This window comes from Jeotgalibacillus aurantiacus (assembly GCF_020595125.1).
GTDB classification, from domain to species: domain Bacteria; phylum Bacillota; class Bacilli; order Bacillales; family Jeotgalibacillaceae; genus Jeotgalibacillus; species Jeotgalibacillus aurantiacus.
This window is the reverse complement of record NZ_JACNMS010000002.1, coordinates 287752-403094: the sequence shown is the minus strand read 5'-3', so window position 1 is coordinate 403094 and position 115343 is coordinate 287752. Positions and strand designations below refer to the sequence as shown.

The window sequence follows — 115343 nt, the reverse complement described above, 5'->3', positions numbered from 1 at the left end:
GAAGGGGCGTCCATGTCTGAGCGGGAATTTATCGACTGGGTATCAGGGAGTAATCAGCTGAATTCTTCTTATATTTATCCTGGTGATGAACTTGTGATCCCATTAAAAAAGGAGTGGAGTGAGTCAGAGTTTGACAGCATACAGCTCGCTTCAAACACTAAGTAAGGAGCAGAATATCGATGAAGGTCATCATTTATTGCCGGGTAAGCACAGAAAAAGATACACAGGAAACATCTTTGACACGTCAGGCTGAAGAGCTGACGGAACTGGCAAGGAGAAATGGGGACGAGGTGGTGAGGATCATCTCTGAAAAAGCAAGCGGCTTCGACCTTGACCGGGAAGGAGTATTTGAACTGCTTGAAACCATCAGAAGCGAACAGGCGGAAGGGGTACTGATCCAGGATGAAACCCGGATAGGCCGGGGGAATGCAAAGATCGCTCTTTTGCATACATTAAAAAAGGAGAAAGTAAGGATTTTCTCTATTGCCCATGACGGCGAACTTCAGCTTTCAGAGTCAGATACAATGATTCTTCAGATTGTCAGTATGGTTGAGGAACATCAGAGGAAGCTGCATAATCTAAAAATAAAGCGCGGAATGAAGCGAGCGGTTGAAAATGGTTTTAAACCGGAAAAGAATCTGAAGAACAGAGGAAATAAAGAGGGACGCGAAAAAATTGAAGTTCCGGTTGAAGAGATTGCAAGGCTTCGCCAAAACGGCCTGACTTTTCATGAAATTGCTGCGACATTAAGAGGTCTCGGTCATTCAATCTCAAAAGCAACCGTTCATAGAAGATATATTGAATTTCAGACAGATCAGGAAAAGCTGAACAGATAACTTGTCATTTCACGCTCTTTCTTTTAAGATACAAAGAAGCTGAAGTATCGGGAAAGGGTGTATAAAATGCTTCCAGAAGCCAAAATCAAACGGATTAATGAACTTTCGGCAAAGGCAAAAGCAGACGGGTTGTCGAGTGCTGAAAAAGAAGAACAGACGAAATTACGGACCGAATATATAAAAGCATTCAGAGGATCTATGAAGCAGACGATTGAGAATGTAAAAGTAGTAGATCCGGAGGGAAAGGACGTTACCCCTCAAAAATTAAAAGATGCAAAACAGCGCAACAAAATGAACTGAATCTTTAACATCTGATCACAAATGGTCAGGTGTTTTTATTTTTATCCTCTGTTTACAGTGTCATACAGGAATAGTGTGGAACAGATGGGAGTGTCAGGTTCATAAATGAACTTTTTTAAAAACGATACAGTGAGATGTTTGTACATCTGTGCAATTTTGCGTACAATAGACACATATTGAGTTAGAGAGAGGATGTAGTGGATGTTTACACAAACTGATCAATTGGCAATTAACACAATCCGGACATTATCGATCGATGCGATCGATAAAGCGAATTCGGGTCACCCGGGACTTCCAATGGGGGCTGCTCCATTTGCATACACGCTATGGACACAGTTTATGAACCATAACCCGAAAAATCCGGACTGGTTCAACCGTGACCGCTTTGTGCTATCTGCAGGACATGGTTCCATGCTTTTATATAGCCTTCTGCATCTTTCAGGCTATGACCTTCCAATGGAAGAAATCAAGAATTTCCGTCAGTGGGGTTCGAAAACACCTGGACACCCTGAATATAAACATACTAAAGGTGTAGAAGCGACTACGGGTCCACTTGGACAAGGGATCGGTATGTCTGTAGGGATGGCGATGGCTGAGCGTCATTTAGCGGCGAAATATAACAAAGAAGGTCATCACATTGTTGACCATTATACTTACACATTATGTGGAGATGGCGATTTGATGGAAGGGGTTTCATCAGAGGCAGCTTCACTGGCTGGACATCTTGGATTGGACAAGCTGATCGTATTATATGATTCAAACGATATTTCACTCGACGGAGATCTGGATCGCTCGTTCTCTGAAAGTGTAAAGAAACGTTTTGAGTCTTACAACTGGCAGTATATCCGCGTAGAGGACGGAAATGATCTTGATGAAGTTGCTGCAGCAATCAAAGAAGCAAAAGCAGACACAAGCCGTCCAACAATGATAGAAATTAAAACAGTTATCGGATTCGGATCTCCAAACCGTGCCGGTACGTCAAAAGTTCACGGTGCTCCACTTGGTAATGAAGAATCTTCATTAACAAAAGAAGCGTACAAGTGGGAACACGAACCATTCCACGTTCCTTCAGAAGTATACAGCCGTTTTGAAGAGCTAGTAGTTGAAAACGGTCAGAAAAACGAAGCCGCATGGAACGAAGCATTTGCAGCTTATAAAAATGCTTACCCAGAGCTTGCTGAAGAGCTTGAAAATGCCATTAACGGCACTCTTTCTGCAGACTGGGATAAAGAAATCCCGGTATATGAAGAAGGGAAGTCACTTGCAAGCCGTGCTTCTTCAGGGGAAGTGTTAAATGCGATTGCCAAAACAGTACCTTCATTATTTGGGGGATCTGCAGACCTTGCAGGATCTAACAACACAATGATGAAGGAAGAAGATGACTTCACAGCTGAAACGCCTGCAGGCCGAAACATCTGGTTTGGCGTACGTGAATTTGCGATGGGCGCAGCACTGAACGGAATGGCCCTTCATGGTGGACTTCACGTTTATGGTGGAACGTTCTTTGTATTCAGTGATTATGTACGTCCGGCAGTTCGTCTGTCAGCGTTGATGGGTGTTCCTGTCACATATGTCTTCACTCACGACAGTATCGCAGTAGGTGAAGACGGTCCGACTCACGAGCCGATCGAACAGCTGCCATCACTTCGTGCAATGCCAAACCTTTCTGTTGTGCGTCCAGCTGATGGAAACGAAGTGGCTGCAGCGTGGAAACTTTCGATTGAAGCGAAGGATCACCCTACAGCACTTGTGTTGACAAGACAAGGGTTGCCAACGCTTCCTAACACAGCAGAAACAGCATACGAAGGTGTGAAAAAAGGTGCTTATACCGTCTCACCTGCACAAAAAGAAGAAGCAGATGCATTGATCCTTGCAACAGGATCTGAAGTCGGTCTCGCTTTTGAAGCCCAGCAGGCTTTAAAAGAAGAGAATATTGATGTAGCAGTTGTTTCCATGCCATCCTGGGACCGCTTTGAAAAGCAGTCAGATGAGTACAAACAGTCTGTTCTTCCAAAATCAGTGAAAAAGCGTCTTGCAGTTGAAATGGCAACGCCACTAGGCTGGGAGCGTTACACGGGTGACGAAGGGGATATCCTTGGTATCACAACATTTGGTGCATCTGCTCCAGGCGGAACCGTACTGAAAGAATACGGATTTACAGTGGATAACGTTGTAAATCGCGTAAAAAACCTTCTAAACAAATAATCTGCAGAAGCAAATAATGCTTTAATCTTTCGTGCCACGGGTAGCCGAGCTTACCCGTGGCACAACTTTTTTTATTTAAATTGCTATACTTCGATATCAAAATGTAATAAATCATTGTATATTTTAATCGGTTCTTGTACACTTTTAATGAAAGTATGAATTAGGAGGCAATATAAGATGGAATTATGGCTTGCAATTGTATTAATTGTTGTAGCTTTGCTTGCCGGAGTCGCACTTGGATTCTTCATCGCACGTAAATACATGATGACGTATCTCAAAAAGAACCCGCCAATCAATGAGCAAATGCTTCGCATGATGATGATGCAGATGGGAATGAAACCGTCGCAGAAGAAAATCAATCAGATGATGAGTGCTATGAATAAGCAACAGCAAAAATAAAAAAATGAACAGCACTTTCTGCTAACAGAAAGTGCTTTTATTTTACATAGCAGTGGAATGTGAATCATTCGTGTCAAACTCCGTTTGACACGCCTTGCAGGAAGAGCCTGCAAGGTTCCAAAAATACAAAACCGCCTGGGTGGCAAGCTCGCTTGCCACCAGGCGGTTTTGTATTCTTGGAAAATGATTCACCTTCCACTGCGGACCACCAAAAAACCCTTCTCTCACGCCATTTTATTTGGTACGATATGTAAGGTTAACAAAACTATATAAGAAAAGTCTGGTGAAAATATGGTTGTTTTTTACTATCTAAAATGGTTTTTCATTCAGGAAAAGAAAGCGTATTTAACAGGTATCACACTATTGCTGTTTGTAGCAGCACTCCAGCTCGTTCCACCCCGTGTCATCGGAATCATCGTCGATCTGATTCAAAATCAGACATTGACCGGACAAACGCTTGCCTTGTGGATGGGGCTTCTGCTGGCATCCGGTCTCGGTATGTACGTCCTCAGATACTACTGGAGAATTATGATCTTCGGCTCAGCTGTCAAACTTGCAAAGCAGATGAGGGAAAAACTGTTCATACACTTCACACAAATGTCCAGACAATTTTACCAGAACAGAAGAACCGGGGATTTAATGGCGCACGCTACAAACGACCTGTCAGCCATCCAGCAGACAGCCGGAGCAGGCGTTCTGACTCTCGTGGATTCCCTTGCAACAGGATTGTTTGTCATAGGGGCAATGGCGATCCTCATCGATTGGAAACTTACGTTGATTGCACTCATTCCCATGCCATTTATGGCGCTGTCTACAAGCCTGTACGGCAGAATGCTGCACAAAAGATTTAAATATGCACAGGAAGCTTTCTCCGACCTTAACGACAAAACACAGGAAAGCATCAGTGGCATAAAAGTAATCAAAACATTCGGACAGGAAAAAGAAGATGTTGAGTCATTCAGACAGCTGTCAAAAAGCGTAGTCGATAAAAATATCGCTGTCGCAAGAGTTGACTCTCTTTTTGATCCGACGATCACATTCATTGTCGGTGTTTCCTTCTTCCTTTCCATCTATTTTGGTGCGCAAATGGTTGTAGCAGATGAAATGACGCTTGGTGAACTCGTCTCCTTTACAACCTATCTCGGACTTTTAGTCTGGCCGATGCTTGCGTTTGGCTGGCTGTTTAACATCGTGGAGAGAGGGAGGGCATCCTACGAGCGTGTTAATATTCTGCTGAGCCACCCTCAGGAAATAAAAAATGAAGAAGGAAGTACATCGAATCCGCCCCAGGGTGATATTCAGCTTGCGCTGGATTCATTTACGTATGGTGGAACTGACAAACCTACATTAAAAAATATTCAGTTTGAGCTGAAACGTGGTCAGACACTCGGAATTGTCGGGAAGACAGGGGCAGGAAAAACGACGCTCCTAAAGCTTCTCATGCGTGAAGAAGACCAGTACACAGGGTTTATCGGGATGGGCGGTAAAGATATCAAAACATATGATCTTCATGCGCTCAGAGAATCAATAGGCTATGTACCTCAGGATCACTTTTTATTTTCAATGTCTGTAAAAGATAATATCCGTTTTGCTGCACCAGACGTGACCGAAGAGCTTCTTGAAGAAGCAGCCCGGATTGCGAGGGTGCATGATGATATAACCGGTTTTACAAACGGTTATGAAACAGTTGTAGGTGAAAGAGGGGTTTCCTTGTCCGGCGGTCAAAAGCAGCGTATATCAATCGCCAGAGCTCTTGTTACAAATCCCGAAGTACTCATCCTCGATGACTCACTGTCTGCAGTTGACGCAAAAACCGAAGAGGACATTTTGACAGGTCTGAAAGAAAAACGAAAAGGAAAAACGACCATCATCACTGCGCACCGTCTCAGTGCCGTAGAACACGCTGATCTGATTCTCGTTCTGGATCAGGGCGAATTGGCGGAATCCGGTACCCATATGGAGTTAATGGGTAAAAGCGGACTTTATTATACGATGTATATGAGGCAGCAGCTTGAAGACCTTGTCGAAAAAGGAGGGGAACGATAATGGAGCAGCAGCAGACCTTGACAGGGAAAGATCAGTGGAAGGTATTAAAACGCCTTCTTTCCTATACCGTTCCTTTTAAAAAGCCGATTGCTCTGGCCTTTGTTCTTCTCCTTCTGATGATAGGCGGGGAAGTGGCGGGACCTTTTCTAATCAAGATTTTTATTGATGATTATCTCACACCGGGTATTTTTCCGTTTCAGGAAATCGCAGCACTTGCATCAGCATTTATTGTCATTCAGATCGGAAACGTCTTTATTACGTATTTTCAGCTGTTGAAATTTCAACAGATCGCGCTGAATATTATTCAGCAGCTTCGTATTGATGTGTTTAAGCATGTTCAGGACCTTGGTGCCAGTTATTTTGATCAAACACCTGCCGGCTCGATCGTTTCAAGGGTAACAAACGATACAGAAGCCATTAAGGAAATGTTTGTTAGTGTGCTTGTCGGATTTATACAAAGTGCCTTTCTGCTGGTCGGTATTTTTATTGCCATGTTCATTTTGAATGTAAGGCTGGCTTTCTTTTGCCTGCTCATTCTGCCGGTTCTATTTGTGATCATCCGGACATACCGTAAGTACAGCTCAGTCTTTTATCAGGACCTCAGAGAGCGGTTAAGTCAGTTAAATGCAAAGCTTGCTGAATCCATTTCCGGAATGGGGATCATTCAGGTATTCAGGCAGGAACAGAGAGTGTCTGATGAATTCCAGGACATTAATGAGCAGCATTACCGTGCGGGTATGAAAAATATTAAAATTGACGGGCTACTGCTGCGACCAGCTATTGATTTAGTCTATATACTGGCACTCATGCTTGTGCTCAGCTATTTCGGCTTTACCTCTCTTGATATTGCAGGGGGTATTGAAGTCGGAGTTCTCTATGCATTCGTTCAGTATCTGGACCGCTTTTTCGAACCGATTAATCAGGTGATGCAGCGATTATCCATTTTTCAGCAGGCCATTGTCGCCGCCTCACGGGTGTTCAAACTGATGGATCATCAGGAGCTCTCACCCGCACACCCTGAAAAATCAGTCCATCACAACCCTGAAGCGAAAATCGAATTCAAAAATGTCACCTTTTCTTACGATGGACAAAAGGATGTATTAAAAAATATTTCTTTTACGGCAAATCCGGGGGAAACCATTGCGCTTGTAGGACATACAGGCAGTGGGAAAAGCTCCATTATTAATTTGTTTATGCGTTTTTATGAGTTTGAAAAGGGAGAAATCCTGATCGATGGACATTCCATTAAGTCATATGCGATTGAGGATTTACGTAAAAAAACCGGCCTCGTTCTGCAGGATCCGTTTTTGTTTTACGGGACCATCAGCAGTAACATCAGACTCTTTAATCCGGATATAACCGACCGGGAAATACGGGCAGCAAGTGAATTTGTCCAGGCTCATCACTTTATTGACCAGCTTGAGGACGGATATGAGCATAAAGTGGTGGAAAGAGGTGCTGCATTCTCAAGTGGTCAGAGACAGCTGATCGCGTTTGCCAGAACCATTGCCTCCAATCCTGATATTTTAATCCTTGATGAAGCGACTGCCAACATTGACACGGAAACAGAAGAAGCAATTCAGCTTGCCTTAAAGAAGATGCGTGAAGGCAGAACCACGATCGCAATTGCACACAGACTGTCTACGATTCAGGATGCAGATCAGATTCTTGTGCTGCACCAGGGTGAGATCGTAGAACGTGGAAATCACCAGGAGCTGTTAAAGCTCGGTGGACTGTATCACAAAATGTATTTACTTCAAAACAATAAAGCTGAGGCGATGGAAGAAACATCATAAATTAGACATCATAAAAAAGACTTCCTTTTGTAAGGAAGTCTTTTTTAAATCTTATTATGTTCTTTTTCAGCCTGGGTTCGCAGCGATTTTTATATCAGTGGACCGAGGGGGCTGAGGCCTCTCTGAATGTTCTTTTTCAAATTGGTTAAGCAGTTCATCAAGCTCCTGAGAGTATTTCACTGCGCGTGGAGAAGATAGTCCTTCCTTTGCAGCAGTATAAATGAGAATCTGCCTTTTCTTTTCGATTTCTTCAAGGAGTTTGCTTTGATCAGCCATAAAGCCTATCCTTTCATTGGGTAGTCAACCTGACCCATACAGTATTTGTCATTCCTGTAACTTACCGTATAGTATACCGAAAATTCATCCGTATGAAAAGTAAAAAATCTTTTAAACCTGGTATTTTTATTAAAATTTTTGTGAACAGCCTGCGGAACCGTTTGCGTCACAAAACGTTAAACTTCATATCATCTGACAGGTGTGATGCTCTGTTAAAATGAACATACGCAACATTACTTAGGGGGTTTCTATGACTGATTTAAACATCTTTTTTGCATTCGCAGCAGGGGTGCTGAGTTTTGTTTCACCCTGCGTATTACCGCTTTATCCGGCATTCTTATCCTATATTACCGGCATGTCAGTTGAAAGTCTGACAAAAGAAAAAGCCATGTTCAGAAAGTCTAGCATGCTCCATACACTATTCTTTCTGCTTGGTTTTCTCGTTATTTTTATTGCACTGGCATTTACATCAAGCTTGCTCGGAGAATTCATGTTCAGATACCAGGATCTGATTCGTCAGCTGGGAGCTATTTTAATTGTTGTATTTGGTCTTATAACGGTTGGAATTTTTTCACCTGAATTTTTAATGAAGGAAAGAAAAGTTCATTTTAAAAACAGACCTGCAGGCTACATCGGTACATTTTTCATCGGACTGGCATTTGCAGCAGGCTGGACGCCATGTATTGGACCGATTCTCAGTGCAGTCTTTGTTATGGCCTCCGTCAACCCGGGAGCATCATTTGGCTACATGATGGCTTATTTCGCAGGATTTGCCTTGCCATTTTTTGTACTGTCTTTTTTCCTGAACAAGCTCGGCTGGATCCGCAAGAGAAGCGGTCAGATTATGAAAATTGGCGGCTGGGCCATGATTGGCATGGGAATCGTTCTGTTTTTTGATGGATTAACCTGGATTATCGAGTTGTTGCTTCCTATTTTCGGCAATTTCACAGGATTTTGACCCATATTACTTGAAGGACTTTAGGATTAATTGTATAGTTATAATAGACTATATAGTTAAGGGTGAGACAAATGACAAAAGTGCTTGTGGTCGATGATGCTAAATTTATGAGAATGACACTTAAAAACATGCTTTCAAACTCTGATTTTGAAGTAATCGGTGAAGCTGAAAACGGACAGGACGCTATCGAACAATACAAAGCGCTCAGCCCGGATCTTGTAACAATGGATATTACCATGCCTATACTTGACGGAATCAGTGCGGCAAAAGAAATTCTGAGAGAAGATCCTTCAGCTAAAATCATTATGTGTTCTGCCATGGGTCAGCAGAAAATGGTGATTGAAGCGATCGAAGCCGGTGCAAAAGACTTCATTGTTAAACCGTTCGACAGCCACCGCGTCATTGAATCCATGAGCCGCGTAATTAAACAATAACCAAAAAAACCGTATTCCTTACCAGAATACGGTTTTTTTAATTGAATAACGAAGAGCACCGGGCCTGGACCATCCTGCGCTTTCCGTGGCCGGGCGGTGAACCCCTTGTGCTTCGCACAATGGTTTCACCTGTCCCTTTCCGCCACAGGAGTCTCCGGATGGTCCAGGCCCTATGATAATTTATGTACATTATAAAAAACTCAATCACTGAGAAATCACACAATCTTTTGATTGTATAAGGAACTCGATAAACAATATCATTTTTTTTGATCTTTAATTCTAAAGGGTTTTTATACTCCTAATAATAAACAATTAAGTGGGAAGTTACACTTGAAGTGCCGGGGCATTCCGGAGACTCCTGCGGCAGAGGAGCGACAGGTGAGACAGCGTAGCGCGAAGCGCTAGCTGGCTCACCGCGCGGCCGCGGAAAGCGAAGGAATGCCCCGGCACGATTTTTTAAACTGAGAACAACGTCAGAATCACTTTTACAAATCACTCATTCTTTATTATACTAAACAAGCATAGTGAAACGATTACACAGATAGGTGGCTAACAAATGTATGTGATCCTTTCAACCATAGCAGCTGTCATTATGGGATCAGCCGTTCTCGCAATTCGCATGAAAGCCTCGAAAAAGCCTGTTACCGCAAAAAAGATCATTCTGCCTCCGTTATTTATGAGTACCGGAGCACTCATGTTTATCTTTCCGTATTTCCGCGTAACACCTGTTGAGGCTGCAGAGGCCATTGCTGTCGGACTCTTATTTTCGATTGTTCTGATTAAGACGTCAAAGTTTGAGCATAAGGATGACGGAATATACTTAAGGGCATCAAAAGCTTTTCCATTTATTTTGATTGGTCTGCTGGTCATTCGGATTGTCATGAAAATTGTGCTCAGCTCAACCATTGAGGTCGGTACGCTTGCCGGGATGTTCTGGATTCTGGCGTTTGGGATGCTTGTTCCATGGCGGATTGCCATGTACCTTCAGTTCAAAAAGCTGGAGAAAGACTCGGTGGATCAGCCTTCACAGTTTGCATAATAAAAAACATCGCAGATTGCGATGTTTTTTATTATGCAAACAGATCCTCATACGGCTGCAGGTCTATTTGGAGATCTTTCATTTTTTTACGCAGAAATTTATGGTCGCGTTTTGGTGTTGCGAGAATATACCCTCTGATGATGAGATCAAGGGTAATGCTGCCGGCTTTCTCTTTGACCGCAAGCTCACCGATTTTACCCGCGATTTTCTGCCTGGCTACATCTCTGAAAAGCTCCGGTACAGGACTTACGAGATCCTCGAGAAGCATACGTTCTTTTTCTCCCCATAAATGTCTGGTTCGATCGACAAAATGCTCTTCCCAATCCAAATCTGATTTACCATCTTCTTTTGGCATTCTCTTTAAAAATTTGCGGAACATAAAAAATCCGCCGATCGCGAAAAGAGAAATCAGGACGACCACCCAAAAGAGGATAAACCATAAAAACCAACCTTCAAGCACATTCGTCACTCCGTTCCATTATGTTGACAGTTTCATTATAGTGCAGATTGAACGTGTCATCAAGAGAGTGACCATAAAATGAAAAATGACCTGACTCACCAGGTCATGAACTATTGAATTTGACGGTAGCCAAGGGAGACAAGCTGATGAAGGTTTTCACGGCGGACTTCATAAATCTTTTTGTTGTCGGCGGTTACGCGGATGTACTCGTCTGACTCCAGTTCCGGTTTTTCGATATAATCGTTTTCAATTTTTCGCATTCAGTGCCCCTCCTTTCATTTGTATATACAATATAATCTGAAAATTCTCACAAAACAATCCGTCAAAAGTATGAATTTTTATACTTAATTTTTCATAATCATTAATTTCAACTATATAAAAGCTAAACATTAAACGAATTTGAACAGTTTTTCTCCTGCTTTAATTGTATTCTTTTGTATGTCCATTCAGAACTGTCATGATCATCCTGACAATAAAACAGCCGGCATTTTTTCAGGTTTAATTCAGGGAGGAAAGCATAAGTAAATCAATGGTATAATGGCGTCACTACATAAAAAAGGGTGTCGAAAAATGAAATTTTTACATACAGCGGACTGGCATTTGGGCAAGCTCGTGCATGGAATTTATATGACTGAGGATCAGGCATCGGTGCTGGCACATTTTATACAGATTGCAGAAGAAGAAAAGCCGGATGCCATTGTAATCGCGGGAGATTTGTATGACCGGTCAGTACCGCCGGCTGAGGCAGTAAACCTCCTGGATCGAACGCTTTACAAATTGAATGTTGAGATGGGTATTCCGGTCATCGCGATTTCTGGAAATCATGACAGTGCTGACCGTCTTGCCTTTGGTTCAGCCTGGTACAGACAGTCGGGTATGCACATGACAGGTAAATGGACGCCGGAAATAGAGCCGGTCACGATCAATGGGGTGACATTTCATTCCGTACCTTATGCAGAGCCTGTTTTAATAAGATCTGTTCTTAATGACGAGACCATCATGACACACCATGATGCTTCAAAAAAGATCATCGAAAAAATAAGTGAATCAATGGAACCTGATACTGCACACGTTTTTGTTGGACATTCTTTCGTTGCGGGGGGCCAGACATCTGATTCAGAGAGAACGCTCTCTGTCGGGGGTGCGGGAACGGTAGGGAAGGATTTGTTCTCGCCTTTTGTATACACCGCACTTGGACACCTGCACAGTCCGGATGCAATAAGAGATGAGAAAGTGCATTATTCCGGTTCATTGATGAAGTATTCTTTTTCAGAGGCTAATCAGCGGAAAATAGTAAAGTCGGTGACCATTGAAAACGGTCAGGCAACTGTAAAGGATATTCCGCTTAAACCAAAAAGGGATATGAGAATCATTGAGGGACACCTGGCAGACCTTTTATCCGAAGCGTTTTATCGGCATCAGAAAACAGATGATTATCTGAAAGTGGTGCTGCTTGACGAAGGTTCACTCATTGATCCGATGAACCGTTTAAGATCGGTTTACCCGAATGTGCTCCATCTGGAGAGAAAAACGGTTCAGCGGGATAAAAAAATGGAGGATGGACTTAAACCGGGTTTATCAGCAGATGTTTCTGATGTCACGCTGTTCAAGAAATTTTATCAGCATGTGACAACGGCAGAGTGGACCGATTTGATTGAAAAGGAAGCAGAGCGGCAATTCAATGCGACAGGGAGAGATCAGGATCAATGAAGCCGATTAAATTGACGATGCAGGCATTCGGGCCTTATGCAAATATTGAAACGATTAATTTTACCGAACTGGATGGCAGAACAATGTTCGTCATTTCCGGAAAAACGGGTGCCGGTAAAACGACGGTATTTGATGCCATTTCATTTGCCTTGTATGGAAAAACGAGTGGGGAGGAACGTTCTCCTCAGGAGCTGAGAAGTCATTTTGCTGATGAAGATCTGATTACGGAAGTGGATTTCACATTTGAGCTGAAAAAGAAGGTGTACCGGATTGTCAGGTCACCGATGCAGGAAAGGAAGAAGAGCCGTGGAGAAGGAACACGGCTTGTTAATTCCAATGCAGAAATGTACGTCATTGAGGATGGAAAAGAAGTGCTGGCAGCATCCTCTTTACGTGAGACGGATGAAAAAGTCCAGCAGATCATGCAGCTGGATTTTAATCAGTTCAGGCAGATCCTCATGATTCCTCAAGGAGAGTTCAGAAAGCTTTTAACGTCTGACAGTACAGATAAGGAACTGATTCTTCAAAAGCTGTTCCACACAAAATACTACCGCGCGTTTCAGGATCAGCTCAAAAACGAAGCGAGAGAGTTGAAACAGCGAGCAGAGCAGTATCAGAGTGAAAGAATGAAAATGATCGGTTCGATCGATGCGCTAGACGATGAAGAATTGCAGGGTGAGCTTTTAAAAGAACCGATAAATGAAGCTAAAGCGTTATCACTAGCAAAAAACTTAGTAGCAACTCAGAATGAAAATAAAAAAAACATCCATTTATCAATAAAACAAATACGTGAAAAAATGGACCACACGATTAAGGAAATTGAACGTGCTAACTTTATTAAAAAGTCTTTTGAAGAGCTTGATAAACTGAAAACTGAGTTTAGCAGTCTTGAACAGCAGAAAGACCAAATATCACAAAAGGAACAAAAAATCGAAAAGGCCGACCAGGCGCAAAAACTGATTCCATTTATTCAGGATCTTGAGTTGAAAAAGAAGGAAGTGAACTTGAGAAGGTCTGCGAAGGAATCTGCTGAAAAGGAATTGACTTCTATTAAGGAGCAGCTCGTCTCGCTGCAATCTGACGTTGATCATCTGCACAGTCTTGAATCTGAAATCGATCAAAAACAGAAGAAGCTTGGAGAGTTAGAGAAACTTGAAGAGAAGCTGAACAGGCTGACTGATTTAAACGAAAAGCTTCAAAGTATAGAATCAAGTGGAAAAAAAGGCAAAACCGAGCTTACCCGCATTCAGGAGAACATAAGCAATCTCGAATCCCAAAAACTGATGCTTGAGGACAAGCACCGGATTTATCTGGAGGAAAAATCAAATTATGCATCCATCAAGCATGAATTGTATATGGCAAGCGAAAAAGCGGGTAAAGAAAAGGAATTAAATGAGCTGCGACAGCTGTTTGATCAACATCGTCTTTCGACGGATAAGCTGCGTACAGACCTTGATTCCATTGAACTTAAGGTTGCACAGGCCGAGAAGAAAAAAGGGGAAGAAGAAAAAAAGCAATCCAGCTTTTATGCAGCTTATCTGGCCGATGAACTGACAGATGGTGAACCATGCAAGGTATGCGGGTCCCTACATCACCCAAAACCTGCTGAAGCGTCCAATGATCACTTCGACATTGAAAAGGCACAGGAGGAAATCTCATCGTTAAAAGAGGCTCGTGCACGGATGGATGCTGAATATAAGCATGCCAAAGGGAAAATGCAGGAGCTCGAACAACGGATAAAAGAGCTGCAGGCTGAATGTAGTGTTGAAAAAGAGCCTGTCATTCAGGTTCTTAATAATCTAAAAGCAAAAGAACAAAAGCTCATGGCATCTATCAGGCAATCAGAAGGTGTAAAAGAGCAGCTTCAGAATGTTTTACAGCAGCTTTCACGAAGTAAAGATATTGAGAACAGACTTTCAATAGAAGTCCAACAGCAGCGGGAACAATATGTCAGCACAAAGGCCACGATTACTTCTTTAGCTGAAGAAATTCCGGATGCCTACTTTGGAAATGATTCATATGTTCAGGAAATCAAGCAATTAAAGCAGGAGATCACAACTTATCAGTCCAGACGGAAGGAAAGAGAGGCTGCTCATACTGAAGCAGGAAATAAAATGGCCAGTCTGACTGAACGTGTAAAAACAAGTCAGCGGGAAGTAGAAAGTGCGAAGTGTAAAGAAAAAGAATCGGCTGACAGCTTATATGCTGAACTTCAGCAATCTGTATTCGAGTCAAAGGAAGAGGCCGTTTCCGCAAATATGCATCCTACTGATCAATCCAAACTTGAACGTGAAATTCGTGACTATCATCAGCAGCTTTTTCTTGTTAAAGAAAAAACATTATCAGCAGAAAAAGCGCTCGAAGGCGTCGTCATGCCGGACGCAGAAGAATTAAAAGCCAGACAGGTTGGCTATGAATCAGAAATGAAAGAGCTAGAGGAAAGGTTTGCCCGGGCGGCTGCCTACGTGCAGCGCCATGAAGAATTAATACGTAAAATTGAAGAGAGCATCACGTTATCCTCTGATATAGAGGAGCGCTACAGGCTGATCGGATGGATTTCAGATACAGCAAATGGTCAGAATGAGCGGAAGCTGACTTTTGAAAGATTTGTTCTCTCCTATTACCTGGATGATATTTTAATCACAGCGAATGACCGACTGCTTAAAATGTCATCAGGCAGATATGAACTTGCCAGAAAAGAGGACCGGTCAAAAGGAAATAAGCAGAGCGGCCTTGAACTTCTCGTTTGGGACCATTACACCGGACAGACAAGGCATGTTAAAACGCTATCAGGTGGTGAAGCGTTTAAAGCGTCATTATCACTTGCCCTTGGCCTGGCAGATGTTGTCCAGTCCTATGCCGGCGGTGTCTCACTTGAAACGATGTTTATTGATGAAGGATTCGGGACGCTTGATCCGGAATCACTTGACCAGGCGATTGAATCATTGATGGAAATACAGGCTGGGGGAAGGCTTGTCGGCGTCATTTCACATGTTCCTGAATTAAAGGAGCGGATTGATGCAAGACTCGAAGTGACAAGTACAAATACAGGAAGTTCAACCCGCTTTCTGTTTGAATCACTCTAACTGTCACAATATGTACATGATAAGATGGTAAGAGACATTGTATATAACTCTTCATTTTTGTACGATTAATTTCGAATAATATGTTCGGAAAGGAAGAGTTACGTGAAAAAAACAGCAGGTATTGGCATTTTGTTATCTATTTTTCTATTATCCGGCTGCATGCAAAGCTTTCAGCCGAATATGGATCGTGATCTTGGAAGCTTTTCATATACGAATCAGAACGGCGATACGGTTTCAAATGAAGATCTGGCAGGAACTCCGGTCATCGCAAATTTCATCTTTACAAACTGTGATACGGTATGCCCGCCGATGACTTACAATATGGCTGGTGTCCAGGAAGCCATTGAAGAAGAGGGAATTGAGGATTACCGCATCGTGTCATTCAGCGTCGACCCTGAACGGGATGATCAGGAAACGCTTAAAGCATTTATGTCCAGATACGAAATGAATGAGGAAAAGTGGGATTTCTTAACCGGATATGAGTTTGAAGAAATCAGTAACCTTGCACTGGAATCCTTTCAGGGGCTGGTAATTGATGATCCAAATACCGATCAGATGTCCCACCCGACAAGCTTTTACTTAATTGATGAAGATGGAAATGTCGTTAAGAGTTATGATGGAGTGAGTGATGTACCTGAAGATGAGATCGTGTCAGATTTAAAAGCTGTATCATCCAATTAATCTCCGGAAAGCAGGGCTCAGGATGAAAAATAAACAATCTTGGTGGAAAAAAAAACGCTGGATTGCGATTAGTGCGCTGCTCGTTATTTATATCAGTGTTCTATTATATCATCAGTATAAGCCGCTCCCTGAGGGGATTTCTTACGAGAGCTCAGAGTACCAGACGGAAAATGTACAATTTTTTCGGGATCTGACCTATGAAGAAAACGGTGAAAGAGTGCTGGATCATGAGATATTTAACCGTGTCGAACAGGTGATTGAGGAAGCAGAAGAGTTTATTGTCATTGATATCTTTATGATTGATGGAAGGGTTAACGAAGACAAAGGATATCCGGATCTTGCAGGTAACCTGAGAGATCAGCTTCTCATGAAGAAAGAGGAGAACCCGGACCTTCCCATAACTGTGATTACAGACCCTGTGAACACTGGGTATGGTTCATATGAGGCGGAATGGCTTGTGCCTTTAGAAGAAGCCGGCATCAACGTTGTTATAACAAATCTTGATCCGCTAAGAGATTCAACGCCACTATATTCAACCTTCTGGCGGATGGGACCAGGGTGGTTTGGTCAGGGCGGAGAAGGCTGGATTGCAAACCCGTTTGTCAGGGGCGGACCGGAAATGACGCTAAGATCTTACTTAATGCTCGGTAATGTTAAAGCGAATCACCGTAAGGCGGTCATAACTGAAAAGAGCGGTATGGTCTTGTCTGCAAATGCGCATAACGAATCAGGTTTTCACAACAATGTTGCTTATGAAGTCAGCGGGCCGATCATTCAGGAGATGCTTAATGCCGAACAGGCAGTTATCAATTTATCAGATCCTGACATTCAGCTCCCGGAGTATGTAGGAAGTCAGGAGAGTGAAGGTCCATTAACCGTTAAATATGTGACAGAGGGGAAAACCTATGAAGCCATTCTCTCTGCCATTGAGCAGACAGAGCCTGGCGATGAAATATGGATGGCGATGTTTTATCTTGCCGAACCGGAGATCGTCAATAAGCTTGAACAGGCTGTACTTAGAGATGTTGAAGTGTCACTTATTTTAGATCCGAATGAAACAGCGTTTGGAAACAAAAAAACGGGACTGCCAAACCGTCCGGTCATTCATGAAATGCTCGGAAACACGGATGACCAACTGAATATAAGGTGGTATAATGTGGATATCGAGCAGTTTCATCCTAAAATGATTTACTTGAAGTCCGGGAATGAGTCCACGATCATTTCAGGATCAGCCAATTTCACGGCCAGAAATTTAACGGATTATAATCTTGAGAATAACATGATTATTAAAGGCCCGTCATCAAGTGATGTCATGACCGATACTGAAACTTACTTTAATCAGCTATGGCACAATGAAGGGGCTGAATATACGGTTCCGGAAGAGGAATTCCAGGGTGTTCTTTCCTTCTGGCAGCGAGGAGTTTATGCTGTTCAAAAAGCGCTTGGACTGACTACTTATTAAATTTTCGCACGGGGTGGCACGATGATAAAAAAAGAATGGATTTTACTGTCTTTCATGTCAACAGCCCTCATTGCGAGCGTATGCAGTGTGATTCTCATTTTATGGACGGGACAGGATCATACAAATCAGCTTCCTGAAGCAGAACAGGAGCCGGCAGAGGCTTTGGAACTTGAAGCGAACCAGGAAACTGAACAGCCTGCAGAAGAATCCGGAGGCGAGGATCAGCAGACCCCCGTTAATACAGACGAAAAACCTGAGCAAACTGACACAAAGTCAGATGTGCCGGTGCGTCAAAACGTTGATGAAGAGACGAAAGTGAATGAGGTTTACGAAAGTGAGGAAAAGGAAGAGTCGATTACCCAACCGTTAGAGCCTCAGATCCCCGAGCAACCAGCAGTAAATATGGAGACTTCTAATGTAGAAGATGACAATGAATAAATTTATAATGATTGAAGTAAAGTGAGATCTGATTCCATTATCAGATCTCTTTTTAATTCCATATATAAGATTAATTACCTATATAAGGTTACAAATATTACTTGCAATCAGTAAAAACCGTATGTTACCGTAATAAACGTGTTTTTTTACCGGGGATTTGGGTATACATCTATAGTCCTTCATACAAAATAAGAAAGGAGATTGAAAATGAAAAAAATATCCAGTGTGTTTTGGATTACACTTGCGATCGTATTGGCTGCAGTAATTTATGCCATTGCTGCACCAGGAAGCTTTGAAGAAGCAACCGCCAATGCGCAGGCCTTTGTTTCATCAACATTCGGCTGGTATTACTTAATTATTGTAACCGTGATGGTTATTTTCTGTATTGTTTTAGCAATTACTCCGATTGGACAGATTCGTCTTGGAAAACCGGATGAACGTCCGGAGTATTCTACCAGCACATGGTTTGCTATGCTGTTCAGCGCCGGAATGGGAATTGGACTTGTATTCTGGGGTGCAGCAGAGCCAATGCTGCATTTTGCTAGTGATCCTCCACTTGCAGAAGCAGGCAGTGACCAGGCGCTCCGCGATTCTATGCAATATACTTTCTTCCATTGGGGTCTTCATGCATGGGCCATTTATGCGGTTGTTGCGTTAGCCCTTGCTTATTTTAAATTCCGTAAAAATGAACCCGGCTTAATCTCAGCTACATTGGTTCCGCTATTCGGTGAAAGAATGCGGGGAGGATGGGGAGTTGTTGTTGACGTACTCGCTGTATTTGCAACAGTCGTGGGTGTAGCAACAACACTCGGTTTCGGTGCGATCCAGATCAACGGTGGTCTATCCTATCTTACCGGCATTGATAACAGCTTTGGGGTTCAATTAGTGATTATTGCAGTCGTAACGGTGTTATTTATGATTTCAGCCTGGTCCGGCTTAAGTAAAGGAATCCGTTATTTATCTAACACAAACATGATTTTGGCAGTTGCACTTTTAGTCATTATGCTTGTAATAGGACCAACATTGCTGATTTTAAACCTATTTACTAATTCACTTGGTCTATATGCTCAGAACCTGCTGGAGATGAGCTTCAGATCAGCTCCGCTTGATGGAGGGAATCGTGACTGGATTAATGCCTGGACCATTTTTTATTGGGCATGGTGGATTTCCTGGTCACCATTTGTCGGTATTTTTATTGCCCGTGTATCACGTGGCAGAACGATCCGTGAATTTATGGCAGGTGTCCTTGTACTGCCGTCGTTAGTCAGCTTTTTATGGTTTGCGGTATTCGGAACGAGTGCCATTAATGTTCAGCAGAATGGAACAGACTTAACAGGATTATTAACAGAGGAAGTGCTGTTTGCTGTATTTAATGAATATCAGTTTGGAGCCATTCTTTCAGTGATCGCTGTACTGCTTATCAGCACGTTCTTTATCACATCTGCAGACTCAGCTACATTTGTGCTTGGGATGCAAACGACATACGGTTCTCTTAATCCGCCAAACACAGTAAAGCTTACGTGGGGGCTTGCACAGTCTTCAGTTGCGGTTATTCTACTATTCTCAGGTGGATTGCAGGCGCTGCAAAATGCGCTGATTGTTGCAGCATTACCATTCTCATTTGTCATGATACTCATGATGATTTCAACCTATAAAGCGTTGAATAAAGAAAGAAAAGAGCTTGGGTTGATGATAAAACCGAAAGCTAAAAAAGCTATTCCAGTAAAAACAGATGCTGAATCTGTCTCAAAATAAAAAGATCTAAAAAGCCTCAATCGTGCGTGATTGAGGCTTTTTTTATTAACGTAAATGACTAAGCGAGTTAACAGAAAAGCAGCACATTTTATGAGATGGATCAGAATTTTGTTTGATTAGGAAAGGATTTGTCGATATAGTTAAGTTAAGTAAACTTAACTATAAGCAAGAGAGGTGGCTGGTATCATGAAATCTCTTGAAACATCAGTCAAAGAACTGCTTGCATCCTTTGACGAAATGAGTCATTTATTAACGGATGATTTAAAAACGCTGAATCAATTTGACCTTACACCTCAATCAGAGACATACTTATTGTTTTGTATCGAAAAGGGTCCTGTCACTGCCATTGAGATTGCAAGGGAATTCGGCGTTTCAAAAAGTGCAGTCAGCCAGGTTGTTGCCAGACTTGAAAAAGATAGATTTATAGAGAGGGAGCAGAACCCTGAGAATAAAAGGGAGACGATCATTTATCTTGGCCCTAAAGGAAGAATGTTTGCCCGTAGAATTAAAGACTTTCATGAGAAGATGGTGAATGATTACTATATACATATTTCACAGCCGGAAATTGAACAGATGGTGCGTTCATTAAGGAAGCTGAACGGAATCATCCGTGAAAAAAAGAATACGTCCAGACAGGCAATTCCTGTTCAGCCGTCTAAGGATTCGTTACAATAGATAAAGGTAATGTATGAGATTGAAGAAAGCAGAGGTTGTCAGTATGGCTAAGACATCTAAGAAGAAAAAGACCAGAAGGCGTAAAATAGCACTGACATTCCTTTCAGGATCCGTCGTGATCTTTTTTACAGCGGTCTTTATGATTTTCAGCAACGATGAATATAAAGGTAAAACACTTGATATGCTTGAGCAGAGCGGGGCTCCTGTGGAACTGAAAATACCCGAAGAAAACATACCGATATATAAAAGAGCAGAAGAAACCTATGGAGTGGACTGGAGATTGCTTGCTGCACACCACCGTGTCGAAACACGCTTTTCATCCATGGAGACACTCGTTTCCCCGGTTGGCGCTGAGGGGCATATGCAATTTATGCCTTGTACATTTATCGGGTGGACTCATCCGAGCTGTGAAGGACTCGGAGAAGGAGATATACCTGTTGAGGAACTGACAGATCCTGAAGCAATCGGTTACTACGGCGGCTACGGTGTGGATGCGGATGGGGATGGCGTTGCAGACCCTTATAATCTTGAAGATGCTGTATTCAGCGCTGCGAATTATTTGTCCCAAAACGGCGCTGCAGACGGGGAACTGGAAAGAGCCATCTTTTTATATAACAGGAGTGACCAGTATGTAAAAGATGTCCTCGGGTTTTATGAGGATTACAAACAAAAACATCCATAAAAAGGAGAATCGATGAAAAAGTGTTGGATATTGACAGCTGGGGTGCTTTTATCATCGTGCAGTGAAGAATCATTATCAGGAGAAGTAACATATGTCGTAGATGGGGACACCCTCGATGTGCAGTTCGATGACGGTTCTGAAGAGAGAATCCGTCTACTGCTGATTGATACACCTGAAACAAAACATCCTTCACTTGGCGTCCAGCCGTATGGACCCGAAGCTTCTGAATTTACTTCACGACTTGAAGGTGAGCGGGTTGAACTGGAACTTGATGTGTCTGAAAGAGACCGTTATGGGCGTTTACTAGCTTATGTCTGGCACGATGATGAAATGTTTAATAAAAAGCTTCTGGAAGAAGGCCTTGCCAGAATAGCGGTTTATCCCCCAAACACCAGATATGTGGATGAATTCCGGGCAATCGAAGAAAAAGCGAAGTCTGAGGGCGTTGGTATATGGTCTATTGAAGATTATCAAAGTGCAGAAGATCGTCCGCTTGAAAGTAATGGGTGTGAGATCAAAGGAAATATTAATTCGCAGGGAGATCAAATTTATCATACGCCTGAATCTGCTTACTATGAGCAGACAATACCTGAAGTCTGGTTCTGTTCAGAAAAAGAGGCAGAACAAGCAGGTTTTAGGGCGCCAAAATAGGAGGCTGAACAAAATGAAGCCGGAAGAATTTAAGAACTTTGATGCAACTGGATTAGCCGCACTTGTAAAGGGAAATCAGGTATCACCACGTGAATTGACGGAAACAGCATACGAAGTAATTCTGAAAGAAAACACTTTTGTAAATGCAGTCACCCACCTCAGGATAGAGCAGGCAAGGATCGAAGCGGAAAACGCTGATGTGACCGCTCCATTTGGCGGGGTGCCTATCCTGTTAAAGGATATGTCTCAATATGTAAAAGGGTCACCTGCAACTGCCGGATCGAAACTCCTTGCTCAAAATAAAGCAGCGCATACAAGCCATTTTGTAAGAAGGTTGAAAGATGCGGGATTTATCATTCTCGGGCACACAAATGCACCTGAATTCGGGTTGAAAAATATCACAGAGCCGGTATTACACGGAGCATCGAAAAATCCACTGAACCATGAATACTCTCCGGGTGGATCCAGCGGCGGTGCAGCAGCAGCGCTTGCCAGCGGAATGGTGCCGGTTGCCGGAGCAAGTGATGGTGGTGGTTCAATCAGAATTCCAGCTTCCTTTACCGGGCTGATTGGTCTAAAACCTTCAAGAGGCAGGGTTCCTGTTGGACCGGGAACCGGCAGGCAGTGGCAGGGGGCAGCCATTGATTTCTTTTTGACCAAATCAATCAGAGACACCGCTCAGCTGCTTGACAGTATGCAGGTTTTTCAAAAGGAAGCTGCATTTCATATTCCGCTTTATGAGTCCGGATATTTAAATGCAATGAATGTGAATAGAAAATACAGAGTAGCCTTCTCAACGGATTCTCCTGTTGGAACGCCCGTGAGTGAAGAAGCAAGAAAAGCCGTTTATAAAACGGTTAAGCTGCTTGAAGAAGCGGGATTTGAGTGCGAGGAAGCTGTGCCTCAAATTGATGGGAAACAGCTGATTGAACAGTACTATTTAATGAATTCAGGAGAAATGGCCTCACTTATACATAATTTAGAGCAAGCTTTTGGAAGAAACCTTACACATGAAGATATGGAAATTGAATCATGGGCGCTGTCACAGGCCGGGTTAAAGCTTTCAGCAGGTGAGTTCAGCCGGAGTCTGGCTGCGTGGGATCAGGCTTCAGCCGTCATACATCAATTTCATGAAAAATACGACTTGTATGTTACACCTGCAGCTGCACATATTGCCCCGAAAATTGGCGGGCTGAAGCATTCGGAGGAAATGACAGAGCGGTTGAAGCAAATCGGTTCATTATCTTCAGCAGTACAGCAGCACCTGATCTATGAAATGTTTGAGCCGAGCTTAACGTATACGCCTTATACGCAGCTGGCAAATTTAACGGGTCAGCCCGCCATCAGTCTTCCGATCCACCAGGCGTCAAATGGAATGCCAATAGGGGTTCAGATCATGGCACCTAAAGGTAACGAACATTGGCTTATTCATATTGGCCATTTATTAATGAATGCAGTAAAGGGTTAAAGTTATATCAATAAAGCACTCATTTCGGAAACTATCGAGACCTTATTGATTAAAAAACTTGTCTGAATAGTCTTTTTGAGCACCATGTTTTGGTATTTTCACTTTACGATAACTTATTCTTATCAAATAACATAACTTTATTGATATTTACTTATGAACTTAGTTATATTAAGATTGAATTGTGCGAAAAAAGTTACATAACGTCGCTTGATCATTTATTTTAGAGGGGGAAAAGCAGATGGCAAACCAGGATTTATTTCAGGCTAAGAAATCTTTTGAGCTTGAAGGTAAACGCTATCATTATTATGAATTAAAAGCACTGGAAGAAAAAGGACTTACGAAAATCGCTAAGCTTCCTTATTCAATCCGTGTACTTCTTGAATCTGTATTACGTCAATATGATGGAAGAGTCATCAAAGAAGATCACATCCGTGACCTTGCAAACTGGGGATCAAAAGATGTGTCTGAATCAGAGGTTCCATTTAAGCCTTCACGTGTAATCCTTCAGGACTTTACAGGTGTACCGGCTGTTGTAGACCTTGCTTCACTGCGTGATGCGATGTCAAAAATGGGTGGATCACCTGACAAAATCAACCCTGAAATCCCGGTTGATCTTGTTATTGACCACTCTGTTCAGGTCGACAAGTACGGAACACCTGACGCGCTTCAGGTTAATATGGACCTTGAATTCGAACGTAATGCTGAGCGTTACCAGTTCCTTTCATGGGCACAAAAAGCATTCGATAACTATCGTGCCGTTCCACCTGCAACAGGAATCGTTCACCAGGTAAACCTTGAGTATCTGGCAAATGTCGTTCACGCGATTGAAAATGCTGAAGGTGAAACAATTGCCTTCCCTGATACGCTTGTGGGAACAGACTCCCATACAACAATGATCAACGGAATCGGCGTTCTTGGATGGGGTGTAGGTGGTATTGAAGCTGAAGCAGGCATGCTTGGACAGCCATCATACTTCCCGATTCCTGAAGTAATCGGTGTACGTCTGACGAACCGCCTTCCACAAGGTGCGACAGCAACAGACCTTGCACTGAAAGTAACGCAGGTTCTTCGTCAAAAGGGTGTTGTAGGAAAGTTTGTTGAATTCTTCGGTGAAGGCGTTTCAAACCTTCCGCTTGCTGACCGTGCAACGATCGCCAACATGGCACCTGAGTACGGAGCAACTTGCGGATTCTTCCCGGTAGATGAAGAGTCACTTGATTACATGCGTTTAACGGGCCGTGATGATAAAGATATCAGCGTAGTAAAGGAATACTTAACTCGTAACGATATGTTCTTCACTGCTGATAAAGAAGATCCGACATACACAGACGTGGTTGAGCTTGATCTTTCTGCTGTTGAACCAAACCTGTCCGGTCCAAAACGTCCACAGGATTTGATTCCACTGTCTCACATGCAGAAGGAATTCCATAAAGCACTTACTGCAAAAGAAGGCGTTCAGGGCTTCGGTCTTGAAAAAGAAGAAATCAACAAAGAAGCAGTTGTTGAATTCAACAATGGTGACGTTGCACCAATGAAGACAGGTGCGATTGCGATTGCTGCAATTACAAGCTGTACGAACACATCAAACCCTTACGTTATGCTTGGTGCCGGACTTGTCGCTAAAAAAGCGGTTGAGCTTGGCATGGAAGTACCAAAGTACGTAAAAACTTCTTTGGCTCCTGGATCAAAGGTCGTTTCAGGCTACCTGCGCGACGCTGATCTGCTTGAGCCAATGGCGAAATTAGGATTTGATCTTGTAGGTTACGGTTGTACAACTTGTATCGGAAACTCAGGTCCATTACTTCCTGAAATTGAAAAAACAATTTCAGATAGTGATCTTCTTGTATCTTCTGTTCTTTCCGGTAACCGTAACTTTGAAGGACGTATCCACCCGCTTGTGCGTGCAAACTACCTGGCATCTCCGCCGCTTGTCGTAGCTTATGCACTTGCCGGTACGGTTGATATTGACCTTCAGAACGATCCGATTGGAAAAGGAAAAGACGGTCAGGACATCTTCTTGAAAGACATCTGGCCAACAACAGAAGAAGTTAATGCAATTGTGAAAGCAACTGTAACACCTGAACTGTTCCGTGAAGAATATGAGCGTGTATTTGACAATAACGAAAGATGGAACGAAATTGAAACAAACGATGATGCGCTTTATGCATTCTCTAACGATTCAACTTACATCCAGAACCCGCCATTCTTTGAAGGCCTTACAGAACACCCATCAGACATTGAAGAGCTTAAAGAGCTTCGCGTTGTCGGTAAATTTGGTGACTCTGTAACAACGGACCATATCTCTCCAGCCGGAGCGATTGGTAAAGATACGCCTGCAGGAAAATACTTGCGCGCAAACGGCGTCGAAATCCGCGACTTCAACTCTTACGGATCACGACGTGGTAACCACGAAGTTATGATGCGTGGTACATTTGCCAATATCCGTATCCGTAATCAGATCGCACCTGGAACTGAAGGCGGATTTACAACTCACTGGCCAACCGGTGAAATCATGCCAATCTATGATGCTTGCATGAAGTATCAGGAAGAAGGCACAGGTCTTGTTGTACTGGCCGGAAAAGACTACGGCATGGGATCATCCCGTGACTGGGCAGCAAAAGGTACAAATCTGCTTGGTATTAAAACGGTTATCGCAGAAAGCTATGAAAGAATTCACCGTTCAAACCTTGTATTCATGGGCGTACTTCCTCTGCAGTTTAAAAAGGGAGAAAGCGCTGAAACACTTGGTTTAACAGGAAAAGAATCCATTGCAGTAAACATCACAAACGATGTGAAACCGCGTGATATCCTGACAGTAACAGCAACATCTGAAGACGGTACAGTTAAACAATTCGAAGTTCTGGCACGTTTCGATTCTGAAGTGGAAGTAGATTACTACAGACACGGCGGCATCCTGCGCATGGTCCTTCGCGACAAACTGACTGTTTAATCATTAAACCAAAAAATGCCTGCACTGATCACCAGTGCAGGTGTTTTTTTGATTTTCCTACATACCAGACAAGGGGGCAGGTACCACCTGTAGACTCCTGTGAGACTTAACAACGATGTCCGAAAACACACATATTTAATGTAACAGAGGGCCTGCCTCATCCGAAGACTCCTGCGGCAGAGAAGCGACAGGTGAGACAACGTAGTGCGGAGCACTAGTTGGCTCACCGCGCGGCCTTAGAAAAGCGGAGGCGACTCGTCCAGCCCCGACAAGCATAAGGCGAAGATGAAAAGAGGGCTGTACTTTGCCCACGTTCATCTTTGACTTATGACCTCGAGGGGCTAGTCGCCGCAGCTAAACAAAGGAAAGCGCAGGATGGTCATGCCCCGGTTGTTAATTACAATCTTTAATTAAACACACATCTAATGAATTCACAAAATAGAAACATTATGCAAAAAATTAAAATTTTCAATCAATTTATGTTTATTCCTCCCTAATCAGTGTCATACTGTAATGAGGAGGTGCACTTCATGCGCAATAAAGGAAAAACATTTCAGGAACTGATGGCAGAGAATCGGTCTGACATTCAAAAAGATCCCGTCAAAATGGATCTGATAGAAGAAAAGCTTGAAAAAAGATGGCTGGCATTCGGTCAGAAAAATTAATGCAGATCGCATTCTGTCCTGGTGGATAGGGTGCTTTTATTTTGCCTGTGGACATCGTGCGTTATAATAGGGCTATAGAAATTTGAAAGGGTGTATACATAAAATGCTAACAGCTGAAAAAACCATAGAAGTCCGGTATGCTGAAACGGATCAGATGGGCGTCGTTTATCATGCTAACTACTTAATCTGGATGGAAATTGGACGTACGTCACTAATAGAGGAAATGGGCTTCAGGTATGCGGAAATGGAAGATGCGGGAATTCTTGCCCCGGTCATGGATGTGAACATTTCGTATAAAACACCTGTGAGATATGGACAAAAAGCAGTGATTCGCACCTGGATGGATCACTACGACGGTCTCAGAACTCATTACGCTTACGAAATTGTAACGGAGGACGGACAGGTTGCTGCTACCGGATTAACGAAACACGTTTGTGTTAAGAAAGAAAATTTTCGTCCCATCTCAGTGAAAAAATATTTTCCTGAATGGCATGAAGCATGTGAACAACATAAAAAACAGGCAGTTGGCAGTTCGGGTATAAAATAGCTAAGAAGGTGAAACAGCATGGCTTTTGGCATCAAACGTGAGGAAATCACAGAGTGGAAGAGCAAAATTGATCAGGGAGAAATCGCATTTCTTACCCACTACTGGCTCGATGACCGTTTTCAGCATATGAAAACCGTAACGAAAGCAGGAGGCAAAAATCTGGAAGATCTTGCTGAATGGGGAAGAAAATATAATCTGAAGAAAGAATGGATTCACCAAAGGATAGATGGCTATTCACATTTTGACCTGATTGGTGACATCCAGTACGAGATTCTAAAAAAAGAGGGGCTTGAACAGCATATTAGCCGGTTCAACCTGAAACGGCGTTAGATCCATTTAATAGTCACGGCAGAATGAAAATCAGCAGAATAAAGTCAGGGTCATTCCGAAAGAATGACCCTGTGTTGATAAATCATTGTATAAACTGATCAGTAAACGCCTTTGTGTTGCTTTTTACTCCTTAGAATAATCGTATTCAGGACCATCCGATTTACTGCTGTAGCTTACGTTTAAGTCGTGGCCGTCAAAATACCAGATATCCTTTTCCTCAATAAAGAAGTGAATACCTGATTTCTCGGTTTCTGCTGCCGGTTCTACAGGCTCATCTTTACTGACACCCAGCGAGAAACCTTCCTGAACCTTACTGGAGCCTCCATACCGTGCAAAAAATCGTACGTGCTCACCTTCGTCAATTTGCATTTCTTTTTTGAACCATTCAATGACATCATCAGATAGCGAGATATTCATATGTTTACGCTCCTTCCTTTAAAACCTGAGTTTGGTTCATTATAATGTAATCATGACTGACATACAAAGAAAGGGTGTTTTGATGGAAAGAAAATTATTTTTATGGATCGGCCTGTTCATTTTTCCTGGAATGGCGTTACAAACGCTGCTTCAGGTTGAGTCATCTTACTGGATAGAAGCATTCATAGCAATTGCTGTCGCAGCTGTCATTTATACGGTCCTGATCGTGTTGAAAGATAAAAACCGTACAGCATGGCTGGCGAGTCTCACACTGCTTGGAGCAGCTGCTGTCTTATTTATTTTTATCGGGGAATCGGTGTTTCCTCATCATTAAAACGAAAAAATGGATGTAGGGAGAGAGGCTCCCTACATCCATTTTATTTTCGGTTCAGTTCCGTTTTTGATCCTTATAATATTATCTTTATGTCTGATAATGACAAACCCTGCCATGATCGCCACAATTATAAACAAAATAAGATCTTTCGGAAAGATCAGGCAGTAAACGATTGCAAACAGCCCTGCAATCATTGAGGAAAGTGAGACGTATTTACTGATTTTAAGTGCAATCAGAAAACATAAGACCACGAGCACAAATAGCAATGGTTCATAACCAAGAAGAACACCAGAAGACGTTGCAACTGCTTTACCGCCACGGAAGCCTGCAAATATAGGGAAAATATGACCTATGACGGAAACCGCTCCGGCATAAAGCATCAGCTCAGGACGGTCAAAAGCCAGCGGTAATAAGGTAGCTGCGGTCCCTTTAAGAATATCCATGACCGTTACAATGGCACCTGCTTTTTTGCCGAGAACTCTGAAGGTATTGGTTGCCCCTAAATTTCCACTGCCAAAATTTCGAATATCCTTCTTGAAAAATGCTTTCCCTATCCAGAGACCGGACGGGATGGACCCGATTATGTATGCTGCAAGAAACAAAACAACAAATTCCATTTAATAATCCCCTTATCTTACCGTGAAATTCATGTAAATTCACTTATTAATCCATATTTATGTATGAGAACCACTAAGTAAAACCGTCTTATTCAAGTGAAGTTCATATGGTCTATTTTATCATGAAAAGCCCGGTACTAACGATAAAAATTTCTTCAAGTTTCTTTTCTCGAAAAATAATAATACAAACACCGACAAAAAACGATAAAAAATGTTTATGACGTTTTTACTAGGGAATTAAGAAAAAAAGAATGAAATTGGGGGTAGATCTATGATTGTATTTAAAAATGTTTCAAAAACCTTTGAAGATGGCACAGAAGCCATTAAAGACATGAACTTACATATTGAAGAAGGTAAGCTTGTAGCGCTGATTGGTCCAAGCGGCTGCGGCAAAACGACTACAATGAAGATGATTAACCGGCTGATCAGTATTTCTTCCGGAACCATCGAAATCGACGGAAAGGATACGAGTCAGGTCAGTGAGGTGGAATTAAGAAGGAATATTGGCTATGTCATTCAGCGGATTGGGCTGTTTCCCCATATGACAATTGAGGAAAATGTAGGCCTGATCCCGAAGCTGAAAGGCAAAAAGAAAAATGAGTACATGGAACGCGTCGATGAACTTCTGAAACTTGTCGGCCTTGAGCCGGACATTTATAAGAAGCGTTATCCACTTGAGCTGAGCGGTGGACAGCAGCAGCGTGTCGGCGTAGTCAGAGCGCTTGCGGGTGAACCGCCTATCATTTTAATGGATGAACCGTTCAGTGCACTCGATCCAATCAGCAGGGAACAGCTGCAGGAAGAATTAAAACAGCTGCAGTCATCCATTAAGAAGACAATTGTTTTTGTCACGCACGACATGGATGAAGCACTGAAAATTGCGGATGAAATTGTCGTGATGAAAGACGGGGTCATTGAGCAGATTGCTACACCTCAGGAGCTTGTTGAACATCCTGCAAATGATTTTGTCCGGTCTTTTATCGGAGAAGAACGGATTCAAACACACATGTCTAATCCCTCACAACAGAGTATTGCCTCATTTGTTGAATCATCAATGATATCAGACATAACCAGCCAGCACTCATTAGATAAAAAAGAGTCCCTGCAATCAGCAGTGCGGTTTATGCTTAAACACGGGCTTGACCATGTAGCTGTCACTGATGATGGTGACCCTGTTGGAACAGTTGAAAAAAACACCCTCCTTGCAGTGCTTGCAGGCATTGATCGTGAGGAGGTGAAACGATGATACAGTCATTTTTCGATACCGTTATTCAGAGACAGGACTTAATTATTGAGAGTACACTTGAACATTTGTATTTATCCTTTACTGCCATTTTTATTGCCATCCTGATCAGCCTTCCTCTTGGCATCTTTATATCACGTAATCAGAGGGTTGCTGAGTTTTATATTGGCATCACTGCCGTTTTTCAGACCATTCCTAGTCTGGCTCTTTTCGGTTTTCTCGTTCCGATTTTGGGAATCGGCTTTGAAACAGCATTAATTGCTTTAATTATTTATGCCCTTCTTCCGATTTTAAGAAATACATATACCGGCATAACCGGAGTGGACGAGGGCGTGATTGAAGCAGGAAAAGGGATGGGGATGACGGGCAGCCAGATTCTTTTTAAGATTGAACTGCCGCTTTCACTGCCATTTCTGATGGCCGGAATCAGGACTGCAACTGTCCTTACAGTAGGTGTGGCGACACTCGCAACGTTTGTCGGCGCGGGAGGTCTGGGTGATGTCATCTGGAGAGGCCTGCAATCTTATAACAATAACCTTGTGCTTGCTGGTGCGATTCCGGTTGCCCTGCTTGCGCTGTTGTTTGATTTTGTTTTAAAAATACTTGAGAAAAAAACAACGCCAAAAGGGTTGAAATCAAAATAGGGGTGACGGAATGAAAAAGTGGTCAAAAACAGCATCTGGAATGGTAATCGCATCATCAGCATTTGTCATGGGGGCATGTGGTAATACATCGGGGAGTGCGGATGAGCCGATTATTGTGGCAGGAAAACCATGGACAGAGCAATACATACTCCCGCATATTCTTGAGCTTTATATCGAAGGTAATTCAGATTATGAAGTTGAGCTCGAAGAAGGACTTGGAGAGGTGGCCATTCTGACTCCTTCCATTGAGAATGGTGATATTGATATGTATGTCGAATATACCGGAACAGGGCTTGAAGCAGTGCTGAATGAAAAAGCAGACCAGGGTGAATCAAGTGAATCCATTCTGGAGAGAGTAAGGGAAGGTTACGAGGAGCGCTATGAAGTGGCTTGGCTTGAGCCTTTGGGATTTGAAAACAGCTATACAATGGCTTATGCAGCAGATTCCGGCATTACGGCAACCACCTATACAGAGCTTGCAGAAGTCAGTAATGAGCTGATCTTCGGCGCACCACACTCTTTTTATGAGCGTGAAGGAGACGGTTATGATGCGCTAGTAGAGGCTTATGGCTATGAATTTATGTCTGCAGAAAGCTTTGATGCAAGTATTATGTATGATGCGGTGAGAACCGGTCAGGTCGATGTCATACCTGCATTTACAACAGATGGCCGTATCGAGCGCTTTAATCTCGTTACGACTGAGGATGATCTGGGATTTTTCCCGAAATATGACGCTGTTCCGATTGTCAGAATGGACATCCTTGAAGATTATCCGGAGCTTGAAGAGGTCATTAACGGACTTGCCGGACAGATATCAGATGAGGAAATGCAGGAGATGAATGCACGTGTTGATATTGACGGAGATGATTACCGTACCGTTGCCGAGGAATTTTTACAATCAAAAGGACTAATTGAAGAATAGGACGTGAGCATATGAAAAAAACAGCTGTATTAATCACAATCTCATCAACATTAATCTTAGGAGCATGCGGATCGGATTCCGGAAGTGGATCAGACCTTGATCCGATTGTTGTATCCGGTAAACCGTGGACGGAACAGTATATTCTGCCGCATATTCTCGAAATGTACATTGAACATCATTCTGATTACGAAGTGGACCTGCAGCAAGGACTTGGAGAGGTGGCCATTCTTCAGCCGGCGCTTGAAAACGGTGATATTGATATGTACGTGGAATATACGGGTACAGGCCTTGAAGCGGTATTGGGTGAACAGGCAGAAGAAGGAGAATCCAGTGAGAGTATTCTTGAAAGGGTCCGTACAGGATATGAAGAAGCGTATGAGATTACCTGGCTTGAGCCTTTAGGATTTGCCAATGACTATACGATGGCTTTTGCGGAAGATGCTGATTTTTCAGCAGAAACGTATTCGGACCTTGCAGAGATTTCAAGTGACCTGACCTTCGGTGCACCACACGCCTTTTACGAGAGGCAGGGTGACGGATACGATGCCCTGGTTGAAGCTTATGGCTATGAGTTTGCTGCTACAGAAAGCTTTGATGCAAATATCATGTATGAAGCTGTGCAAAATGGTGAGGTAGACGTGATCCCTGCTTTTACAACTGATGGTCGTATCGAGCGCTTTAATCTCCAGACGACTGAAGATGATCTGGGGTTTTTCCCTAAATATGATGCAGTCCCTGTAGTCAGACAGGAAGTACTTGAAACGTATACTGAACTCGAAGAAGTTCTGAGCGGCCTTGCAGGTCAGATTACGGAAGAAGATATGCAGGCCATGAACGCCCGGGTTGATATAGACGGAGATGACTATGCAACCGTTGCAGAGGAGTTTTTAATGGAGAAAGGTTTAATTGAATAGGAGGATCAAGATGATCAATAATCCATCAAGAGAACAGATCAAAGAAATTCTGGACACATCAAAAAGAATTGCAGTGATCGGTTTAAGTGATGATCCGTCAAGAACATCATACGGAGTATCTGAAGCGATGCAGGCAGCGGGGTACGAAATTATTCCTGTCAATCCGATGATTAAAGAAGCTTTAGGTGTTAAGGCAGTGAAGAACCTGTCAGAAATTGAAGGTAAAATTGATATTGTGAATGTTTTCAGACGATCGGTATTTTTACCGGAACTTGCAGAGGATTTTCTAAAATCTGATGCACCTGTTTTCTGGACGCAGCTTGGCGTGGTGGATGAGGAAGTATTCCGTAAAGTCGAATCAGCAGGCCGTACCGTCATTATGGACCGGTGTATCAAGGTTGAACACAGTCTGACCAGATCTTAAAAGAGTGGAACTGACGCAATTGCGTCAGTTCCGTTTTTTATGTCAACGAGATAAAAATTATGTTTAAAATAAGTTAAAGATCCTCGAAAAAAGGAGCATAAAGGAATGAAAAGATGTAAGATGCATTTGAAATCAATCATAGAAAAAGGATAGAATATGATGGGAACCAGGTGAAATATGCTATAATAAAGAAAAACGAACACCTGTTTGTACGGTTGGAAGGGGAATTATTTGTGGCTAAAAAAGCAATGATGGAATATAACGACGATGCCATCCAGGTGCTCGAGGGACTTGAAGCAGTACGAAAGCGTCCCGGGATGTATATCGGTTCAACTGATGCCAGAGGACTTCACCATCTGGTATATGAGATTGTAGATAATTCCGTCGATGAAGCACTCGGCGGGTATGGCGAACGAATTGACGTGAAAATTCATGAGGATGACAGTATTTCTGTCCGGGATTTCGGACGGGGGATGCCTACCGGAATTCACCGGTCGGGCAAGCCGACTCCAGAAGTCATTTTTACCGTTCTTCATGCAGGCGGAAAATTTGGACAGGGTGGATACAAAACGAGTGGAGGCCTGCACGGTGTCGGTGCTTCAGTTGTGAATGCACTATCTGAATGGCTAGAGGTAACGATCTACCGTGATGGTTTTATTTATAAGCAGCGGTTTGAATCAGGCGGTAAGCCGGTAACGACGCTTGAGAAAGCCGGTAAAACAAAAGAATCCGGAACTTATATTCACTTTAAGCCGGATCCATCGATTTTTAGTGTCACTCATTTTAATTACGAGACGTTAAGTGAACGGCTTAGAGAAAGTGCTTTTTTACTGAAGGGTTTTACAATTGATATTGAGGATAAGCGTGACGGCAACAAAGAAACGTTTAAATTCGATACAGGAATTGAAGCATTTGTTTCGTACCTTAACGAAGAGAAAGATACGCTCCACCCGGTCGTGTCATTTGAAGGCTCACAGAACGGCATTGAAGCGGAATTTGCTTTTCAGTTCAATGACGGGTTTTCTGAAACCGTTCTGTCCTTTGTCAATAATGTAAGAACCAAAGATGGCGGGACTCATGAAGCAGGTGCAAAAACAGCAGTCACCCGTGTATTTAATGAATACGCGAGAAAAGTAAATCTCCTGAAGGAAAAAGATAAAAACCTTGAAGGGTCAGATATCAGAGAAGGTTTTGCAAGTGTCATTTCTGTCAGGGTTCCAGAAGAAATTCTGCAATTTGAAGGACAGACCAAAAGTAAACTTGGAACAACAGAGGCAAGGTCTGCCGTTGACAGCATTATTGCAGGAGAGTTGCTCTATTTTCTGGAGGAAAACCCGGAGATCAGCACACTGTTAATCAAAAAGGCGATTCGTGCACAACAGGCGAGGGAGGCTGCAAGAAGAGCCAGGGAAGATGCACGTAATGGAAAGAAAAGAAAAAAGTCAGATACAATTCTTTCCGGAAAGCTGACACCTGCCCAGTCAAGGAATGCGGCTAAAAACGAATTATATCTCGTCGAGGGTGATTCTGCCGGTGGAAGTGCAAAGCAGGGACGTGACAGGAAGTTTCAGGCAGTCCTGCCGCTCCGCGGAAAAGTCATCAACACTGAAAAAGCCAAGCTTGCTGATATATTTAAAAATGAAGAGATTAATACGATTATCCATGCAATCGGTGCAGGTGTAGGTGCTGATTTTAATCTGGATGATGTTCAATACGATAAAATTGTCATCATGACCGATGCCGATACGGATGGTGCACATATTCAGGTCTTACTTCTGACATTCTTCTACCGTTACATGAAACCGCTTGTGGAGGCTGGAAGAGTGTATATTGCCCTGCCGCCACTGTACAAGGTAAGTAAGGGAAGCGGGAAGAAAGAAGTAATTGAGTATGCATGGACAGATGATGAACTCGGTTCGGTTACAAAAAAGGTCGGGAAAGGTTATATGCTTCAGCGTTACAAAGGACTTGGTGAGATGAATGCTTCCCAGCTCTGGGAAACAACCATGGATCCCGCTACGAGGACGCTGATCCGCGTTAGAATCGATGATGGTGCAAGAGCGGAACGCAGAGTGACCACTTTGATGGGGGATAAAGTAGAGCCGCGCAGAAGGTGGATTGAATCCCACGTCGCGTTTGGTCTTGAAGATAACCAGAATATTTTAGAGAATGAGTCAATCATGGTTTCGGAGGAGGAATAAGCTTTTATGACAGCAACAGAACGCTTTCAAGATCTTCCTCTCGAAGAAGTTTTAGGGGACAGATTTGGACGATACAGTAAATACATTATTCAGGAGCGGGCTCTTCCAGACGCAAGGGATGGACTGAAGCCTGTTCAAAGACGAATTCTTTATGCCATGCATATGGAAGGAAACACGCATGAAAAAGGCTTTCGTAAATCTGCTAAAACCGTCGGAAATGTAATCGGTAATTATCATCCGCACGGTGATTCGTCTGTGTATGATGCGATGGTTCGGATGAGCCAGTCATGGAAAGTGCGTAACCGTCTTGTTGAAATGCACGGTAATAACGGTAGTATTGACGGGGATCCTGCGGCAGCAATGCGATATACAGAGGCAAGGCTGTCAGCGATCTCAGGGGAATTGCTCCGCGATATTGATTCGGAGACCGTTGATCATATTCCAAACTTTGATGATACTTCAGAAGAGCCCGTTGTTCTGCCTGCACGTTATCCAAACCTGCTGGTTAATGGATCTACAGGAATTTCAGCCGGATATGCCACTGAAATTCCGCCTCATCATTTAGGTGAGGTCATTGATGCTGCCGTTATGCGCATCGAAGATCCGTCATGTACGGTGGATGATCTCATGAAAGTCATCAAAGGTCCGGATTTTCCTACAGGTGGCATTATTCAGGGTGTTGACGGCATCAAAAACGCCTATGAAACCGGAAAAGGTAAAATTGTCATTCGCGGAAAAGTTGATATTGAAGACATCCGCGGAGGTAAACAGCAGCTGGTCATTACAGAAATTCCTTACGAGGTCAACAAAGCCGTTCTCGTTAAAAAAATGGATGAGTTCCGTGCAGACCGTAAAGTGGAAGGAATTGCAGAAGTTCGTGATGAAACAGACAGAACCGGACTGCGGATTGTCATCGAGCTGAAAAAAGAAGCAGACGCGACAGGCGTACTCAACTTCCTGTACAAAAATTCAGATCTGCAGGTACATTACAACTTTAATATGGTTGCCATTTATAATAAACGCCCGATGCTGATGGGGCTGAACAGTCTTCTTGATGCGTATATTGAGCATCAGAAGGAAGTTGTGACAAGAAGAACGAAATTCGACTATGATAAAGCACAGAAAAGAAAACATATCGTTGAAGGTCTGATCAAAGCCTTATCCGTGCTTGACGAAGTAATTGAGGCAATCAGAGCTTCCAAGGATAAAAAAGATGCGAAGGAGAACATCAAACGGCTGTTTGATTTCACAGAAGCACAGGCAGAGGCCATTGTGTCCTTACAGCTTTACCGCTTAACAAACACAGATGTGACGGCACTTCAAAAAGAAGCTGAAGAACTGGATGCCAAAGTGGAACAGCTCGAGGCTATTTTGAATAATGAAACGAAGCTGATGTCTGTCATTAAGAAAGAATTAAGAGGTATCCAAAAGCAGTACCAAAATGACCGTTTATCTGTGATTGAAGATGTCATTGAAGATATCAAGATTAATATGGAAGTACTCATTGCCAGTGAAGATGTCATTGCATCGGTAACGGCTGACGGCTATATTAAACGGACATCGCTGCGATCTTATTCCGCATCCAATGGTAAGGATTTTGCGATGAAGGAATCAGACAGGATGCTTGGGCTCTTTAACATCAATACGACGGAGTCCATTCTGCTGTTCACAAATAAAGGGAACTATATTCACTATCCGGTCCATCTGCTGCCGGAAATCCGCTGGAAGGATCTCGGTCAGCACGTATCATCACTCGTGACGCTTGAGAAGGATGAGCAGCTTGTACGCGTAATTCCGGTAAATGATTTCAGTGGTGAAAAGTATCTGACGTTCATTACACGAAATGGGATGCTGAAAAAATCAGAACTCTCACTTTATAATGCTCAGCGAACAGCGAGAGCACTCGTTGCTTTAAATGTGAAAAAAGGCGATGAGCTTCTTGATGTTTTCGTGACTGACGGAACGAAAGAAATACTTCTTGCCACGTCACTTGGCTATGGACTTCGATTCCACGAATCTGAAGCTGCACCAATTGGTCAGCGTGCAGCTGGTGTGAAAGGAATCAACCTGAAGGATGGCGACGAAGTCATCGGAGGACAGATTGTATCAGAGGAATCTCAGCTGATTGTGATGACACAGCGCGGATCTGTAAAGAAAATGTCAGTGTCAGAATTCGAGTTGAGCGGCAGAGCGAAAAGAGGACTGGTCATGCTGAGGGAACTGAAAAGTAATCCTCACCGGATTGTCGGCATCCTTGCCGTTGAAAATAAATCAGATATCGCTGTTTCCGCAGAAACGGAAAAGGGAGAGCGGATTGCGATCAATCCTGCCTCACTCAGGGTGAATGACCGATACTCAAACGGCTCCTTTGTCATTGATGAACAGAAGAGTGGTAAGGTCAAGAAGGTATGGTTTGAATTGAACACAGAAGAGGTTTAATAAAATCATCATACAGGGAATGGAAGAGAGTACCGCTTTCTTCCATTCTATTTATTTCAAAGGAGGTCATTAAAATGTTGGAAACATTATTATTTGTCAAAGCGATTGACAGTTTTGCCACGACTGTGAATGGATTTTTGTGGGATTACATATTAATCGTCGTTCTGATCGGCTGCGGTTTGTTCTTTACGATCAAGAGCGGCTTCCTTCAGTTTACTTCACTCGGAGACATGCTGAAGCTTCTGACTGAAAAGTCCACGATTTCATCAGAAGGAAGACGTGGAATTTCATCTTTTAAAGCCTTTACGATCTCTACTGCTTCACGTGTAGGAACAGGAAACCTTGCAGGGGTAGCTACAGCGATCGCACTTGGCGGACCGGGGGCTGTTTTCTGGATGTGGGTCATTGCCCTTGTTGGTGCAGCATCTGCTTTTGTGGAGTCAACACTTGCCCAGGTTTATAAAGTGAAAGATAAGGAAGGGTTCCGTGGAGGACCTGCCTATTACATGGAAAAAGGATTAAATGCGAGATGGCTGGGTATTATTTTTGCTATTATCATTTCGATTACGTTTGGTCTTGTATTTAATTCAGTTCAGTCCAATACGATCTCGCTTGCCCTTGAAGGGTCATTTGGCTGGAACCGTTCCATTGTAGGACTAGTGCTTGTTGTGCTCACGGCAGCTGTTATTTTTGGAGGGGTCAAACGGGTTGCAGCGGTGACGAGTATCGTCGTTCCGGTGATGGCCATTCTGTATATTCTACTTGCATTGTTTATTCTTTTTACCAACCTTGATAAAGTACTGCCGATGTTTCAGATCATTTTCAGTAATGCTTTTGGTTTCACAGAAGTCGTTTCCGGCGGAATTGGTGCAGCCATTCTGAATGGGGTAAAGCGCGGTTTGTTCTCAAACGAAGCCGGTATGGGTAGTGCTCCTAATGCTGCTGCGACTGCTTCTGTTACACACCCTGCCAAACAGGGTCTGATCCAGTCACTTGGTGTTTTTGTTGATACACTCGTTATTTGTACCGCAACTGCCCTGATTATCATTATGTCAGGAGAATACTTAAACGGCAGTGACGGCATTCAGCTCACTCAGGATGCGCTTGCATTCCATGTAGGCAGCTGGGCAGGAACATTTGTCAGTATCGCGATTTTCCTTTTTGCCTTCAGCTCTATTGTAGGTAACTATTATTACGGCGAAACAAATATTGAGTTTATTAAATACAGTCCGGTTTACAAAAACCTTTACCGAATTATTGTTGTGGCAATGGTTTATTTCGGGGCTGTTCAGGAGTTTGGAGTTGTCTGGAATCTTGCAGACGTTTCAATGGGAACGATGGCACTGATCAACCTTGTTGCGATCTCATTGCTTTCACCTTTAGCCTTTAAAGTATTAAATGATTATAAGAAGCAGAAACGTCAGGGAATTGATCCAGTGTTTTATAAAAACAGAATAGAAGGCCTGAAAAATACCGAGTGCTGGGATGACGGACCACTTGAAAAGTAATAAAAAAGAGATGCCTGTTTTGCGGCATCTCTTTTTTATTATGTCATCATCCTGCTGTATCCAAGCAGGTTATCCGGATCTTTAAATGAATGTCCGATTCCATCTTCTGCAGTTCCTTCAAGTTCCATCTCTTCAGGTTGTTCAGCTTCTTCCGGACTGCTTTGCATTTGCATCTGCGGGTTTTGCTCCAGTAATTCCTGAATAAATGGTGAGAGACCTGGATTTGGTGGAATATCATTAATGGACGCCTCTAAAAATGGAGCAGCAACGTCAAAAAATGAGTTCGCGATTGAAACGTATCCTTCCTGATTCGGGTGAACGTCAGTAGGGTTTGGCAAGTAAGCTGTTCCTGCGGCATTAAATTCTTCTGCAACAGGAACATAGGTCAGCCCTCTTGATTCAGCTTCGTTCTGAATAATGGTGTTCACCGTTTCCAGAACTTTTCTTACGCCATCCTGCTGCTTTTCCTTTACATGAGGATAAGGGAAGTAGTATCCGATCGCATAAATATCGGCATCAGGATTTAATTCCTGAATGGTATCAAGAATCTCACCGTACTCTATCCTCATATTATTGAGCGCAAAGTTGGCAGTCAGCTGGTTGTAGCTCACGGTCTGACCGAGGTCGTCCTGCTGAACAAGACCAAGGACGTTATTAGCTCCTGCAGACAGCGTAATCATCGTAGCCTGTGAGACGCTGTCACGAACCGCCTCATTATCAAAAAGCTCCAGCACATTAGACGTTGTAAAGCCTGGAACGGCAAAATCCTTTGAGAATGCTGCAAGCAGACCGGACTGCCCGAGCTCTGCTGCGATGATATCTGTATAGCCTGCGTCGACTGATTCGTTCGGTGTGACTCCTGCTGCAACAGAGTCTCCAAGCGCTATATATACCTCAGGAGAAGTAATTTCTGCTTTTGTTTGAACCGGTAATGCTGATAAAGAAGCAGTCAACACGATTCCGGCTGCTACTATTTTTCTTTTTTTCACGTTGCTACACTCCGTTCAATCTTGCATTTTATCATCTTATTTACTATCGTAGAATCAACGATCTGTTTAGCTGCCACGATCATTCAGTTGCTGCTCATCGTTAATGATCCTTTCCATCACAGCAAGATCGTCACGGCTGACAACAGGATCAGAGCGATGCCAATCTACATAACGGACAAAGTATTTATTTCTTATTCTTGAGAGAAACACAGTAGAGTGGGGGATTTCTTCAAAATAAGCCCGAATTCTGCCTCGTCCTGCGTAGCTCCATCTTATTAGATTCATCATATCACCATCTTTACTTTAACACGAACATGCGTGCGCGGCCAATGATAGTTAACATAACAGGAGGATGATCAGATTGAGTCAGATTTTTTTTGTATATGGGACTTTAAGAAAACATGGTACTGCTCACGATTTAATTTTCAATGAAACGTTATTGGCTTCACAGGCTAAAACGGCAGGAAAACTGTATGTAGGTGATCACTTGGATCCGATACTTGTTCCTTCAGAGAATCAGACCTCATATGGGGAACTTTATCAAGTGGCGGATGAAAAAGCTGATGACGTAATAAAATGGATGAAGAAAACAGGAAAAGTTGAAAAGATCAAAGTGATGACTGATCATTTAGGAGAAGTGGACGCTCTTACACAGGTGGATGACGGTTCACATCAGAAAGCGGAAGAAGTCAGGTTTAATGATTGGCTTGTACACCTTGAACTCGACCGTCCTGTTCATTATTACTATGCGTATGGTTCCTGTATGGATAATGAACGTTTTAAACTGGCCTCAGTTGATCATCTGTTTATAAATAAAATTGGCGGTGGTGTAACAGACAGACTTGAAATGAATTACAGTCTTACTGTTCACGACGGAGGGCGTGCGAATATAATAGAAACAGGTCAGCCTGGTGAGGGTGTGTTATATAAAGTGAATCAGGAAGCCCTTGCTTATTTATTTGAGCGGGAAGGGGTTCACACGGGGATGTATCGCCCGGTGATGATTGATGTCCGTGTCGGTGACCGCACGTATGAGAAAAGCATCTCTTTTATTGTTATTGATCCGTCTGAAGAGATTGCACCACCACTTCATTACGCGACAGAAATTATCAGAGGATCAAAAAATGTCGTCAGCGATGAGTATCATAAAAAGCTCGTACAGGATTTAAAAGAAAAATTTAACGTAACGGTCGAATAAACAGCTAAGAGTCTGCGGATCCCGATTATACAGGGGTCCGTTTTTTTGTTCCTCAAATGTAAATATCTCAAATTTCACGCTCTCGTCATCTAAAACCGCAAATTCACGCATTATTAAAAAATACAGCCCCTTGATAACGCTTTCACTCCCGTTAACTGACTGTAACTCACTACTTCCCCGATTACTCTTGATGAAAATTTCCTACGTGTTACGATAATATTCGTGATTAAAACAGAGCGAACAAAACAGCGAGCGCAATATGAATAATTAATGAATTGAAGGAGATGGGACGTTTATGTCATCAGAAATCAGAGTAGCCTTTATTGGGGCTGGAAACATGGCGGAAGCGATGATTTCAGGGATTGTACAAACAGGTACACTCGAGCCTCACCAGGTAACGGCAACGAACAGAAGCAATGAAGACCGGTTGTTTGAGCTTCATAACCGCTATGGCATTCAGGGAATTGTAAGAGACAAAGTAAATCTTTCTTCTTATGATGTCATCATTTTAGCGATGAAGCCAAAAGATGCTGAACAATCATTGTTATCCATTAAAGACTCTATTAAACCGAATCAGGTTGTAATGAGCGTACTTGCAGGGATTTCAACGGAATTTATGGAACAGCATCTGAATGAAGGACAGCAGGTCATCAGAGTGATGCCAAATACGTCGAGTATGCTGAGAGAATCAGCGACTGCCATCTCACCGGGAGAAAATGTGACGATGAAAAATGTCAAGCTTGCGAAAAGCCTGCTGGCATCAATCGGTGAGGTATATGTGATTGATGAAGACCAGATGGATTTGTTTACAGGCATTGCAGGCAGTGGACCGGCTTACTTCTATTATTTGATGGAACACATTGAAAAGACGGCACATGAAAACGGGATGGATGTAAAACAGGCCCGTGAAATTGGTGCCCAGACAATTTTAGGCGCTGCAAAAATGATGATTGAGCGTGATGAAACACCAACTGAGCTCAGACAAAATGTAACGTCGCCAAATGGTACAACCGCAGCCGGACTGAATGCTTTAGAAGAAAGCGGTGGAGGAAACGCCATTAAAGCAGCGATTGAAGGCGCAATGAACAGATCCAAGGAAATCACAGAACAAATGGCTAAAGCAACGGTGCAGTAACCACCGTACAAAGATAGAGAAATACTAATCAGGAGTGATAGCATGACATCGGACAGTCAAAAAAGAGTTGTAATTAAAATCGGAAGCAGTTCTTTAACAAGTTCATCAGGAGATATCAGCAGAAGAAAAATTCAGCGGATTACAGATCAGGTTGCAGAATTAAAGGATGACGGGCACGAAGTCGTTCTCGTTTCATCCGGAGCGGTTGCAGCCGGTTACCGTACACTCGGTTTCGTTAACCGTCCATCATCACTGCCGGAAAAGCAGGCGGCAGCTGCAATTGGACAGGGAAGACTAATTGAAACCTACTCTGAATTATTCTCATCTCATGGATACGCTGCTTCACAAATTTTAATTACGCGCAGTGATTTCTCCGATGAGACGCGCTATAACAACGTTAGAAACACGATTAATGTGTTACTGGAACGCGGAATCGTACCAATCGTAAATGAAAACGATACGGTCACGACGGATCGTCTCCGTTTTGGAGATAATGATACGCTTTCTGCCAAAGTAGCAGGTCTTGTGGATTCCGATCAGTTAATTATTCTGTCTGACATTGATGGTCTGTATAACGATGACCCACGCAAAAACCCTGAGGCAGAGTTATTACCGGAAGTGACAGAAATCACACAAGATATTGAGGATATGGCTGGAGAACCCGGTTCCGCAGTCGGGACAGGAGGTATGCGTTCCAAAATTGATGCCTTTAAAATTTCAATGGCATCCGGAATACCATCTTTCCTAGGAAAAGCAGGTGTCCCGAATATTCTGGTTGACGCTGTATATGAAACAGCACGCGGAACGTATTTTGGCGTAAATGAACTTGACATTAATCTTGATCACAAACGTCAATGGATTGCCTTCAACTCAGGTCCGGAAGGTGAGATTCTCATTGAAGAGGATGCAAAAGATACCATTGTGAATGAAAAAGGAAACCTTCTGCCAAGTCAGATCTATCAAATTAACGGCTACTTTAAGAAAGGCAGTGTCGTCCGGATTCTGGACACAAAAAAGAACAAGCTTGGATTAGGAATCGTCAATTATTCTTCAGCAGATCTTGAGAACTTCCAAATGAACGAAACAGAGGAAGCGGAAGCAGCGGTTCACAATGATTCCTTTGTTTGCGAATTGGAAGTGGCGATCCCGATCGGCGTATAAACAATATTTACTGTACTGTAATAACAATCGTGATAAACCCCAAAAATTAAAAGGAGTGGTTTGGTGACTACAGTCATCGAAAAGACAAATGTTAAAGAACAGGCAAAGCTTGCACAAAAGGCTTCAAAGGAGCTTGGTCTTCTGTCAACGGAAGAAAAAAACGCTGCATTAAATACAATTGCAGATCATCTGGAAGTACGCAGCAATGATATTCTGACTGCCAATGAGGCAGACCTTAAAAATGGCCGTGAAGCAGGCTATGATGCTGCTTATATGGATCGTCTGGCACTTGATCAGGACCGTGTAAAAGACTTTGCTGAAGGGCTGAGACAGGTGGCAAAGCTTGAAGATCCTGCAGGTGAAGTGACGGATGAGTGGACACTTGATAATGGGTTAAACGTTCAGACCGTTCGGGTTCCATTAGGCGTAATCGGTATGATTTATGAAGCCCGTCCAAACGTGACAGCAGATGCAACCGGTCTTGCTTTGAAATCAGGCAATGCAATCGTTCTAAAAGGTGGTTCATCAGCGATTAATTCAAATCGTAAAATTGTAGAAGTCATCAAGGAAGCACTTGAAAATACTGTGATTTCCTCAGATGCTGTTCAATTTATCGACAGTACAGACCGTTCAGCTACTCAGGAACTGTTTACAATGAAAGAGCATATTGATGTTCTGATCCCGAGAGGTGGGGGTAAACTGATCCAGGCAGTTGTCAACAATGCGACTGTACCGGTACTTGAGACGGGAGTAGGTAACTGTCACATTTATATTGATGAGCATGCCGATGCTAAAAAAGCATTTGCGATTCTTGTCAATGCCAAAACAGATCGTCCTGCGGTATGTAATGCAGCGGAAACGGTGATTATTCACGAAGCGTTCCTTGCAAAGCATAAGGATGAGCTGATTGATATATTAAATGAAAATAACATTTCGGTTTTTGGTGATCAAAAAGCAGTAGAATTGATTCCTAATGCCGAGGCTGCAGAAGAAGATCACTGGGCCAACGAGTTTTTAAGCCTTGATATTGCTATGAAGATTGTTTCTGATGTGAATGAAGCGATTGCTCATATCGATGAGTATGGAACGAAGCATTCAGAGGCGATTGTGACTGAAGATGAAAAAACGGCAAAACGCTTTAAAGGACTGGTTGATGCAGCAGCGATTTACCAGAATGCTTCTACACGTTTCACAGATGGCAGTGCCTTAGGCTTTGGTGCAGAGATTGGGATCTCTACTCAGAAACTTCACGCAAGAGGACCTATGGGGTTACCTGCGTTAACGACAATCAAATATGTAATGACCGGTGATGGTCAGGTACGATAAAAAAAGCAGCCGTTTGGCTGCTTTTTAAAAGTAATGAAAGTTATAAAAAACCGTGCCGGATCATTCCTTCGCTTTCCGCGGCCGCGCGGTGAGCCAAGCTTTTGCTGCGCATTACGCTGTCTCACCTGTCGCTTCTCTGCCGCAGGAGTCTACGGAATGACCCGGCACTTCTGACAGTGAAAATAAAAAGCTTATATATATGTATATATTGTAAAAGACATAAATGATGAAAAAACTGGACAGGTCATTCCCGTCCAGTTTTTTGACTAATTTAATTCCGGATCGTTTTCAGTTTTCTCGTGTCCGGAAGAGGTTGCGCGGAATTTGAGTTCGAAAAACTTTTTTGTCAGCTTCGGCAGTGGTCCGTCAAAGAGTTTTTCTCTCCAGTACAGGTCTGCTGCTTTTTGCAGTGCGCCTGCTTTGATCGGGTAGGAGTAGACCATACGCGAGAGGCTGCCGATTTTCTTTTTGTTTTTCATGGCGAATACAGCAAGCTGCATCCATTCTCCAGCTTCTGTTCCGGCGGCATGTGCACCGATAATGTAGCCTTTTTTGTCTGTGATCAGCTTAACAAATCCTCTTGATTCGTGTGCGGTAACGAAACGGTCCACTTCGTCAAGGTGAGCTCTGTAAACTTTGTATTCGATTCCGGCTTCTTCGGCCTCCTGCTCAGTTTTTCCGAGATGGAAAACTTCAGGGGTCGTGAAAGTTACCCATGGTGTTGTTGAATGATCAAGTGAATTTCTCAAGCCAAAGAGAACATTTGAAACAACGGTTTTCGCTTCTTCACCTGCCGCATGTGTAAAAGGCAGCGTATTGATTGTGTCACCAACAGCAAAAATATGCGTTCTTGAAGTCCGGAAGGAAGCATCCGTTTTAATAAAGCCTTTAACAGCCTCAACGCCTGCTTTAGATAACGCAAGAGCATCTATGGCCGGCTTTCTTCCCGCTGCAACAAGCAGGGTATCAACTTTTACTGTCTCAGTGCCGGATCCTTTTGCCACTGTAAGCTCGAACTCATTATTTTCATAGCTTACGTGTTTTACAGTGGTGTTCAGCTCAATTGTAAACTCATTTTTTAATTCGTTTTGCATAAAGCGTGTAATATCGCGGTCTTCTTTTGTGAAGATCTGACCTGCTCCTTCAAAAACCATCACGTCTGATCCAAGGCGGGAGAATGCCTGAGCCATTTCCAAACCGATTGTTCCTCCTCCGATTACCCCGAGCCTCTTTGGCAGGGAAGGGAGGTCGAAAATGGTTTCATTCGTCACAAACGGGCTATCTTTAAGTCCTTCAATAGGCGGAATGACGGGCTGGGAGCCTGTAGCAATAACAATCTTTTCTCCATAGATCGTTTCACCGTTGCCGATTTTAATCTCATGGCTTGATTCAAATGATGCGCCACCAAAATAAATATCAACACCCATATCAGTGAATCGTTTTGTATTGTCGTGTTCCTGTATCGTATTTCTTGCGCTGTTCACTCTGTTTTTAACCTGTTCAAAATTCAGATCGCCATTCACTGTAAATCCAAGCTCTTCAGCTGTTGTGAACATACCGCTCACCATATTAGCCGTTTTGATTAACGCTTTTGACGGCACGCATCCGAAATGGAGACAATCGCCACCGAGGGAATCTTTCTTTTCAATTAACGCTGTTTTCGCTCCGAGTGATGCAACGCCTGATGCGACAGTCATACCTGCTGCACCGCCACCAATTACGACAACCTGATACCGTTCCATTAAATCTCCTCCATATACAATTCAGTGATTTTCTGCATCCGTTTTTTATTTACTCCCATGTCCGAATAGCCGGTTCTTGAGGCTGAACGAAAATGGATCACCTGGTTTTCATCATCAAATAAAAAATCAATATCATCCTTGAACCGGAAGAAAGATGATGTTTCGATTGCATAAATCATGTTTTCCGATTCATTCTTGATCGTGATCTTTTCATTCGCATGCAGGATTTTTTTCAATCTTGCTTTTGAATCTTCTTTGCTACCTCTGTAAGGCAGCGGCTCCATTTTTTTATCTGACTGATCTGTTTGGGTTGATACGTTGTTCGGTTTACTTGAGATCGGCAGCAGCCGTCCGTTTTCGAGTCTGTTTTTCATTTATTTCACTCCTGTATCTGGTCTGTTTGGAGGGAAAATGTACCCTCTCTGCTGAACGACGGGTAAATCAAATAGCGAATAAGCTGCGCCTGACAGATTTTTCGGAACAATGTAGGTAATTTCCTCTGTCCGGTCCCCGATACGGATTGTAAAGGTGTAACTCATGTCCTCAATAAATCCGTTTTTCGGTATGTGTTCGATTTCAACAACATATTGCGGTTTTAATTCTCCAAGGCTGCGACTTTCCTCCGCTTCTGACAGCGTCCGGTTATAGGCTTTTATAGAGCCTTTAGCTGTATATTCAATTCCGTTAATGATCTGATCTGACTGATTAATAAAACAAACGCTGTAGCGGTAATGCTCATACTCATAAGCCCGTGTGTCCAATATAGCTAAAAACCATGGTTCATTCATCATGTTATATGCTCCTTGTCCCGTCTCTGCATCTTCATTGTTTACCCGATATGAATACCACGCTAAACGGGTGCAAACAAAAAAACCGGTCCATGCCGGTTTTTAAGTGAAGAAGTAATCCCGATAAAGCACAATCACTGCTGCCAGAGATACTGCTGTATAGACGATACTTGTCCATTCAATGGTTTTTGGATAGACCACTTTCTTTTGCTCTTTCAGCTGTACCGTCATCAATCCTGTTTCAACGGGTGCACGGTTAGCTTTGGCGTAATTACCGGGTGATGTGAAAAACCGGACAACTACGATTCCGATGATTCCAGCGAGCAGGGAAATCTCTATAAATCCTGTATCCAATACCAGCATTAACAGGATATTTAATATGCCGATACCACCTGCAGTCGCTGCGATATTCATTATTTTGACCAAAACGTTCACTCCTATGTATTAATGTATTTATCATCTCATAACGGAATAGGAGTTTCCAGTATGATTATGGTCCGTAAATGTAACCGTTTACTTGTAATTATTCAGAAAAAAACAGGAAATTGGGTTGTCACTGGTCTGCTGCAACGCTATAATTGTCCGTATATCAAAAACAAATGTCTTTTTAAAAAGAACAGAGACGTGTGAAAGCAGGTGCATGATTATGACAAAAGAGATTAACATCGGAATGCTTGGGTTTGGAACGGTAGGCAGCGGGGTTGCGACAATGATCCGTGAAAACGAGCAGCAGCTGTCACAAAAACTCGGAGCAAAAGTAAAAATCAAAAAGATTGCGGTGAGAGACCTGGATAAGCACCGGGCCGCCGATTTAAATGGAAGTATTTTAACGACAGATATTAATGAAGTATTAGAAGATGCGACGATTGATGTCATTGTAGAGGTTATGGGTGGCATTGAAGGTGCACATGAAGCAATTGAACAGGCGCTACAGTCTAAAAAAGCAGTCGTTACAGCGAATAAGGATTTGATGGCTCTACACGGGCATAAGCTGTTAAAGCTTGCAGGTGACAATGCAACGGATCTTTATTATGAAGCGAGTGTGGCAGGCGGGATCCCGATTATCAGAACATTAGAGGATGGCCTTGCTTCTGACAGAATATCCACGATCATGGGTATTGTAAACGGAACAACAAATTACATTTTGACAAAGATGAAGGAAGAAAATTGGTCATATGACGAAGCATTAAAGAAAGCTCAGGAACTTGGCTTTGCAGAAAGTGATCCAACCTCTGATGTAGAAGGTCTTGATGCAGCAAGAAAAATGGCGATTCTCGCAACGCTCGCATTTTCAATGGAAGTGTTCCTCGATGATGTGGAAGTACGGGGGATGACGTCCATTACGACAGAGGATATTGAACTTGCAGAACAGTTCGGCTATCACGTGAAGATGCTTGGATATGCTGAGCGGGATGAGGACGGTGTTGAAGTCGGCGTAGAGCCTGTATTTTTAAAATCTTCTCATCCGATGGCGTCCGTAAGAAATGAATATAATGCGGTTTATGTCTATGGCGATGCCGTGGGAGAAACGATGTTTTACGGACCTGGAGCAGGATCCATGCCAACTGCAACTTCTGTTGTATCTGATGTGATCGCTGCGTGTCGTAATTTACTGCTTGGTGTAGCCGGCAGCAGAAACATTGACTATGTAAATGAGAGAAAGCTGAAATCTCAGGATCAACAGAAAGCACAATTTTTCCATAGACTGCTCGTGAAAGATGAAGTAGGCGTATTTTCAGAGCTCACATCCATTTACGGACGATACGGAGCAAGTCTCGGGTCCATCATTCAGCGTCCCGGAGAAAAAGCAGGTGAAGCAGAAGTCATTCTGATCACGCACCCTGTATCGAGAAAAAATCATAATGGCATTATTGATGAGTTAAACCAATCATCATTTGTCCAAAAAATCATCAGCCAGTATCGTGTAGAAGGAGGAGAACCGAGATGAGATGGAAAGGCTTAATCAGCACATATAAAGAATGGCTTCCAGTTACCGATCAAACACCGGAATTAAGTCTGAACGAAGGCAATACACCTCTTGTACATCTCGAAAATCTTTCTGCAGAATGGGGAATTAACCTTTACGTAAAGCTTGAAGGAGCAAATCCGACCGGATCTTTTAAAGACAGAGGAATGGTGATGGCTGTTGCCAAAGCAAAGGAGGCAGGCAGTAAAGCCATTATCTGTGCATCCACAGGTAACACTTCTGCGGCAGCGGCAGCTTATGGCGCCAGAGCAGGCCTGAGATCCATCGTGGTCATTCCTGAAGGTAAAATTGCCCTTGGAAAGCTTGCACAGGCACGCATGTATGGAGCGGAAATTATTGAAATTGAAGGAAACTTTGACGAGGCGCTGAAAATCGTAAAACAAATCAGTGAAACAGAGGATATCACATTAGTGAATTCTGTTAACCCCTACCGTCTGGATGGACAGAAAACAGCAGCATTTGAAATCATAGACCAACTGGAAGGTGTACCAGATATTTTAGCGCTGCCTGTTGGAAATGCGGGTAATATTTCTGCCTACTGGAAAGGCTTTACTGAATATCAGCAGAAAAACGGTGGCGAGCGGCCATCACTTCTGGGTGCACAGGCTTCAGGTGCCGCCCCTATCGTTCATAACCGTATTTTTGAAAAGCCTGAAACGATTGCAACAGCCATCCGGATTGGTCACCCTGCCAGCTGGGATCTTGCTCTGAAAGCTCTTAAAGAGTCGAATGGACACATTTTAGAGGTGACAGATGAAGAAATTCTGGAAGCTTACCAGCTCATCGCTAAAAGAGAAGGTATCTTTGCGGAACCTGCCTCCTGTGCATCAATCGCCGGCGTCATTAAACGGTTAAAGCAGGGTGAAATAGAGAAAGGCTCGACGATCGCAGCTGTCTTAACCGGTAACGGATTAAAAGATCCGGAGACGGCGATCAAGGTTTCTGACCTCGAACCGAAAAAGATGAAGGCTGATTTTGAAGCCATCCGTGATGAGTTGAAGGGAGGGGTAAAATTGTGAGCTTTAAGCCCTTTTCAGTCGTTGCACCCGCTTCAACTGCCAATCTCGGACCGGGATATGATTCACTGGGGCTCGCACTGCCCATTTACCAGACAGTAAAAATTGAACCTTCAGACAGCTGGAGAGTGGAATATGTTCAGCGGGAGCATCAGACATTGCCGGGAGATGAAAAAAACCTGATTATACAAACGGTCAGGCACGTTGAGAAAAAATTCAACAAAATCTGTCCCTTTGCTAAGTTAACGGTTGAATCCGATATTCCCCTATCAAGAGGACTTGGAAGCAGTGCAGCAGCCATCAGCTCGGGGATTTCCATTGCCGATCAGCTGCTTGATCTGTCATTGTCCCAGGAGGAGAAAATTTTTCTCGCCTGTGAAATGGAAGGACATCCTGATAACGTTTCTGCAAGTATAGCTGGAGGCTTTACCGTTTCCCGGTACGCAGATGGTAATCTGGATACCATTTCAGTTCCTGTAAGCGGATTCTCAGTCATTGTACTTGTTCCACATACAACGCTTGAGACAAAAGAAGCCAGGGAAGTGATTCCAAAGATAGTGGAGCACCGTGGCGCAGTGATGAGCAGCGCGGCTGGGAATGTCCTGGTGGCCTCTCTTCTGACAGGTCAATTTAATAAAGCCGGGCGGGCCATGATGCAAGATGAGTTTCATGAACCGCACAGAAGCAGTTTTTTCCCGGATCTTGCTGACATTAAAAAAACAGCGCTGGCAGAAGGTGCGTTTGCGGTAACAATCAGCGGTGCGGGGCCTTCCATTGCTGTGTATGCTGAAAATGTGAATGCCCGACACGTTGCCTCAGAGCTTGAAAGTAAATTTGAGGATTATACAATACACAACCTTTTACCAAGTGATAAAGGGACTGTATTATACGAAAGAAATGAAAACCACCTGTTCGCGTAGCAGGTGGTTTTTTGTCGGGCTAAACAGGGAAGAGGCTTAATAATCGGTACATATAGAAGGGGAGGTGTCCTGATGTTTTCAGGGAAATTGAATATTCGAAAGTCCCTGCAGGTTACGATCCCGGTTGCCATTATACTCGCTGGAATCTGGATCTTTATCGAGCTTTCGGAGGAGCTTCTTGAAAATGAGCTTGCCGGATTTGATACCAGTATCATTAATGTGGTACAGGCACCCATAAGTCCGGGACTAACAACTTTTGCAACGTGGGTCACGCACGGTGCTGATGTGATAACGATTAGTGTGATCAGTATCCTGGCTATTATCGTACTTTCATTAAAAAAGCAGTTTGATCTCGCTGTTTTTGTGGCCGTTGTTAATGCACTGGGTGGCGCGTTTAACTGGCTTTTGAAAAATGCATTCACACGTGAAAGGCCGACGCTTGAAGTTTTAATTGAGCAGGGAGGATACAGTTATCCGAGCGGTCACGCGATGGGTGCGATGGTTTTATACGGATCTCTTGCAGCGGTTTTAATCATTCTGTTGAACAACCCCGCAAAATGGCTGATCATTACCTCTGCAACTGTCATTATACTACTCGTGGGTACTAGCCGCGTTTATCTCGGCGTCCATTATCCATCAGACGTCATTGCAGGGTTTGCTGCGGGGGCATCGTGGCTTTTTGTCTGTATAAGTCTCTTATTTCTTTACAAGCTAAGGAAAAAGAAACAAAGGAGTGTTTGATTTGAATTTTTCAACGATACAAAAAGGTGGCCAGCCTGCACAGCATCAAAATAAGCAGCCTGGAGAAACGGGACAGATGAATCCGAAGCCAATCTATAATAATGATCACTATAAAGGAAGCGGAAAGCTCTCAGGAAAAACCGCTCTTATTACCGGGGGAGACAGTGGAATTGGAAAAGCCGTCGCCATTGCTTTTGCAAAAGAAGGAGCTAACCTTTCGATTGTCTATCTGGATGAACATGATGACGCAAAAGAAACAAAAAGAGAAGTTGAAGCATACGGTGTGAAGTGCCTTTTACTGAGTGGCGATTGCGGTAATGAAGAGTTTTGCAGGCTTTCTGTATCCAACACCGTGAAAGAATTTGGTGGAATTGATGTTCTTGTTAATAACGCAGCCGAACAGCACCCACAACAGTCAATTTTGGATATCACAACTGCACAGCTTGAAAAAACGTTTAAAACGAATGTATTCTCCATGTTCCATTTTGTGAAAGCGGCTATCCCACACATGAAAAGAGGAAGCTCAATCATCAATACAAGTTCTGTTACTGCTTATAAAGGCAATGAACTATTGATTGATTACTCTTCAACGAAAGGCGCAATTACAGCTTTTACACGTTCCCTGGCAATGTCCCTTATCAAGGATGGAATCAGAGTGAACGCAGTTGCACCGGGACCAATCTGGACACCTCTCATCCCATCTACGTTTGAAGCAGATAAGGTTGGAGAATTCGGGGCAGACACCCCAATGGGAAGACCGGGTCAGCCTGCAGAACTTGCACCTTCATATGTCCTGCTGGCATCAGAGGACAGCAGTTACATGACCGGTGAGACAATTCATATTAATGGCGGTGTATTCAGGTCAAGTTAATGGTTTGATTCTAGGCATGATTCGTGGATATGAACGGTTATTAATAGGGTGTTTCATCAAGATCAAGCTGTTTACTTACTTTTTTCATTTATTTTATGACCGTTTACTTGTTTGAATGAAAAGCCGCACAATGGTTTCACATGAAAAGTGCCAGGTCATTCCGTAGACTTCTGCGGCAGAGGAGCGACAGGTGAGACAGCATAATGCGGAGCATTAGCTGGCTCACCGCGCGGCCGCGAAAAGCGAAGGAATGACCTGGCACGATTTAGAAATTCGACAACCTGAAAAGCCCCCTTTTTTAAAAAAGGGGGCTTTTACATGTTAATAGTCGTCGTCAACAAATTCCCAACCGTCTTCACGGTATTCAGCAAGCTCCTGAACTTCATCTTCCTTAAGTCCTGTTGTGAGCAACTGACCGGTTCTGACTTTTGTTTCCTCCCGATTGACCTCTCTGGCTTGTTCATCTCGGTTTCGTTTCATCACAGCCACCTCCATGAAACTGTCCTCCAAAGAAAGAGGAGCAGAATTTGTTTTTTCACGACAAGTATATCACATTTTTAATGTTTTATGCATGGTTACTCTGTGTCAAGGAGACCGTCAGAAGACTGTGCTCTCTGGGATTTCTTTTTGTTTTTCTCACTTTTTTTATCTGATTTTAAATCTTCCATCGGAACAGGATCTGTATGCTGTTCGTCCTGATGACGGTCAAGAATATTTTTCTTTGAACTGTTCAGCTGATCAGGCTGATCATAATGCTTTTTATCTGAATTATCCATAGCATCCACCTCCTGCCATTACAATTCCCAAAATATGATATTTGAAACATACTTAGTAGTAACTCCGAAACAAGATGTTTAAAGAATGACATTTAAGGTAATAAACATACTATGAAAATATAGGAGGTCATCATATGGGATTAAAAAGATATGCTTTACTGGGACTTGGCGCAGCAGGATACGCTTATTTTAAAAAGAAAGAAAACCGTGAGAAGGCTAAACTTGCATTTGACGATTCAAAAGTTAAAGTAAGCCAGGCGATCGATCAGGCGAAACAGTCTTATTACGATTACAAAAATAAAGATCAGGAAACGCATCAGCATGAAGATGAAAAAATGATGTCAGAAGGTGCTCAGACATCTGTACAGTATTATAATGAACAACAGGAGCAACTTGATGACATTGAAAAGGGCTCCACTGAAAACAAAACTCAATTATAATGCTTTTGTGATCATATTAACAAGTGTTAGAGCATATAAATAATAAGACGATGGAGGCAATTCTGCAAAATTGCCTTTTTTCGTGTATAATAAAGATAGTCATGTACGATAATGATTGATAGAAAAACATTACAAGATCCCTTTTTATCCATATCGTGATAAAACCGATCCTGTAAATGAAAGGGGACAAACCGTGATGTTTCAACGAAAACCTGCTGAAGAAGTACAAAAGGAAGCTACAGACGTATGGGAATGCTCTTCGGATAGCTGTAACGTCTGGATGAGGGACAATTTCTCTGCCAGAGGAGAAGAAACTTATCAATGCCCTGTGTGCGGCAGCAAGATGGAAAAAGGGAGCCGCGATCTTGAAATCGTGCCAAACCCACAGAATTTTTAATATCTGATAAGAGAAGAAGCCTTTCTGATTTCAGGAGGGCTTTATTTTCTTTTCAAAGGTACGTACATGTGATACGATAGTGGTACTAAAAGAATAGAAAGAGGTTCGCGACCATCCCTCTATAAAAAACTAGGACATATGCAGGAACACACCTGCTTTTTTTAGTGATTTCGTGAACACTCTTACTTCTTTTCAGGCGTAAGCCTTACAAAGGAGAGGAGCTTTTTTTATGGATAAAAATAATAAAGCGATTGTCGTTTTCAGTGGCGGACAGGACAGTACGACGTGTCTTTTCTGGGCCCTTGAAAAGTTCGATGAAGTAGAAGCAGTGACGTTTAAATATGGTCAGCGTCATGAAAATGAAATTGTGTGCGCTGAAAAAATTGCTGAAGAGCTTGGCGTAAAGCATCACGTATTGGATATGAGCCTTTTAAATCAGCTGGCGCCATCAGCATTGACCAGGGACGAGGAGATTGTAGAAAAAGAAGGAGAGCTTCCTTCAACCTTTGTGCCCGGCAGAAATCTTTTATTTCTTTCATTTGCAGCTGTTCTGGCAAAACAGCGTCATGCAAGACACCTGGTGACAGGCGTGTGTGAAACGGATTTCAGTGGTTATCCGGACTGCCGTGACATTTTTATAAAGTCATTAAATGTAACCGTGAACCTGTCCATGGAAGAAAATTTTGTGATCCACACACCTCTGATGTGGCTTGATAAAAAGGAAACGTGGGCGCTTGCCGATCAGCTCGGCCGCTTTGACTATATCCGCACCAAAACGCTGACGTGCTATAACGGAGTCCAGGGTGATGGCTGCGGTGATTGTCCGGCCTGCAGATTGCGTCTAAATGGTATGAATGAATATTTACTTGAGAAGGAGGGGCAAAAATGATTCAGCAAATTTACCCCGCTCCCCATCATGATTACAGTTACGAATTAAACAAGGATTTTCATTTTTCTGCTGCTCATTCCATTCCGTCTGAAGAAGCAGGAAAGTGCCAGTATGTACATGGGCATACGTATTTTGTGAATATTACGATTGCCGGAGATGAGCTTGATCACACAGGATTTCTGATAAATTTTAAAACGATTAAACAGCTTGTGCATGACCGGTTTGATCACAAGGTTCTGAATGAGGACCCTGCATTTTCTGAAACGGACAGCGACCGTTTTCCTACTACAGAGGCTGCGGCAAGAATTATCTGGGAATCAGTAGAAGCCTATTTACAGACAACTGAAAACAAACCGACATGTCTTCAGGTATTTTTGCGTGAAACACCGACCAGTTATGTCGTTTACCGTCCAAAAAAGAAGGGGATATCGTCATGACACAGAGAGAAAGAAAGTTCCCTGTTTTAGAAATCTTCGGTCCAACTGTTCAGGGGGAAGGAATGGTCATTGGACAAAAAACGATGTTCGTCCGAACAGCAGGCTGCGATTACAGCTGCTCCTGGTGCGATTCCGCATTTACGTGGGATGGAAGCGCAAAGGACGATATCAGACAATTAACCGCGCTTGATATTTTTAATGAGCTGAAAGAAACCGGTGGGGATCATTTTAATCACGTTACGATCTCAGGTGGAAACCCTGCATTACTGAAACACCTGTCAGAACTTGTTGACTTGCTTCATGCGAAAAACATGAAGGTTGCGCTTGAAACACAGGGATCTATCTGGCAGGATTGGTTTTTATCGATTGATGACCTGACGTTGTCTCCGAAGCCCCCGAGCTCTGGGATGAAGCCTAATCTGTCCATTCTGGATGATATTGTGTCAAAACTGATTGCAGGAAAGAGTGATTTTTCCCTGAAAGTCGTCATCTTTGATGATGAAGATCTCGCATTTGCTGAAATGCTGCATCAAAGATATCCCGATGTACCTTTTTATCTGCAGACAGGAAATGATCAGGTTCATGAGGAAAAGGACGAAAAACTCATTCCAAACCTGATTGCGCGTTATGAATGGCTGATTGATAAGGTAATGGGTAACAGTAAGCTAAATCAGGTAAGAGTGCTGCCTCAGCTTCATACGTATGTATGGGGCAATAAGAGAGGAGTATAAGGTGTTTTTCGGCCTTATTCTTCTTGTGATATGTATCCTGACGTTTCTGATTCAGCTGAGAATTGAGCATGAAAAAAGGAATGTCATTATACTGTTTCTCAGTCTAGCAGGCGGCATGGTTGGTTTGTGGTTTGTATTCGACTGGCTGATGTTCAGTCTATAATTTAAAAATGTTCAACCGTCTAAAAAACGGTTGAACTTTTTTGTTATTTGGAGGTTTTGCTCCAGTGTTCCTGGATGAATTCGTCCCGACCGGATTTTTCACGGTCTTCTTTGTATTCTTCAGGATTTTTCTTGTAAAAGTCCTGGTGATAATCTTCTGCCGGATAAAATTCAGCAGCCGGTACGATCGGTGTAATGACAGGCTTTTTATATCGTCCGCTATTGGCAAGCGCCTGTTTCGAGGCTTCTGCTTTTACCCGCTGATCTTCATTATGATAAAAGATGCTGGCGCGGTAGGAAGGACCGCGGTCCTGAAACTGACCTTCATCGTCAGTAGGGTCTACCTGCTGCCAGTAGATTTCAAGCAGCTGATCATAAGGGAAGACTTCAGGATCGAATGTGATCTCAACCGCTTCCTGATGGCCGGATTCACCGGTTTTAACATCCTTATAGGTTGGATTTTTAACATGTCCGCCCGTATAACCCGAAATAACTTTCTCAATCCCGTCATACTGATCAAACGGTTTTACCATACACCAGAAGCATCCTCCGGCAAATGTTGCTTTTTCTAATGCCATTCTGATCAACCTTTCATTTATAACGTTCCTCTCATTCTATCATCACCTCAACCCCGTTTCATAATGAAAATGATTGATTTATTTAAAAAAGAAGAGTAAAGTGTAACGAATGATAGATGATAAACGACAAATCTATCAGAAACTACTTTTATTTTTCCAGGAGGCACTATGGAAACAAGAGTAAAAAGACGAAAACGAAAATTAAAAAAAGGCAGAGTTTTGATGGCCTTTATTCTTTTATTTATATTAGTAACCGGCGGTTTTGCAGGCTCTCAATACTGGATGGGTCTACAGGCTTCAAAAGGGGCACAGCCTTTTGAAACGGACTATACAGATTCCTTTAACGGTCAGAAAACGGCTGACGGTAAAACGAACATCCTGCTTATTGGTGTTGATAGCAGAGGGGAGGAGCAGTCCCGTTCTGATACAATGATGATCGCCCAGTGGGATGGCGAGACAGATACCATTAAGCTTGTTTCTCTAATGAGAGATATTTACACAGAGATCCCGGAATATGGAGGGTATAAGCTTAATACAGCTTATTATCTTGGGGGTCCTGAGCTTCTGAGACAAACGGTTAAAGAGAACTTTGACATTGACGTGGAACATTATATGCTCGTTGATTTTAAAGCCTTTGAAAGCGTGGTGGATGCCATGGCACCAGATGGTATCGAAATTGATGTTGAAAAGGATATGTCAGAAAAAATTGGCGTCAGCCTGACTGAAGGCGTTCATAAGCTGAACGGACAGGAGCTTCTCGGCTACGCCAGATTCCGCGCTGACAGTGAAGGTGACTTTGGCCGCGTTAGAAGACAGCAGCAGGTGATTGAAGCTGTAAAAGATCACGCTGTAAGCATCAGTGGCGTCATGAAAGCTCCTAAAATGCTAGGAACAGCCCAGCCTTATATTCAGACGAGCATGTCGAGTGCGAAAGGGGCAGAACTCCTTTCCCGAATTCTTCTGAGTGGTGGAGGGGAAATTGAAAGAAAAACGATCCCTCTTGAAGGAACCTATACGACCCCAACTTATGAAGGCGCAGGCTCTGTACTTGAGATCGACTGGGAAACCAACAGACAGGAATTGAAAAAATTCCTTGGAGAATAACAGAAGAGACCCCAACCGGTATGACTATGCCCGGATGGGGTCTTTCTTTACAATTTCCGTCTGCCGGTAATGAGGTTATAGATAATCAGGATGATCGCAATAATTATAAGAATATGAATAATACCGCCTGCAAAATCCAATAGTAAACCTACAAGCCAGACAATGATTAATATCACAATGATCCACCATAAAATTCTCATCATATAAAAGCTCCTCCTTTCAAAAAATGTCATTTCAATCTAACTTTACCCATATCAAAAAATTCATAATCCTGTTCAAGGGATAATTGTTTATAAACAGAGGAATTTCGTGGCTATTCGATCATATGTTCGCTATAATAAAATAGATAAATTAATGGCGAAGGATGAAAGATATGAATGGTGCATCACATGCTGTTACAGGGACAGCGATCGGTTTGGGAACGGCGGTCATGTACGACGCTTCACCTGCTGCAACGGGCCTGATGATTCTTCTGGGAAGCGTATCTGCGCTTGCGCCGGATCTGGATACGAATGGAAGGTTATCCAACCGAATATCTCTGCATAGAAAATGGTTATGGTATACACTGGCATCCATTGGCGTGCTGCTTGGTACATACAGTCTCGTTATGCTGCAGGGCTGGTGGATGCTAGCAGGAATTGCAGTCGCACTGGCACTAATTATTGCACCACGTTTTCTCATTAAACAGCGTTTTATGGTTATGCTGACCGGTGGAGTGCTGACAGGTTCCGGGTGGTTTTACAGTGAGAATTGGCTATTGTATTTCGGTCTTTTTACGATTGTCTGTTCGTTTCTGCCACACAGGGGTCTTTCACATACGTGGATCGGTCTTGCTGTCTTTTCATATATTTCCTGGGAGCTCGAAAACAGCCTGAATATCAATGGAATATTAGTTGTTTGTGCACTTGCCTATTTAAGCCACCTGTTGCTTGATATGAAGGTGCTGCCTTTTAATAAAAAGGGAATAAAGTTGTTTCAGCCACTGGTAAATAAGGAATTTTAACCGTTACAAAGGTCAGAAAGATAAACGATTCATGCATCGCAAGTAAAAGAATGGTATGATAAGACTCATATTCGTTTAGACTGAGGTCAAGCGGGTATGTAATCAAAATAAAGCGATGTATGAATTAAAGGAGTTATGGGAATGAAACTAACACAGGAAAAACGCATACAGCTTCATGAATTTAACAATTTAACCAAGTCGCTGAGTTTTAATATGTACGATGTCTGCTATACAAAATCGAAAAAAGAGCGAGAAGCTTATATTGAATACATTGATGAGCAATATAATGCCGACCGTCTGACTAAGATACTGACACATGTTGCTGATATCATCGGCGCGCATGTACTCAATGTATCAAAGCAGGATTACATCCCACAGGGTGCAAGTGTGACGATTCTTGTATCTGAAGGTCCAATTGTTGAGGTGCCGAATGAATCCTTTGAGGAATCACCAGGACCGCTGCCATCAACAGCAGCCCTTCATTTAGATAAAAGTCATATTACGGTACACACATATCCGGAGTACCATCCGCATGAAGGGATCAGCACGTTCAGAGCAGATATTGATGTGTCAACATGCGGTGAGATTTCTCCGCTAAAAGCGCTAAATTATCTGATTCACTCGTTTGATACGGACATTATGACTATGGATTACCGTGTGCGTGGTTTTACCCGTGACGTGGATGGTCATAAGCTGTTTATTGATCACGATATTAATTCAATCCAGAACTTTATTCCTGAAGAAATTAAAGACGAGTACGATATGATTGATGTAAACGTATATCCGCAAAATATTTTCCATACGAAATGTAAACTGAAAGAATTTGACCTGAATAACTATTTATTCGGTTACCGCAAGGATTCGCTTGATCAGGATGAAATCGAAGAAATCACTGAAAAGCTGAAAATTGAAATGGATGAAATCTTTTATGGCAAGAATATGAGAGCTCATCCACGTGAACAGGAATAAACCGCCGATACAGGCGGTTTATTTTTTGGATAGAAGAGAAGGTGTTGGCTTAACCGGATGTGATAAATCGATTTTTGTTTTTAGTTTACATAATATATATTATAGGAAGTCATTAAAATAATCCATATTCAGTCTCATTTCAAAAGTATACTAAAAATAGTGAGACAAAATAAAAAATGAGCCGGAATTGGCTCATTTTTTATTTTGATCCCTGATCATGCATTCTGGCGATTTTATATCGTTTAACAGCAATAAATCCATTAATCAATCCGATGATGCCAAGCATTGCTGCCATGGTTAAATCATTTTCTGAATATCTCTGTATACTCCAAATGATGAACGCGACAGCAAAAATAATGTTTATGGCAATCATCGCCGGCTGAATTCTGATCAATGAACAGCCTCCTCTATTTTATGTTAAGAGCTGATAATCCTTTTTCTTCAAGTAATACATGAAAATGATCTTCAAGTTCGATCAGTCTGTTAACAGCAGCTTCTTCTGTGACCGCTCCGCTTTGTACCTCTTTTTCCCAGGCGTTTCTGGCAAGTACAGCAGCAATCTGGTCTGTTAAAATAGCCTGTTCATAGTCTCTTAAGTATGTCATCTGCTCAGATTCAAGTGCCAGTGTCGGTAAATACACACCTGATTCTTCATCTTTCTCAATGCGTTCCGTTTCATCAAACTGATCATGCTGTGAATACAGTGCCTGTTCAGCTTCAATAAACGTTTCAGAATGTTCTTCAGGACTGTTTTTCATGGAATGTCTGACCAGGTCAGAAAGAAACATTGCCCCAACAAGCTCACGATACTGTTCTTTTGTCAGATCCAGTTTCATTTCTCCCGCTCCCTTCTATTCCTTAACGAGATGAGTTTCCCCGTCTTTCTGGATGATCTTACGTTCTTTATATAAACGGCCAAGCGCACGTTTGAAAGAAGCTTTGCTCATATTAAAAATCAGCTTGATTTCCTCCGGGTTACTCTTGTCACCAAACGGCATTGATCCGCCTCGAGTCAGAAGATAATCAAGGATCATTTCCGCATCGTCGTCCATTTTCTCTTGTTTACGCGGCAGCAATGAACCGTTTAATGTTCCGTCATCTTTTACTCCAATGACACGAACCGTGAGATCCTGGCCGAGTCTTGGTTCCTCTTTGCGCTCGCTCTCATGGATAAAGCAACGGTATCCTTCTTCCGTTAATACAAATGTCCCAACTTTAAGGAGACGGTACGGGCGTCCTTTCAGCTCCTTGTTGTGAACGTCCTCATCAGCACGTCCTGAAAGCACCTGAACCACCTCTTCTGTTGCGAGTCGGCCGAACATTTGTCCAGCGCGGTCCGTGCGGAGTGTGATATACAAATAATCTCCTGCTTCCGGCCATACGTGTCCTGCTGCAGGAAGGTCTTCAGGGAGTACGGTTACTTCACGGGAAATGCCGATATCAAGTGCCGCTCCGTCACGTTCGTTTACTTTTATGACTTTAGCCCAGCCATATACGCCTTTTCTGATTTCCGGAATGAGCGTGGAAGCAGTGATCCGTCCTCTTCGGTCAGGATACAGGAAAAATTCTCTCGTATCTCCGACTGTTACTTCTTCATGAATTTCTGATGCGTTTAAAGGATATTCTTCCGTTCCTCTTGTTAAATAAAAGCCAAACGGGGCTTCAGACGCGACTGTGAGTGTCTGAACCGTTCCGCCAATTGATTCCTGTTCATTCATTTTATAACTTCCTCCTGTTTTCAATAACTGATTAAATTTATCATGAACCTGTAGTTATGTACAGGTTATCCCGCGAATAAGGTGGCCATTCATTTTCTATTGTCTCACTTTTTGGTACAATGTTGAAGATTAAAGCATGAAAGTGAGGAATCAGGAGATGAAAATTTCTCTCGCAAATCGTATGAAAGGCTTTCAGCCGCTGATTTTCAGTGAATTGTCTGCCTATAAAACACAAAAGATCGCACAAGGCTGCAGCATGATCGATTTAAGTATCGGCAGCCCGGATCTGTCGCCTCCTGATTTTATTAAAGATGCCTTATCAAAAGCGGTTCGTGATGACGAGGCTTACGGTTATACACTGACTGGAATCAAAGAATTTAATCAGGCCGTTGCAACCTATTACAAACAAAACTATCAAATCAGTCTGAATGCTGATACAGAAGTTCTTTTATCTATGGGATCACAGGATGCACTGGTACATATTCCAATGGTGTTTTCAAACCCCGGTGATTATGTGCTCGTTCCGGATCCGGGTTATACGGCTTATGATGCAGGTATTGCGATGGCTGAATCAGTTCCCTACTATATGCCGCTTAAGAAAGAGAACGGATTTCTTCCGGATTTGAAGACCATTCCTGAAGAAGTGGCTGAAAAAACGTCTATGATGATTTTGAATTTCCCCGGTAATCCTGTCCCGGTTCAGGCGACAGAAGCATTTTATCAGCAGGCAATCGCTTTTGCTAAGCGATATAACATCCTAATTATTCATGATTTCGCTTACGGAGAGTTATACTTCGATGGGAAAAAGCCGATCTCCTTTTTACAAATGGAAGGTGCAATGGAAGTCGGTGTTGAAACGAATTCCTTATCAAAAAGTTTTAACCTTGCCGGAGGACGTATTGGTTATCTTGCCGGAAATGCAGAGATCATCAGGCAGTTTAACCGCATGAAATCCAATCTTGACTACGGTGTTTTTCGTCCGATGCAGGAGGCAGGCATTTTAGCGCTGCTTGAGGGCCAGGCTTTTTGCGCTCAGTCACGTGAGATCTATCAGAAGCGTCGTGATGCATTTGTCCAAACCGCTGCACAATACGGCTGGGATATTCCTTCACCTGAAGGCGGGATGTTCATGTGGGCGCCGGTTCCTTCTAATATGACTTCAATGAATTTCGCGCTCTCCGTCATGGATGAATGTCATGTCGTGATTACTCCCGGGCATGCTTTTGGTCCTTCAGGCGAGGGATATGTCCGGATTGCTTTAGTGCAAAATGAAGGAAAGCTGACTGAGGCTGCAAAAAAGATCGGTGAAACATTCTTTTCTAAAGAAACCTTAACTCACGTTTAAAAAAACGGGTCCCGCAAACAGGGGCCCGTTTTTACTTAAATACTGTCTGCAATATGTTTTCGATAATCCGTTTCTGTTCTTCAAAAAGCGGCAGAAACTGCTTTTTCATCAGTGAGAACTCTTCTTTCCCCTGATCTGTTAAACGGTACCAGTATACCTTCTGACGCCTTTTCTCATGTGACTTATAGTCATCGGTACGGTGAAGAAGCCCTTCTTCTGTCATATCATGAAGCGCATCAAGAAGTGTACTCGGTGCAGGCTCCCAATTACCGCCGATCTTTCTGAATTCAGCTTTAAAATGTTCGCTGATCATCCCGGAGTGACGAATTGACAGCAGATGAAGGATATAAAATTTCGTAAACTGCGATGCACTCATATTCAATGCGAATTTCTTCGGATTATGTTTACTCATGCCAAAACCTCCTTATACGATCATATGTTTGGTTATGATTATACAGGAAAAGCCTGCGGAATGCAGGCTTTATTTTGCAACGCTGTCTGAAATCTCCTTCAGCAACCGTTTCGATGGTCAGTAGTCATCTTAACAGTTGTTACGCGTTTGAGTCATACCACTTTTTCGCATCGATTACTTCTTCTTCTGTTAACTGATGCCCTCTCTCATACCACTTAACCTTCACATTCGCTCCGGCTTCTGAAAGCAGTGCATCAAGGTCTGTTGTTTCTTCCGGTGGACAGATTGGATCGTTTTTACTCGCTCCGATAAAAACAGGTACATCTGTTAACGGAGGCAGCGTATGGTCGCGCAGCGGAACCATTGGATGATGAAGAATCGCTCCTTTAAGTGAGTCACTGTAATGGAACAGCAGGCTGCCTGCAATGTTGGCACCGTTTGAATACCCGATCGCCAGTACATTATTTCTGTCAAATCCGTATTTCTCTGCTGCCTCACCTATAAATTCATGTAACTCTACCGTTCTTGCTTTCAAATCTTCAATATCAAAAACCCCTTCTCGGATTCTTCTGAAGAATCTTGGCATCCCGTTTTCAGACACATTTCCTCTTACACTCAGAACGGAAGCTTCAGGATCAATCATCTGTGCGATCGGAAGAAGATCCTGTTCTGTGCCGCCTGTTCCGTGCAATAACAGCAGAACCGGTTTTTTTGTAGATCCTTCTTTATAAATATGATGCATGCTTTACTCCACCTTTCCATTCATTTGCGTATCTTTCATCATCTTAACGTAAATTATCTCGAATTAAAAATATTTAAAATCGGGTAGTGTCAGAAATCATTTTCCACTTCTCTTTAATAAGTGCTATAATGTATTGATATGTTTTGCATGGAGGGATAAAGCAATGATACAAGTATCAGATGTCAGTCTCCGCTTTGGAGACCGCAAGCTGTTTGAAGATGTTAATATTAAATTTACACCAGGGAACTGTTACGGGTTAATTGGAGCCAACGGTGCCGGAAAATCCACTTTCCTGAAGATTTTATCAGGTGAAATTGAATCTCAGACGGGTAACGTTTCAATGGGACCGAATGAACGATTAGCTGTCCTGAAACAGAACCATTTTGAATACGAAGAAGAAGAAGTACTGAATGTCGTGTTAATGGGTCACGCACGCCTGTATGAAGTCATGCAGGAGAAAAACGCGATCTATATGAAAGAGGATTTCACAGACGAGGACGGCATTAAAGCCGCTGAACTTGAAGGTGAATTTGCTGAACTGAATGGATGGGAAGCAGAATCAGAAGCTGCTATCCTTCTTCAGGGTCTTGGTATCGGTGAAGACAGCTTTAATAAAAAGATGGTTGAACTGACCGGATCTGAAAAGGTTAAAGTTCTTCTTGCGCAGGCTCTTTTTGGTAAGCCTGACGTTCTATTACTTGACGAGCCGACAAACGGGCTTGATATCCAGGCGATTCAATGGCTTGAAGATTTCCTGATCAATTTTGAGAACACTGTTATTGTTGTATCTCACGACCGTCACTTCCTGAATACGGTTTGTACGCATATTGCGGATCTTGATTTCAGTAAAATTCAGATCTATGTCGGAAACTACGACTTCTGGTATGAATCAAGTCAGCTTGCTCAGAGAATGATGTCTGATCAGAACCGTAAAAAAGAAGAAAAGATCAAGGAGCTTCAGGCATTTATTGCACGATTCAGCGCCAATGCCTCTAAATCAAAGCAGGCAACATCACGTAAGAAAATGCTTGATAAAATCAGCCTGGATGATATTAAACCATCTTCCCGTAAGTATCCGTTCGTGAATTTTGAATTGGAACGTGAAATTGGTAATGATGTATTACAGGTAAAAGATATCAGCAAAACGATCGATGGCGTAAAGGTACTTGATAATGTCAGCTTCACGATGAATAAAGACGATAAAATTGCGCTTGTCGGAACAGATGAAATTGCTAAAACGACACTCATGCGTATTCTGATGGGTGAAATTGAACCTGACAGCGGAAGCTTCAAATGGGGTGTAACGACATCACAGTCCTACTTCCCGCATGATAATTCAGAGTATTTCCAGGGTCAGGAGTCTGATCTTGTGGACTGGTTACGTCAATACAGCCCTGATGATGAAAGTGAAACATTCCTGCGAGGATTCCTTGGAAGAATGCTGTTTTCAGGTGAAGAAGTGCGCAAAAAGCCTTCAGTCCTGTCCGGAGGAGAAAAAGTACGCTGCATGCTCTCCCGCATGATGCTGAAAAAAGCGAACGTACTTCTGCTGGATGAACCGACCAACCACCTTGACCTTGAATCCATTACCGCGTTAAACAATGGATTAATCAATTTCAAAGGTGCGATGATTTTTACGTCTCATGACCATCAGTTCGTTCAGACGATTGCGAACCGGATTATCGATATCACGGACGGTAAAATCATGGATAAGCAATTAACGTACGATGAGTTTCTTGAATGGAATAAAGAACGAGTAGCACAGTAAATAAAGACTGCCTTTACGGGCAGTCTTTTTTTATGATTATTTTTGAAATTTTTTCAACAGAGCTGGCAGTGTTCCTTTTTTCAGTACTTTATCAGAGAGCGCTGCGAGTTTATTAATAATAGCGAGCCCGTCTTCATCTCCAGCCCAGTGATCACGAATAATATCCGGAGACAGATTATTAACGATCGTCTGCAGAATAAATGATGCGACTACCAGATCATCAATAAACCCTCCCGGACCGATTAACCCTTCAGGAATCAGATCCACAGGCAATATAAAATAACTGATGGCACCTGCCACCATGGCTTTGTCTTTACCTGACACGCGCGGGTCCCTAACTACCTGAATAAGAAGATAGAAAATATCCGGGGCAAAGAGCAGATATTTTGCATATTTGTGATTGCGGCCTGTTTTGGATTTCAGGAAATGATCCATCTTATGACGAAGATTAAAGTAGAAATTTTCCTGTTCTTTTTTTGTTTCATTCATCCCGAATTCACTCCTTTTGTATACACCTCCCTTTTCCCTGAATAAATTAAATTTAATCATAAAAAAACCTGCTCGAAGAATAGCAGGTTTGATGGTTTACCACCAGAATGGTTTTTTATTTTCAGGTATCTCTTCTTTTTTTTCAGCTTCTGCTTTTTGTTTTCTGAAATCCCAAAAGGAATCAAACGGATGTGTTCTTTCCTGTAACTCTTCCTTTTTCTCGACCTTTGCTTTTTTATCCATACACCTCTGCCCCCTTTTGAATAGTGTATTCAACTGGTGAAAGCGTGTATAGGCAGGGTGAAGGTTTAACCAGAGCACATAAAAAAACCGCACTGCCGGAGCAGAGCGGTTTTTATATCAACAATTACAGTTTTACAACGTTAGCAGCTTGTGGTCCGCGGTTGCCTTCAACCACTTCGAATTCTACCTGCTGGCCTTCGTCAAGAGACTTGAAGCCTTCGCCAGTGATTGCTGAGAAGTGTACGAATACGTCGTTTTCTCCTTCAACTTCGATGAATCCAAAACCTTTTTCTGCGTTAAACCATTTTACTGTACCAGTTTTCATTATGAAAAACCTCCAAAAAATAAATTGACAATATGCAAACTTACCACAAAAGAAAAATTCACATATTACAAAAAGTACCGTGCTTTCCGATCACTCTTTGTAATATGTGAATCTTATCATGCAGGTATTATTGCTATTGACTTGTTATCCTTATTATACATCCTTCGAATTAAATGTCAAACACATTCAGAGGATTAAATTCCTTTTTTTTCTCATTGACTATTATTTCAGCAGTCTGTGCTTTACAGCTAGCTCTTCAGGGGCCATCTTGACTGTTAACTGGAGCAAAAATGTCACAATAGCCAAATCATCTGTTAAACCGAATAGGCCGAAATAGTCCGGTAGCAGATCAACTGGAAGTAATAGATATGTGACAACCAGTCCGGCCGGGATCAATTTTTTTATAGGGTGAACGTGTTGTGAGGTAAAATAGTCTTTAAAAAACGGAAATGATTTTTTTAATGTGAATAGAAATTTTATTCTTGATAAAAATTTTGGCATTGTTCATCCCTCCTCTTCCTTTTACGCAAAAAGATATCGAAAGTTTCATATATTTTATTCGCATCATTCTTTCTCCTGATGTATGATAATGACAATCATACATAGGAGGGAAACAGTTTGAACGAATTGGCGAAGTCAAAATGGTTCAGGTTCGGTTTTGGTTTAATCACGATCCTGGTCATCATTTATCTTGCAAATCTTGTAGATTTTATTTTTACACCCATTGTAGTAATTGTCACTACATTGTTCGCCCCAATTGCTATAGCAGGTGTACTATACTATCTTCTCAGGCCGATCGTGGCTTTTGTAGCAAAATACATACCGAGGGGAATTGCGATTTTACTTATCTATCTCGCGGGAATAGGGTTGATCGTTGGAGCCGTATTCCTGATTGGTCCACCGCTATCGAGACAATTTAATGCGCTTGTGGAAAACATACCGACCATTTTCAATGAACTGTCAGGGGTGGTCATGAACCTTATTCAGTCTGAATGGTTTAAAAATTTGCAGGAACAGCAGGATTTTTCTATTCAGGATATCACAGAACAGGTTGCGGATTATCTTCAGGGAACCCTATCTTCTATAGGCTCGAATCTAATGTCTTTCATTGGTGTCATTACCAATATTGCCATTGTCATTGTGACCATTCCTTTTGTTCTGTTTTATATGCTGAAGGATGGACAAAAGCTTCCGGAACAGTTTTTACGCTTCACTCCTGAAGAGTTCCGTCCGGAAGGCAGAAAAGTGCTGCAGGATATGGATATTGCCTTAAGCTCCTACATTCAGGGACAGTTAATTGTCAGCTTCTGTGTAGGTGTTCTGCTGTATATTGGATACTTAATCATCGGGCTGGAATATACGATTGTTTTGGCACTTGTCGCGATGCTGACAAACGTGATTCCGTTTGTAGGACCGTTTATCGGTACCATCCCGGCTGTGATTGTAGGTTTTATCCAATCTCCACTGACCGCTTTACTGGTTATTGTCGTGGTGATCGCTGCCCAGCAGATTGAAAGTAACCTGATTTCCCCTCAGGTTATGGGGAAAAAACTGCAGGTTCATCCTCTTACAATCATTTTCCTGCTGCTAGTTGCTGGAAGCTTTGGTGGTCTGCTTGGGCTGATCATGGCTGTTCCGACGTATGCAGTAGGTAAAGCCATTGTTGTTAACGCCTATAGATTTGTAACGATCCGCAGGCAATATGATGAGAAAAAAATAAAGAAAAGTAAAATGGTATAAAAAAACCGGAAAGCAAATTTGCTTTCCGGTTTTTTTTAATCGATCAGTTTTTCAAAAAAAGCTTTTTCATCGTCATTCATCTGATTTGTTGTGTATGGCTTATCATTGTGCAGAATAAGCAGACCATAGTAAATCTGCAAATCGTCATCACAATCTTCACAAAAGAAAAAATCGTCATCATTCCAGTACGCGAACTGGGTCGCTCTCTTTACACGCACATGTTTGCATGCCTGCTTGAGTTCATTTGTCCGATTGCGGAAAATTTCGAACGCTTCCGATTTTTCAATTGTATTCCACTCCTGTGTAATATCCTGTTCCCAGCCCTCCAGAAACCACCAGGGCTCTGCATCGCTTTTTAACTGGATAATACGCCACATAGCCAGCACCGCCTTTCTTTTTAAGTGCTAACTTAAGTGTACAGAAGGAACAGTTAAAAAGGAATGGATATGCTCACGCAATGGTTAGGCCATCACGTGATCAAGTTCACCGTTTTTTACAGGTTCAATAATTTTGAGAACGAGTGGATAAAACTGTGCAGTATGATCAAGCCGGTAAAGAATTCTCTTCCCCTGCCGCTGTTCTTTGATCAGATTTGCATCTTTTAATTTTTTAATGTGCTGGCTGACTAAAGGCTGGCTGATTCCGAAAAGGTGAACAAAATCAGATACGGTCCAGTCGTCCTGTGCCATTTTTTTGGCCATAATAAGGCGAGTGCGATCGCCGAACAGGCGATATATATCAGCAACCTCATCAGCAAAGAAGTAAAATTGACTCATGCAGTGACCCTCTCTTCCTGAAAATATAAAACTTATGACTTATATTATTACCTATTTACTATTATTATATACATAGAAATGAAAAAAAACTATCGAACTTGGTATTTTTTTCGTTTTTAATAGTCTTTAAGTCTGTTTTGATGTTTCAATAGCCCCTGCTTGAATGAAATGGCGGAATAGTAGACAATGGAATAAGAGGAAATGTACATGGATGAAACTTATTCTGCACCTATACGTATAACGACATAAGAAGTCTTTTTAAGGAGAAGATGGAGATGAAACCATTTTTATATTTAGCTGCCCGCCTTGGAATATCGCTTCCTTCAGCGAGCCTGACCTGGCTGACATCTTTATTTGTATTTAATGCTGAGTTTTGGGAGGCTTCCTTACTTGGACTTGGCGGAGGGATCATTCCGTTTTATACGATGAAGTTTTTTCAAAACAGGTCACTGATGCGATCGTACGGACTCACCCGTCAGGAATATAAATATATTCATGAAAACCTGAAAGAAGCACAAAAGAAAATATCCAGACTTCAGGGCAAGCAGTTTCAGATTCGTTCATTGTCTGCAATGAGACAGTTGAATGATATGATTAAGTTTTCAAGACGGATTTTTTCGATTGTTAAAAAAGACCCTAAACGTTTTTATGCTTCCGAGCAATTTTTCTTTTACCATCTTGACTCGGCGGTTGAATTAACCGACAAGTATACAATGCTTGTTACGCAACCCGTAAAAAATAAGGAAGTACTGTCATCACTTGAGGAAACTAGAAAAACGTTACATGAATTAAATTCTTCACTTGAAGAAGATTTAATGAAAGTGCTGTCGAACGATATTGATACGCTTCGCATCGAGCTTGATATGGCCAAAAAATCAATAGAACAGAAATCATAAGCCTTTTATATAGGGAGGAACGATTATGTCGGATCAAAATCAGTACAATACGGATTTAAAAGATAAAAATACGATGATGGATGACCTGCTTTCAAACCCTTTTGGTGACCAGGAGCTTGTCAATGTCAATGAAACAAAGACATCCCCTGCACCAAAAAGAATGGCTGATATGCTGTCTGAACAGGATCGTAGACAGGCAGAACAGATCTCACAGCAAATTGACCCGGGTGATCACCAATCCATTCTTCAGTACGGGACAGCTGCTCAATCCAAGCTATCGAACTTCTCACACTCTATGCTTGACCATGTTCAGAGAAAAGATGTTGGACCGATTGGCGATATTTTGAAGGAATTGATGGACCGGCTCGAACAGATCAATCCGGATGAATTGTCCAATGAAAAGAAAAATGTCTTTTCAAAGCTGTTTAACAGGGTCAGCAGCTCGGTAAATGAAATCTTATCGAAGTATCAGAAGGTCGGAGCTCAGGTAGACCGGATCAGTGTCAAGCTGGACCATTCAAAGAAATCACTGATGGATGATATTCAGATGCTTGACCAGCTGTATGATCAGAATAAAGCCTATTTTCAGGCACTTAATATTTATATTGCCGCAGCTGAACTGAAGCGGGACGAGCTTGAACAGTCAGTAATTCCTGCTCTCCGTAAAAAAGCTGAACAAAGCAATGATCAGATGGCTTATCAGGAAGTAAATGATATGATGCAGTTTATGGACCGGCTCGATAAAAGAATTCACGACCTGCAGTTAAGCAGACAGATTACGATCCAGAGTGCCCCGCAGATCAGGATGATACAAAATATTAATCAGGCACTGGCTGAAAAAATTCAGGCTTCCATCTTAACGGCAATCCCTCTGTGGAAAAATCAAATCGCCATTGCCCTTACTCTTTTCAGGCAGCAGCGTGCAGTAGAGGCTCAAAAGCAGGTTACGAAGACGACAAATGAGCTTCTGTTGAAGAATTCAGAGATGCTGAAAACGAACAGTATAGAAACAGCCAAAGAAAATGAACGTGGCATTGTTGACATCGAAACGTTAAAAACAACGCAGGCTAATCTTGTTCAGACCCTTGAAGAAACGCTCCGTATTCAGCAGGAAGGCCGTGAGAAACGCCGTTTGGCAGAAACAGAGATCCAGTCGATGGAGGCTGAATTAAAGCAGCAGCTTCTGCAATTAAAAAATAATAATAACCGATAAGAAAACAGCCCGGCGATGTTGCCGGGCTGTTTTCATGACTGTTTTTTTGATTTCGGAAATCTTCTTCGCACTGTTTTCCAGTGCTCCTGATTCAGCTGCTTGTTAAACCGGATCATATCTTCGAGAAGTGCCTGATGAAAGGGATGCAAGTTCAAGTCTCCTTTTATCATGCATTATGACCTTTTTTAAAGAGCGATATTCTTTCCGCTTCTAAATACTCTTAATAAGCAACCTTTTCAGCAGTGGGAAAAGAACATCCGGAAGCTCCTGAACATCCTGGACAAATAAGCTGTACTTCCCATATATATTCTGGATAATCTGCTTTTGGGATTCTGGGATCTCAGATGTTGATAAGAAAACGTTCATAACCTGTATGCCCTGCTTGCGTGCAGATAATACGGCTTCATGCGTATCAAGGATTCCGTTTTGGCTGTAATCAGCCGCTGCCGGTTCACCATCTGAGAACACGAGCAGAAACTTCTGTTTTTCCGTCCTTCTGACGAGCCTTTCTGTCATTAGACGGATCGCATATCCATCACGATTATCTTCCTCCGGCTGAAGCTGCATGATCGCCGCTCCGTTTTGAGAATAAATGGATTGATCATATGGGATGACTGTTTTCAAGTGGGATGGGTATTTACTGCTTCCGGCTTTTGCAGCGTCCTCCCAGAATCCTGTGATCTCATGAGGAACCTGAATCGACTTTAAGGCTTCATGAAACAGTACAAGACCTTTTTTTGTTTCGTCCATTTTGTCATACATTGAAGCGGAGCAATCGAGCAGTAATGTGAAAGTCGCGTCAATTTTTGGTGACTCTTCATTTTTCTTATAAAAAACACGCGGCTGTTCATCTGTAAAAAACGGGATCAGCTTTTTACTCAGCCTTCCTTTGACAAGGTGCGTTCTTGGCAGTATTTTTTTATGATCAAGCGTTTTTTCAATCATTTTCTGAAGCTTTTTCTGATAATGGGTGATGTCTTTTCGGTAAATCTGATAATGAGCGTGATCATCTGCTGATGATGGTCCCGCTTCTTCAAAAACGGCATATGCCTGTTCATTATCTTTACCGTATTGACCTGATCCCCCATCATTTTTTTCCTCAAGTTTACGTTCCACTTCCTGCTGATCAAACTGATTTTTAGAGGATTTCTTCGTACTGCCCTGTACAGAACCTAACGCCTGCTCCTGGTCATCACCTTCTCGGGCGGCATCTGCCTGAATGGAGGTTTTTGTTCCGGCCTCAAGATCAAACTGGAGGAACGATTCCCCTTTTTCTTCTGTTTCTCTATGCCAGCTTTTAAATTCTTCCTCTACGGCTTCCTCTTCCCCGTCAGGTTTTTCTTTTTCGGCATCATCATTAATGAGGGGATCTTTTCTTTTAAGATCATCAAAGGTCAGACCCTCTTCCCAATCCTTCATCGTTTTCTCCGGAAGATGAAAGTACTCATTAAGCATATCTTTACGCAACAGCTCATCAAGTACCTCACATACATTGCGACAGATTGACGCCACATCTGCTGTTGTTTTTACGTCATGTGACCGTTCGATCTGCTGGGTCAGATACGGTTTTGCCAGGTTCACTTCAGGATGAATATCAGGCCAGTCAGCAACGGGTGTTTCTGCAAATATGTGAAGGTATAGCAAATTAAATAACGCATCTGTTGTGACACCTTTTACTAAATGTACATTCAGCTGTGATTCAAAGTACTTCCGGTAAAGTCTTCTTCTCGTTGAAAAAGCTTTTTTTGTCCCCGCTCTTTTCAGCTTGACGATTTCTTCGACTCTCAAGTCCTCAATCACCATAAAAAGCTGCTTGGCGAAAGATGGTATGGACAGTGTTTTCGTAAACGCGATAAAGCGGTTAATCTCTTTAACATCTGAATGATTTAACGACCCTTCTCCACGCAAATAAACGTCAGAGATCAGTCCTTGCCATTCATCTTCAGCTGAACGATGGTCCCAGAAATGGCTGACGAATATCGTTTTTTCCGGTACATCTAGATAGTTACTAGGGCTGTATTCCACAGTCATTTCTTTTTCTTTCGTTAAAGTTTTGGCAAGATCGATCAGCTGCATGAGCTGAAACGAATTTATGTTTTCATCATTAAACTGAATAAAACGCTGCATACCCACACCTCATCCGAAAATGGTTTCTGCAATATTTCTGACTGCTGCCTGTTCGCGTTCATCCTCAAGTTTATCAGTTATACCCCGTTGTACCGCTCTTATTGGCGGCATGTAAAGAGCCAGATCACATGTATCGAGCAGCGCACGAATCGAAGCGGCTTCTTCAGATACCTGTCCATTTTGCACCTGGGTTAATAAGTCTCCTGACAGTTGAATAAACTGATCGATTAATACGTCGTTTCTCAACTGACTTTCATTTTTAATGACTGTTTTAAGTGTTTCTCCTGAAATATATGGCACATCAATAACGACAAAGCGGTTTTTCAGCGCTTCATTTAATGGCACGGTTCCGACATATCCTTCATTGATGGCAGCTACGACTTTAAAGCCTTCCGCTGCCTGAATCACTTCATTGGTAAAAGGGTTCGTGATCGTTCTGCGATAATCAAGCACTCCATTAAGGATTGGCAGTGTTTCCGGCTTTGCCATGTTGATTTCATCAATGTAGAGGATCTGTCCTTTTTTCATCGCCTGAATAACAGGACCCTCGACGAAGGTAATGACAGATTTACCATCAACCTGTTCAATGGTTTTAAAGCCGAGCATGGCTTCTGCATCAAGGTCAACAGAACAGTTAATGCTGTACATCGGCTGACGGAAAATGGAGCTGACTGTCTCGGCCAGCTTTGTCTTGCCCGAACCGGTAGGCCCCTTTAATAAAATATTCTTTTTCAACGCCATACTGACAACCGCATCTGCTAAAATGGCGGGATCATCAGAGGTATAGCCGCCAGTGCCTATTCTCCTTTTATCCTCCTCAGGGGATTCAGGTGTATTATTTATCATATCCATAATCTCTTCGGGTAACTGATCTAAAATGTTCGTCATGTTTAATCATCCTTTTTAAGTCATTACTCAATGATTCATTCTATCGTTGTTTATACGGTATTTTCAACTTTTGTGTGACCTTCAAATCTTACTCGTAAAAATCCTTATTGCTTTCGTAACATGGCAGGAGTAAATTGGTCATCTCCCTACATATTTAATCAAAAAGCATGGACGATGAGTCCATGCTTTTTGGTCTGCAGATTATTTTTGAGATTCATAAATATAAAGACCGCGATCCAGCTTTCTCACATTCGAGTCTTTTTTCTGTATTGTCTTCATAAATGTTGTGATATTGGCAACTTTATACCCTGTTTCTTTTTCAATAAAGTCCTGAATATCCGTTCCTTTAATCGGCTCAAGGGTGCTTTTCAAGATGGTAAACGCTGCTTCATGCATCCTCTTGGATTTTCCAATATCCTTTACTTTACGAGGCTTTTCAGTTGCCGCAGGCAGTGGATTGTTCTCTTCAGTCGCCATTTGTGAGGAAACAGCAAGGCCTTCTTCTTTATCCAGCTCACGCAGTCGTGTAAGAATGGCTTCTCTTTCTTTTCTGAACTCATTTAAGATCCGCTCTTCAGAATCAACCATTTGCTCGAGCCTGATTTTCAAAGCCGTTCTTTCATCAAACATTCGGTTCTCTCCTCAATAAATCAAATTAGTATATGTTCATTATAATTTGAAAGAAAATGAATGAAAAGAAATATTTTTGAGCAATGTGGTCATTAACTGCTGTTATATCAGTCTTTTCATCGTTTTTCCATTATATGTAAAATACTATATACGGGTAAGCGATGAATATTAAACTACAAAAGAGGCCTCATTCAGGGCCTCTAATGTTTATCATTCAGCTGTTTATACAGCTTCAAAATAGTTTTTGTAAAAACCGCCGATCTTTCCGCTATTATCAATAATAAAGATAAATTCCTCGGTTTCATTTTTTACGTCATATGTTTTTCCTACCGTCAGTACATTATTAACAACGTACTTTGCAGCATTATCGTGTACACACTTAACCTGCTTAATGGTTTCACGCTTTTCCCAATCCAAGTGAATCATCCATTCAGACCCCTTTCCTACGTTTGTATGATCAGTATATCGTTTAACCATCCGCTCATCAAGAAGATGTTGAAGGTTGATTCACGTGACTGAACGCTTCTGCTGAATCAATTTTGCCGAAAACTTTTGTCACAGGAAAACGTTCTCCCTGAAGCCACTTACCAAAATCGATTTCCAAGGGAACCGCATTTTGTCCGGCTCCAAAAAACATTTTTAATGTTGAAGGCTGATATACAGCGGTATGAATCGTACCAGCCCAGCTTCCATAGTTCTTTTTGAAAATCCCATATGCAGGATCGTTGAACTTCTTAAAGGCCTCCAATGGGTTATGTGCTGTTTGCCCCTGCTGGTGGATCATATGAAGTCTGCTGATGGATTCCTTTAGCTGATAACGGTTTTCAGATGATTTTATCGAAGTTTCAAAATGATTTGTGCAGGCTGTGTCCATTTCCTCATTACGGACGGCGACCCCGAGTGCGGAAGCTTCTACGACAGCATGTTTACCGTGTGCATCATAAAGCGTGTAATTAAAGGCGTGCCGATGAGGAATCTCTTTTAGCATCGCTACGGCTTCATCTGTGGTTGAACAGCTGTCGAGCAGAAAGCGGGCGATAATCGAGCATGTAAAGCCTTTACCGGGGTTTTTCCGGTTAACAAAATGAAAACCAACACAAAGTCCTTTTTCATTCATTCCATCAATTCTTCCTATCATTCTTCCTGCAACCCCGATGGATGCGTAACCTCTTTCTGGTTGCCACAGCATCAGCCTGCCTTCGTATGTTTTAGGGTGATAATCATAATTACGGGCAAAATAGCCCTTTTTCATGAGTACTGAACAGCCTGATTTTTTCCAGTCCTGCTGCCAGCCGGAATATTCGTGAATTACTTCCGAAGTGTCCCAAGCCATGACAGAGCTGAGCCCTTCCAGCTCATTCCACAGCCCAGGAGAAAATTGATCAAAATAAGACTTCGCGATTTTTTCATCCGTGTGATACGCTTTTTTTGAGCGGTCACGCCGTTTTACGTGAGAATGATAGAGAGGGGTCTGTTGAAATAATCTTCCTGCCTGTTTTCCAAGTTCAAAGTGGGACCCCCTTCCCTTAATTACATCGAGGTGGAACTGCTGCATAAGATCATGTCCTTTTTAACCTAATTATGTCGTAACTGCACTGTTGTTTCCACTATGAAGGCTAATATAAACATGCTGATTTGCTTAGACTTCGACATGATTAACAAAAATAATACTTAAATAATACAATTCAGTAACAATGATGGAATGCTGTTGATGACACCTCAAGATGAGCGTATAATATGGTTAATGGAATTATTAGAATATTCCATTAAAAAGATCACTAAGGAGGTTTCATCCATTGAAAATTTTGAGTAACGAACAGCTTTTATCCGCTTACCGTGACGCTGAGAAACATGGAGAACACGATACTCAGGTGATTTTACGCAAGGAAATTCAAAAAAGAGGCATTAACGCCGGACGAAACAGAAAATAAGGGCTACATACACGCAGACATTGTTCTGCGTGTTTTTAATTGGTCAAAAAAAGGTGAAGCCTGATGAGTCAGGCTTCACCTTTAATCATTAACCTTCAAGAAGAAGATCTTCCGGATTCTCCAATAGTTCCTTGACCATTTTCAGGAATCCAACCGCTTCTTTTCCATCAATAATACGGTGATCATAAGAAAGTGCCACGTACATCATTGGACGATTGTGTGTACGTTCTGCATCAATGGCAACCGGACGCAACTGGATCGTGTGCATACCGAGTATACCAACCTGCGGGCCATTTAAAATTGGTGTTGATAACAGTGAACCGAATACGCCGCCATTTGTGATGGTGAACGATCCTCCCTGCAAATCACTTAATTGAAGCTTTTTGCTCTTCGCTTTTTCAGCAAGGTTTACAATTTCCTGCTCAATCTCTGCGAAGTTTTTACGGTCACAGTCTCTGACGATTGGGACAACGAGACCGTCCTCAGTAGAAACTGCTACACCTACATCGTAATATTTTTTCAGAACGATTTCGTCTCCGTCGATCTCAGCATTCACATACGGGTACTTCTTAAGTGCTGCAACAACTGCTTTCGTGAAGAAAGACATAAATCCAAGACGGACGTCATGCGTTTCAAAGAAGCGGTCTTTTTTACGTTTACGCAGATCCATCACATAAGTCATGTCGATTTCATTAAATGTTGTCAGCATGGCTGCAGTCTGCTGTACTTCTACCAGACGATTTGCAATGGTCTGGCGACGGCGAGACATTTTTTCGCGGACAACCGGTTTAGTATCTTCTTTCTTCGGTGCAGACTCCTGCTTTGCTTTTGGTGCTTCCTTTTTAGGCTCTGAAGCAGCAGGCTTTGATCCGTGATTCTCAACATCCTGTTTTCTCACGCGGCCCATCGGATCAACCGTCGATACTTCAGAAAGGTCGATTCCTTTTTCTCTTGCCAGCTTTCTTGCTGCAGGAGATGCAATCGTACGGCCTTTCTTCTCTTCTGCTACTTCAGCCGTCTTCTCCTTGCTTTCCTGAGCCGGACTCTCTTTCGGTGCTTCTTCAGCAGTCTCAGGAGCTGATGCTGTACTTCCGCCTTCACCAGCTTCAACGATGGCAATAACCTGTCCTACTTCAACAGTGTCTCCTTCATCGGCTTTCAGTTCCTTGATAACGCCGGCCTCTTCTGAAATCACTTCAACGTTTACTTTATCTGTTTCAAGTTCAACGATGTATTCGCCTTTTTCAACCTGATCCCCAGGCTGTTTAAGCCATTGTGCGATTGTACCCTCTGTAATTGATTCAGCTAATTCTGGAACTTTAATTTCTGCCACTGCGACTTCCTCCTCTATTCTTTCCCTTTGACTACGGATTGTTCTAATATTCTTTCCTGCTCTTTTTTATGAACGGTAGGGTCTCCCTCAGCCGGACTGCTTCGGCGTCTTCTTCCAATATAATCGACTTTGACGCCTTCCGGTGCGAGCTCTAAAAGTCTTGGTTCAACAAATGTCCATGCACCCATGTTTTTAGGCTCTTCCTGTACCCAGACAACTTCCTTCAGGTTAGGATATCGACTGAAGATCTCTCTTACTTCCTGCATCGGGAAAGGATAAATCTCTTCGATACGGACCAGGTGCAGCCAGTCATTGTTTTCTTCTTTTTCAGCACGTTCAAGCAGATCGATGCCAACTTTTCCAGCTGATAGAACAATACGCTCTACCTGATCAGTCTCTTTACCGAGCTCCGGATGCTCAATCAGCGGTCTGAAGCCGCCTTCGGTAAACTCTTCAACACCTCTCGAAACGAGTGGATGTCTTAAGAGACTTTTCGGTGTCATAATGATGAGCGGTCTGACTTCCTCTTTTTTCAGAATCGCGGCCTGTCTTCTTAAAATGTGGAAGTACTGTGCAGAACTTGTCAGATTTGCGACCGTCCAGTTATTTTCAGCAGCAAGTGTAAGGAATCGCTCCATACGGGCTGATGAATGCTCCGGACCTTGTCCTTCATAACCATGTGGAAGAAGCATGACAAGACCTGACTTCTGTCCCCATTTCGCACGGCTTGAAGAAACAAACTGATCAAACATAACCTGCGCCATATTGGCAAAGTCACCATATTGTGCTTCCCAGAGCACAAGCGTCTCTTTCGAAAAGACATTATAACCATATTCAAATCCTACTACTGCAGCCTCTGTCAGAGGACTGTTATAAACGCAGAAGGAAGCATTTGCATCTTTGATATGATGAAGCGGCGTGTATTCTTCACCCGTTTTTTCATCATGAAGGACAAGGTGACGGTGAGCGAAAGTTCCGCGCTGGGAATCCTGTCCACTGAGTCTGATTGGTGTACCATCCTGCAGGATCGCACCAAAGGCCAGTGTCTCAGCGTGAGCCCAGTCTACTTTTCCGTCTTTTTCAAATGGGTCCTGTCGTCGCTGAAGGATTTTTTCAAGCTTCTTAAATACATTAAAACCTTCAGGGTATGAAAGTAAGTCCTGATTCATGGCAGTCAGACGATCAAGCTCAACGCCTGTTGAAAAATCATGAAGCGAACTTGTCACATCTTCCGGCGGTTCCATTGAAATATCGCGCTCTTTGTCTGATTTCGGCACCGAATCATATGCTTTCTGAAGGTGAGCCATGTGGTCTTCCCTCATTTTTTGCGCCTCTTCAGCTGACAGCGTTTTATTTCCTACAAGCTTATCCTCATAAAGCTTACGTACGTTATCATGGTTTTTGATATACGTATACATATCAGGGTTCGTTACCATCGGCTCATCCATTTCGTTATGGCCAAAACGGCGGTAACCGATCAGATCAATGACAAAATCTTTGCTGAACGTCGCACGGTATTCGCTCGCCATGATGGCTGCTGCCAGACAGGCTTCCGGATCATCTGCGTTGACGTGAAGAATGGGCACTTCAAATCCTTTTGCCGTATCAGAAGCATACTGTGTCGAACGTGAGTCAAATGATTCTGTTGTAAATCCGATCATATTGTTGGCAATCACGTGGATGGATCCGCCGGTATGGTAGCCGCGCAGCTGGCTCATGTTCAGTGTTTCTGCTACAACGCCCTGACCCGGGAAGGCTGCATCACCGTGAATCATAATCGCCAGTGAGGATTCCGTTTTAATATCCGGAATACCCGCTTCAGAACGGTTTTCCTGAGCCGCTCTTGTATAGCCGGCTACGATCGGGCTGATAACCTCAAGGTGACTTGGGTTATTTGCAAGTGTAATGCGTGTTTTTGCTTCGTTTTTAGCCAGGTTCCGGTCTGCACCTAAGTGATACTTCACATCACCAGTCCAGCCATATGTAATCCCGATTGATCCTTCAGACGGGATCAGATCTTTACTTGGTGAGTGCTGAAATTCTGCAAAGATCATTTCATACGGTTTTTCAAGCACGTGTGCCAGTACGTTCAGACGTCCACGGTGAGCCATTCCGATATTAATCGAACGGGCACCTTTTTCTACGGTCGATTGAATAATTTCATCAAGTAATGGAACCATCGCATCAAGACCTTCGATAGAGAAACGTTTCTGACCTACAAACGTTTTATGAACAAAGTTTTCAAACCCTTCAACCTGAACGAGACGGTTTAAGATTTCTTTCTTTTTGTCATCCGTTATTGAAGCATCCAGTGAACCGGATTCAATGTAGTTTTTCAGCCACTTCTTTTCCTCGCGGTCATGAACATGAGCATACTCAAACGCAATGGTGCGCGTGTACATTTTCTTTAAATACTCAATGGCTTCATATCCATTTGTCACTTCATCAGTCGAATTTTCGATTAAAATATCGACAGGGATTTTTTCAAGATCTGCTTTTGTCAGTCCGTAAGTTTCAAGTTCAATTCTTTCTGTGTCTTTTTTCTTGTCATGGAGCGGATTAATATCTGCTGCAAGGTGTCCGTATGCACGAATGCTGTCGGCCAGTTGAACCGCTGCAATCACCTTGCTGTAATCAGTTCCTTCGATGTTGACTTCTGCTTTCTGATTCCCAGACTTATAAGGGGAACCATTTTCCTTAAAATATTGCTGCAGTTCTTCATCAACCGATGACGGATCTTCAAGATAAAGATCATACATCTCCATCATATAGCCAAGGTTTGGCCCTGAAAAACTTAATAAAGATGAGTCCTGCTCCGCCTGTTTTCTCATTTTGAAAACCTCCAACGTCTTGGACATTTCTGAAATGTATAAATTTACAGAAATGCTATGTAAATATAGTTTTATAAATCACTAAAACGCTTACAGAGCCATTTTATCACTGTAAAGGACTGAGATAAAGCGTTTCGATGAATTTTTTTAAAAATTGTGAGTGTAAAAAAGTGAATAGTAATTCACTCTTTTACACCCTGTCCTTCTGTATAGATTGGAAATTCCATCCTGACTTTTGTGCCTTCTGGTGAACTGGTGATCCCTACACCGACCTTATACATGTCTAAAAGGCGCTTGGCAATAGACAGCCCAAGACCGTTGCCGCCGGCTTCACGGCTTCTTGATTTGTCGACACGGTAAAACCTGTCGAAAATGTGCGGAAGGTGTTCAGCTGGTATTCCTTCACCATAATCAGTAATGATCATTTCATACCTATTGTTTTGTTTTCTGCCTGATAATTCGACAGGTGCGTCATCAGGAGAGTATTTCAAAGCATTGTCTATGAAGATAATAAGTACCTGCTCTAAATGCTCTTTTTCTATTCCGATCGGAGCGTCTTCGGCCTGACATGTAATGCTGCGATCTGGATAGATCGATTTCATTTTCGTACATACAGTCTGAATGATGTCTGCAGGGTTGACCTGAACTGGATGTTCTCTTACCATGTCGCGGTCTGCTTTAGATAACAGCAGAAGATCATTGACGAGTTTTTTAATTCTTTCGAGCTCTTGAAGAGAAATTGATAACGATTCTTCAAGCACTTCAGGGTCTTTCTTTCCCCATCTCTGAATCAGGGCAAGATGACCTTCGATAATTTGCAGCGGGGTTCTCATTTCATGTGAAGCATCCTCCGCGAATTGACGCTGCTTCAGAAAGTTTTTTTCCAGCTCCTGCATCATATCGTTAAAGATTTCAATCAAACCGCCAACCTCATCCTGCACTTCAGGCATCAACAGTTGATTTTGAAAACCTTCCTGCTGTGTTTTTTTCATCGTTTTACCGAGTTCAGTAACGGGCTGAATAAACTTCCCTGATAAAAAATAGGCGGCAACTGTACTGAATAACAGAGCTCCGAGTCCTAAAATAACTGATAAAACGATCATATAGCTCACCATGGAATTGTAGGAGTCAAGAGGATGAATAACATAAATATAGCCATTGAACCCCTGTGATTCGACAGGGAAGGCAGCAAATAATATGTTACGTCCTTCAATTCGCTCTTCTGAAAGAACGGGTTCCGACACAGGCATAAATGGCACTGAAATCTCTGCCTCTCCACGACGCTGCAACGTAAACAACTCATAGCCATCAGCATTGTAAAATGTAATGATCTGACCCTGATCATAGATCTGCTGTGCAAGCTCCCTGCTGTCTTCTACATCATTCATGGTAATAACGGGGCTTCTGCTCTGATAAAACCGTTCAAGATCAGCAACCACTGAGCGTACCGAATTTTCTTCCTCCTGCAGCATCCACTGACTCATCGCAAATATCAAGATGATACTGAAGATGGAAAATGATAAAAAAATTGATGCGCCAGCTGAAAAAGTCCATTTCCACCTGATGGATAAATGAAGCCATTTTTCTTTTAATTTTTTCATGATCGGATCACATACCCTGTTCCACGGACTGTTTTAATATAAGAGGAAGAGTTTGCAGGATCCAGCTTATTTCGGAGATGGCGAATATAAACATCTACTACATTGGTCTCTACTTCTGCATCAAAACCCCAGACCTTTTCAAGAATCCGGTCACGTGTCAAAACGATATCTTTATTCTCAAGGAGCATTTTCAGAAGGTCAAATTCACGTTTGGTTAAAGTCAATTCTTTGTTTCCTTTTGTTACCTTATAAGATACAGGGTTTACCTGTATATCTTTGTGTGACAGGAATTCACCCTCAGTCGGTGTCAGTCTCCTGAGTAACGCCCGCATTCTGGCAAGCAGTTCTTCAATGGCGAAAGGTTTGACAATATAGTCATCTGCCCCACTGTCAAGACCTGATACTCTGTCCATCACTCCATCCTTTGCAGTAATCATTATGATAGGTAAATCTTTAGACTGTCTTATTCTGCGGCATATCTCCATACCGCTTAAGGATGGAAGCATTAAATCCAGGAGAATCAAATCAAATTCTTCAGTCAGCGCAAGATTTAGTCCATCCCGCCCATCATATTCAACCGTAACATTGTATCCTTCATATTTAAGCTCCAGCTCTATAAAGCGTGCCAGATTTTTCTCGTCTTCAATCAGCAGGATTCTAGTCAATGTGGGTCACCTCTGTCATGCTCTTTTTATCTATTTTACCTGATTCACAAAAGTAAAACCGGTTTCCATTATAGAAACCGGTTTTTTAGGTTGCAAAATATAAATACCGGGCTGAGGGGAATCCTACGCTTTCTGTGTCCAGCTCCGTCGGGGCCGGTCCAGTTTGTACGTCCCTAAACGCCCGTCTTCGCTTTTCTGAGGCCGGGAGGTGAACCCGCTGCGCTCGCGCATCGGTTTCACCTGTCCCTTTGCCATAGGAGTCTGCGGATGCCCCTCTGCCCTTTGTGTATGCATTTCAGTTTGCTTTTTCATTTATCATAATTGGAATAGCCGTACCAAGCTTTTGCTTTACTCTACAGGCTGACTTATCCTAAATCACAGACGGTTGTGTTGCTGCGTGGATGAGTTCTCTTATTTTAGATTGTTCTCCTTTGTTCTGGAGGTCGACGATTTTACTTCCGACGATGACGCCGTCGCCGAGTGAAGCAACTTGTGCAACCTGTTCAGGAGAGGAGATTCCGAAACCGGCTAATACCGGTACCGGGCTGTGCTTTTTTAGCTTTTGGATAAATCCTTCAAGCTGATCACTGATGGTCGCACGTTCGCCGGTGATGCCAGTAACAGAAACGGCGTAGACGAAGCCTTCAGACAGCTTGGCCAATTTTTCGATTCGCTGATCCGGGCTCATTAATGTCACCAGCTGAATGAGTGCAAGGTCCGTTTTCTTAATGTGCGTTTCAATGAGCGCGTACTGTTCTAAAGGTAAATCCGGAATAATCAGACCCGAAACGCCTGCCGCTTCAATGTCTTCGAATACCTTCCCAAGACCATATTTAAATAAAGGATTAATATACGTCATCAGTACGATTGGAACAGTTATATCATCTTTTATTTCTTTTAAAACGCTCAGGATTTTAGGAAGTGTGGTACCGCTTTTTAATGCGCGCTTTCCGGCCTCCTGAATCGTAGGTCCATCGGCCACAGGGTCTGAAAATGGAATGCCGAGCTCGATAACTGTCGCATTGGATTCCTGTAAATAAAGCAGCTGATCTTTCAGGTCACTTAACGATGGATCTCCAGCCATGATATACGGAACAAACGCTTTTGCTCCACGTGCGTTTACCTGTTCGATTGCTTCCTGAATCGCGATTTTTCCCATTATTCTCTCTCCTCCAAAGCAGCCTTCACTGTATTGACGTCCTTATCTCCGCGTCCTGAAAGACAAACAACAATAATGTCTTCGGGGTTACCCGCTTTTGCAGACTCCACTGCGTAGTGAATCGCGTGTGCTGTTTCCAGTGCAGGAATAATTCCTTCTGTTCGGCTCATCAGCTGCAGTGCATCAAGCGCTTCATCATCTGTTACAGATGTATAGTGAACGCGCTTCGTTTCATGCAGATAGCTGTGCTCAGGTCCGACACCCGGATAATCCAAACCGGCTGAAATGGAGTGCGCCTCCTGGATCTGCCCATCATCATTTTGCAGCAGGTACATAAGTGAGCCGTGTAAAACACCGACATCTCCTGCCGTTAAAGTTGCTGCGTGTTTGCCTGAATGAATACCGGATCCAGCCGCTTCCACACCGGTTAATTTCACTTCTGAATCGTTAATAAACGGGTGGAAAATTCCCATCGCATTACTTCCACCGCCGATACAAGCAATAATTTCATCAGGAAGACGCCCTTCTTTTACAAGGATCTGCTTCTTCGTTTCCTTCCCAATCACACTCTGGAAATCACGTACCATCTGAGGGAATGGATGAGGTCCGAGAACTGAACCAATAATATAATGGGTGTCTTCAACATTGGTTACCCAGTATCTCATCGCTTCGTTAACTGCATCCTTTAATGTACCACTTCCCTGAGAGACACTTTCAACCCGTGCACCAAGCAGTTCCATTCTAAAGACATTCAGCTGCTGTCTTCTGATGTCCTCTTCACCCATATAAATCACACAATCCAGGTTCAGCAGCGCACAGACCGTGGCGGTTGCAACACCGTGCTGGCCGGCGCCTGTTTCAGCGACAATTTTCTTCTTTCCCATTCTGATCGCAAGCAGGGCCTGACCAATCGTATTGTTGATTTTGTGAGCACCCGTATGGTTCAGATCTTCACGCTTAAAATAGATTTTGGATCCGCCTATTTTTTTCGTTAAATTTCCAGCATAATAAAGCGGATTTTCACGTCCGATATAGTCTTTTAAATAATGTTCCAGAAGTTTATGAAATTCAGGATCATTTTGCGCTTCTTTGTATGCTTCTTCAAGTTCGAGAACGGCTCTCATAAGTGTTTCCGGAACAAATCGTCCTCCAAATTGACCGAACTGACCGTTAATATCAGGCTGTGCGTAAGTTGTCATATCATTTCACTCCCGGTTTGTTTAGCGTTTTTTACAAACTGCTTCATTTTTTGATGATTTTTTTTACCATTTGTCTCTACACCACTGGATACGTCTACACCGGCAGGCTTCACTTCATTGATTGCAAGCTGAACGTTCTCAGGTGTCAGTCCGCCTGCAAGGATCAGCTGATCATGCCGGTCGTTGGTATTCAAATAATTCCAGTCAAAGGAATGTCCGCTTCCTCCGCGATATGCGGTTCCCGGTGCGTCAGCTAAAGCATGGTAAACATCAAATTTTTTAAACTGTAAAACATCCTCTTCGGAGTGGATGCTGACAGCTTTTATAACAGGTTTCTTCATTTGTCGGCAAAATTCAGGTGATTCATCTCCATGAAGCTGGATGAGATCAATCCCGGCAAGACGGATCGCATCATCAATCTCAGATACTTCCGGATTGACGAATACACCAACCTTTTTTACGTATGAAGGGACGTTTTCGCTTATTTTTCCGGCCTGTTCAAACGTAATTCTTCTTTTACTATCAGCAAAAACAAACCCAAGATAATCTGCCCCTGCTTCAACCGCTGCTGTAACATCTTCTTTATTCATAAGCCCGCAAATTTTTACGATCATGTCTGATCTCCGTTTAACGGAACCTGTAAAGACGATAAGAGATTGCCGGTGTCAGCTGCTTTCATCAGAGATTCCCCAACCAGTACGGCATTCGCTCCCGCACGAGCCGCTCTCTTTGCATCTTCTTCAGTAAAAATGCCGCTTTCGCTTATAAATGATACGTTCTGATCCTTCATAATGGCCCCTAGACGTTCACTGATTCCAAGATCTACTTCAAACGTCTTCAGATTCCGGTTGTTGACTCCGATAAATTCAGCCCCGGCACGGATTGCACGTTCGAGTTCCTCCTCATCATGAACTTCCACCAGCACATTCAGATCCAGCGATTTTGCATAAGCATGAAGTCTCGATAATTGTTCATCTGACAGTGCAGCAACGATCAGCAGGATAATGGATGCACCTGCCTCAGCAGCCCTTAAGATCTGGCGTTCATCAATCATAAAGTCTTTACAAAGAACAGGAATCGAAACAGCAGCTGATACGGCCCTCAGATCCTCGATGGACCCTTTAAAAAACGCTTCATCGGTCAAAACCGAAATGGCACTTGCTCCAAACTGCTCGTAAATTTTAGCCTGTTTAACCGGATCAATATCAGGATTAATCAATCCTTTAGATGGAGATGCCCGTTTGATTTCAGCAATAACACCAAGGTGACGACCTTTCAGAAATGTCAGTGGGAGCGGCTTTTTGATGACACCTGTAAAATCATGATCTGCCAGTGCTGCAACTTCTTCTTTTTTCTTCTCTATAATCTGATCTAATATGGTCATCTGACTGTCTCCTTTTGACGGCTGTATTCAACAAGGGCTTCCAGTTTTTTAAGCGCTTCTTTAGAGTCAATACTTGTTCGCGCAAGTTTTATTCCTTCGATCACACTTGAAGCTTTGCCTGAGGCAAAAATCGCTATCCCGGCATTGAGAACCACTGTTTCTTTAAACGGTGATTGCTCTCCGTTTAAGACAGACAGCAGAATTGCCGCATTGTCTTTTGCGTCTCCACCTTTGATTTTTTCGTTCGGCACAACTTCCATGCCAATTTCTTCAGGGTGAAGTGTGAAAGATGTGATTTTTCCACCCTCCAGTAACGTCAGATGATTCGTTCCGGCAAGAGAGGCTTCATCAAGGTGACCGGCACCGTTTAAAACAACTCCGCGTCTGCGGCCGGATTGCTTCATCGCTTCAGCCATTGTTTGAAGCATATCTCTTCTGTAGATGCCAATCAGCTGGGTATCCAGTTCAACCGGGTTTGTTAACGGGCCAATCAGGTTGAAGATGGTTGGAACACCGAGCTCTTTTCTTGCTTTCATGACGTTTTTAATACCGGCGTGGACAAATGGTGCAAAGAGAAACGTAATTTGCTGTTCTTCAAGTAATGTTTTCGTATCCTCTTTTGTCAGATCGAGACGTACACCAAGATGCTCTAAAACATCAGCACTGCCTGTTTTACTTGAAATACTGCGATTGCCATGTTTGGCTACCGGGATTCCTGCACCCGCGATGACAAAAGCTGCACAGGTACTGATATTGAAGCTTTGAGAGCCATCACCACCGGTTCCGCAATTATCCATAATTTGCTGAGCAGAAGTATCATAACGTCCGGCTATTTCCCTGACGACTGACACGAGTCCTGTGATCTCATCTGCTGTTTCACCTTTTCGCTTCAGCTCAAGCAGAAATTGTTTAATTTCCTCCTGTGATGTGTCCTCATTAAATAGTTTTTCGCTTGCTCTTCTCATTTGTTCAACTGTTAAATGCTGATCTCTCTCAACTAATCTAATAAACTCTCTCATCTCAGCTCTCTCCTTTAAATAGCGTTTAACAATGTCAGGCAATTTCTAAGCATCTGCTTCCCTGTCAGTGTTCCAATTGATTCCGGGTGAAATTGCAGCCCGATCATTGGATGCTCGCGGTGTTTGACCGCCATAATCTCTTCATCTCCGCCGGAAACCGCTTTGACCTCAAGCTCCTCCGGTAACGAGTTCTTATCAATCACAAGTGAGTGATATCTCATGACTGACAGGTCCTCCTCTTCACCAAACAGATTTGGATCATCGTGAATAAGGACGGATTCCTTTCCGTGTAAAATATGTTCGGCACGAATGATTTCTGCACCAAATGCTGCACCTATTGCCTGATGTCCGAGGCAAATGCCGATGATCGGGATGTCTTTTTTAAAGGTTTGAATCACTTCTATACATTTTCCCGCATCAGCCGGATGTCCCGGACCTGGTGATAACACAATGACATCCGGTTGTTCCTGTCTCAGCTCTTCTATGGTAAATTGATCGTTCCTGACGACCTTTACCGTGTCAAACTCACTTAAATATTGGTAGAAATTATACGTAAATGAATCATAATTATCAATTAAATAGATCATGCGCCTACCTCCAGGAGAGATTTTGCTTTATTAATCGTTTCCTGATACTCACTTTCAGGATCCGAATCATACACAATTCCCGCACCTGCCTGCACATAGGCTTTTTGATCTTTAATGACCATCGTTCTGATGGCTAAAGCAAAATCCAGATTTCCGTCGAAGCTGATATAGCCTGCTGCGCCTGCATACACGCCGCGCTTCACTGTCTCCATCTCATTGATCAGCTGCATGGCTCTGATCTTTGGCGCACCGGATACCGTTCCTGCAGGCAGTGTGGCAATCAGCGCTTCAAGCGGGGAAATTCCTTTTAGAAGCGTGCCTTTCACTTCTGATACGATATGCATCACGAACTGATATTTCTCAATCACCATATATTTAGGAAGTGTAATTGATCCAATTTCACAAACACGTCCAAGGTCATTTCTTCCAAGGTCAACAAGCATTTTGTGTTCAGCCTGCTCCTTGATGTCATTCAGCAGTTCTTCTGCAAGCGCCTGATCTTCTTCAGGTGTTTTCCCCCGCTTCCTCGTTCCTGCGATCGGGTTAGTCGTTACATCATTTCCTTTAACTTTAATCAGACTTTCTGGAGAGGCCCCGAGAATCAGATAATCTTCAAAATCGATATAAAACATATAGGGAGAAGGATTTTCTTTTCTCAAGTGTCTGTAAAACGTTAATGGCGAACCGGTAAAAGGGGCTGTTAGCCTTTGGGAAAGAACAATTTGAAAAATATCACCGTTTCGGATATATTCCTTTGCCTTTTCAACATTCTCTTTAAACTTCTCTTTTTCAATATTCGATTCGTACTGTAAAACGCCGGTTAAATCGGACTGCGGCGTAATGGCACTGTAATCAAACAACTGCTTTTCCAGCTCATCAAGTCTCAGGTTCAGTTCTTCAGGCGAAGCCTTCTGCGCCGGGTCGAAAGTAAACAGCGTCACTTCATGGCGTTTATGATCGTACATCACTATCGTCTCGTAAAACATTAAATGTATGTCAGGCATTTTCAGTTCATCTTCCGGTGTAAAACCGATTTCTTCATAAGCGGAAATCGTATCATAGCCGATATAGCCAATTCCGCCACCCGGCAATAAAAATGTATCCGGAACAAGCTCTTTATAAGAATTGATGACTTCTTTTAACTTTTCAAGCGGTTTAACCTTTTCAATTTTTACTTCATTTGATTGATAATCCTTCATTTCAGTCTCGCTGCCTGACCCTTTCAATTCCATAAAGGGATTTGCAGCTATAAATGAATATCTTCCGGACTCCTCATATTTCAATGAACTTTCCAGCAGACATTTCTTATTGCCTTTGATCGTCTGGAAGATGGAAATAGGTGTCAGGGAATCCCCGTCTATTTTCCTGAGTCCGATTGTTTTTTGCTCTACTCTGCTCATCTCAAACACCCCGTTTTCAAATAATAAAAAACTCCGTACAGAACAATATGTCTGTACGGAGGACGGACATATATCCGCGGTGCCACCTCTTATTGAAACAGCCTGTGCTGCTTCCTCTTATACATGCGCTAACGGGCATAAACCGGATCATCCTACTTCATGTTCAGATGTCGACTCACAGGTCCATTCAACAGCGCCACAGTCCTGCTTTCACCAGCCGCAGGCTCTCTAAACTGTGCTTACTGTTTACTACTCCTGATCAATGTCCAACTATTTGAAGGTACAAAAAAGGGCCTTCCTGTCCTGTAAAAAAGGACGGGAGACCCGTGGTACCACCTTTGTTGATTTCAAAAGAAATCCGCTCATTGCGGAACAATTCTGTTTCCGCCACCATGTATCGCTGGTGAAACGCCGGTTCCTACTGCAATTTCAGACCGGTGCTCAGGAGTCCATTCACACTTTTGCTTTACCGGTTCACACCATCCACCGGCTCTCTAAAAAAGCAATCAAGTATTACTACTCTCCTTCAGTGCATTAAATGATTAATGTTGCTATTCATAATAGTATGATTTTATTTGCTTGTCAACCGTTATTGAATTAATTTCCTGCCTGAGATGGAGTGAAAGCAGTGATATCCACTGACTGAGACCCCGATGGTGCCACCACCAGGAAAAATTGAATCTCCGCATAACCATAAGTTTTTCACCGGCGTCCGGTGGGAAAGGCTCAGAAAAAGAGAATGTGTACGGGTTTGCGGGAAACCTCCCACCATTCCGGACGGTCTGAATGTGAATCGTTCCCATGCCCTTGGTGCACCAGGGTATAATTCTATCAGTGCCTCCCGAATCCACGGATAATAGTATTGAATGAGTGACATCATCTTATCCGTATACAATTCTTTGTTTCTGTCATACTGCTCCTTCGTTTCCCATTGACTCAAATCGATATGAGTACTCACCGTCATCGTGCGGCTGCCGTCAGGTGCACGAAGCGTATCACCTTTCTCGGAGATGGATAAAAATAAATGACTGCCCTCATCATGACTCACGGAACCCGGTTCAGAGAGCTGTTGAAATAAAGGAAAATTTTCAGGAATCTGATCATCCTTCAATGACAAATACAGCGTCATGGTACCCCATGTTTTCTCACCAGACTTCCGTTTTACCGGTAAGGAAAGCTGGTTATATATTTCATCCTCTAATATCGAAGGCAGCGACTGGACAGGTGTATTACAGATTACATGGTCTGCGATCCTGACTTTTCCCCGGTGGTCTGTCACTTCAAGCTTTCCGTTCTGTTTCTTAATATTCAGTACTCTTCTGCCCAATATCATTTCCGCACCGTTTTTTTGAGCCGCTTTTACAAGAAGATGAGCAAACTGATACAGGCCGCCTTTAACATAATAGGCTCCCTCATGGTAAATATCGAGCGCAAGCGCACCCATCAATAGTGCACAATCCTTACTTGTCGTCTGCATACTGTCGATCAGCTGACCGTCTATAAAGCTGATAAATCCTTTACAGGAATGAAGGGAATGTTTGCGTAATAAAGAATAAACCGTTTTTAAAAACCCTGGTGTCAGCTTTACGTGTTCCGGCTTTAATGCGCCTGCAAGTTCAATGGTTTCCCTGATCGACCTAAGCGGTAAAGCAGGAAGCTTCTTCATGAGGAGTCTGATACGTGCCGCGATATCGTATATGTCCTGATAAAAAGATTGAATTTGTATCGCATAATCCGGGAACTGCTTTTGCAGCTCGTTAACGTGTTTCGTCCGATCAGCATGGAAGGTAAGTGTCCGCTCACCGTTTCTGATTTTCATGACTTCGTCGAGCTTCACGGCTTCAGCCTTCAAGCCTAAGTGACGGAAGATCCTTTCATGAATGCCTCCCTCCTCGAGTCCCATACCGAGAGTAGCGCCTGAAGCAAATAAGTAATCCCCGCGTTCAAACTTACCGGCACATCCTCCCCACTCTCTGGAGGCTTCGAGAACCGTCACCCGGTATCCGTCCTGCGCAAGAAGCGCACCAGCTGTCAGACCACCGATACCTCCACCTACAACAATGATTTTTCCCTTTGCCAAATACGCTCCTCCTCCCTTACTAAATCGTAAGGCGAAACACCCTCTGTTTCAATTTTGAGTATTCACCTGTCTCTCAAAGAAATCATCTTTGACCCAATAAACCAGGTCAGGGTGAAAAGTAAAACAGCAAGAAGCTCCAGAGAAAGGATGTAAAATACGCCTTTACCTAAAAATGACAGAACAGTATTAGACACCGGTGGACCCTGTAAAAAGAAATAGTTTCCTCCCGTTATACGGTTGACCAGTGCAATGCAGGCAGCTGTTATATTAAGGAGGATAAACGCAATCCAGATGGACCTTGGAGGCAGCTCATATTGATCTCTTGCTAACAGGAAAACAGCTGATAATGGTATGGCAATATGCTGAATAAAAAACTTAAAGAAAAAGTAGTGAGGGAATGAATAAATCAGATCCGGTGTGATCAGTGCAAACAATGGTGGAAAGAACGCAATATAGAAGTAAAAGTAAAAAAGTGAGGTGTTTCTTTTAAGCAGCAGGAAAATGCCGAAAAAAGTACTGAAGGAGCAAAGCTGAAACGGCAGGTAATTTGAAGCTCTCCAGATGCCTGCAGAAACAGCCCAAATTTGATAGGAAAGCTCTGACAAGATAAAAATGACGATAAAAACATTTGTGTAAAACTTTTTGGATCTATCTGAAAAAGGCCTCAGAAATATTTTGAGGCCTGATATTAAAGCAATAAGAAACAGGGCAAGCACGACCATGTGTTCAAATGAGAAAAGAATAAATCTTTCATCAGGTACAGCCTGAAACATCATTATTCCTCCTCTTCTTTTTTGATCACATACAAAGCGATTTAAGCCCTTCTTACATTTTTAATTTTAATTCCGGCAGTTTCTTTAATACAGACGAGCGTGATGCTTCAGCCATCTCGGCATATCTTCCGTTTTCATCCGTTTCAGTAATACCGATTACCTTCACTCCGCCATTTTCCTGTAGTTCCACTTCTGCGATGTGACTGAACGTGGCATTCCCAATCAGGTTAATATGGGTATACTGCTCTTCCTTTTTGTTCACAATACAGCGTACCTGACCGCCGTCGTTATAAATGGTCACAGGCTCACCAGCTTGACATTCATTAAGCAGAACCTGTACGAGACTTGAGGATGACATAGCTGTTCCGCAGGCATTTGTAAATCCTACTCCACGCTCATAGGTCCGAACGAAAAATTCTCCATCATCCATTTTCACAACAAAGCTTACATTTACGCCGTCAGTAAACCATGGGTTATCCTGATTAAATGTAGAAGCGAGCTTTTCCTGTAAATCGCCATTGATCGTTTCAGTATCAGTAACGGTAATCAAATGAGGATTAGGGACTGCAACGGCAGTGAAAGTCAGTTCAGTTCCCCATTCCGGGACCTTCTCATTGATAAGGCTGTCTTGATTGAGCTCAAGAGGTAATGATTCCAGGTTGAACAGGACTGGTGAAATCTCAACTGAATAAGTAGGAACATCGTGCGAAAGAGGTTTTTCTTTTTGTACATGCAGTGTCGCTTTCATCGTTTCCACATCAAATGATTCAATACCGTCTCTCTCCGCAATATACCGCGCAGCACATCTTAAGCCGTTTCCACACATAGATGCTTCAGATCCATCGCTATTAAATACTCTCATTTTCGTGTGTGCCTGTTGACTATCAGACATATAAAGAATGCCATCTGCGCCAATTGAATGCTTTCTCTCACATAATGTAACGGCCCATGATTCTCTGAGATCGTCAGTTAACGGGAATGATAATGTTGTTTCGTCTATGATAATAAAATCATTTAATGATCCATGGGATTTCACAAGTTTTATCAGCATATTGATACTCCTTTATTACTTTCGTTATGCTATTAACAATGCCATATTTTAATGGAAGCCGCAATCTTCTATTAGTGGGTTTCTACCATCAGATCAATGGAATTTTGTTATGGAGGAGAATCAAAATGGATCAGGAGCACGCGAGGTTTCGCTTTCATGTATGTAAAGTGGTGAAAATTGAAGAAGATGGATATGTCATAACTGTACAAGTGAAAATAACAGATCCATCAAAAAAGATTCATTTTGACGGACCTGTTCTGGTTGAAATGAACGCAATCGGCATTTTCCCTCGACCTTCAGATATTGCCAATGCGACACCCTTCAAAGGAATCAGAGGGAAACTTGGAGCTGAATTAAAACGCTACATCAAAATCCAGAAAAAATTTATTCCGGAGCTGGCTGAAGACGATTAATCGCTTTGATATTCTTCCTGATACAGCAGACTTTCACTCATCAGCTGATTTGTCCAGGCACAGGCTTCTTCATAAAATAAACCGATAACACTCTCTTCAAGATGAAGTTTGTTGCTGTAAAAAAGAGCTTCATTCCATTTACCACGTTCTAAAGCTTTAACAAGATTCAAGGTACTGTTAAATTCATTTTCCATTCCGTTCAGTGCCTCAACAATCTCATCGAGGAGCGGCAGGTCTTTCAGGATTTTGTTCATAGGAAGATTTAAAATGGAATCCATCAATGAAAACAATCCTGTTAAGAAAAAGGCCGATGACCGGTGTGAGCCATGTATTCTGCTACCTATCAATTCACACAGTTTAGCCCTTGTTAATGAAAGTTTAACGGTTTCATTAGACAGCGGGTTGCTCTCGCCAACCTGTTCACGAAGTGCAAGCACATAGATCCACCGCTGAATTTCAAGTAAACCCAGCAGCACGATGGCCTGTCTGACAGAATAGATTTTGTTAGCGGGTCTGAAAGCAGGTGAATTGATCAACTTTAAAAGCTTATAAGATAATGAAAGGTCCTGTTCAATAATCTGGGAAATCTTTTCGATATTCGGTTCAGTATGCGCAAGGTCCTTAAGAAGACTGTAATAAGATAAAAGAGACGGCGGTACATCGTAGGAAGACAGCGTCACGGGACGACTGAAGAAATATCCCTGAAACAGAGTATACCCGGCTTTCCGGGCCTCTTCGTACTCTTCGCGTGTCTCGATTTTTTCAGCCAGCAGCTGCTTGTGCAGATGTTCTGCCATCACTTCTATACGATAGCGTTCAGCACGTGTTGTAGATAAAAAGTCAACCTTAATAAAGTCACACAAATAAAGAAGCTCTTTTGCGTGAACATTATTATGATCCAGCACAAAATCATCAAGGGCGATTTTATATCCCTGCAACTTCAATGCTCTGCAAATTTTAGTTATTTCTTTACTCGGTGTTACGGTTTCAAGAACTTCTACAATAACGTCTCTCGGATGAAAATACTCCGGAAGTTTTTGCATTAAAAGATTTTCTGTAAAATTAATAAAGCACGGTTTTCCTCCTGTTAAAGAATCCATGCCGATATTCATTAAACTGTTAATGATCACTTCAGCAGTCGCCTGATCCCCATTAATATTCGGATACATCCCGCTCTTGCTGTTACGATACAGAAGCTCATATCCGTATACTTCCTCGGTGTCAGTGAAAATCGGCTGTCTGGCTACGAAAACTTCCATCCGCTCACCCTCAATACTTTTAAGTTATTATATTCCTTATAATACCAAGATTTGAGTCTAAAGTATATGTTTTTCGGCTGTAAAAGTGTGATAAAAAGCATATTTGGTTTTTCTGAAATAAAAAAAGCCTGATCAAAGACCTGGCACGAGCCAATCCTTTGATCAGGCGATTCATTAAAGAAAAGGAATAAAATGAACAACAAAATATAATAAGAACAGGATCGAGATAATAAGCAGCGGCATGCTGACTTCTCTCCATTTGCCCGTCATGAATTTTAAGAACGGATACATAATAAAACCAATTGCAATCCCATCTGCAATGCTATACGTAAACGGAATCATCACGATCAGTAAAATAGCAGGTACAGATTCAGTAAAATCATCCAATTTCATATGACGCATCTGCTGGATCATCAGGATTCCGATAATAATTAAAATCGGTGCGATCGCATGGTCTGGTATATATCCCATATACGGAATAAATGCTGCAGATACGATAAACAGAACGCCGGTTGTCAGCGATGTCAGCCCAGTTCTTCCACCGGCAGCCATAGCAGCCGTGGACTCAACCGTTGAAACCGTCGGGCTGGATCCGATCAGACCGGAGCTGAATGCTGAAATGGCATTTGCCCTCAGTGCACCCTCATATTTTTCAGGTTTTTTGATAAACGATACGTGTCCGTGAACCAGACCGATGTTTTCAAAAACCAATACCATCGTTAACGAGAAAACGCCAATCCAAAACGGAATCTCAAGCCAGCTGTCAAATGACATTTGGAACCATACAATGGAATCCGCTGTCAAGGCTTGATTGGAAGCATTTTCGGGAACGATGGAAAAGACAAAAGAAAGAATAGTTCCCGTTAAAATGGTCCATAAAAAGTGACCGGGTACGTTCTTAACGAACAGGATCAAAGCCACCAGTAATGTTATAATCGTTGCCAGCGCTTCCGGTTCATTGAAATGTCCGATGGCTAATAGTGCATTATTTCCCTGTGTAATGAGTGATCCTTTCTCAAGACCAATCATTAACAGGAAAAAGCCGAGTCCTACTGTAATCGCATCCTTCAGAATCTGTGGAATAGCCGTGTTTAATACATCAGACAGCTTTGTGAAGGCCACAATGATGAACAGCAGTCCGGATACCGTTACAATGGCTAATGCTTCCTGCCAGGTAAAGCCCATGGCGTTCACAAGGGTATATGTGAACATCGCGTTGATTCCCATTCCCGGAACAAGAATAATCGGCGCATTTCCGATAAAGGCCATTAAAATACAACCGAGCGCACTTACTGCAATCGTTGCAATCACGGCACCTTCAAATGGCATTCCTGATTCGGATAAAATGAGTGCGTTAACGGCTACAATATAAACGATTGTAAAGAAGCCGACAACGCCAGCAGATACCTCCTTTTTCACAGTCGTATCATGCTGGTCTAACTTAAAAATTCCTCCTGTACTTTTCATATAAAAGCCTGCCTTTGCAAGCGCCCTCTCCCTACCCGCTCATACCGGAAACCGGCGAGCCACAAGTGTTAAGTATACGAAAAACTAAAGGTCTTGTCATTAATTTTAATGTATTTAACGCAAAAAAACGCGAGTATCATCCTTAAGCAAAAGGATGATACCTGCGCTAATCTTCATATTAATTATTTTTTCCGTTATACATCCATTCTCTTAAACAGACTTGCCATTTCAATCGCAGCCGTTGCTGCTTCCCAGCCTTTATTTCCTGCTTTTGTACCTGCACGTTCAATTGCCTGCTCAATGGTATCTGTTGTTAATACACCGAAAATAACAGGCATGCTTTCATCAAGCGCAATTTTGGCAACGCCTTTTGACACTTCATTACTCACATATTCAAAGTGAGGCGTTGCACCTCTGATCACTGTTCCAAGTGTGATGACAGCATCGTATTTACCTGAACGGGCAAGGCGCTGGGCTACGACAGGGATTTCAAAAACACCAGGTACCCATGCTACAGAAACATCCGCTTCTTCTACACCGTGTCGTTTCAGTGCATCCTCTGCGCCGCTAAGTAATTTCCCTGTGATAAATTCATTAAATCGGCTGACAACGATCGCAACCTTTAATCCTGATCCTGATAAATGTCCTTCAAAAACTTTTTTCATCCTGTATTCCTCCTATAAGTTAAGCATATGTCCGAGCTTTGTTTTTTTCGTTTCAAGATATTTAGCGTTTTGCTCTTTTGTCGGCATCTGAATGGCAACTCTCTCCGTCACTTCAAGGCCGTAACCTTTAACACCGGCGATTTTACGCGGATTATTCGTTAAGAGCCGCATTTTTGTCACACCTAAATCCTTTAGAATTTGTGCCCCGATTCCATAATCACGCAGGTCAGCTGCGAATCCGAGACGATGGTTGGCTTCTACCGTATCCAGCCCTTCTTCCTGAAGCTTATATGCTTTCAGTTTGTTGACTAGACCAATTCCACGGCCTTCCTGTCTCATATACAGTAAAATCCCGTTACCTTCGCGTTCTATCTGAGATAGAGCAGCATACAGCTGGGGACCGCAGTCACAGCGGTTTGATCCGAAAACGTCACCTGTCAGGCATTCGGAATGAACGCGGACAAGCACCGGTTTGTCAGGTGAGATCTCACCTTTTACTAAAGCGACATGCTCCTGTCCGGTTAAGATTTCAGTGTAAGCCACTGCTTTGAATTCCCCGAATTCTGTTGGCATCGACGTTTCAACTTCTTTTTTCACGAGCTGTTCTTTATTTCTCCGGTATGAAATCAGGTCTTCAATCGTGATCATTTTTAAATCGAATTTCTCGGCGATTTTTTTCAGCTCCGGAACGCGTGCCATTGTCCCGTCTTCATTAATGATCTCACAAATAACGCCGGATGGTTTAGCGCCAGACAGGACAGCCAGATCAACAGCAGCCTCTGTATGTCCGGCGCGTTTTAATACGCCGCCTTTTTTGGCTACCAGCGGAAAGATGTGACCCGGACGCTTAAAATCAGCCGGATTTGCAGCTGGGTTAATCAGCTCCCGTACCGTCAAAGCTCTTTCAGGCGCGCTGATCCCCGTTGTTGTCTCCTTGTGATCAACGCTGACTGTAAATGCAGTACCGTGGGCATCTGTATTCGTATCTGTCATTGGCTTGAGCTGCAATTCATTTGCTCGCTCTTCTGTGACCGGTACACATACCAGACCTCTGCCTTCCGTAATCATAAAGTTAATCATTTCAGGTGTTGCCATTTCTGACAAACCGATAAAATCTCCTTCGTTTTCACGGTCTTCATCATCCACAACAATGACCGGCTTTCCATTTTTCAAGTCCTCAATGGCTTCTTCAATCGTATTAAACATTTAGCTGCCCCCTCACATATACCCGTTATTTCTTAAAAACGCCTCGTCTATTCCTTTTTTCTGCGGCGTTTCAGCAGGGTTCATTAAATTCTGAATATATTTTGCAATCATATCACATTCAATATTTACAAGGTCACCAGGCTTTTTTGACGCAACGATTGATTCTTCAGCTGTTTGTGGAATGAGCGAAATCATGAACGCTGATTCCTTTACATCAAAAATCGTTAACGATGTTCCGTCAACCGAAACCGAGCCTTTCATCATAAAGTATTTCATCAGATGCTCAGGTGCCTGAATGTAAATATAGAGCGCATTATCAACTTTTTCTATGCTCGAAATCGTCCCGGTTCCGTCAATATGACCTGATACAAAGTGACCGCCGAACCGGCCGTTCGCTGCCATTGCCCGTTCAAGATTTACTCTTGATCCGGTTTTCAACTGGTGGAGTGTGGTCGATTTCATGGTCTCAGGCATTACATCAGCTGTAAAATACTGATCAGAAAAACTCGTGACTGTCAGGCAGACGCCATTGATCGAAATGCTGTCACCAAGTTTCGCATCCTCAAGTATCTTTGAACAATTAATGGTTAAAACCATTGATTTTGCACCTTTTTTTATGTTCTTAATTGTTCCAATCTCTTCAATCAGACCTGTAAACATCTTATTCGGTCTCCTTTAATACTGCTGTAATTTTAAGGTCAGGGCCCAGTTTTATCACATTTTCAAACTCCAGCTCATAAGCCTGGTTCATATGTTCAATGCCAACACCTGCAAATGTTGTTAACGCTTCTTCACCTGTAATGATTTTAGGTGCAATGTACGTAATCACACGATCAGCAAAACCGGATTCGAGGAAGGATGTGTGAACATTGGCTCCACCTTCAACATATACTGAATGAATCTGCATACCGTGGAGCACCTCCATGACCCTGCTGATCGAAATCGAGGGTTCATGTAAACGTACGACACTCACATGAGGATAAGCTGTCAACTGTTTTTCCTTCTTAATAGGCGCATCTGAACTGCAGATGATCAGCGTGTTTGCACTGCTTCCCTGAATCAGCTTTGCATGTTCCGGCGTACTCAAGTGATGATCGAGCACGACCCTAACCGGGGATACACCTCCACCGGTAAGCCTGACAGTAAGTGACGGGTCATCCTTTTTGACTGTATTTACTCCGACCAAAATTGCATCATGCAAATGACGGTCCTTATGCACATCCTCTCTGGCCAATGAACCGGTAATCCACCTGCTGTTTCCCTTTTTAGTGGCCGTTTTGCCATCAAGTGAGACGGCAGTTTTCAGCGTGACAAAGGGTCTTCTCTTTTTCATTGAGAAAAAGAAAAATTCATTCAGTTTATCCGTTTCTTCCTCACATATCCCGGTGATGACTTCTATTCCGGCATCCCTGAGTTTTTTAATCCCTTTTCCACTTACCTGCGGATTTGGATCTTTACTTCCTATGACGACCGTACTGAGTTTACTCTCAATAATCAGCTCTGCGCATGGTGGTGTCTTACCGTAATGTGAGCAAGGCTCAAGTGTGACGTAAATGGTCGCTCCTTCCGCCTGATCACCGGCCTGCCTGAGCGCGTTCACTTCCGCATGCCCTTCACCAGCTTTCAAATGAGCCCCCATTCCGATAACTCTGCCATTCTTAACAACAACACTGCCTACTGTGGGGTTGGGAGATGTCTGTCCCTGAAGCGCTTCAGCCATACTGATCGCCATTTTCATCCACTTTTCATGCATACCCTTACACCTCCCGAACAACGGTCTTTAAAATAATAAAAAAGACCCCCTTTTTAAAAAGATGGGAGTCTTGAGCATACTCAAATAAGCGTTTCAGATACTTAGTTCTGAAAAACGCATGTTCCTTTCTCCCATCCAGACTTTAACTGTCGGCTTTGGAATTTCACCAAATCCACCGGTAGCACCGGGTCACGGACTGAGGACAATAATCGCCCATCACCGCCGGTAGGGAATTTCACCCTGCCCCGAAAGGTTCGATATTGAACTGTTTCTTTATTATGTCTGATTCATAAGCATTTTGTAAAGGAATGAGATTTATTTCAGTTATTTTATTTCATGACTGACTTTTCGCGGCTCTGTCTTTCAAGTAAACTATTCTAAAAGACGTGCGGAGGGCATAAAAATGAAACTGTTGTTAAAAGATGCATTAGTCTACCCTATTACATCACCAATGATTCAATATGGAGATGTCTTAGTTGAAGATGGAATCATTACGAAGATTGCTGAAGAAATTCAAAAAGAAGATGATTTTACCGTCTATGACTGTTCGGGATACCATCTGACACCTGGATTGATTGACGTTCACACTCATCTTGGATTATATGATGAAGGAACCGGCTGGGCCGGTAATGACGCAAATGAATCTATAGAACCGATGACTCCTCATATCAGAGCGATTGATGGTGTTTATCCACTGGATGAAGGTTTTTTCAATGCAAGATCCCATGGCGTAACAACGGTGAATGTACTGCCGGGAAGTGCCAATGTGATCGGCGGCATAACAGCTATTATTAAAACAAGCGGCAAAACCGTTCAGTCCATGATTGTAAACGATACATCAGGATTAAAAATGGCGCTTGGGGAAAACCCTAAACGGATGCATTCTAACGGGTCAAATGATTCCATCACAAGAATGGGGATCATGGGAATGTTAAGAGAACAGTTCCATCACGCAAAACATTTTGATCAGACGAATGATCTCAGGCTGACTTCCCTGCAAAAAGCTTTAAAACGCGAAATTCCGGTGCGAATCCATGCTCACCGTGCAGATGATATTGTCTCAGCAATCCGGCTGGCTGAAGAGTTCAATTTAGACCTCAGAATTGAACATTGTACGGAAGGCCATTTAATTACTGAGGAGGTTAAGAGATCAGGAGCACAGGTCTGTATCGGCCCTACTTTTACAAGAAAATCAAAGGTTGAGCTGAAAAATAAGTCCTGGAAAACGTATCAGATCCTTGCTGATGCGGGAATTGATATTTCTATTACAACGGACCACCCTTATACACCGATTCAGTATTTAAATGTTTGTGCTGCCATTGCAGTGAGAGAAGGTTTGCCAATTGAAGCTGCGCTTAAAGCAGTGACGCTTGGCCCTGCGAAAAATCTTGGTATTGATCACCTTGTGGGAAGTATTGAGATCGGAAAAGAAGCTGATCTTGTCCTGTGGAGCCAGCACCCGCTTCACTTCATGGCAAAACCTGTTTTTACAATGATTAAAGGAAAAATGGTTTACCAGGCAGAATAAAACAACTGCAACATTACTTTTCCGCAATAATGGAAAAAGCATTTTTGAAGGATAACAATTTATCCGCAAAAAATTTACGAAAAAAAGACAAAAATCGTGCAAAAAAACTATAGTCAAAAAGAAAAAAATTTTGTATGATTTATATGCAAATATGTAGAACGAACTGAACAAGTTTACAATACAATGATGCCATGAGACTGTTAAGAGAGTCTTTAATGGAGGGAAGGCAAATGGTGCGCCACCAGCTTTTTAACTGGTCCTAGTGGGTTCGATTCCCACCCCGAAATTTTTTATGTACGTTATGAAAAATTTCGAGGGTGGTGTTCGCAGATCCTGACTGGATACTGCCCTTTTGAGGAGGGGTAAAACCATGATTAAAAAGCGGGAAGTTCATGAAAGCCAAGCGCTTTTTGAACTGATGTCGCATCCTGAAGTCTTCCCTTTTGTGCGTCAGAAGGCGTATTCTTCAGATGAGTTAATGTTTATGACAAAGCAGACGATTGAGTCTGAAGAAAGAGGAGAATTGATTTCCCGTACGATTACAGATGAATGGGGAGCCCCGATTGGTACGATTAATCTGTATGATATTCAGGAAAACAGCGGCTTTCTTGGAACATGGATCGGAAAACCATACCACGGAAAGGGCTATAATCAGCCGGCAAAGGATGCATTCTTTCAGGAGCTCTTCTATGAGCTTGGAATCGAAAAAATCTACATGCGAATCCGCAAAGTAAATATCCGATCACAAAAAGCGGCAGAAAAACTGCCTTATGTCACCCTCGCAAATGAAACGAATCCTTCTCTTTATTATCAGTTAAATAAGGATGAAGATATTTATAATCTGTATGAAATTAATAAGGATATGTACACATTGCACCTTCTTCGCCAACAGGCAGAATTTCAGGAAGATGCTTTGGAAGCATAATAAAAAAGACGTGTTTAAAACACGTCTTTTTTATTATGCCCGGTTGAGGGCAGTCATCATATCAGTTTCATCGTTTAAAATTTCAACAATGCGGTTGTTTAAATTTGGATGCTCAAGCGATGCTACTAGGACATCTGCAACGTCTTCCCGTGTAATCTCTCCCTGCCGGTCTGATAATTTCTCAGCAGCTCTGATCTTGCCGGTTCCTTTTTCATTTGTTAGAAGGCCGGGTCTGATAATGGTATAGTTAAGTCCGCTGTTTATCAGATACTGATCAGCATTCTTTTTGGCTTCATAATAAATTTGCATATTCTCATCAAGGTCCAAAACAGACGGTTCATCAGCTGCAATCGCACTTAACATGACAAATTTTGAGATACCTTTCTCAACCGCGATATCAATGGCTTTCATTGCTCCTTCTTCATCTACAGACTTCGTTTTATCAGGTCCGGTATGTCCACCAGACCCGGCTGCAAAAATCACAGCGTCAACTTCATCGTAGGCACTTGAAAACTCTCCCTCCAAATCCCCGATGACAGGGAGTCCGCCAAGCTGTTCAATTCCCTGAGTCTGATCCTCGCTACGAACCATCCCTCTTGCGTAGTAACGGTTGCGTTTTGCAAGTTTATCAATCACAAGCTTTCCGGTTGTGCCATTTGCCCCAATGACTAATATGTCCATATCATTCACCTTCCTCTATTGTCTCTACAACGTACCTTCCCTCTCATCTATTTTTTAAACGGATGATGGTAAAAAGGATTTACACATTGCTGTGATTGATCAATTCAAAATCAAAAATACCCAGCCGGATTCGTCCGGCTGGGTATTCAACATTGATAAATAATCAGGAAATTTAAGCATTCACTGCTGCTAATCCCGTAATTTCATCAATCATTTGTTCAATCGTATAAGACTCAGGAGCCTGGTCCATTTTTTCAATCATGGTCCACTGCTGATCTCTCAGCTGCCTGAGTGCAGTCATAAACGTTTCAGAAGTAAGGTCTTCCTCCTCAAGCTTCAGCGCATAGCCCTGACTGACAAATGTATTGGCATTCAGGATCTGATCTCCTCTGCTTGCTTCTCTTGATAAAGGTACAAGAAGCATCGGTTTTTTCAAAGCCAGGAATTCAAAGATTGAATTAGAGCCTGCTCTTGAAACGACGAGGTCAGTTACCGCAAGCAAGTCAGGAAGCTCTTTATTCACGAATTCATATTGAATGTAATCCGGGTTTGTGATTTGAGCGATATTTCCCTTCCCGCACAAGTGAATAACTGAGTAATGTTCAGTAAGTGTTGAAAGATTTTCACGTACCGCATCATTGATTCCTTTGGCACCAAGGCTTCCACCCATCACCAGCATGACAGGTTTTGAAGAAGTAAGTCCTGTCAGTTCAAGTCCCTTTTTACGTGTGCCATCAAATAATTCTTTACGGATAATCGCACCGGCACATGTTGATTTATCTGACGGAACATGCTGCAGCGTTTCTCTGAACGTCGTATAAATTTTTGTGGCAAACGGAATCGCGAGCTTGTTGGCCAGTCCGGGTGTTACATCAGATTCGTGGATCGCAACAGGTACTCCGGCCATTTTTGCAGCCAGCAGCACCGGCACAGAAACAAAACCGCCTTTTGAAAAAATAACGTCCGGTTTAAATTTCTTAATGCGCTTGTATGCCTGCATCGTGCCTGCCAGCACACGAAATGGATCTGTGAAGTTTTTCATGGAAAAATATCTTCTCAGTTTCCCACTCGAAATGCCCTGATAATGAAGATCCGGAAAGTTTTTAGTAATAATGTCTTTTTCAATGCCATCGTAGGAGCCGATATATTCAACTTCCCAACCTCTTTTTAAAAATCCTGGTATAAGTGCGTTGTTGACAGAGACATGTCCTGCCGAACCGCCACCAGTGAATAAAATTCGCTTATTCATGTTCTTACTCCAATCTCAAAATTACTTACTTTGATTATTATACATAAGCAAGTAACATTATACGGGAAGTTAAACTACTTTTTCACGTTTTTCTTTAAAATCATGTTCGATACATTGATTCCACTCAATACAACCATTGGTGATCCGCCTCCCGGATGAGTCGTTCCACCAGTATAATAGAGATTACCAATATCCCTGCTTTTATTGCCCGGGCGAAGAAATGAATCCTTCATGGAATGAGAAGAGATCCCATAGATTGATCCTTTATAAGCGTAAAATTTGTTAGCCAGATCATCAGGTGTAAAGATTTTTTCAACCTCAAGGTGCTTCCTGATTGGAATCCCTTTACGCTCGAGCATGTCGTATATTTTATTTTTATACTGATCCGGATTCTTCAGTTTTGTTGCCGGTGCATTCACCAGAATAAATAAATTACTCCCTTTTGATACGCCGGGATCAGTCGCGGCACTGTGACTGATATAAATCGTCGGATCTTCAGGAAGCTTATTATCCTTAAAGATATCTTGAAATTCTTTCTCATAATTTTCAGGGAAAAATACATGATGGTGATGAATGGATTCATTACGTTCTTTTAATCCGGCTAAAATAACAAACGCCGAAATCGAAGGTTCGTATCCGTCCAATGTTGAATCAGGTAATGACCGTCTGTGCTTCTGCGGAATCAGCTTTTTTGTTGCAGTGACAAAGTCTCCGTTAATAATCACCTGATCAGCTTTCAGCAGCTGTCCACTATGAAGTTTAACAGAACTTGCTTTGTTACCATTCATAAGGATCTCTTCTGCTTCTGTATTCAGAAGAATCGTCCCTCCCGTTTTCCTGAATACATCTGCATACGCTTCTGCTATTTTCGGATTTCCGCCTTTTACTGTAAAAACGCCTGTATTCATTTCTAGATGTCCAATCATCCCAAACGTTGCAGGACTTTTAAAAGGTGAGGATCCAATGTAAGTGGCGTAACGGTTAAATACCTTCAGAACATCCGGATTTGAAAAATACCTGCGATGAAAATGATCCAATTTTTCAAATGGCCGGACCGAGAAAAAAGCGGAAGTCAGCCCGGGGGATAAATAATTCCGCCAGGAGGCGAATGTTCTGTGAAAAAAGCCGTTCTCTGACTGTTTATACAATCTGTTTACTTCCTTTAGATAATCCCAGTATTTATGTGCTGCCGAAGGATCCAGCTTTTTAAGCTGAGTAATCATTTCGTCAGGATGAACCGACTGAAGCAGTTTCGATCCATCAGGAAAAACATTTAATGTATGTCTCTCAAGTTTTGCAAAATGTAAGTAATCAGACAGGTCAAATTCAGTAGGATCAAGGACTGATTCAAATACCCAGGGCATCGTGATCGTATTTGGGCCAAAATCAAAAGAATAGTCACCGATCTTAACCGGCATCATTTTTCCTCCAACATGATCGTTTTTTTCAACGATCGTGACATCGTATCCGGCATTCTGGAGACGAACCCCTGCTGCTAAGCCGCCGAGGCCTGCCCCAATAATGACTGCTTTCATGATTTATACACTCTTCCTTTCCATGTGTACCCTTTATTAAGAATACTTTTCATCATTGAAGCACTGAGCAGCGCGATCAATGCAAGAGCTGAAAATGGCATCAGAATAAAATGAAACGGGCTTTGCTTTGTTGCAATGTCGATCAGAAACGTTTGTGCCCAGACCACTAAAAGCGGGATTATCCAGATATAATCACCCGTCAAGCCATATATCGCGAAAGGCAGGGGTAGAAAATAAAAGGCAAAATAAAATAGCATGACACCTGCAGCACCAGCTTTTGATTTTCCAATCCCATTAAAGACATTCTTCAGAAACCCTTCCCATACATCCTTGTTAGCGTCATACATTTTGCACGTAACACTATTTGTCACGTTTGCCAGGATGCAGCGGTAGCCTTTTTTCTTTAAGACCCTCGTTAAATGAACGTCTTCCACCAGAGAACCGGAAACCGCGCTGTGTCCACCTGAAGAGAAATAGGCACCCCTTTCAAAGAACATAAAAGCTCCGTGTGCAGCTGTGAAAGCCGGCTTTAATGTTGAGTTGGCTATCAGGTTTGGCAGGTGGAAAAAGATAAAAAAGTGCTGTAACGGAACCAGGAGTTTGCCGAGCAGCGGCCTGACCGGAAAGCGCGGAAATCCGGTAACCAATCCGGCATCATATTTTTTTTGCAGCCATAATGCCTGACTGATTGCCTCAGGTGCGACTCTGACATCCGCATCAATAAACAGAAGGTACTCCCCTTTTGCCTGTTTGCTGAGCTGGTGACAGGCGTAGACCTTGCCCACCCATGAATCGGGAAGCTCCGATCCTTCAATGACTGTAATGTTGTCTTGAAACTTTTTTAAAATGTCACCTGTTCCGTCAGTAGAATGATCATTCAAAACAACGATATCTAGATTTTGATGACTGCTATGTAAAACCGACTGAATAACCGCTTCAGCATTTTTTTCTTCATTTCTCATTGGAATTAAGACACTTACATGGTCATTGGCATTACTTTTTCTGTGCATTGAAGGCATGGTAAGAATATTAACGATAGATACGATCAGAAAAACGATCAGAATAAGCACATAAATAGTCATGACTTCTCCTTTTTGTCGGGTGACAGACGTTTGAAAAACTGCAGCCATTCACTTGCCGTCGGAAATCCTTTAAGAAAAAGGCTATAGCCTGTTATTTGTTCTTCAATTAAATCCATTCTTATCTGATCGAGCTGGCTCTCACACTCAGTTTTAAGTGATTCATTGATCTGTGCCCTGCTCATCCCGTCAAAAACCGTACTGCTGATCTCCTTACCGATTAAAATGAATAATTCTGGCCGCTGATCATGGCGAAATGTATAATACGCTGAAACCGGAATAATATCGTGTTCATCAGCGTGTTCTACTAAATAAGCCGGCCCACTCATAAAGGTCATGGGCCGCTTTTCAATATGTTCTTCCTTTCCTTGAGGAAAAATCCAGATGCTTTTTTGATCATTCAGCAAATCTTTTGCCAGTTTCAGCTGTTTGATCAGGCTCTTAGGAGAAGACGGGTCGACTGCAAAAGCACCGATTTTCGAGAAGAAAGGAAATTCCTCTACTCCCTTTCGGCTCATCATCGCATATGAGTCTTCTTTAACGACCTTTTGATTTAAATAAAATACGAGCAGTCCGTCCCACCAGCTGGAGTGATTGATCAGATATTGTTTACCACCCGGCGCTGATTTTGTGCGTTGATCCTGAATGTAAACGCGATAAAAATGTTTTTTGAATTGATAAGTCAGAAACGATGATAATACGCGTTCGGTCCTCTTTGATTTCACAGGCTTCATGAAAGCTTCCTCCTCACAAAGTAAATCAGGAGACAGACGATCAATAAACTGCTAAGTGTCACGATGACAGCTAAGTACAGTTGATATGCAAGCGCCGTAACTACAAACATGCCAATCATCATGAAATAAAGTGCCCTGATCCGTGAAGTCCAATTCGCTGGTGGTGCGTGACTGCCAATCAGGAAATAAAGGATAAACTGAATCCCGAACGACACATAAAACCAGCCGGCAAAGTTCTGATTTGGTACACCATAATATGGACCCGTTTCATCCCAGACCCAGTACTGCTTTGCCGCAACAGCTACAGGATCAATAATGAGATCCATTGTTACAGCCAGCAATGATGTGACAAATGCATAAAGTAGCGCTTTTATCAGCGTTTTTTGTTCATTAAATAAGTTGATTACAATGCTCATTGATGTAAAGATCACCATTACCCAGGCAAATCCAATTGTAATCGGCACGCCGAAAATCTGAATACCGAAATCCTGTTCATAATGATACGAGCCGAAAATCCAGCCGTATTTGACACCAAGAGATTCTGCCCACATAGTAAAAGCCATTATGATCAGACTGATGATAAACCCTTTTATTTTTCCAAGTACCGTCATGGAATAATAGATTGCCAGAATGCCTGACAAATATAAAAACACCGCATTTGCCCACTCCAGCCACGGTGGAAGCAGGTCAAAAGAAACCAATACAACACCTACTGCATACCAGACTAAAAATACTTTCCATACAATATTCATATCTTCACCATCCAATCAACGATTCCAACTACATATGAATTCTTTCTATGTTATAATTCATTTGTTTTCTATCAAATTAAAGGAGCTGATCTGAATTGGAACAAACGTTCACATTACATCAAAAAATAAAGCAGTTCTCGATTATTCTTGTTCCGATCCTGGTCACTCAGCTCGGGCTTTTTGCCATGAATTTTTTTGACACAATAATGTCAGGACAATATTCAACAGCTGATCTCGCCGGAGTGGCGATCGGATCGTCCCTTTGGATGCCGGTTTTTACAGGTCTGTCAGGTATATTATTATCCGTTACCCCTATTGTTGCCCAGCTTATGGGTGGAAAAAAAGAGAACCAGGTTCAGCACACGGTTATTCAAGGCATTTATGTTGCCCTCTTTATGGCGCTGATCATTTTAATTTTGGGCCTTTTTGTAGTAGAACCGATACTGGCATTTATGAACATTGAAGACGAGGTTAGAAGAGTTGCAGGCCTTTATCTTCTTGCTTTATCAGCCGGGATTTTCCCGCTGTTCGTTTACAACGTACTGCGCTCTTTTATAGATGCGCTTGGATTCACAAGAGTCACGATGTATGTCACGTTAATGTCTCTGCCGATTAATGTTCTGTTTAATTATTTGCTGATTTTCGGAAAACTCGGCCTCCCAGCCCTTGGAGGGGTCGGAGCCGGTGTTGCTTCTGCCATTACATACTGGCTGATCGCTGCTATTTCCATTTATATCGTTCAAACAAAACGGCCGTTTAATCTTTACAGGATTTTTAATAAAGCTGTTCCATTTGATTTTTCTAAATGGAAAGAAATTCTGCTGATCGGGATCCCAATCGGATTTTCAATTTTCTTTGAAACGAGTATTTTTTCTGCCGTCACACTGTTCATGAGTGCTTATTCCACGGAAGTCGTTGCGGCTCATCAGGCAGCTCTTAACTTTTCATCATTTTTATATATGATTCCGTTAAGTATATCTATGGCATTAACCATTGTTGTCGGCTTTGAAGCTGGTGCGAAAAGATTCAGGGATGCCAGAACTTACAGCTATCTGGGCCTGACAGTTGCTGTGACAATTGCAGCAGGCGCAGGTATTCTAACTTATCTCTTCAGGGATCAGGTTGCATCTATTTATGTAACGGATCAACAGGTGATTGGACTTACTGCACAGTTTTTATTTTTTGCTGTTCTCTTTCAGCTGTCCGATGCAGTACAGGCCCCTGTCCAGGGTATTTTGAGAGGTTATAAAGATGTTAACATTACATTAATTATGACGATGATCTCCTATTGGGTGATCGGATTACCAAGCGGCTATTTATTGGCTAACTATACAGACTTCAGTTACTTTGGTTACTGGATCGGTCTGATTGCCGGCTTAACAGCAGGCGCAATTACACTGACAATCCGAATGACCATTATTCAGAAAAAAAAGATGAAAATCGAAGGTGGGACAAAACTCTGATCAGAGTTGTCCCACCTTTTTTACGTATTCAAATCGGATGAAGATTATCGTACAGTGTCCCGAAAAACCTTCCCAAGAACATCCTTTCCTCCTGTTACAGGGATAACTGCGCCTGTAACAAAGTCAGAATGATCATCACAAAGGAATGAAATCATTCTGGCCAGATCCTCCCCGGTTCCGGGACGACCAACAGGATTTTGATGATCATCTGATTCCTGAGCGCTTTCAATCACTTTTTCTTTCCATTCCCCTGTAATATCTCCAGGACATACCATATTAGCGGTTATGCCGTTTTCAGCCTCTTCCATTGAGATGGTCTTTGTCAGTGAAACAAGACCGCTTTTTGCCGCAGCAAATGCAGACCGGTACATCCATCCTGGTGCGGTTTCGGCACGGTCAAACCCGTATGTAATGATACGTCCCCATTTCTGCTCTCTCATATGAGGAATAAAAGCTTTAGATAAATGAAAAACCGCATTAAGATTTCCATTAATCATGGTGCTCCATTCATTAAAAGAATACTCAGTCATTTTTTTCCGGTCACTGATATAAGGTCCGGCGTTGTGAATTAAAATATCAATATGAAGGTCGTGTTCTTTTATTTTTGAAACTAAAGATTCGCAACCTTTTTCAGTTGATATATCTGCTTTAATTATTTTGCATTCTTTCCCGCTTACGAGGGACAGCTTGCTGGCGAACTGTTCTGCCTGTTTTTCATCAGAACGGTAGTTCACCACGATCTGATATTTTTTTTCAGCAAATTGTAGTGCTGTAACCTTCCCGATTCCCTTTGTTCCACCAGTAATTAGAACGGTTTTTGTCATTGACGTTCACTCCATCAGCTATTGATACTTCAAGTATGAATGAAAATGTCTGAAATGCAACTTTTAACCTTCGTGATGTTGATCAGTCAATAATTCCCGTACCAATCATCTTGACAGATACTTTTGAAGTAATCTCCATATCCCTGTATATGTCATGCCATCTTTCTTCATCCCAATATGCAGGCTTAAATGCGGCCGTTCTCTTTCCGATTCCAAAAACGTCGGATTCAACTTCCTGTGTTATTTCCAATATCTCATCAATATCTTTTTTTAATTCTTTTTCCCAAAAGGTTTTAAATTCATTCAATTTCTTTTCACTTTGTAAATGATCAGGACCATATTCCGAAATAACAACATCCGCTTTCAGCATAATTTCTGCCCTGAAAGGGTTCTCTTTTATTTTTATATCTGTTTTTGATTTTTCAATATTTACAGAAACCCAATTGGACACTTCCGGTTCTTTCCCGTCTGTAATTCTTTTTGTTAACGTTACAATCGTACTGGTCTCATTATTAAGAATATTAAAGATGACGCTTTGATCCTCATTCAAATAAACGTCTGTATATTTCTGTTTGCTAAATAGTCCGATTCCGGAAACTTTCGCCCTTAACATATCTTTTTCATAAGTAATATAAGGCAAGTATAAATCTGTGCCGGGATCAAATAAAATAGTGCAGGCGCGTTGTAAAGATATATTCGGGACTACACTTGTTAACTCAGAGCTTTCAAGTAAACCCGAAAAGTATTCTGATTGATTTCTCTGTGAGTCAATTTTGGATGACAGTAATTCAGCTGCACTGGTGTTCGTCATGGCAAGTCTGGCATTCAAATGATTCTTAGGATTACGATAAAGCACGTCTAAAAAAGGATACAGCTTGTCTCTCGCCATATCAATTCCAACGATACCTGCTTGAAGCTTTGCAAAATCGATATGTTCTGCAACATATACATCCATGTTATAACGGGCGTCTCTCAATGTATTCCCCTCTATTGTCAATCTGTTTACATGCTCTACAGTCTGATCAATCGGAGGAGCCAAAGCAGTGGAAGTAACCGATCCATCCTCATTCTGATCCCAGCCAACGGTATAGACTAACTGAACATCCTTTAACAGATTTTGGTCCCAGCAACCGGATAGTAAAATTATAGCCGGTAATAAATACATATATTTTTTCATTTCTCGATCCTTCTCCTTAACCTGAATAATATAAAAGTAATAAGAGGGAGAAAAATTGTGAAAACGACTGAAAGATATAGTAGAACATCTGTCCATTCTTTTATATCTGCTTTTGTTTTCGGAATACTCGATATGAACAGGACGAGCAAAGCAATGATCACAACAGCATTGGCGTGATCTTTCAGCAAAAAAACATTCCTGACTGCCTGGGAACTGATAAATAAATAGTTCATTAACGAAGTTGCAGCGATGACCATCCAAAAAGTTAAAAACAGCAGATCGATCCTGTCAACAATAACAAAGCTTAATGCCTTCATGATGTAGAGTACCGGGTAAGGAATGATTTTAATCTCATCAACATAAAAAAACACCTGTGTAGTGATGATAAGGAACAAATAAAAAATGAAAACAAATAAGGTTGCATATGTTGCTTTTTTTAATTCTTTTTTCCGATCCTTCTTAACATATGAACTGAAGTAAAGAAATGCTTCAAACCCCAGTAAAGCAAATAGTGCAGGCTTTAATCCCTTCAAAATGTTTTCTATTCCCTCTCCTCCGACAGGGAGTAAATATAAAAATTCCGGCTGGGTATAAACGAATAATAGGATGAAAACTAAAATAGGCAGAAAAAACGAAACAAGCATTGAAAATCTGGCAATGGTTGATACATGTCCACGAACAAGATAAACAGCAGGTAAGAGGAACAATATCATTAGCACCCACCTTGGTGTGTCCATATAAATCCATTCTGAGATGACTTTGATAAAACTGATGTTGGAAACAATAACAACATATATAAAATAAATACTATAAAGTGCGATCAAACATTTACCGACAATTCTTCCAAAAGCTTTTTTGGTTATCTCGAAATAACTCATATCCCCTGCGGTCGTCATCATCCAGAAATAAAAAAGTATTAGAATCTGCATCAGAACCCCTGCAATAACGAGAGAAATCCATGCGTCGTGGCCTGATTCAATTGAAATATCCGCAGGCATTGAGAGCGCGCCTACTCCAATTTGTGTCTGGACAATTAAAAAAAAGAGCTGCCAGCCTGAAATTTCATTTTTTTCGTTCATGCTTCCACCACCTGTTCTTTCCATGACGTGTTTTATTAATCGGCATGGCATCAGCGGGTCTTTGCGATTGACTCCAAGCTGGAAACCTCAAAAACATATCTTTAACGGCAGACAGATGAAATGGTGCAAAAGGAGATAAATAAGGCGTGCACATGGACTCCAATCTGATCAGATGTATCGTCAGAATGATTAATCCGATCGCGACACCGAAGAATCCAAATAATGAAGCCAAAATCATAAATGGAAACCTTAAAATTCTGACTGTGGTATTCATTTCAACGGACGGAACAACAAAAGACGAAATAGCTGTTAAAGCGACAACAATGATCATAATGTTTGAGATAAATCCTGCATTTA

122 protein-coding genes, 2 riboswitches and 2 other annotated features (2 of these 126 only partly in view) are annotated in these 115343 nt (G+C 42.4%); of the genes, 61 read left to right on the top strand and 61 right to left on the bottom strand.

The window, feature by feature from the left end; all coding sequences use genetic code 11:
• From yneA to H7968_RS06815, 7 genes are all read left to right on the top strand, one after another.
• Positions 1–165 carry the final stretch of a cell division suppressor protein YneA gene (gene yneA, locus H7968_RS06845; protein ID WP_227395452.1) on the top strand. Its footprint begins 168 nt before the window's first position, so 165 of the gene's 333 nt are visible here — the last part of the coding sequence; the start codon falls outside the window, past its left edge; it ends in the stop codon at positions 163–165.
• A gap of 14 nt (positions 166–179) precedes the next feature.
• A complete protein-coding gene (locus tag H7968_RS06840) occupies positions 180–836 on the top strand; it encodes a YneB family resolvase-like protein (protein ID WP_227395451.1) in 657 nt (218 codons plus the stop codon).
• Between the two features lie 66 nt (positions 837–902).
• Entirely contained in the window at positions 903–1136 is a 234-nt protein-coding gene (locus tag H7968_RS06835; protein ID WP_134371634.1) for a DUF896 domain-containing protein, read from the top strand.
• Positions 1137–1337: 201 nt separating this feature from the next.
• Positions 1338–3341, top strand: a complete 2004-nt coding sequence (gene tkt / locus H7968_RS06830) for a transketolase (protein ID WP_227395450.1) — start codon at positions 1338–1340, stop codon at positions 3339–3341.
• Positions 3342–3518: 177 nt separating this feature from the next.
• Positions 3519–3740, top strand: a complete 222-nt coding sequence (locus H7968_RS06825; RefSeq protein ID WP_134371630.1) for a YneF family protein — start codon at positions 3519–3521, stop codon at positions 3738–3740.
• A 291-nt stretch (positions 3741–4031) separates the two neighbouring features.
• Entirely contained in the window at positions 4032–5786 is a 1755-nt protein-coding gene (locus tag H7968_RS06820; protein ID WP_227395449.1) for an ABC transporter ATP-binding protein, read from the top strand.
• Positions 5786–7582: an ABC transporter ATP-binding protein gene (locus tag H7968_RS06815; protein ID WP_227395448.1), complete on the top strand. Its 1797-nt coding sequence runs from the start codon at positions 5786–5788 to the stop codon at positions 7580–7582. Before H7968_RS06820 ends, H7968_RS06815 begins: the two co-directional genes overlap by 1 nt.
• 66 nt (positions 7583–7648) lie before the next feature.
• Here H7968_RS06815 and H7968_RS06810 read toward each other — a convergent pair whose 3' ends face one another.
• A complete protein-coding gene (locus tag H7968_RS06810) occupies positions 7649–7858 on the bottom strand; it encodes an aspartyl-phosphate phosphatase Spo0E family protein (RefSeq protein ID WP_134371624.1) in 210 nt (69 codons plus the stop codon).
• A gap of 250 nt (positions 7859–8108) precedes the next feature.
• Here H7968_RS06810 and H7968_RS06805 point away from each other — a divergent pair, with 250 nt between their 5' ends.
• From H7968_RS06805 to H7968_RS06795, 3 genes are all read left to right on the top strand, one after another.
• Positions 8109–8816: a cytochrome c biogenesis CcdA family protein gene (locus H7968_RS06805; RefSeq protein ID WP_227395447.1), complete on the top strand. Its 708-nt coding sequence runs from the start codon at positions 8109–8111 to the stop codon at positions 8814–8816.
• A 71-nt stretch (positions 8817–8887) separates the two neighbouring features.
• Positions 8888–9250 carry a response regulator gene (locus tag H7968_RS06800; RefSeq protein WP_227395446.1) on the top strand — a complete coding sequence of 121 codons (363 nt, stop codon included), beginning with the start codon at positions 8888–8890 and terminating at the stop codon, positions 9248–9250.
• A 556-nt stretch (positions 9251–9806) separates the two neighbouring features.
• Positions 9807–10289, top strand: a complete 483-nt coding sequence (locus H7968_RS06795) for a CcdC family protein (RefSeq protein WP_227395445.1) — start codon at positions 9807–9809, stop codon at positions 10287–10289.
• A 31-nt stretch (positions 10290–10320) separates the two neighbouring features.
• Here the strand turns inward: H7968_RS06795 and H7968_RS06790 are convergent, their stop codons facing one another.
• Both H7968_RS06790 and H7968_RS06785 read right to left on the bottom strand, forming a co-directional pair.
• Complete coding sequence (locus H7968_RS06790; protein ID WP_227395444.1) at positions 10321–10749, bottom strand: DUF2621 domain-containing protein; 429 nt, start codon at positions 10747–10749, stop codon at positions 10321–10323.
• A gap of 110 nt (positions 10750–10859) precedes the next feature.
• Positions 10860–11009, bottom strand: a complete 150-nt coding sequence (locus H7968_RS06785; protein ID WP_166805759.1) for a hypothetical protein — start codon at positions 11007–11009, stop codon at positions 10860–10862.
• Between the two features lie 310 nt (positions 11010–11319).
• Here H7968_RS06785 and H7968_RS06780 point away from each other — a divergent pair, with 310 nt between their 5' ends.
• From H7968_RS06780 to H7968_RS06715, 14 genes are all read left to right on the top strand, one after another.
• Complete coding sequence (locus H7968_RS06780) at positions 11320–12459, top strand: exonuclease SbcCD subunit D (RefSeq protein WP_227395443.1); 1140 nt, start codon at positions 11320–11322, stop codon at positions 12457–12459.
• Complete coding sequence (locus H7968_RS06775; protein WP_227395442.1) at positions 12456–15545, top strand: AAA family ATPase; 3090 nt, start codon at positions 12456–12458, stop codon at positions 15543–15545. Before H7968_RS06780 ends, H7968_RS06775 begins: the two co-directional genes overlap by 4 nt.
• A 102-nt stretch (positions 15546–15647) precedes the next feature.
• Positions 15648–16226: an SCO family protein gene (locus tag H7968_RS06770; RefSeq protein WP_227395441.1), complete on the top strand. Its 579-nt coding sequence runs from the start codon at positions 15648–15650 to the stop codon at positions 16224–16226.
• A gap of 22 nt (positions 16227–16248) precedes the next feature.
• A complete protein-coding gene (locus H7968_RS06765) occupies positions 16249–17688 on the top strand; it encodes a phospholipase D family protein (RefSeq protein ID WP_227395440.1) in 1440 nt (479 codons plus the stop codon).
• Between the two features lie 21 nt (positions 17689–17709).
• Complete coding sequence (locus tag H7968_RS06760; protein ID WP_227395439.1) at positions 17710–18126, top strand: hypothetical protein; 417 nt, start codon at positions 17710–17712, stop codon at positions 18124–18126.
• 207 nt (positions 18127–18333) lie between these two features.
• Positions 18334–19881, top strand: a complete 1548-nt coding sequence (locus H7968_RS06755; RefSeq protein WP_227395438.1) for a glycine betaine uptake BCCT transporter — start codon at positions 18334–18336, stop codon at positions 19879–19881.
• Between the two features lie 186 nt (positions 19882–20067).
• Positions 20068–20556 (top strand): MarR family winged helix-turn-helix transcriptional regulator, encoded by a 489-nt coding sequence (locus tag H7968_RS06750; RefSeq protein WP_227395437.1) that lies wholly within the window; start codon positions 20068–20070, stop codon positions 20554–20556.
• A 43-nt stretch (positions 20557–20599) separates the two neighbouring features.
• Complete coding sequence (locus H7968_RS06745; RefSeq protein ID WP_227395436.1) at positions 20600–21238, top strand: lytic transglycosylase domain-containing protein; 639 nt, start codon at positions 20600–20602, stop codon at positions 21236–21238.
• Between the two features lie 12 nt (positions 21239–21250).
• Positions 21251–21889 carry a thermonuclease family protein gene (locus tag H7968_RS06740; protein WP_227395435.1) on the top strand — a complete coding sequence of 213 codons (639 nt, stop codon included), beginning with the start codon at positions 21251–21253 and terminating at the stop codon, positions 21887–21889.
• 13 nt (positions 21890–21902) lie between these two features.
• Positions 21903–23357, top strand: coding sequence for an amidase (locus H7968_RS06735; RefSeq protein WP_227395434.1), 1455 nt, complete (start codon positions 21903–21905; stop codon positions 23355–23357).
• 238 nt (positions 23358–23595) lie between these two features.
• The gene (gene acnA / locus H7968_RS06730) at positions 23596–26307 is read left to right on the top strand and encodes an aconitate hydratase AcnA (protein WP_227395433.1); all 2712 of its coding nucleotides are present in this window, start codon (positions 23596–23598) and stop codon (positions 26305–26307) included.
• 530 nt (positions 26308–26837) lie between these two features.
• Entirely contained in the window at positions 26838–26972 is a 135-nt protein-coding gene (locus H7968_RS06725; protein ID WP_166805758.1) for an FbpB family small basic protein, read from the top strand.
• 103 nt (positions 26973–27075) lie between these two features.
• Positions 27076–27519, top strand: coding sequence for an acyl-CoA thioesterase (locus tag H7968_RS06720; RefSeq protein WP_227395432.1), 444 nt, complete (start codon positions 27076–27078; stop codon positions 27517–27519).
• An 18-nt stretch (positions 27520–27537) separates the two neighbouring features.
• Positions 27538–27849, top strand: coding sequence for a hypothetical protein (locus H7968_RS06715; protein ID WP_227395431.1), 312 nt, complete (start codon positions 27538–27540; stop codon positions 27847–27849).
• Between the two features lie 123 nt (positions 27850–27972).
• Here H7968_RS06715 and H7968_RS06710 read toward each other — a convergent pair whose 3' ends face one another.
• Positions 27973–28266 carry a HesB/YadR/YfhF family protein gene (locus tag H7968_RS06710; RefSeq protein ID WP_227395430.1) on the bottom strand — a complete coding sequence of 98 codons (294 nt, stop codon included), beginning with the start codon at positions 28264–28266 and terminating at the stop codon, positions 27973–27975.
• A gap of 82 nt (positions 28267–28348) precedes the next feature.
• On the opposite strand from H7968_RS06710, the gene H7968_RS06705 reads away from it, so the two are divergent.
• Complete coding sequence (locus H7968_RS06705) at positions 28349–28600, top strand: hypothetical protein (protein ID WP_227395429.1); 252 nt, start codon at positions 28349–28351, stop codon at positions 28598–28600.
• 32 nt (positions 28601–28632) lie between these two features.
• Here H7968_RS06705 and plsY read toward each other — a convergent pair whose 3' ends face one another.
• Positions 28633–29217: a glycerol-3-phosphate 1-O-acyltransferase PlsY gene (plsY, locus tag H7968_RS06700; RefSeq protein WP_227395428.1), complete on the bottom strand. Its 585-nt coding sequence runs from the start codon at positions 29215–29217 to the stop codon at positions 28633–28635.
• Positions 29218–29488: 271 nt separating this feature from the next.
• On the opposite strand from plsY, the gene H7968_RS06695 reads away from it, so the two are divergent.
• The 8 genes from H7968_RS06695 (at position 29489) to H7968_RS06660 (ending at position 39512) form a co-directional block, all read left to right on the top strand.
• Positions 29489–30463 carry an ABC transporter ATP-binding protein gene (locus tag H7968_RS06695; protein ID WP_227395427.1) on the top strand — a complete coding sequence of 325 codons (975 nt, stop codon included), beginning with the start codon at positions 29489–29491 and terminating at the stop codon, positions 30461–30463.
• Complete coding sequence (locus H7968_RS06690) at positions 30463–31104, top strand: ABC transporter permease (RefSeq protein WP_227395896.1); 642 nt, start codon at positions 30463–30465, stop codon at positions 31102–31104. Before H7968_RS06695 ends, H7968_RS06690 begins: the two co-directional genes overlap by 1 nt.
• Positions 31105–31114: 10 nt before the next feature.
• On the top strand, positions 31115–32026 hold the full coding sequence (locus H7968_RS06685; protein WP_227395426.1) for a glycine betaine ABC transporter substrate-binding protein: 912 nt from the start codon (positions 31115–31117) through the stop codon (positions 32024–32026).
• Between the two features lie 11 nt (positions 32027–32037).
• The gene (locus H7968_RS06680) at positions 32038–32940 is read left to right on the top strand and encodes an ABC transporter substrate-binding protein (RefSeq protein ID WP_227395425.1); all 903 of its coding nucleotides are present in this window, start codon (positions 32038–32040) and stop codon (positions 32938–32940) included.
• 13 nt (positions 32941–32953) lie between these two features.
• The gene (locus H7968_RS06675) at positions 32954–33364 is read left to right on the top strand and encodes a CoA-binding protein (RefSeq protein WP_227395895.1); all 411 of its coding nucleotides are present in this window, start codon (positions 32954–32956) and stop codon (positions 33362–33364) included.
• Positions 33365–33612: 248 nt separating this feature from the next.
• Positions 33613–35565 (top strand): DNA topoisomerase IV subunit B, encoded by a 1953-nt coding sequence (gene parE, locus H7968_RS06670; RefSeq protein ID WP_227395894.1) that lies wholly within the window; start codon positions 33613–33615, stop codon positions 35563–35565.
• Between the two features lie 6 nt (positions 35566–35571).
• Positions 35572–38004 carry a DNA topoisomerase IV subunit A gene (gene parC, locus H7968_RS06665; RefSeq protein ID WP_227395424.1) on the top strand — a complete coding sequence of 811 codons (2433 nt, stop codon included), beginning with the start codon at positions 35572–35574 and terminating at the stop codon, positions 38002–38004.
• Between the two features lie 74 nt (positions 38005–38078).
• On the top strand, positions 38079–39512 hold the full coding sequence (locus H7968_RS06660; RefSeq protein WP_227395423.1) for an alanine/glycine:cation symporter family protein: 1434 nt from the start codon (positions 38079–38081) through the stop codon (positions 39510–39512).
• A 38-nt stretch (positions 39513–39550) separates the two neighbouring features.
• On the opposite strand, the gene H7968_RS06655 is transcribed toward H7968_RS06660, so the two are convergent.
• Together H7968_RS06655 and H7968_RS06650 are read right to left on the bottom strand one after the other, a co-directional pair.
• Positions 39551–40501 carry an SGNH/GDSL hydrolase family protein gene (locus H7968_RS06655; RefSeq protein ID WP_227395422.1) on the bottom strand — a complete coding sequence of 317 codons (951 nt, stop codon included), beginning with the start codon at positions 40499–40501 and terminating at the stop codon, positions 39551–39553.
• Between the two features lie 66 nt (positions 40502–40567).
• Positions 40568–40786: a hypothetical protein gene (locus H7968_RS06650; RefSeq protein WP_227395421.1), complete on the bottom strand. Its 219-nt coding sequence runs from the start codon at positions 40784–40786 to the stop codon at positions 40568–40570.
• A gap of 76 nt (positions 40787–40862) precedes the next feature.
• Between H7968_RS06650 and H7968_RS06645 the strand changes: the two genes are divergently transcribed.
• The 4 genes from H7968_RS06645 (at position 40863) to H7968_RS06630 (ending at position 45321) form a co-directional block, all read left to right on the top strand.
• Entirely contained in the window at positions 40863–41699 is an 837-nt protein-coding gene (locus H7968_RS06645; RefSeq protein WP_227395420.1) for a gamma-glutamylcyclotransferase, read from the top strand.
• 295 nt (positions 41700–41994) lie between these two features.
• Positions 41995–42834, top strand: a complete 840-nt coding sequence (proC, locus tag H7968_RS06640; RefSeq protein WP_227395419.1) for a pyrroline-5-carboxylate reductase — start codon at positions 41995–41997, stop codon at positions 42832–42834.
• Positions 42835–42876: 42 nt separating this feature from the next.
• Complete coding sequence (gene proB / locus H7968_RS06635; protein ID WP_227395418.1) at positions 42877–43995, top strand: glutamate 5-kinase; 1119 nt, start codon at positions 42877–42879, stop codon at positions 43993–43995.
• A 63-nt stretch (positions 43996–44058) separates the two neighbouring features.
• The gene (locus H7968_RS06630) at positions 44059–45321 is read left to right on the top strand and encodes a glutamate-5-semialdehyde dehydrogenase (RefSeq protein WP_227395417.1); all 1263 of its coding nucleotides are present in this window, start codon (positions 44059–44061) and stop codon (positions 45319–45321) included.
• A 266-nt stretch (positions 45322–45587) separates the two neighbouring features.
• On the opposite strand, the gene H7968_RS06625 is transcribed toward H7968_RS06630, so the two are convergent.
• The 4 genes from H7968_RS06625 to H7968_RS06610 form a co-directional block, all read right to left on the bottom strand.
• A complete protein-coding gene (locus H7968_RS06625) occupies positions 45588–47063 on the bottom strand; it encodes a dihydrolipoyl dehydrogenase family protein (protein WP_227395416.1) in 1476 nt (491 codons plus the stop codon).
• A complete protein-coding gene (locus H7968_RS06620) occupies positions 47063–47437 on the bottom strand; it encodes a DUF1499 domain-containing protein (RefSeq protein ID WP_227395415.1) in 375 nt (124 codons plus the stop codon). Before H7968_RS06620 ends, H7968_RS06625 begins: the two co-directional genes overlap by 1 nt.
• Positions 47438–47854, bottom strand: a complete 417-nt coding sequence (locus tag H7968_RS06615; protein WP_227395414.1) for a hypothetical protein — start codon at positions 47852–47854, stop codon at positions 47438–47440. It lies immediately after the preceding gene.
• A 99-nt stretch (positions 47855–47953) separates the two neighbouring features.
• A complete protein-coding gene (locus H7968_RS06610) occupies positions 47954–48277 on the bottom strand; it encodes a hypothetical protein (RefSeq protein ID WP_227395413.1) in 324 nt (107 codons plus the stop codon).
• Between the two features lie 220 nt (positions 48278–48497).
• Between H7968_RS06610 and H7968_RS06605 the strand changes: the two genes are divergently transcribed.
• The 5 genes from H7968_RS06605 to H7968_RS06585 all read left to right on the top strand — a co-directional run bounded on the left by H7968_RS06605 (position 48498) and on the right by H7968_RS06585 (position 53386).
• A complete protein-coding gene (locus H7968_RS06605) occupies positions 48498–49799 on the top strand; it encodes a homoserine dehydrogenase (protein WP_227395412.1) in 1302 nt (433 codons plus the stop codon).
• Entirely contained in the window at positions 49796–50857 is a 1062-nt protein-coding gene (gene thrC, locus H7968_RS06600; protein ID WP_134371548.1) for a threonine synthase, read from the top strand. The genes H7968_RS06605 and thrC overlap by 4 nt, the downstream gene beginning before the upstream one ends.
• Positions 50854–51774 carry a homoserine kinase gene (gene thrB, locus H7968_RS06595; protein WP_227395411.1) on the top strand — a complete coding sequence of 307 codons (921 nt, stop codon included), beginning with the start codon at positions 50854–50856 and terminating at the stop codon, positions 51772–51774. The genes thrC and thrB overlap by 4 nt, the downstream gene beginning before the upstream one ends.
• Positions 51775–51846: 72 nt before the next feature.
• The gene (locus H7968_RS06590) at positions 51847–52515 is read left to right on the top strand and encodes a phosphatase PAP2 family protein (RefSeq protein ID WP_227395410.1); all 669 of its coding nucleotides are present in this window, start codon (positions 51847–51849) and stop codon (positions 52513–52515) included.
• A 1-nt stretch (position 52516) separates the two neighbouring features.
• Positions 52517–53386, top strand: a complete 870-nt coding sequence (locus tag H7968_RS06585) for an SDR family oxidoreductase (protein ID WP_227395409.1) — start codon at positions 52517–52519, stop codon at positions 53384–53386.
• Positions 53387–53707: 321 nt separating this feature from the next.
• Here H7968_RS06585 and H7968_RS06580 read toward each other — a convergent pair whose 3' ends face one another.
• Positions 53708–53866: a hypothetical protein gene (locus H7968_RS06580; RefSeq protein ID WP_166805754.1), complete on the bottom strand. Its 159-nt coding sequence runs from the start codon at positions 53864–53866 to the stop codon at positions 53708–53710.
• Positions 53867–53961: 95 nt separating this feature from the next.
• Complete coding sequence (locus tag H7968_RS06575) at positions 53962–54162, bottom strand: hypothetical protein (protein WP_227395408.1); 201 nt, start codon at positions 54160–54162, stop codon at positions 53962–53964.
• 134 nt (positions 54163–54296) lie between these two features.
• Between H7968_RS06575 and H7968_RS06570 the strand changes: the two genes are divergently transcribed.
• From H7968_RS06570 to H7968_RS06545, 6 genes are all read left to right on the top strand, one after another.
• Complete coding sequence (locus H7968_RS06570; RefSeq protein WP_227395407.1) at positions 54297–54602, top strand: hypothetical protein; 306 nt, start codon at positions 54297–54299, stop codon at positions 54600–54602.
• A 196-nt stretch (positions 54603–54798) separates the two neighbouring features.
• Complete coding sequence (locus H7968_RS06565; RefSeq protein ID WP_227395406.1) at positions 54799–54999, top strand: cold-inducible protein YdjO-related protein; 201 nt, start codon at positions 54799–54801, stop codon at positions 54997–54999.
• A gap of 94 nt (positions 55000–55093) precedes the next feature.
• A riboswitch (PreQ1 riboswitch) is annotated at positions 55094–55138 on the top strand.
• A 90-nt stretch (positions 55139–55228) separates the two neighbouring features.
• Complete coding sequence (gene queC / locus H7968_RS06560) at positions 55229–55888, top strand: 7-cyano-7-deazaguanine synthase QueC (protein ID WP_227395405.1); 660 nt, start codon at positions 55229–55231, stop codon at positions 55886–55888.
• A complete protein-coding gene (gene queD, locus H7968_RS06555) occupies positions 55885–56325 on the top strand; it encodes a 6-carboxytetrahydropterin synthase QueD (protein WP_227395404.1) in 441 nt (146 codons plus the stop codon). The genes queC and queD overlap by 4 nt, the downstream gene beginning before the upstream one ends.
• Positions 56322–57056, top strand: a complete 735-nt coding sequence (gene queE, locus H7968_RS06550) for a 7-carboxy-7-deazaguanine synthase QueE (protein ID WP_227395403.1) — start codon at positions 56322–56324, stop codon at positions 57054–57056. The genes queD and queE overlap by 4 nt, the downstream gene beginning before the upstream one ends.
• A 1-nt stretch (position 57057) precedes the next feature.
• Positions 57058–57219 (top strand): hypothetical protein, encoded by a 162-nt coding sequence (locus H7968_RS06545; protein ID WP_227395402.1) that lies wholly within the window; start codon positions 57058–57060, stop codon positions 57217–57219.
• Positions 57220–57262: 43 nt separating this feature from the next.
• Here H7968_RS06545 and msrA read toward each other — a convergent pair whose 3' ends face one another.
• The gene (gene msrA, locus H7968_RS06540; RefSeq protein ID WP_227395401.1) at positions 57263–57796 is read right to left on the bottom strand and encodes a peptide-methionine (S)-S-oxide reductase MsrA; all 534 of its coding nucleotides are present in this window, start codon (positions 57794–57796) and stop codon (positions 57263–57265) included.
• Between the two features lie 168 nt (positions 57797–57964).
• Between msrA and H7968_RS06535 the strand changes: the two genes are divergently transcribed.
• On the top strand, positions 57965–58900 hold the full coding sequence (locus H7968_RS06535; protein ID WP_227395400.1) for an LCP family protein: 936 nt from the start codon (positions 57965–57967) through the stop codon (positions 58898–58900).
• A gap of 47 nt (positions 58901–58947) precedes the next feature.
• Here H7968_RS06535 and H7968_RS06530 read toward each other — a convergent pair whose 3' ends face one another.
• Positions 58948–59103: a lmo0937 family membrane protein gene (locus tag H7968_RS06530; RefSeq protein ID WP_227395399.1), complete on the bottom strand. Its 156-nt coding sequence runs from the start codon at positions 59101–59103 to the stop codon at positions 58948–58950.
• 170 nt (positions 59104–59273) lie between these two features.
• Here H7968_RS06530 and H7968_RS06525 point away from each other — a divergent pair, with 170 nt between their 5' ends.
• Complete coding sequence (locus H7968_RS06525; protein ID WP_227395398.1) at positions 59274–59903, top strand: metal-dependent hydrolase; 630 nt, start codon at positions 59274–59276, stop codon at positions 59901–59903.
• A gap of 141 nt (positions 59904–60044) precedes the next feature.
• Positions 60045–60872 carry an adenosylmethionine decarboxylase gene (gene speD / locus H7968_RS06520; protein ID WP_227395397.1) on the top strand — a complete coding sequence of 276 codons (828 nt, stop codon included), beginning with the start codon at positions 60045–60047 and terminating at the stop codon, positions 60870–60872.
• A 199-nt stretch (positions 60873–61071) separates the two neighbouring features.
• Here the strand turns inward: speD and H7968_RS06515 are convergent, their stop codons facing one another.
• Genes H7968_RS06515 through H7968_RS06505 form a run of 3 tightly spaced genes read right to left on the bottom strand, consistent with a single transcriptional unit; the run spans position 61072 to position 62590 of the window.
• Positions 61072–61266, bottom strand: coding sequence for a hypothetical protein (locus H7968_RS06515; RefSeq protein ID WP_227395396.1), 195 nt, complete (start codon positions 61264–61266; stop codon positions 61072–61074).
• A gap of 13 nt (positions 61267–61279) precedes the next feature.
• The gene (locus tag H7968_RS06510; protein WP_227395395.1) at positions 61280–61708 is read right to left on the bottom strand and encodes a hypothetical protein; all 429 of its coding nucleotides are present in this window, start codon (positions 61706–61708) and stop codon (positions 61280–61282) included.
• 15 nt (positions 61709–61723) lie between these two features.
• Entirely contained in the window at positions 61724–62590 is an 867-nt protein-coding gene (locus H7968_RS06505) for a CvfB family protein (RefSeq protein ID WP_227395394.1), read from the bottom strand.
• Positions 62591–62747: 157 nt separating this feature from the next.
• Here H7968_RS06505 and H7968_RS06500 point away from each other — a divergent pair, with 157 nt between their 5' ends.
• Positions 62748–63935: an LL-diaminopimelate aminotransferase gene (locus H7968_RS06500; protein ID WP_227395393.1), complete on the top strand. Its 1188-nt coding sequence runs from the start codon at positions 62748–62750 to the stop codon at positions 63933–63935.
• A gap of 31 nt (positions 63936–63966) precedes the next feature.
• On the opposite strand, the gene H7968_RS06495 is transcribed toward H7968_RS06500, so the two are convergent.
• A complete protein-coding gene (locus tag H7968_RS06495) occupies positions 63967–64347 on the bottom strand; it encodes a PadR family transcriptional regulator (RefSeq protein ID WP_134371510.1) in 381 nt (126 codons plus the stop codon).
• A gap of 139 nt (positions 64348–64486) precedes the next feature.
• A complete protein-coding gene (locus H7968_RS06490) occupies positions 64487–65089 on the bottom strand; it encodes an alpha/beta hydrolase (RefSeq protein ID WP_227395392.1) in 603 nt (200 codons plus the stop codon).
• A 163-nt stretch (positions 65090–65252) separates the two neighbouring features.
• Between H7968_RS06490 and H7968_RS06485 the strand changes: the two genes are divergently transcribed.
• Positions 65253–66857: an ABC-F family ATP-binding cassette domain-containing protein gene (locus tag H7968_RS06485; protein WP_227395391.1), complete on the top strand. Its 1605-nt coding sequence runs from the start codon at positions 65253–65255 to the stop codon at positions 66855–66857.
• Between the two features lie 36 nt (positions 66858–66893).
• Here the strand turns inward: H7968_RS06485 and H7968_RS06480 are convergent, their stop codons facing one another.
• From H7968_RS06480 to H7968_RS06465, 4 genes are all read right to left on the bottom strand, one after another.
• Positions 66894–67346 carry a YkvA family protein gene (locus H7968_RS06480; RefSeq protein ID WP_227395390.1) on the bottom strand — a complete coding sequence of 151 codons (453 nt, stop codon included), beginning with the start codon at positions 67344–67346 and terminating at the stop codon, positions 66894–66896.
• 96 nt (positions 67347–67442) lie between these two features.
• The gene (locus H7968_RS06475) at positions 67443–67589 is read right to left on the bottom strand and encodes a hypothetical protein (RefSeq protein WP_227395389.1); all 147 of its coding nucleotides are present in this window, start codon (positions 67587–67589) and stop codon (positions 67443–67445) included.
• 124 nt (positions 67590–67713) lie between these two features.
• Positions 67714–67914 (bottom strand): cold-shock protein, encoded by a 201-nt coding sequence (locus tag H7968_RS06470; RefSeq protein WP_039809180.1) that lies wholly within the window; start codon positions 67912–67914, stop codon positions 67714–67716.
• A gap of 222 nt (positions 67915–68136) precedes the next feature.
• Entirely contained in the window at positions 68137–68415 is a 279-nt protein-coding gene (locus tag H7968_RS06465) for a DUF1232 domain-containing protein (protein ID WP_227395388.1), read from the bottom strand.
• 117 nt (positions 68416–68532) lie between these two features.
• On the opposite strand from H7968_RS06465, the gene H7968_RS06460 reads away from it, so the two are divergent.
• Positions 68533–69654, top strand: coding sequence for an AI-2E family transporter (locus tag H7968_RS06460; RefSeq protein ID WP_319799479.1), 1122 nt, complete (start codon positions 68533–68535; stop codon positions 69652–69654).
• Positions 69655–69689: 35 nt separating this feature from the next.
• On the opposite strand, the gene H7968_RS06455 is transcribed toward H7968_RS06460, so the two are convergent.
• Both H7968_RS06455 and H7968_RS06450 read right to left on the bottom strand, forming a co-directional pair.
• Positions 69690–70031 carry a DUF1033 family protein gene (locus H7968_RS06455; protein WP_227395387.1) on the bottom strand — a complete coding sequence of 114 codons (342 nt, stop codon included), beginning with the start codon at positions 70029–70031 and terminating at the stop codon, positions 69690–69692.
• Between the two features lie 84 nt (positions 70032–70115).
• Positions 70116–70430: an ArsR/SmtB family transcription factor gene (locus H7968_RS06450; protein ID WP_227395386.1), complete on the bottom strand. Its 315-nt coding sequence runs from the start codon at positions 70428–70430 to the stop codon at positions 70116–70118.
• Between the two features lie 275 nt (positions 70431–70705).
• On the opposite strand from H7968_RS06450, the gene H7968_RS06445 reads away from it, so the two are divergent.
• On the top strand, positions 70706–71326 hold the full coding sequence (locus H7968_RS06445) for a 5-bromo-4-chloroindolyl phosphate hydrolysis family protein (RefSeq protein WP_227395385.1): 621 nt from the start codon (positions 70706–70708) through the stop codon (positions 71324–71326).
• Between the two features lie 25 nt (positions 71327–71351).
• Positions 71352–72539, top strand: a complete 1188-nt coding sequence (locus tag H7968_RS06440) for a toxic anion resistance protein (RefSeq protein WP_227395384.1) — start codon at positions 71352–71354, stop codon at positions 72537–72539.
• A gap of 210 nt (positions 72540–72749) precedes the next feature.
• Here the strand turns inward: H7968_RS06440 and H7968_RS06435 are convergent, their stop codons facing one another.
• The 5 genes from H7968_RS06435 to H7968_RS06415 all read right to left on the bottom strand — a co-directional run bounded on the left by H7968_RS06435 (position 72750) and on the right by H7968_RS06415 (position 77739).
• Positions 72750–74666 carry a vWA domain-containing protein gene (locus H7968_RS06435; RefSeq protein WP_227395383.1) on the bottom strand — a complete coding sequence of 639 codons (1917 nt, stop codon included), beginning with the start codon at positions 74664–74666 and terminating at the stop codon, positions 72750–72752.
• 9 nt (positions 74667–74675) lie between these two features.
• Positions 74676–75554: an ATP-binding protein gene (locus H7968_RS06430; protein ID WP_406566381.1), complete on the bottom strand. Its 879-nt coding sequence runs from the start codon at positions 75552–75554 to the stop codon at positions 74676–74678.
• 201 nt (positions 75555–75755) lie between these two features.
• Entirely contained in the window at positions 75756–76184 is a 429-nt protein-coding gene (locus tag H7968_RS06425) for a Rok-like winged helix domain-containing protein (protein ID WP_227395382.1), read from the bottom strand.
• A 222-nt stretch (positions 76185–76406) separates the two neighbouring features.
• The gene (locus H7968_RS06420; RefSeq protein ID WP_227395381.1) at positions 76407–76610 is read right to left on the bottom strand and encodes a DUF6501 family protein; all 204 of its coding nucleotides are present in this window, start codon (positions 76608–76610) and stop codon (positions 76407–76409) included.
• 58 nt (positions 76611–76668) lie between these two features.
• Positions 76669–77739, bottom strand: a complete 1071-nt coding sequence (locus H7968_RS06415) for a C45 family autoproteolytic acyltransferase/hydolase (protein WP_227395380.1) — start codon at positions 77737–77739, stop codon at positions 76669–76671.
• 241 nt (positions 77740–77980) lie between these two features.
• On the opposite strand from H7968_RS06415, the gene H7968_RS06410 reads away from it, so the two are divergent.
• Positions 77981–78115 (top strand): sporulation histidine kinase inhibitor Sda, encoded by a 135-nt coding sequence (locus H7968_RS06410; RefSeq protein ID WP_134371480.1) that lies wholly within the window; start codon positions 77981–77983, stop codon positions 78113–78115.
• A gap of 88 nt (positions 78116–78203) precedes the next feature.
• On the opposite strand, the gene odhB is transcribed toward H7968_RS06410, so the two are convergent.
• The 14 genes from odhB to dapF all read right to left on the bottom strand — a co-directional run bounded on the left by odhB (position 78204) and on the right by dapF (position 95197).
• A complete protein-coding gene (gene odhB, locus H7968_RS06405; protein ID WP_227395379.1) occupies positions 78204–79448 on the bottom strand; it encodes a 2-oxoglutarate dehydrogenase complex dihydrolipoyllysine-residue succinyltransferase in 1245 nt (414 codons plus the stop codon).
• Positions 79449–79462: 14 nt separating this feature from the next.
• The gene (locus H7968_RS06400) at positions 79463–82279 is read right to left on the bottom strand and encodes a 2-oxoglutarate dehydrogenase E1 component (protein WP_227395378.1); all 2817 of its coding nucleotides are present in this window, start codon (positions 82277–82279) and stop codon (positions 79463–79465) included.
• Positions 82280–82461: 182 nt separating this feature from the next.
• On the bottom strand, positions 82462–83880 hold the full coding sequence (locus H7968_RS06395) for a sensor histidine kinase (protein WP_227395377.1): 1419 nt from the start codon (positions 83878–83880) through the stop codon (positions 82462–82464).
• Positions 83877–84545: a response regulator transcription factor gene (locus H7968_RS06390; protein WP_227395376.1), complete on the bottom strand. Its 669-nt coding sequence runs from the start codon at positions 84543–84545 to the stop codon at positions 83877–83879. Before H7968_RS06390 ends, H7968_RS06395 begins: the two co-directional genes overlap by 4 nt.
• Positions 84546–84915: 370 nt before the next feature.
• Positions 84916–85704, bottom strand: coding sequence for a tryptophan synthase subunit alpha (gene trpA, locus H7968_RS06385; protein WP_227395375.1), 789 nt, complete (start codon positions 85702–85704; stop codon positions 84916–84918).
• On the bottom strand, positions 85704–86903 hold the full coding sequence (trpB, locus tag H7968_RS06380) for a tryptophan synthase subunit beta (protein ID WP_227395374.1): 1200 nt from the start codon (positions 86901–86903) through the stop codon (positions 85704–85706). The genes trpA and trpB overlap by 1 nt, the downstream gene beginning before the upstream one ends.
• Positions 86900–87517, bottom strand: a complete 618-nt coding sequence (locus H7968_RS06375; RefSeq protein ID WP_227395373.1) for a phosphoribosylanthranilate isomerase — start codon at positions 87515–87517, stop codon at positions 86900–86902. The genes trpB and H7968_RS06375 overlap by 4 nt, the downstream gene beginning before the upstream one ends.
• Entirely contained in the window at positions 87514–88287 is a 774-nt protein-coding gene (trpC, locus tag H7968_RS06370) for an indole-3-glycerol phosphate synthase TrpC (protein ID WP_227395372.1), read from the bottom strand. Before trpC ends, H7968_RS06375 begins: the two co-directional genes overlap by 4 nt.
• Positions 88284–89306 carry an anthranilate phosphoribosyltransferase gene (gene trpD / locus H7968_RS06365; RefSeq protein ID WP_227395371.1) on the bottom strand — a complete coding sequence of 341 codons (1023 nt, stop codon included), beginning with the start codon at positions 89304–89306 and terminating at the stop codon, positions 88284–88286. The genes trpC and trpD overlap by 4 nt, the downstream gene beginning before the upstream one ends.
• Positions 89307–89320: 14 nt before the next feature.
• Entirely contained in the window at positions 89321–89893 is a 573-nt protein-coding gene (locus H7968_RS06360) for an anthranilate synthase component II (RefSeq protein ID WP_227395370.1), read from the bottom strand.
• A complete protein-coding gene (trpE, locus tag H7968_RS06355; protein ID WP_227395369.1) occupies positions 89890–91293 on the bottom strand; it encodes an anthranilate synthase component I in 1404 nt (467 codons plus the stop codon). The genes H7968_RS06360 and trpE overlap by 4 nt, the downstream gene beginning before the upstream one ends.
• Positions 91294–91348: 55 nt before the next feature.
• Positions 91349–91565 (bottom strand) — a binding site (T-box leader).
• Positions 91566–91601: 36 nt separating this feature from the next.
• Positions 91602–91832: a binding site (T-box leader), on the bottom strand.
• A 50-nt stretch (positions 91833–91882) separates the two neighbouring features.
• Positions 91883–93373, bottom strand: a complete 1491-nt coding sequence (locus H7968_RS06350) for an FAD-dependent oxidoreductase (RefSeq protein ID WP_227395368.1) — start codon at positions 93371–93373, stop codon at positions 91883–91885.
• A gap of 62 nt (positions 93374–93435) precedes the next feature.
• Entirely contained in the window at positions 93436–94146 is a 711-nt protein-coding gene (locus H7968_RS06345) for a TMEM164-related integral membrane acyltransferase (protein ID WP_227395367.1), read from the bottom strand.
• Between the two features lie 52 nt (positions 94147–94198).
• Positions 94199–95197: a diaminopimelate epimerase gene (gene dapF, locus H7968_RS06340; RefSeq protein WP_227395366.1), complete on the bottom strand. Its 999-nt coding sequence runs from the start codon at positions 95195–95197 to the stop codon at positions 94199–94201.
• A 125-nt stretch (positions 95198–95322) separates the two neighbouring features.
• Here dapF and H7968_RS06335 point away from each other — a divergent pair, with 125 nt between their 5' ends.
• Positions 95323–95610, top strand: coding sequence for a hypothetical protein (locus H7968_RS06335; protein WP_227395365.1), 288 nt, complete (start codon positions 95323–95325; stop codon positions 95608–95610).
• Here H7968_RS06335 and H7968_RS06330 read toward each other — a convergent pair.
• The 6 genes from H7968_RS06330 to ribD form a co-directional block, all read right to left on the bottom strand.
• Positions 95607–96869 carry an EAL and HDOD domain-containing protein gene (locus H7968_RS06330; protein WP_227395364.1) on the bottom strand — a complete coding sequence of 421 codons (1263 nt, stop codon included), beginning with the start codon at positions 96867–96869 and terminating at the stop codon, positions 95607–95609. The two genes, H7968_RS06335 and H7968_RS06330, sit on opposite strands and share 4 nt — an antisense overlap.
• A gap of 174 nt (positions 96870–97043) precedes the next feature.
• The gene (locus tag H7968_RS06325; protein ID WP_227395363.1) at positions 97044–98336 is read right to left on the bottom strand and encodes an NCS2 family permease; all 1293 of its coding nucleotides are present in this window, start codon (positions 98334–98336) and stop codon (positions 97044–97046) included.
• A gap of 194 nt (positions 98337–98530) precedes the next feature.
• A complete protein-coding gene (gene ribH, locus H7968_RS06320) occupies positions 98531–99001 on the bottom strand; it encodes a 6,7-dimethyl-8-ribityllumazine synthase (protein WP_134371444.1) in 471 nt (156 codons plus the stop codon).
• Positions 99002–99013: 12 nt separating this feature from the next.
• A complete protein-coding gene (locus H7968_RS06315; protein ID WP_227395362.1) occupies positions 99014–100207 on the bottom strand; it encodes a bifunctional 3,4-dihydroxy-2-butanone-4-phosphate synthase/GTP cyclohydrolase II in 1194 nt (397 codons plus the stop codon).
• Positions 100208–100219: 12 nt separating this feature from the next.
• Positions 100220–100867: a riboflavin synthase gene (gene ribE, locus H7968_RS06310; RefSeq protein WP_227395361.1), complete on the bottom strand. Its 648-nt coding sequence runs from the start codon at positions 100865–100867 to the stop codon at positions 100220–100222.
• Between the two features lies 1 nt (position 100868).
• Positions 100869–101960: a bifunctional diaminohydroxyphosphoribosylaminopyrimidine deaminase/5-amino-6-(5-phosphoribosylamino)uracil reductase RibD gene (gene ribD / locus H7968_RS06305; protein WP_227395360.1), complete on the bottom strand. Its 1092-nt coding sequence runs from the start codon at positions 101958–101960 to the stop codon at positions 100869–100871.
• Between the two features lie 119 nt (positions 101961–102079).
• Positions 102080–102217: riboswitch (FMN riboswitch) on the bottom strand.
• A 146-nt stretch (positions 102218–102363) separates the two neighbouring features.
• Here ribD and H7968_RS06300 point away from each other — a divergent pair.
• A complete protein-coding gene (locus H7968_RS06300) occupies positions 102364–103488 on the top strand; it encodes an amidohydrolase (RefSeq protein WP_227395359.1) in 1125 nt (374 codons plus the stop codon).
• A 370-nt stretch (positions 103489–103858) separates the two neighbouring features.
• Positions 103859–104413, top strand: coding sequence for a GNAT family N-acetyltransferase (locus H7968_RS06295; RefSeq protein WP_227395358.1), 555 nt, complete (start codon positions 103859–103861; stop codon positions 104411–104413).
• Between the two features lie 33 nt (positions 104414–104446).
• On the opposite strand, the gene H7968_RS06290 is transcribed toward H7968_RS06295, so the two are convergent.
• The 6 genes from H7968_RS06290 to H7968_RS06265 form a co-directional block, all read right to left on the bottom strand.
• Positions 104447–105094, bottom strand: coding sequence for an SDR family oxidoreductase (locus H7968_RS06290; RefSeq protein ID WP_227395357.1), 648 nt, complete (start codon positions 105092–105094; stop codon positions 104447–104449).
• 172 nt (positions 105095–105266) lie between these two features.
• Positions 105267–106343, bottom strand: coding sequence for an undecaprenyldiphospho-muramoylpentapeptide beta-N-acetylglucosaminyltransferase (locus tag H7968_RS06285; RefSeq protein WP_227395356.1), 1077 nt, complete (start codon positions 106341–106343; stop codon positions 105267–105269).
• Between the two features lie 74 nt (positions 106344–106417).
• Positions 106418–107878 (bottom strand): phytoene desaturase family protein, encoded by a 1461-nt coding sequence (locus H7968_RS06280; RefSeq protein WP_264476652.1) that lies wholly within the window; start codon positions 107876–107878, stop codon positions 106418–106420.
• Entirely contained in the window at positions 107875–108960 is a 1086-nt protein-coding gene (locus tag H7968_RS06275; protein ID WP_227395355.1) for a glycosyltransferase, read from the bottom strand. Before H7968_RS06275 ends, H7968_RS06280 begins: the two co-directional genes overlap by 4 nt.
• The gene (locus H7968_RS06270; RefSeq protein ID WP_227395354.1) at positions 108957–109691 is read right to left on the bottom strand and encodes a lysophospholipid acyltransferase family protein; all 735 of its coding nucleotides are present in this window, start codon (positions 109689–109691) and stop codon (positions 108957–108959) included. The genes H7968_RS06275 and H7968_RS06270 overlap by 4 nt, the downstream gene beginning before the upstream one ends.
• Entirely contained in the window at positions 109688–110443 is a 756-nt protein-coding gene (locus H7968_RS06265; protein WP_227395353.1) for a carotenoid biosynthesis protein, read from the bottom strand. The genes H7968_RS06270 and H7968_RS06265 overlap by 4 nt, the downstream gene beginning before the upstream one ends.
• A 95-nt stretch (positions 110444–110538) precedes the next feature.
• Between H7968_RS06265 and H7968_RS06260 the strand changes: the two genes are divergently transcribed.
• Complete coding sequence (locus tag H7968_RS06260) at positions 110539–111906, top strand: MATE family efflux transporter (protein ID WP_227395352.1); 1368 nt, start codon at positions 110539–110541, stop codon at positions 111904–111906.
• Positions 111907–111950: 44 nt separating this feature from the next.
• Here the strand turns inward: H7968_RS06260 and H7968_RS06255 are convergent, their stop codons facing one another.
• The 4 genes from H7968_RS06255 to H7968_RS06240 form a co-directional block, all read right to left on the bottom strand.
• A complete protein-coding gene (locus H7968_RS06255; RefSeq protein ID WP_227395351.1) occupies positions 111951–112730 on the bottom strand; it encodes an SDR family oxidoreductase in 780 nt (259 codons plus the stop codon).
• 82 nt (positions 112731–112812) lie between these two features.
• Entirely contained in the window at positions 112813–113907 is a 1095-nt protein-coding gene (locus tag H7968_RS06250) for a Ger(x)C family spore germination protein (RefSeq protein ID WP_227395350.1), read from the bottom strand.
• Complete coding sequence (locus tag H7968_RS06245; RefSeq protein ID WP_227395349.1) at positions 113904–114986, bottom strand: GerAB/ArcD/ProY family transporter; 1083 nt, start codon at positions 114984–114986, stop codon at positions 113904–113906. Before H7968_RS06245 ends, H7968_RS06250 begins: the two co-directional genes overlap by 4 nt.
• Positions 114970–115343: the end of a spore germination protein gene (locus H7968_RS06240; RefSeq protein WP_227395348.1), read on the bottom strand. 1135 nt of this gene lie beyond the right edge of the window; only the last 374 of its 1509 coding nucleotides appear in the window; its start codon lies off the right edge, out of view — the gene reads right to left on this strand; it ends in the stop codon at positions 114970–114972. Before H7968_RS06240 ends, H7968_RS06245 begins: the two co-directional genes overlap by 17 nt.

Bases quoted from the DNA above. Each gene is read 5' to 3' on its own strand.
- H7968_RS06420 (WP_227395381.1), bottom strand. From the start codon at position 76,610: ATGATTCACTTGGATTGGGAAAAGCGTGAAACCATTAAGCAGGTTAAG.
- H7968_RS06445 (WP_227395385.1), top strand. From the start codon at position 70,706: ATGAAACCATTTTTATATTTAGCTGCCCGCCTTGGAATATCGCTTCCT.
- H7968_RS06475 (WP_227395389.1), bottom strand. From the start codon at position 67,589: ATGGATAAAAAAGCAAAGGTCGAGAAAAAGGAAGAGTTACAGGAAAGA.
- H7968_RS06745 (WP_227395436.1), top strand. From the start codon at position 20,600: ATGGCTAAGACATCTAAGAAGAAAAAGACCAGAAGGCGTAAAATAGCA.
- H7968_RS06500 (WP_227395393.1), top strand. From the start codon at position 62,748: ATGAAAATTTCTCTCGCAAATCGTATGAAAGGCTTTCAGCCGCTGATT.
- H7968_RS06575 (WP_227395408.1), bottom strand. From the start codon at position 54,162: ATGGATAATTCAGATAAAAAGCATTATGATCAGCCTGATCAGCTGAAC.
- H7968_RS06455 (WP_227395387.1), bottom strand. From the start codon at position 70,031: ATGTGGCGTATTATCCAGTTAAAAAGCGATGCAGAGCCCTGGTGGTTT.
- H7968_RS06485 (WP_227395391.1), top strand. From the start codon at position 65,253: ATGATACAAGTATCAGATGTCAGTCTCCGCTTTGGAGACCGCAAGCTG.
- H7968_RS06795 (WP_227395445.1), top strand. From the start codon at position 9,807: ATGTATGTGATCCTTTCAACCATAGCAGCTGTCATTATGGGATCAGCC.
- H7968_RS06300 (WP_227395359.1), top strand. From the start codon at position 102,364: ATGAAACTGTTGTTAAAAGATGCATTAGTCTACCCTATTACATCACCA.
- queE (WP_227395403.1), top strand. From the start codon at position 56,322: ATGACACAGAGAGAAAGAAAGTTCCCTGTTTTAGAAATCTTCGGTCCA.
- H7968_RS06505 (WP_227395394.1), bottom strand. From the start codon at position 62,590: ATGAATGAACAGGAATCAATTGGCGGAACGGTTCAGACACTCACAGTC.
- queD (WP_227395404.1), top strand. From the start codon at position 55,885: ATGATTCAGCAAATTTACCCCGCTCCCCATCATGATTACAGTTACGAA.
- H7968_RS06810 (WP_134371624.1), bottom strand. From the start codon at position 7,858: ATGGCTGATCAAAGCAAACTCCTTGAAGAAATCGAAAAGAAAAGGCAG.
- H7968_RS06815 (WP_227395448.1), top strand. From the start codon at position 5,786: ATGGAGCAGCAGCAGACCTTGACAGGGAAAGATCAGTGGAAGGTATTA.
- H7968_RS06660 (WP_227395423.1), top strand. From the start codon at position 38,079: ATGTTGGAAACATTATTATTTGTCAAAGCGATTGACAGTTTTGCCACG.
- H7968_RS06510 (WP_227395395.1), bottom strand. From the start codon at position 61,708: ATGAAACTGGATCTGACAAAAGAACAGTATCGTGAGCTTGTTGGGGCA.
- H7968_RS06805 (WP_227395447.1), top strand. From the start codon at position 8,109: ATGACTGATTTAAACATCTTTTTTGCATTCGCAGCAGGGGTGCTGAGT.
- H7968_RS06570 (WP_227395407.1), top strand. From the start codon at position 54,297: ATGGGATTAAAAAGATATGCTTTACTGGGACTTGGCGCAGCAGGATAC.
- proC (WP_227395419.1), top strand. From the start codon at position 41,995: ATGTCATCAGAAATCAGAGTAGCCTTTATTGGGGCTGGAAACATGGCG.
- H7968_RS06785 (WP_166805759.1), bottom strand. From the start codon at position 11,009: ATGCGAAAAATTGAAAACGATTATATCGAAAAACCGGAACTGGAGTCA.
- H7968_RS06280 (WP_264476652.1), bottom strand. From the start codon at position 107,878: ATGAAAGCAGTCATTATTGGGGCAGGCCTCGGCGGCTTAGCAGCAGGG.
- H7968_RS06270 (WP_227395354.1), bottom strand. From the start codon at position 109,691: ATGAAGCCTGTGAAATCAAAGAGGACCGAACGCGTATTATCATCGTTT.
- H7968_RS06695 (WP_227395427.1), top strand. From the start codon at position 29,489: ATGATTGTATTTAAAAATGTTTCAAAAACCTTTGAAGATGGCACAGAA.
- H7968_RS06840 (WP_227395451.1), top strand. From the start codon at position 180: ATGAAGGTCATCATTTATTGCCGGGTAAGCACAGAAAAAGATACACAG.
- H7968_RS06480 (WP_227395390.1), bottom strand. From the start codon at position 67,346: ATGAATGAAACAAAAAAAGAACAGGAAAATTTCTACTTTAATCTTCGT.
- H7968_RS06835 (WP_134371634.1), top strand. From the start codon at position 903: ATGCTTCCAGAAGCCAAAATCAAACGGATTAATGAACTTTCGGCAAAG.
- H7968_RS06495 (WP_134371510.1), bottom strand. From the start codon at position 64,347: ATGAGTAAACATAATCCGAAGAAATTCGCATTGAATATGAGTGCATCG.
- H7968_RS06440 (WP_227395384.1), top strand. From the start codon at position 71,352: ATGTCGGATCAAAATCAGTACAATACGGATTTAAAAGATAAAAATACG.
- H7968_RS06250 (WP_227395350.1), bottom strand. From the start codon at position 113,907: ATGAAAAAATATATGTATTTATTACCGGCTATAATTTTACTATCCGGT.
- H7968_RS06715 (WP_227395431.1), top strand. From the start codon at position 27,538: ATGGCTTTTGGCATCAAACGTGAGGAAATCACAGAGTGGAAGAGCAAA.
- tkt (WP_227395450.1), top strand. From the start codon at position 1,338: ATGTTTACACAAACTGATCAATTGGCAATTAACACAATCCGGACATTA.
- H7968_RS06735 (WP_227395434.1), top strand. From the start codon at position 21,903: ATGAAGCCGGAAGAATTTAAGAACTTTGATGCAACTGGATTAGCCGCA.
- msrA (WP_227395401.1), bottom strand. From the start codon at position 57,796: ATGGCATTAGAAAAAGCAACATTTGCCGGAGGATGCTTCTGGTGTATG.
- ribD (WP_227395360.1), bottom strand. From the start codon at position 101,960: ATGCATGAAAAGTGGATGAAAATGGCGATCAGTATGGCTGAAGCGCTT.
- thrC (WP_134371548.1), top strand. From the start codon at position 49,796: ATGAGATGGAAAGGCTTAATCAGCACATATAAAGAATGGCTTCCAGTT.
- H7968_RS06800 (WP_227395446.1), top strand. From the start codon at position 8,888: ATGACAAAAGTGCTTGTGGTCGATGATGCTAAATTTATGAGAATGACA.
- H7968_RS06245 (WP_227395349.1), bottom strand. From the start codon at position 114,986: ATGAACGAAAAAAATGAAATTTCAGGCTGGCAGCTCTTTTTTTTAATT.
- H7968_RS06330 (WP_227395364.1), bottom strand. From the start codon at position 96,869: ATGGAAGTTTTCGTAGCCAGACAGCCGATTTTCACTGACACCGAGGAA.
- H7968_RS06725 (WP_166805758.1), top strand. From the start codon at position 26,838: ATGCGCAATAAAGGAAAAACATTTCAGGAACTGATGGCAGAGAATCGG.
- parC (WP_227395424.1), top strand. From the start codon at position 35,572: ATGACAGCAACAGAACGCTTTCAAGATCTTCCTCTCGAAGAAGTTTTA.
- H7968_RS06375 (WP_227395373.1), bottom strand. From the start codon at position 87,517: ATGATCGTAAAAATTTGCGGGCTTATGAATAAAGAAGATGTTACAGCA.
- H7968_RS06605 (WP_227395412.1), top strand. From the start codon at position 48,498: ATGACAAAAGAGATTAACATCGGAATGCTTGGGTTTGGAACGGTAGGC.
- H7968_RS06620 (WP_227395415.1), bottom strand. From the start codon at position 47,437: ATGAAAAACAGACTCGAAAACGGACGGCTGCTGCCGATCTCAAGTAAA.
- H7968_RS06295 (WP_227395358.1), top strand. From the start codon at position 103,859: ATGATTAAAAAGCGGGAAGTTCATGAAAGCCAAGCGCTTTTTGAACTG.
- H7968_RS06710 (WP_227395430.1), bottom strand. From the start codon at position 28,266: ATGAATATCTCGCTATCTGATGATGTCATTGAATGGTTCAAAAAAGAA.
- H7968_RS06450 (WP_227395386.1), bottom strand. From the start codon at position 70,430: ATGAGTCAATTTTACTTCTTTGCTGATGAGGTTGCTGATATATATCGC.
- ribE (WP_227395361.1), bottom strand. From the start codon at position 100,867: ATGTTTACAGGTCTGATTGAAGAGATTGGAACAATTAAGAACATAAAA.
- H7968_RS06625 (WP_227395416.1), bottom strand. From the start codon at position 47,063: ATGGAACGGTATCAGGTTGTCGTAATTGGTGGCGGTGCAGCAGGTATG.
- H7968_RS06265 (WP_227395353.1), bottom strand. From the start codon at position 110,443: ATGAATATTGTATGGAAAGTATTTTTAGTCTGGTATGCAGTAGGTGTT.
- H7968_RS06530 (WP_227395399.1), bottom strand. From the start codon at position 59,103: ATGATGAGAATTTTATGGTGGATCATTGTGATATTAATCATTGTCTGG.
- queC (WP_227395405.1), top strand. From the start codon at position 55,229: ATGGATAAAAATAATAAAGCGATTGTCGTTTTCAGTGGCGGACAGGAC.
- H7968_RS06615 (WP_227395414.1), bottom strand. From the start codon at position 47,854: ATGATGAATGAACCATGGTTTTTAGCTATATTGGACACACGGGCTTAT.
- H7968_RS06750 (WP_227395437.1), top strand. From the start codon at position 20,068: ATGAAATCTCTTGAAACATCAGTCAAAGAACTGCTTGCATCCTTTGAC.
- trpD (WP_227395371.1), bottom strand. From the start codon at position 89,306: ATGAGAGAGTTTATTAGATTAGTTGAGAGAGATCAGCATTTAACAGTT.
- H7968_RS06315 (WP_227395362.1), bottom strand. From the start codon at position 100,207: ATGTTTAATACGATTGAAGAAGCCATTGAGGACTTGAAAAATGGAAAG.
- H7968_RS06490 (WP_227395392.1), bottom strand. From the start codon at position 65,089: ATGCATCATATTTATAAAGAAGGATCTACAAAAAAACCGGTTCTGCTG.
- H7968_RS06535 (WP_227395400.1), top strand. From the start codon at position 57,965: ATGGAAACAAGAGTAAAAAGACGAAAACGAAAATTAAAAAAAGGCAGA.
- H7968_RS06760 (WP_227395439.1), top strand. From the start codon at position 17,710: ATGATAAAAAAAGAATGGATTTTACTGTCTTTCATGTCAACAGCCCTC.
- H7968_RS06415 (WP_227395380.1), bottom strand. From the start codon at position 77,739: ATGCAGCAGTTCCACCTCGATGTAATTAAGGGAAGGGGGTCCCACTTT.
- H7968_RS06685 (WP_227395426.1), top strand. From the start codon at position 31,115: ATGAAAAAGTGGTCAAAAACAGCATCTGGAATGGTAATCGCATCATCA.
- H7968_RS06425 (WP_227395382.1), bottom strand. From the start codon at position 76,184: ATGTTTGATGAAAGAACGGCTTTGAAAATCAGGCTCGAGCAAATGGTT.
- H7968_RS06825 (WP_134371630.1), top strand. From the start codon at position 3,519: ATGGAATTATGGCTTGCAATTGTATTAATTGTTGTAGCTTTGCTTGCC.
- H7968_RS06255 (WP_227395351.1), bottom strand. From the start codon at position 112,730: ATGACAAAAACCGTTCTAATTACTGGTGGAACAAAGGGAATCGGGAAG.
- H7968_RS06565 (WP_227395406.1), top strand. From the start codon at position 54,799: ATGTTTCAACGAAAACCTGCTGAAGAAGTACAAAAGGAAGCTACAGAC.
- H7968_RS06525 (WP_227395398.1), top strand. From the start codon at position 59,274: ATGAATGGTGCATCACATGCTGTTACAGGGACAGCGATCGGTTTGGGA.
- trpA (WP_227395375.1), bottom strand. From the start codon at position 85,704: ATGGGAAAAATCGCGATTCAGGAAGCAATCGAACAGGTAAACGCACGT.
- H7968_RS06590 (WP_227395410.1), top strand. From the start codon at position 51,847: ATGTTTTCAGGGAAATTGAATATTCGAAAGTCCCTGCAGGTTACGATC.
- H7968_RS06755 (WP_227395438.1), top strand. From the start codon at position 18,334: ATGAAAAAAATATCCAGTGTGTTTTGGATTACACTTGCGATCGTATTG.
- plsY (WP_227395428.1), bottom strand. From the start codon at position 29,217: ATGGAATTTGTTGTTTTGTTTCTTGCAGCATACATAATCGGGTCCATC.
- H7968_RS06680 (WP_227395425.1), top strand. From the start codon at position 32,038: ATGAAAAAAACAGCTGTATTAATCACAATCTCATCAACATTAATCTTA.
- H7968_RS06705 (WP_227395429.1), top strand. From the start codon at position 28,349: ATGGAAAGAAAATTATTTTTATGGATCGGCCTGTTCATTTTTCCTGGA.
- H7968_RS06335 (WP_227395365.1), top strand. From the start codon at position 95,323: ATGGATCAGGAGCACGCGAGGTTTCGCTTTCATGTATGTAAAGTGGTG.
- H7968_RS06345 (WP_227395367.1), bottom strand. From the start codon at position 94,146: ATGTTTCAGGCTGTACCTGATGAAAGATTTATTCTTTTCTCATTTGAA.
- H7968_RS06325 (WP_227395363.1), bottom strand. From the start codon at position 98,336: ATGAAAAGTACAGGAGGAATTTTTAAGTTAGACCAGCATGATACGACT.
- parE (WP_227395894.1), top strand. From the start codon at position 33,613: ATGATGGAATATAACGACGATGCCATCCAGGTGCTCGAGGGACTTGAA.
- H7968_RS06765 (WP_227395440.1), top strand. From the start codon at position 16,249: ATGAAAAATAAACAATCTTGGTGGAAAAAAAAACGCTGGATTGCGATT.
- H7968_RS06580 (WP_166805754.1), bottom strand. From the start codon at position 53,866: ATGAAACGAAACCGAGATGAACAAGCCAGAGAGGTCAATCGGGAGGAA.
- H7968_RS06275 (WP_227395355.1), bottom strand. From the start codon at position 108,960: ATGACTATTTATGTGCTTATTCTGATCGTTTTTCTGATCGTATCTATC.
- H7968_RS06430 (WP_406566381.1), bottom strand. From the start codon at position 75,554: ATGACGAACATTTTAGATCAGTTACCCGAAGAGATTATGGATATGATA.
- H7968_RS06360 (WP_227395370.1), bottom strand. From the start codon at position 89,893: ATGATCTATTTAATTGATAATTATGATTCATTTACGTATAATTTCTAC.
- H7968_RS06395 (WP_227395377.1), bottom strand. From the start codon at position 83,880: ATGAAAAAATTAAAAGAAAAATGGCTTCATTTATCCATCAGGTGGAAA.
- trpB (WP_227395374.1), bottom strand. From the start codon at position 86,903: ATGACAACTTACGCACAGCCTGATATTAACGGTCAGTTCGGTCAATTT.
- dapF (WP_227395366.1), bottom strand. From the start codon at position 95,197: ATGCTGATAAAACTTGTGAAATCCCATGGATCATTAAATGATTTTATT.
- H7968_RS06775 (WP_227395442.1), top strand. From the start codon at position 12,456: ATGAAGCCGATTAAATTGACGATGCAGGCATTCGGGCCTTATGCAAAT.
- H7968_RS06465 (WP_227395388.1), bottom strand. From the start codon at position 68,415: ATGCCAAAATTTTTATCAAGAATAAAATTTCTATTCACATTAAAAAAA.
- trpE (WP_227395369.1), bottom strand. From the start codon at position 91,293: ATGAGCAGAGTAGAGCAAAAAACAATCGGACTCAGGAAAATAGACGGG.
- H7968_RS06470 (WP_039809180.1), bottom strand. From the start codon at position 67,914: ATGAAAACTGGTACAGTAAAATGGTTTAACGCAGAAAAAGGTTTTGGA.
- H7968_RS06720 (WP_227395432.1), top strand. From the start codon at position 27,076: ATGCTAACAGCTGAAAAAACCATAGAAGTCCGGTATGCTGAAACGGAT.
- H7968_RS06740 (WP_227395435.1), top strand. From the start codon at position 21,251: ATGAAAAAGTGTTGGATATTGACAGCTGGGGTGCTTTTATCATCGTGC.
- proB (WP_227395418.1), top strand. From the start codon at position 42,877: ATGACATCGGACAGTCAAAAAAGAGTTGTAATTAAAATCGGAAGCAGT.
- ribH (WP_134371444.1), bottom strand. From the start codon at position 99,001: ATGAAAAAAGTTTTTGAAGGACATTTATCAGGATCAGGATTAAAGGTT.
- acnA (WP_227395433.1), top strand. From the start codon at position 23,596: ATGGCAAACCAGGATTTATTTCAGGCTAAGAAATCTTTTGAGCTTGAA.
- H7968_RS06290 (WP_227395357.1), bottom strand. From the start codon at position 105,094: ATGGACATATTAGTCATTGGGGCAAATGGCACAACCGGAAAGCTTGTG.
- trpC (WP_227395372.1), bottom strand. From the start codon at position 88,287: ATGACCATATTAGATCAGATTATAGAGAAGAAAAAAGAAGAAGTTGCA.
- H7968_RS06400 (WP_227395378.1), bottom strand. From the start codon at position 82,279: ATGAGAAAACAGGCGGAGCAGGACTCATCTTTATTAAGTTTTTCAGGG.
- H7968_RS06820 (WP_227395449.1), top strand. From the start codon at position 4,032: ATGGTTGTTTTTTACTATCTAAAATGGTTTTTCATTCAGGAAAAGAAA.
- H7968_RS06650 (WP_227395421.1), bottom strand. From the start codon at position 40,786: ATGAATCTAATAAGATGGAGCTACGCAGGACGAGGCAGAATTCGGGCT.
- H7968_RS06435 (WP_227395383.1), bottom strand. From the start codon at position 74,666: ATGCAGCGTTTTATTCAGTTTAATGATGAAAACATAAATTCGTTTCAG.
- H7968_RS06780 (WP_227395443.1), top strand. From the start codon at position 11,320: ATGAAATTTTTACATACAGCGGACTGGCATTTGGGCAAGCTCGTGCAT.
- speD (WP_227395397.1), top strand. From the start codon at position 60,045: ATGAAACTAACACAGGAAAAACGCATACAGCTTCATGAATTTAACAAT.
- H7968_RS06285 (WP_227395356.1), bottom strand. From the start codon at position 106,343: ATGAATAAGCGAATTTTATTCACTGGTGGCGGTTCGGCAGGACATGTC.